The sequence below is a fragment of the Streptomyces spongiicola genome (assembly GCF_003122365.1).
GTDB classification, from domain to species: domain Bacteria; phylum Actinomycetota; class Actinomycetes; order Streptomycetales; family Streptomycetaceae; genus Streptomyces; species Streptomyces spongiicola.
In genome coordinates, this window is the sequence record NZ_CP029254.1 from 5,577,672 (window position 1) to 5,693,014 (window position 115,343).

83 protein-coding genes and 1 riboswitch (2 of these 84 cut by a window edge) are annotated in these 115,343 nt (G+C 72.5%); of the genes, 59 read left to right on the forward strand and 24 right to left on the reverse strand.

All coding sequences use genetic code 11. The features are described from left to right. The 5 genes from DDQ41_RS24410 to DDQ41_RS24430 form a co-directional block, all read left to right on the forward strand. Window positions 1-938, forward strand: the 3' portion of a protein-coding gene (locus DDQ41_RS24410) for a diaminobutyrate--2-oxoglutarate transaminase family protein (RefSeq protein WP_109296397.1). The gene continues 484 nt to the left of window position 1, outside the view; only the last 938 of its 1,422 coding nucleotides appear in the window; its start codon lies beyond the left edge, outside the window; the stop codon is at window positions 936-938. A 28-nt stretch (window positions 939-966) separates the two neighbouring features. Then, a complete protein-coding gene (locus DDQ41_RS24415; protein ID WP_174720321.1) occupies window positions 967-2,958 on the forward strand; it encodes an IucA/IucC family protein in 1,992 nt (663 codons plus the stop codon). A gap of 187 nt (window positions 2,959-3,145) precedes the next feature. Continuing rightward, window positions 3,146-3,946, forward strand: a complete 801-nt coding sequence (locus tag DDQ41_RS24420) for a GNAT family N-acetyltransferase (RefSeq protein ID WP_109296398.1) — start codon at window positions 3,146-3,148, stop codon at window positions 3,944-3,946. 71 nt (window positions 3,947-4,017) lie between these two features. After that, window positions 4,018-5,820: an IucA/IucC family protein gene (locus tag DDQ41_RS24425; RefSeq protein ID WP_109297923.1), complete on the forward strand. Its 1,803-nt coding sequence runs from the start codon at window positions 4,018-4,020 to the stop codon at window positions 5,818-5,820. A gap of 61 nt (window positions 5,821-5,881) precedes the next feature. After that, window positions 5,882-7,882: an ATP-dependent DNA helicase gene (locus DDQ41_RS24430; RefSeq protein WP_109296399.1), complete on the forward strand. Its 2,001-nt coding sequence runs from the start codon at window positions 5,882-5,884 to the stop codon at window positions 7,880-7,882. A 306-nt stretch (window positions 7,883-8,188) separates the two neighbouring features. On the opposite strand, the gene lexA is transcribed toward DDQ41_RS24430, so the two are convergent. Further along, complete coding sequence (gene lexA, locus DDQ41_RS24440; protein ID WP_109296400.1) at window positions 8,189-8,983, reverse strand: transcriptional repressor LexA; 795 nt, start codon at window positions 8,981-8,983, stop codon at window positions 8,189-8,191. 546 nt (window positions 8,984-9,529) lie between these two features. Between lexA and nrdR the strand changes: the two genes are divergently transcribed. Both nrdR and DDQ41_RS24450 read left to right on the forward strand, forming a co-directional pair. Then, entirely contained in the window at window positions 9,530-10,042 is a 513-nt protein-coding gene (gene nrdR, locus DDQ41_RS24445) for a transcriptional regulator NrdR (protein WP_109296401.1), read from the forward strand. Between the two features lie 161 nt (window positions 10,043-10,203). Then, on the forward strand, window positions 10,204-13,095 hold the full coding sequence (locus DDQ41_RS24450) for a vitamin B12-dependent ribonucleotide reductase (RefSeq protein ID WP_109297924.1): 2,892 nt from the start codon (window positions 10,204-10,206) through the stop codon (window positions 13,093-13,095). A gap of 206 nt (window positions 13,096-13,301) precedes the next feature. On the opposite strand, the gene DDQ41_RS24455 is transcribed toward DDQ41_RS24450, so the two are convergent. Beyond that, window positions 13,302-13,832, reverse strand: a complete 531-nt coding sequence (locus tag DDQ41_RS24455; protein ID WP_109296402.1) for a TerD family protein — start codon at window positions 13,830-13,832, stop codon at window positions 13,302-13,304. A 226-nt stretch (window positions 13,833-14,058) separates the two neighbouring features. Between DDQ41_RS24455 and DDQ41_RS24460 the strand changes: the two genes are divergently transcribed. The 5 genes from DDQ41_RS24460 to DDQ41_RS24480 all read left to right on the forward strand — a co-directional run bounded on the left by DDQ41_RS24460 (window position 14,059) and on the right by DDQ41_RS24480 (window position 18,570). Continuing rightward, a complete protein-coding gene (locus DDQ41_RS24460) occupies window positions 14,059-14,664 on the forward strand; it encodes a YdbC family protein (protein ID WP_109296403.1) in 606 nt (201 codons plus the stop codon). 351 nt (window positions 14,665-15,015) lie between these two features. Beyond that, entirely contained in the window at window positions 15,016-15,675 is a 660-nt protein-coding gene (locus DDQ41_RS24465) for a histidine phosphatase family protein (RefSeq protein WP_109296404.1), read from the forward strand. A gap of 12 nt (window positions 15,676-15,687) precedes the next feature. Continuing rightward, on the forward strand, window positions 15,688-16,596 hold the full coding sequence (locus tag DDQ41_RS24470) for an ADP-ribosylglycohydrolase family protein (RefSeq protein WP_109296405.1): 909 nt from the start codon (window positions 15,688-15,690) through the stop codon (window positions 16,594-16,596). Between the two features lie 542 nt (window positions 16,597-17,138). Continuing rightward, the gene (locus tag DDQ41_RS24475; RefSeq protein ID WP_109296406.1) at window positions 17,139-17,849 is read left to right on the forward strand and encodes a ribonuclease HII; all 711 of its coding nucleotides are present in this window, start codon (window positions 17,139-17,141) and stop codon (window positions 17,847-17,849) included. Between the two features lie 103 nt (window positions 17,850-17,952). Continuing rightward, on the forward strand, window positions 17,953-18,570 hold the full coding sequence (locus DDQ41_RS24480; protein ID WP_109296407.1) for a hypothetical protein: 618 nt from the start codon (window positions 17,953-17,955) through the stop codon (window positions 18,568-18,570). A 319-nt stretch (window positions 18,571-18,889) separates the two neighbouring features. On the opposite strand, the gene DDQ41_RS24485 is transcribed toward DDQ41_RS24480, so the two are convergent. Together DDQ41_RS24485 and DDQ41_RS24490 are read right to left on the reverse strand one after the other, a co-directional pair. Then, entirely contained in the window at window positions 18,890-19,519 is a 630-nt protein-coding gene (locus DDQ41_RS24485; RefSeq protein ID WP_109296408.1) for a hypothetical protein, read from the reverse strand. A gap of 219 nt (window positions 19,520-19,738) precedes the next feature. Then, window positions 19,739-21,910: a RecQ family ATP-dependent DNA helicase gene (locus DDQ41_RS24490; RefSeq protein WP_109296409.1), complete on the reverse strand. Its 2,172-nt coding sequence runs from the start codon at window positions 21,908-21,910 to the stop codon at window positions 19,739-19,741. Window positions 21,911-22,021: 111 nt separating this feature from the next. Between DDQ41_RS24490 and DDQ41_RS24495 the strand changes: the two genes are divergently transcribed. The 6 genes from DDQ41_RS24495 to DDQ41_RS24520 all read left to right on the forward strand — a co-directional run bounded on the left by DDQ41_RS24495 (window position 22,022) and on the right by DDQ41_RS24520 (window position 31,857). Then, the gene (locus DDQ41_RS24495; RefSeq protein WP_109296410.1) at window positions 22,022-23,740 is read left to right on the forward strand and encodes a DUF4192 domain-containing protein; all 1,719 of its coding nucleotides are present in this window, start codon (window positions 22,022-22,024) and stop codon (window positions 23,738-23,740) included. A 565-nt stretch (window positions 23,741-24,305) separates the two neighbouring features. After that, a complete protein-coding gene (locus DDQ41_RS24500; protein ID WP_109296411.1) occupies window positions 24,306-25,064 on the forward strand; it encodes an NUDIX hydrolase in 759 nt (252 codons plus the stop codon). A 160-nt stretch (window positions 25,065-25,224) separates the two neighbouring features. Beyond that, the gene (locus DDQ41_RS24505) at window positions 25,225-27,555 is read left to right on the forward strand and encodes an ATP-binding cassette domain-containing protein (protein ID WP_109296412.1); all 2,331 of its coding nucleotides are present in this window, start codon (window positions 25,225-25,227) and stop codon (window positions 27,553-27,555) included. 159 nt (window positions 27,556-27,714) lie between these two features. Further along, complete coding sequence (locus DDQ41_RS24510) at window positions 27,715-28,602, forward strand: FadR/GntR family transcriptional regulator (protein ID WP_109296413.1); 888 nt, start codon at window positions 27,715-27,717, stop codon at window positions 28,600-28,602. Between the two features lie 339 nt (window positions 28,603-28,941). Beyond that, on the forward strand, window positions 28,942-30,507 hold the full coding sequence (locus DDQ41_RS24515) for an RNA polymerase sigma factor (protein WP_262508554.1): 1,566 nt from the start codon (window positions 28,942-28,944) through the stop codon (window positions 30,505-30,507). Window positions 30,508-31,023: 516 nt separating this feature from the next. Beyond that, window positions 31,024-31,857 (forward strand): S1 family serine peptidase, encoded by an 834-nt coding sequence (locus tag DDQ41_RS24520; RefSeq protein WP_109296414.1) that lies wholly within the window; start codon window positions 31,024-31,026, stop codon window positions 31,855-31,857. Between the two features lie 212 nt (window positions 31,858-32,069). Here the strand turns inward: DDQ41_RS24520 and DDQ41_RS24525 are convergent, their stop codons facing one another. Further along, a complete protein-coding gene (locus tag DDQ41_RS24525) occupies window positions 32,070-32,300 on the reverse strand; it encodes a DUF7455 domain-containing protein (RefSeq protein WP_017949380.1) in 231 nt (76 codons plus the stop codon). A 437-nt stretch (window positions 32,301-32,737) separates the two neighbouring features. Here DDQ41_RS24525 and DDQ41_RS24530 point away from each other — a divergent pair, with 437 nt between their 5' ends. From DDQ41_RS24530 to DDQ41_RS24540, 3 genes are all read left to right on the forward strand, one after another. After that, window positions 32,738-34,855 (forward strand): DNA gyrase/topoisomerase IV subunit B, encoded by a 2,118-nt coding sequence (locus tag DDQ41_RS24530; RefSeq protein ID WP_109296415.1) that lies wholly within the window; start codon window positions 32,738-32,740, stop codon window positions 34,853-34,855. Between the two features lie 191 nt (window positions 34,856-35,046). Beyond that, window positions 35,047-35,604, forward strand: a complete 558-nt coding sequence (locus DDQ41_RS24535) for a DUF485 domain-containing protein (RefSeq protein ID WP_167450278.1) — start codon at window positions 35,047-35,049, stop codon at window positions 35,602-35,604. Next, window positions 35,601-37,193 (forward strand): solute symporter family protein, encoded by a 1,593-nt coding sequence (locus DDQ41_RS24540; protein ID WP_109297926.1) that lies wholly within the window; start codon window positions 35,601-35,603, stop codon window positions 37,191-37,193. The genes DDQ41_RS24535 and DDQ41_RS24540 overlap by 4 nt, the downstream gene beginning before the upstream one ends. A gap of 681 nt (window positions 37,194-37,874) precedes the next feature. Here DDQ41_RS24540 and DDQ41_RS24545 read toward each other — a convergent pair. Further along, the gene (locus DDQ41_RS24545) at window positions 37,875-39,131 is read right to left on the reverse strand and encodes a citrate synthase (protein ID WP_109297927.1); all 1,257 of its coding nucleotides are present in this window, start codon (window positions 39,129-39,131) and stop codon (window positions 37,875-37,877) included. A 98-nt stretch (window positions 39,132-39,229) separates the two neighbouring features. On the opposite strand from DDQ41_RS24545, the gene DDQ41_RS24550 reads away from it, so the two are divergent. Together DDQ41_RS24550 and DDQ41_RS24555 are read left to right on the forward strand one after the other, a co-directional pair. Continuing rightward, window positions 39,230-40,396 (forward strand): citrate synthase/methylcitrate synthase, encoded by a 1,167-nt coding sequence (locus DDQ41_RS24550; protein ID WP_109296416.1) that lies wholly within the window; start codon window positions 39,230-39,232, stop codon window positions 40,394-40,396. A 77-nt stretch (window positions 40,397-40,473) separates the two neighbouring features. Continuing rightward, a complete protein-coding gene (locus DDQ41_RS24555) occupies window positions 40,474-41,574 on the forward strand; it encodes a CobW family GTP-binding protein (protein ID WP_109296417.1) in 1,101 nt (366 codons plus the stop codon). 192 nt (window positions 41,575-41,766) lie between these two features. Here DDQ41_RS24555 and DDQ41_RS24560 read toward each other — a convergent pair whose 3' ends face one another. Continuing rightward, complete coding sequence (locus tag DDQ41_RS24560; protein ID WP_109296418.1) at window positions 41,767-44,214, reverse strand: DNA gyrase/topoisomerase IV subunit A; 2,448 nt, start codon at window positions 44,212-44,214, stop codon at window positions 41,767-41,769. Between the two features lie 193 nt (window positions 44,215-44,407). Here DDQ41_RS24560 and DDQ41_RS24565 point away from each other — a divergent pair, with 193 nt between their 5' ends. The 4 genes from DDQ41_RS24565 (at window position 44,408) to DDQ41_RS24580 (ending at window position 49,224) form a co-directional block, all read left to right on the forward strand. Continuing rightward, a complete protein-coding gene (locus DDQ41_RS24565; RefSeq protein ID WP_109296419.1) occupies window positions 44,408-45,781 on the forward strand; it encodes a M16 family metallopeptidase in 1,374 nt (457 codons plus the stop codon). Next, window positions 45,778-47,181: a M16 family metallopeptidase gene (locus DDQ41_RS24570; protein WP_109296420.1), complete on the forward strand. Its 1,404-nt coding sequence runs from the start codon at window positions 45,778-45,780 to the stop codon at window positions 47,179-47,181. The genes DDQ41_RS24565 and DDQ41_RS24570 overlap by 4 nt, the downstream gene beginning before the upstream one ends. A 230-nt stretch (window positions 47,182-47,411) precedes the next feature. Further along, window positions 47,412-47,575, forward strand: a riboswitch (cyclic di-AMP (ydaO/yuaA leader). Between the two features lie 13 nt (window positions 47,576-47,588). After that, window positions 47,589-48,359 (forward strand): M23 family metallopeptidase, encoded by a 771-nt coding sequence (locus tag DDQ41_RS24575; protein WP_109296421.1) that lies wholly within the window; start codon window positions 47,589-47,591, stop codon window positions 48,357-48,359. A 187-nt stretch (window positions 48,360-48,546) separates the two neighbouring features. Continuing rightward, on the forward strand, window positions 48,547-49,224 hold the full coding sequence (locus tag DDQ41_RS24580; RefSeq protein WP_109296422.1) for a GntR family transcriptional regulator: 678 nt from the start codon (window positions 48,547-48,549) through the stop codon (window positions 49,222-49,224). A gap of 147 nt (window positions 49,225-49,371) precedes the next feature. Here the strand turns inward: DDQ41_RS24580 and DDQ41_RS24585 are convergent, their stop codons facing one another. After that, window positions 49,372-49,653, reverse strand: a complete 282-nt coding sequence (locus DDQ41_RS24585; RefSeq protein ID WP_109296423.1) for an HPr family phosphocarrier protein — start codon at window positions 49,651-49,653, stop codon at window positions 49,372-49,374. 320 nt (window positions 49,654-49,973) lie between these two features. Between DDQ41_RS24585 and DDQ41_RS24590 the strand changes: the two genes are divergently transcribed. From DDQ41_RS24590 to DDQ41_RS24600, 3 genes are all read left to right on the forward strand, one after another. Further along, window positions 49,974-53,171, forward strand: a complete 3,198-nt coding sequence (locus DDQ41_RS24590; protein WP_109296424.1) for a bifunctional acetate--CoA ligase family protein/GNAT family N-acetyltransferase — start codon at window positions 49,974-49,976, stop codon at window positions 53,169-53,171. A gap of 81 nt (window positions 53,172-53,252) precedes the next feature. After that, window positions 53,253-53,837 carry a DUF5998 family protein gene (locus tag DDQ41_RS24595; RefSeq protein WP_109296425.1) on the forward strand — a complete coding sequence of 195 codons (585 nt, stop codon included), beginning with the start codon at window positions 53,253-53,255 and terminating at the stop codon, window positions 53,835-53,837. Next, window positions 53,837-55,027 (forward strand): alkaline phosphatase family protein, encoded by a 1,191-nt coding sequence (locus DDQ41_RS24600; protein ID WP_109296426.1) that lies wholly within the window; start codon window positions 53,837-53,839, stop codon window positions 55,025-55,027. The genes DDQ41_RS24595 and DDQ41_RS24600 overlap by 1 nt, the downstream gene beginning before the upstream one ends. Before the next feature lie 79 nt (window positions 55,028-55,106). Here the strand turns inward: DDQ41_RS24600 and DDQ41_RS24605 are convergent, their stop codons facing one another. Continuing rightward, complete coding sequence (locus DDQ41_RS24605; protein ID WP_109296427.1) at window positions 55,107-55,886, reverse strand: VOC family protein; 780 nt, start codon at window positions 55,884-55,886, stop codon at window positions 55,107-55,109. Between the two features lie 249 nt (window positions 55,887-56,135). On the opposite strand from DDQ41_RS24605, the gene DDQ41_RS24610 reads away from it, so the two are divergent. After that, the gene (locus DDQ41_RS24610) at window positions 56,136-56,990 is read left to right on the forward strand and encodes a sulfurtransferase (protein ID WP_109296428.1); all 855 of its coding nucleotides are present in this window, start codon (window positions 56,136-56,138) and stop codon (window positions 56,988-56,990) included. 377 nt (window positions 56,991-57,367) lie between these two features. Here the strand turns inward: DDQ41_RS24610 and sepH are convergent, their stop codons facing one another. Beyond that, entirely contained in the window at window positions 57,368-58,438 is a 1,071-nt protein-coding gene (gene sepH, locus DDQ41_RS24615) for a septation protein SepH (protein WP_109296429.1), read from the reverse strand. A 435-nt stretch (window positions 58,439-58,873) separates the two neighbouring features. Here sepH and DDQ41_RS24620 point away from each other — a divergent pair, with 435 nt between their 5' ends. Then, window positions 58,874-59,773 carry a hypothetical protein gene (locus tag DDQ41_RS24620; RefSeq protein WP_109296430.1) on the forward strand — a complete coding sequence of 300 codons (900 nt, stop codon included), beginning with the start codon at window positions 58,874-58,876 and terminating at the stop codon, window positions 59,771-59,773. A 37-nt stretch (window positions 59,774-59,810) separates the two neighbouring features. On the opposite strand, the gene DDQ41_RS24625 is transcribed toward DDQ41_RS24620, so the two are convergent. Continuing rightward, entirely contained in the window at window positions 59,811-61,142 is a 1,332-nt protein-coding gene (locus tag DDQ41_RS24625; RefSeq protein WP_109296431.1) for a D-arabinono-1,4-lactone oxidase, read from the reverse strand. After that, window positions 61,099-62,343 (reverse strand): MFS transporter, encoded by a 1,245-nt coding sequence (locus DDQ41_RS24630; protein WP_109296432.1) that lies wholly within the window; start codon window positions 62,341-62,343, stop codon window positions 61,099-61,101. The genes DDQ41_RS24625 and DDQ41_RS24630 overlap by 44 nt, the downstream gene beginning before the upstream one ends. A gap of 107 nt (window positions 62,344-62,450) precedes the next feature. Between DDQ41_RS24630 and DDQ41_RS24635 the strand changes: the two genes are divergently transcribed. Both DDQ41_RS24635 and DDQ41_RS24645 read left to right on the forward strand, forming a co-directional pair. Continuing rightward, on the forward strand, window positions 62,451-63,593 hold the full coding sequence (locus DDQ41_RS24635; RefSeq protein ID WP_109296433.1) for a ferrochelatase: 1,143 nt from the start codon (window positions 62,451-62,453) through the stop codon (window positions 63,591-63,593). A 224-nt stretch (window positions 63,594-63,817) separates the two neighbouring features. Further along, entirely contained in the window at window positions 63,818-64,642 is an 825-nt protein-coding gene (locus tag DDQ41_RS24645; protein ID WP_109296435.1) for an inositol monophosphatase family protein, read from the forward strand. A gap of 714 nt (window positions 64,643-65,356) precedes the next feature. Here DDQ41_RS24645 and DDQ41_RS31760 read toward each other — a convergent pair. Then, the gene (locus DDQ41_RS31760; protein WP_018888420.1) at window positions 65,357-65,530 is read right to left on the reverse strand and encodes a hypothetical protein; all 174 of its coding nucleotides are present in this window, start codon (window positions 65,528-65,530) and stop codon (window positions 65,357-65,359) included. Window positions 65,531-65,878: 348 nt separating this feature from the next. Between DDQ41_RS31760 and DDQ41_RS24650 the strand changes: the two genes are divergently transcribed. From DDQ41_RS24650 to DDQ41_RS24665, 4 genes are all read left to right on the forward strand, one after another. Then, on the forward strand, window positions 65,879-66,532 hold the full coding sequence (locus DDQ41_RS24650) for a response regulator transcription factor (RefSeq protein WP_109296436.1): 654 nt from the start codon (window positions 65,879-65,881) through the stop codon (window positions 66,530-66,532). A gap of 2 nt (window positions 66,533-66,534) precedes the next feature. Beyond that, window positions 66,535-67,779, forward strand: a complete 1,245-nt coding sequence (locus tag DDQ41_RS24655) for a sensor histidine kinase (RefSeq protein WP_109296437.1) — start codon at window positions 66,535-66,537, stop codon at window positions 67,777-67,779. Between the two features lie 421 nt (window positions 67,780-68,200). Then, on the forward strand, window positions 68,201-68,497 hold the full coding sequence (locus DDQ41_RS24660; RefSeq protein ID WP_017946571.1) for a DUF4193 domain-containing protein: 297 nt from the start codon (window positions 68,201-68,203) through the stop codon (window positions 68,495-68,497). A gap of 13 nt (window positions 68,498-68,510) precedes the next feature. After that, window positions 68,511-69,488, forward strand: coding sequence for a hypothetical protein (locus tag DDQ41_RS24665; protein WP_109296438.1), 978 nt, complete (start codon window positions 68,511-68,513; stop codon window positions 69,486-69,488). A 422-nt stretch (window positions 69,489-69,910) separates the two neighbouring features. On the opposite strand, the gene DDQ41_RS24670 is transcribed toward DDQ41_RS24665, so the two are convergent. Continuing rightward, window positions 69,911-70,393 (reverse strand): DUF3093 domain-containing protein, encoded by a 483-nt coding sequence (locus tag DDQ41_RS24670; RefSeq protein WP_109296439.1) that lies wholly within the window; start codon window positions 70,391-70,393, stop codon window positions 69,911-69,913. Window positions 70,394-70,451: 58 nt separating this feature from the next. Between DDQ41_RS24670 and DDQ41_RS24675 the strand changes: the two genes are divergently transcribed. The 7 genes from DDQ41_RS24675 to DDQ41_RS24705 all read left to right on the forward strand — a co-directional run bounded on the left by DDQ41_RS24675 (window position 70,452) and on the right by DDQ41_RS24705 (window position 77,524). Further along, window positions 70,452-71,027 carry a PaaI family thioesterase gene (locus tag DDQ41_RS24675; RefSeq protein WP_109296440.1) on the forward strand — a complete coding sequence of 192 codons (576 nt, stop codon included), beginning with the start codon at window positions 70,452-70,454 and terminating at the stop codon, window positions 71,025-71,027. Beyond that, a complete protein-coding gene (gene dut / locus DDQ41_RS24680; protein WP_018888424.1) occupies window positions 71,027-71,548 on the forward strand; it encodes a dUTP diphosphatase in 522 nt (173 codons plus the stop codon). The genes DDQ41_RS24675 and dut overlap by 1 nt, the downstream gene beginning before the upstream one ends. Window position 71,549: 1 nt before the next feature. Further along, a complete protein-coding gene (locus DDQ41_RS24685; RefSeq protein WP_109296441.1) occupies window positions 71,550-72,326 on the forward strand; it encodes a DUF3710 domain-containing protein in 777 nt (258 codons plus the stop codon). 406 nt (window positions 72,327-72,732) lie between these two features. Next, on the forward strand, window positions 72,733-75,276 hold the full coding sequence (locus tag DDQ41_RS24690) for a sensor histidine kinase (protein WP_109296442.1): 2,544 nt from the start codon (window positions 72,733-72,735) through the stop codon (window positions 75,274-75,276). 56 nt (window positions 75,277-75,332) lie between these two features. Further along, window positions 75,333-76,019 carry a response regulator gene (locus DDQ41_RS24695; protein ID WP_109296443.1) on the forward strand — a complete coding sequence of 229 codons (687 nt, stop codon included), beginning with the start codon at window positions 75,333-75,335 and terminating at the stop codon, window positions 76,017-76,019. A 350-nt stretch (window positions 76,020-76,369) separates the two neighbouring features. After that, window positions 76,370-76,777: an OB-fold nucleic acid binding domain-containing protein gene (locus DDQ41_RS24700; protein ID WP_109296444.1), complete on the forward strand. Its 408-nt coding sequence runs from the start codon at window positions 76,370-76,372 to the stop codon at window positions 76,775-76,777. Between the two features lie 3 nt (window positions 76,778-76,780). Then, a complete protein-coding gene (locus DDQ41_RS24705) occupies window positions 76,781-77,524 on the forward strand; it encodes a DUF3159 domain-containing protein (protein WP_109296445.1) in 744 nt (247 codons plus the stop codon). Window positions 77,525-77,752: 228 nt separating this feature from the next. On the opposite strand, the gene DDQ41_RS24710 is transcribed toward DDQ41_RS24705, so the two are convergent. Both DDQ41_RS24710 and DDQ41_RS24715 read right to left on the reverse strand, forming a co-directional pair. After that, window positions 77,753-78,436, reverse strand: coding sequence for a potassium channel family protein (locus DDQ41_RS24710; RefSeq protein ID WP_109296446.1), 684 nt, complete (start codon window positions 78,434-78,436; stop codon window positions 77,753-77,755). Continuing rightward, window positions 78,436-79,104: a potassium channel family protein gene (locus tag DDQ41_RS24715; protein WP_109296447.1), complete on the reverse strand. Its 669-nt coding sequence runs from the start codon at window positions 79,102-79,104 to the stop codon at window positions 78,436-78,438. The genes DDQ41_RS24710 and DDQ41_RS24715 overlap by 1 nt, the downstream gene beginning before the upstream one ends. A 293-nt stretch (window positions 79,105-79,397) precedes the next feature. Here DDQ41_RS24715 and DDQ41_RS24720 point away from each other — a divergent pair, with 293 nt between their 5' ends. The 9 genes from DDQ41_RS24720 to DDQ41_RS24755 all read left to right on the forward strand — a co-directional run bounded on the left by DDQ41_RS24720 (window position 79,398) and on the right by DDQ41_RS24755 (window position 87,178). Beyond that, complete coding sequence (locus DDQ41_RS24720) at window positions 79,398-81,446, forward strand: APC family permease (protein ID WP_109296448.1); 2,049 nt, start codon at window positions 79,398-79,400, stop codon at window positions 81,444-81,446. Window positions 81,447-81,646: 200 nt separating this feature from the next. Continuing rightward, entirely contained in the window at window positions 81,647-82,975 is a 1,329-nt protein-coding gene (locus DDQ41_RS24725; RefSeq protein ID WP_109296449.1) for a class I SAM-dependent RNA methyltransferase, read from the forward strand. Window positions 82,976-83,184: 209 nt separating this feature from the next. Then, window positions 83,185-83,460 carry a transposase gene (locus DDQ41_RS33100; protein ID WP_109296450.1) on the forward strand — a complete coding sequence of 92 codons (276 nt, stop codon included), beginning with the start codon at window positions 83,185-83,187 and terminating at the stop codon, window positions 83,458-83,460. 9 nt (window positions 83,461-83,469) lie between these two features. Beyond that, complete coding sequence (locus DDQ41_RS24735; RefSeq protein ID WP_109296451.1) at window positions 83,470-83,730, forward strand: ribbon-helix-helix domain-containing protein; 261 nt, start codon at window positions 83,470-83,472, stop codon at window positions 83,728-83,730. Continuing rightward, window positions 83,727-84,170: a PIN domain-containing protein gene (locus DDQ41_RS24740; protein WP_109296452.1), complete on the forward strand. Its 444-nt coding sequence runs from the start codon at window positions 83,727-83,729 to the stop codon at window positions 84,168-84,170. The genes DDQ41_RS24735 and DDQ41_RS24740 overlap by 4 nt, the downstream gene beginning before the upstream one ends. Before the next feature lie 274 nt (window positions 84,171-84,444). After that, the gene (locus tag DDQ41_RS31440) at window positions 84,445-84,585 is read left to right on the forward strand and encodes a hypothetical protein (protein ID WP_162602723.1); all 141 of its coding nucleotides are present in this window, start codon (window positions 84,445-84,447) and stop codon (window positions 84,583-84,585) included. Between the two features lie 197 nt (window positions 84,586-84,782). Then, on the forward strand, window positions 84,783-84,977 hold the full coding sequence (locus tag DDQ41_RS24745; protein ID WP_109296453.1) for a ribbon-helix-helix protein, CopG family: 195 nt from the start codon (window positions 84,783-84,785) through the stop codon (window positions 84,975-84,977). Beyond that, entirely contained in the window at window positions 84,974-85,366 is a 393-nt protein-coding gene (locus DDQ41_RS24750) for a type II toxin-antitoxin system death-on-curing family toxin (protein WP_109296454.1), read from the forward strand. Before DDQ41_RS24745 ends, DDQ41_RS24750 begins: the two co-directional genes overlap by 4 nt. A 147-nt stretch (window positions 85,367-85,513) precedes the next feature. After that, window positions 85,514-87,178 carry an N-6 DNA methylase gene (locus tag DDQ41_RS24755; protein WP_109296455.1) on the forward strand — a complete coding sequence of 555 codons (1,665 nt, stop codon included), beginning with the start codon at window positions 85,514-85,516 and terminating at the stop codon, window positions 87,176-87,178. 47 nt (window positions 87,179-87,225) lie between these two features. Here DDQ41_RS24755 and DDQ41_RS24760 read toward each other — a convergent pair whose 3' ends face one another. The 4 genes from DDQ41_RS24760 to DDQ41_RS24775 form a co-directional block, all read right to left on the reverse strand. Then, window positions 87,226-89,373, reverse strand: coding sequence for a DEAD/DEAH box helicase (locus tag DDQ41_RS24760; RefSeq protein ID WP_109296456.1), 2,148 nt, complete (start codon window positions 89,371-89,373; stop codon window positions 87,226-87,228). A 39-nt stretch (window positions 89,374-89,412) separates the two neighbouring features. Then, window positions 89,413-90,621, reverse strand: coding sequence for an McrC family protein (locus tag DDQ41_RS24765; RefSeq protein ID WP_109296457.1), 1,209 nt, complete (start codon window positions 90,619-90,621; stop codon window positions 89,413-89,415). Next, the gene (locus tag DDQ41_RS24770; RefSeq protein ID WP_109296458.1) at window positions 90,618-92,468 is read right to left on the reverse strand and encodes a DUF4357 domain-containing protein; all 1,851 of its coding nucleotides are present in this window, start codon (window positions 92,466-92,468) and stop codon (window positions 90,618-90,620) included. Before DDQ41_RS24770 ends, DDQ41_RS24765 begins: the two co-directional genes overlap by 4 nt. A gap of 270 nt (window positions 92,469-92,738) precedes the next feature. After that, window positions 92,739-93,212, reverse strand: coding sequence for an ATP-binding protein (locus DDQ41_RS24775; RefSeq protein ID WP_109296459.1), 474 nt, complete (start codon window positions 93,210-93,212; stop codon window positions 92,739-92,741). A gap of 163 nt (window positions 93,213-93,375) precedes the next feature. Between DDQ41_RS24775 and DDQ41_RS24780 the strand changes: the two genes are divergently transcribed. From DDQ41_RS24780 to DDQ41_RS24790, 3 genes are all read left to right on the forward strand, one after another. Beyond that, complete coding sequence (locus tag DDQ41_RS24780) at window positions 93,376-94,245, forward strand: helix-turn-helix domain-containing protein (protein WP_109296460.1); 870 nt, start codon at window positions 93,376-93,378, stop codon at window positions 94,243-94,245. Continuing rightward, the gene (locus tag DDQ41_RS24785; protein WP_109296461.1) at window positions 94,242-94,427 is read left to right on the forward strand and encodes a DUF397 domain-containing protein; all 186 of its coding nucleotides are present in this window, start codon (window positions 94,242-94,244) and stop codon (window positions 94,425-94,427) included. Before DDQ41_RS24780 ends, DDQ41_RS24785 begins: the two co-directional genes overlap by 4 nt. Before the next feature lie 178 nt (window positions 94,428-94,605). Next, window positions 94,606-94,791: a DUF397 domain-containing protein gene (locus DDQ41_RS24790; RefSeq protein ID WP_109296462.1), complete on the forward strand. Its 186-nt coding sequence runs from the start codon at window positions 94,606-94,608 to the stop codon at window positions 94,789-94,791. Window positions 94,792-94,903: 112 nt separating this feature from the next. Here DDQ41_RS24790 and DDQ41_RS31445 read toward each other — a convergent pair whose 3' ends face one another. The 4 genes from DDQ41_RS31445 to DDQ41_RS24805 all read right to left on the reverse strand — a co-directional run bounded on the left by DDQ41_RS31445 (window position 94,904) and on the right by DDQ41_RS24805 (window position 108,850). After that, window positions 94,904-95,110: a hypothetical protein gene (locus DDQ41_RS31445; RefSeq protein WP_162602724.1), complete on the reverse strand. Its 207-nt coding sequence runs from the start codon at window positions 95,108-95,110 to the stop codon at window positions 94,904-94,906. A 163-nt stretch (window positions 95,111-95,273) separates the two neighbouring features. Continuing rightward, window positions 95,274-99,443, reverse strand: coding sequence for an Eco57I restriction-modification methylase domain-containing protein (locus DDQ41_RS24795; RefSeq protein WP_109296463.1), 4,170 nt, complete (start codon window positions 99,441-99,443; stop codon window positions 95,274-95,276). After that, entirely contained in the window at window positions 99,443-102,439 is a 2,997-nt protein-coding gene (locus DDQ41_RS24800; protein ID WP_109296464.1) for a DEAD/DEAH box helicase, read from the reverse strand. Before DDQ41_RS24800 ends, DDQ41_RS24795 begins: the two co-directional genes overlap by 1 nt. A gap of 21 nt (window positions 102,440-102,460) precedes the next feature. Beyond that, the gene (locus DDQ41_RS24805) at window positions 102,461-108,850 is read right to left on the reverse strand and encodes a protein kinase domain-containing protein (protein WP_109296465.1); all 6,390 of its coding nucleotides are present in this window, start codon (window positions 108,848-108,850) and stop codon (window positions 102,461-102,463) included. Between the two features lie 203 nt (window positions 108,851-109,053). On the opposite strand from DDQ41_RS24805, the gene DDQ41_RS24810 reads away from it, so the two are divergent. Together DDQ41_RS24810 and DDQ41_RS24815 are read left to right on the forward strand one after the other, a co-directional pair. Continuing rightward, window positions 109,054-112,254: a sigma-70 family RNA polymerase sigma factor gene (locus DDQ41_RS24810; protein ID WP_109296466.1), complete on the forward strand. Its 3,201-nt coding sequence runs from the start codon at window positions 109,054-109,056 to the stop codon at window positions 112,252-112,254. A gap of 50 nt (window positions 112,255-112,304) precedes the next feature. Continuing rightward, a protein-coding gene (locus DDQ41_RS24815) for a helicase-related protein (protein ID WP_109296467.1) crosses the window boundary here: on the forward strand, window positions 112,305-115,343 show its 5' portion. Its footprint extends 93 nt past the window's final position; only the first 3,039 of its 3,132 coding nucleotides appear in the window; it begins with the start codon at window positions 112,305-112,307; the stop codon falls past the right edge of the window.

Consider the following 115,343-nt stretch of genomic DNA (forward strand, 5'->3'; position numbering starts at 1 on the left):
TGGACGCCTCCGGGGGTGCCGCCGACGTCCGGGTGGCGCGGCTGCCCTACCCGCGGGACTACCGCTGCCCCTTCGGGGTCGGTGGCGAACGCGGTGCCGAACTCGCCGCCCGCTGGACCGAGAACCTGCTGGACGACCCCATGAGCGGTGTCCCCGCACCCGCCGGAATGATCCTCGAACCGGTGCAGGGCGAGGGCGGTGTCATCCCCGCCCCGGACGGCTGGCTGCGGCGGATGCGCGAGCTCACCGCGGCCCGTTCCATCCCGCTGATCGCCGACGAGGTGCAGACCGGGGTGGGCCGCACCGGAGCCTTCTGGGCGGTCGAGCACAGCGGGGTCGTCCCCGATGTGATGGTGCTGTCCAAGGCCATCGGCGGCTCCCTTCCCCTCGCCGTGATCGTCTACCGTGCCGACCTGGACGTCTGGCGGCCCGGCGCCCACGCCGGCACCTTCCGGGGCAACCAGCTCGCCATGGCCGCCGGCGCGGCCACCCTGGCCTTCGTCCGGGAGAACCGGCTCGCGGAGCGGGCCGCCACCCTCGGCGCGCGCATGCTGAGGCGGCTCCAGGGCCTCGCCGCGGCCCACCGCCGCGTGGGCGACGTACGCGGCCGGGGGCTGATGATCGGCGTGGAGCTGGTCCAACCCGACATCGGCGTCCCGCAGGCCGGCGTCCCGCAGGCCGGCGTCCCGCAGGCCGGCGTCCCGCAGACCGGTGTTCCGCAGGCCGACCCCGTCCTGGCCGCCGCCGTACAGCGGGAGTGCCTGCGCCGCGGGCTCATCGTCGAACTCGGCGGACGCCACTCCGGGGTCGTCCGTCTGCTGCCTCCCCTCACGCTCACCGACGAACAGGCCGAGGCGGTCCTCGACCGCTTCGCCGACTCCCTGGAAGCGGCCGTGCGCGCACCGCACCGCCGCAACGACACCGGACCGTCTCTGTGATCCCGGACCACACCACAAGGAAGTCCCCGTGAACCGCACCCCCGCCGCCGGCACCCCGAAACCCGACCGCAGTCCCACCACGGGCCACCACCACGGGCGGAGCACGACGGCCGCCCCCGCCGCCGTCGAGGCGGGGACGGTACCGCGGCAGTCGCCCGGGTCACCCGACGACGAAGGCGCCGGTCCCGGGGCCGAGGCACCGCCGGCCCCGGCGGCGGCGCCCGCCGCGGCTCCGCCGTTCGGAGCGGCCGACCCGCTGGACCACCCCGACCCCCTGGCGGCCGCCGACGCCGGCACCGTGGAGAACCTCCTGCGCTGCTGGGTCCGGGAGAACGACCTCCCGGAGCCCGGCGGCGACCGCCTGCGCATCCCGCTCCACGCCAGCGATACCGCCCTGCTGGTGCCGGTCCTCCACTGGTCCCCCGCCGGCTGGCACCGCTTCGGCCCGCCCGTACTGGAGGGCGCGCCGGCGGACGCGCCCTCCGCCGACGCCGTCACCGTCGCGGTCCTCCTCACCCGTGAGCCGGGTGGTGACGGTGCCGGCCCCCGCCCCGGCGGCCCGCGGGGAGACGGCGCGGGACGCCGTCCGGAAGCGGTCGACCTGGTCGGCCGCGTCGCGGACTCCGTCCTCCGCACGGCCGCGTTCATCGACGACCGGCGGCGGCGCCCCGCGCCCCGGCACGGGTCCGACCTGTTCCTGACCGCCGAGCAGTCGCTGATCCTGGGCCATCCGCTGCACCCCACCCCCAAGAGCCGCGAAGGGCTCTCCGAGGCCGAGGCACGTCTCTACTCACCGGAGCTCTACGGCTCCTTCCCCCTCCACTGGCTCGCCGTCGACCGGTCCGTACTGGCCGGCGACTCGGCCTGGACGGAGGAAGGCCGCACGGTGCCCGCCGAGCGGATCACCTCCCGGCTCGCGGCCGGCCTCCGCCTCCCTCCCGGCACCGCCGCCCTGCCGCTGCACCCCTGGCAGGCACGCGAGGTGGCCCACCGGCCGGAAGCCGCCGCGCTGTTCGACGCGGGCCTGCTCCACGACCTGGGCCCGGCCGGCGAACCCTGGCATCCCACCTCCTCCGTCCGCACCGTGCACCGGTCCGGCGCGCCGGCCATGCTCAAGCTCTCCCTCGGCGTACGCATCACCAACTCCCGCCGTGAGAACCTCCGCAAGGAACTCCACCGGGGCGTGGAGGTGCACCGCCTTCTCCGCAGCGGCCTGGGCACGCAGTGGCGGACCGCGCACCCCCGCTTCGACATCGTCCGCGACCCGGCATGGCTCGCCGTGGACACCCCGGACGGAGCGCCGCTGACCGGACTCGACGTCATGATCCGGCACAACCCGTTCGGCCCCGGGGACGACGCGGTCTGCCTCGCGGGCCTCACCGCCCCCCGGCCCTGGCCGGGCCGCAGGGGCGTCCACTCGCGCCTCGCCGAGGTCATCGGCGTGCTCGCCACCCGGACGGGCCGCCCCGGCAGCGCCGTCGCCGCCGAGTGGTTCCTGCGCTACCTCGACCAGGTCGTGCGCCCGGTGCTCTGGCTGGACGCCACGGCGGGCGTCGCCCTTGAGGCACACCAGCAGAACACCCTGGTGATCCTCGATCCCCAGGGCTGGCCCGCCGGCGGCCGCTACCGCGACAACCAGGGGTACTACTTCCGGGAGTCGCGCCGTGCCGAACTCGACCGCCGGCTTCCGGGCATCGGCGCGCTCAGCGACACCTTCGTCGACGACGCCGTCACGGACGAACGCTTCGCCTACTACCTCGGCATCAACAACGTCCTCGGTCTCATCGGCGCCTTCGGGTCCCAGCGGCTCGCCGACGAGCGCATGCTCCTCGCCGGGTTCCGCCGCTTCCTCGGCGCCGTCCGCCACCTCGGTACTCCGCTGCCGGCGCTGCTCCTGGACAGCCCGGTCCTGCGCTGCAAGGCGAACCTGCTCACCCGGCTCCACGGCCTCGACGAACTGGTCGGCCCGGTCGACACGCAGTCCGTCTACGTCACCGTCGCCAACCCGCTGCGCTCCTGAGGGACTCGCCGCCCCGGCACCGGCGAATCGAAGGGCATCCACCCGCCGCAGCCCACCCGCCACCGGAACGACTGCTCACCGCAACGACTGCTCACCGCAACGGCCGGTCACCGTAACGACCGCTCACCGGGACCGGCACCCCTCCGACGACCGGCCCGCCCGAACTGCTGAGAGGAGAGCGCCAGCCATGTCGCACACCGAAGCGAGCGCCGAGACGGACGGCCCCGACAGCACCCCCTCCGGCGGCGGTGGCGTGGAGGACACCCTCGAACTGCGACTGCCCGGCGAACTCGTGGCGCTCTCCGGACAGGACCGGCCGTCCCGCGCCGAGGCACCGACCGGCCGGGAACCGCAGGACACCACCCCCCACGGCGCCTCCGGCGGACAGAACCCCCGCGACCGTCCGTTCCCCCGCGGGGACCTGCTCGACGCCCTCGCCGAGTGGGGCGCGGTCGCCACCCCCGCCGGCCGGTTCCAGCTGGTGCCCGTCCGGATCGACCGGGATCTGCAACTCGTCAGCCGCTGGATGAACGACCCCGCCGTCGCGGCCTTCTGGGAGCTGGCCGGACCGGAGTCCGTCACCGAGCACCATCTCGGCGGCCAGCTTGCGGGGGACGGCCGCAGCATCCCCTGCCTCGGCGTCCTCGACGGCGTGCCGAAGGGCTACTTCGAGATCTACCGAGCCGACCTCGACCCGCTCGCGCGCCACTACCCCGCCCGGCCCCACGACACCGGCATCCACCTCCTGATCGGGGGCGTCGCCGACCGCGGCCGCGGTCTCGGCACGGCCCTGCTCCGGGCCGCGGCCGACCACGTACTCGACCACCGCCCCCACTGCGCACGCGTCGTCGCCGAACCCGACCTGCGCAACACCCCCTCCGTCTCCGCCTTCCTCAGTGCCGGCTTCCGCTTCTCCGCGGAAGTCGACCTGCCCGACAAGCGGGCCGCGCTCATGGTCCGCGACCGGGCACTGAGCAAGGTGCTGTGAACGACCGGCCGCCCGCCGCGGACCGCCCGAAAGACCGCCCGAACCGCATCGGATGCATCCGAGGAGTCCCCGTGCCGAAGTCCCCCGCCGCCCCAGACTCCGGCGAGCCGTCCGCCCTGCTCGCGCCTGCCGAACTCAACCCGGAGACCTGGCACCGGGCGTCCACCCGCCTGCTCGCCAAGATGCTCGGCGAGTTCGCCTACGAAGAGATCGTCGAGCCGGTGCCCCGGGGGCGCGGCGACGGCTACACGCTCCGCCTCGACGACGGGCAGAACCTCTCCTTCCGGGCCCGGCGCGGTGCCTACGGCGGCTGGCGGGTGGTACCCGGCTCCGTCCGGTGCGACGGCGCCCCCTTCTCCGACCCGCTGCGGTTCCTGGCCGAGGCCCGCCATCTCCTCGCGCTCGACGGCGCCACGCTCGGACACCTCGTACGCGAACTGAGTACGACCCTGGCCGCCGACTGCAGGCTCGACAGCACCGCACTCCCCGCGGCACGCCTCGCGGACCTGGACTACGCCTCCCTGGAAGGCCACCAGACCGGTCACCCCTGGCTCGTCCTCAACAAGGGACGCCTCGGCTTCTCGGCGCGCGACGCCGCACGCTGGGCCCCTGAAGCACGCACCCCGGCGCGGCTGCCCTGGATCGCCGTCAGTACCCGTCTCGCCGCCTACCGGGGCGTGCCGGGCCTCGACACCCCCGAGCGCCTCTACGCCTCGGAACTCGACACCCCGGTCCGTGACGCCTTCACGGCCGCGCTGCGGGACCGCGGCCACGACCCCGCCGGGTTCCTCTACCTGCCCGTGCACCCCTGGCAGTGGGACCATGTGCTGCTGCCCCTCTACGCCCCCTCGATCGCCCGCGGCGAGATCGTCCCGCTCACCACGGACGGCGACCTCCGGCTGCCCCAGCAGTCCATCCGCACCTTCCTCAACACCAGCCGCCCCGACCGCCACACCGTCAAGCTCCCGCTCTCCGTGCTCAACACCCTCGTCTGGCGCGGGCTGCCCACCCAACGCACGCTCGCCGCACCCGCCGTCACCTCATGGGTGCACGGGGTGCGCCACGCCGACCCCTTCCTCCGCGACGAGTGCGGGGTGGTCCTGCTGGGCGAGGTCGCCTCCGTCACCGTCGAGCACCCGCACTACGACCGGCTGCCCGAAGTGCCCTACCAGTACCGGGAACTGCTCGGCGCCATCTGGCGGGAGCCCCTGCGGCTGCCCGCGGGGGAGCGCGCCCGCACCCTCGCCTCGCTGCTGCACACCGACCCCGCGGGGCGCGCCTTCACGGCCGAACTCGTCGCACGCTCCGGGCTGCCGGCCGCCACATGGCTGCGCCACCTCTTCGCGGCCCTGCTACCGCCCCTGCTGCACTTCCTCTACCGCTACGGCACGGTGTTCTCCCCGCACGGGGAGAACGCCATCGTCGTCTTCGACGGCCAGGACGTGCCCGTACGGCTGGCGATCAAGGATTTCGTCGACGATGTGAACGTCTGCGCCCGGCCGCTGCCGGAACTGGACGCCATGCCCGAGGACGTGCGCGCGGTCCTGCTCACCGAGGAGCCGGCCTTCCTCACCCAGTTCATCCACTCCGGTCTCTTCATCGGTGTGTTCCGCTATCTCGCCCCACTGTGCGAGGAGCAGCTGGGCGTCGCCGAGGCCGGGTTCTGGTCGCTGGTACGCGCCGAGATCCTGCGCCACCAGTCCCGCTTCCCCGGACTCAACGACCGCTATGAGCTGTTCGACCTGCTCACTCCGCGGATCGAGCGCCTCTGCCTGAACCGCAACCGGCTCCACCTCGACGGCTACCGCGACCGCTCCGAGCGCCCGCATGCCGCCGTCCACGGCACGGTCCGCAACCCCCTGAGCACGTTGTGAGGCCGTGGGACGGCCGGAACCGGAACGCGCTGTCGGCGGTGCCCCGTAGGCTGGGCGTCCTATGACGAAGCCATCCCTCCCCGAACTCCTCCACGCAGCCGTCACCGCCGTCGGCGGAGTCGAGCGGCCCGGCCAGGTCGCCATGGCCGAGTCCGTCTCGGAGGCCATCGACGACGGGTCGCACCTGCTCATCCAGGCCGGCACCGGCACGGGCAAGTCGCTCGGGTATCTGGTGCCCGCCCTGGCCCACGGGGACCGGGTGGTGGTCGCCACGGCGACGCTCGCGCTGCAGCGCCAGCTCGTCGAGCGGGACCTTCCGAGGACGGTGGAGGCCCTCCACCCGCTGCTTCGCCGCAGACCGGAGTTCGCCATGCTCAAAGGCCGGTCGAACTACCTCTGCCTGCACCGGCTCCACGAGGGCGTCCCCCAGGAGGAGGGGGACGGGCTCTTCGACCCTCACCCGGCCTTCGGTACGGGGGACGCGGCCTCGGCCACCGGCCCCACCGGCAAGCTGGGCCAGGACCTGATGCGCCTGCGCGACTGGTCGGACGAGACGGAGACCGGTGACCGGGACGACCTCACCCCCGGCGTGTCCGACCGGGCGTGGTCGCAGGTCTCCGTGTCCTCCCGGGAGTGCCTCGGCGCGAGCAAGTGCGCCTACGGGGCGGAGTGCTTCGCGGAGATGGCGCGGGAGCGCGCCAGGCTCGCCGAGGTGGTCGTGACGAACCACGCCCTGCTCGCGATCGACGCGATCGAGGGCGCTCCGGTGCTTCCGCAGCACGAGGTCCTGATCGTGGACGAGGCCCATGAGCTGGTCTCGCGGGTCACCGGGGTCGCCACGGGCGAACTCACCCCCGGCCAGGTCAACCGCGCGGTGCGGCGCGCGGCCAAGCTGGTCGACGAGAAGGCGGCCGACCAGCTCCAGACGGCCGCCGAGGGCTTCGAGAGGCTGATGGAGCTGGCGCTGCCCGGCCGCCTCGACGAGATCCCCGAGGACCTGGGGTACGCGCTACTGGCGCTGCGCGACGCCGCCCGCACGGTGATCTCCGTGCTGGGCGCCACCCGCGACACGTCCGTGCCGGACGAGGACGCCGTCCGCAAGCAGGCGCTCGCCTCGGTCGAGTCCGTGCACGAGGTCGCCGAGCGGATCAGCAACGGATCCGAGTCCGACGTGGTCTGGTACGAGCGCCACGACCGCTTCGGGGCGTCCCTGCGTGTGGCCCCGCTCTCGGTGTCGGGCCTGCTGCGGGAGAAGCTCTTCGCCGACCGCTCGGTGGTGCTCACCTCCGCGACGCTCAGACTGGGCGGTGACTTCAACGTCGTGGGTGCGTCGCTCGGGCTGGCACCCGAGGGGGCCGAGGGCGATGACCTGCCTGTCTGGAAGGGCGTCGATGTCGGCTCCCCGTTCGACTACCCAAGGCAGGGCATCCTCTATGTCGCGAAGCACCTGTCGCGCCCCGTCAGGGACGGCGGGCGGGAGGACATGCTCGACGAACTCACCGAGCTGATCCAGGCGGCCGGCGGTCGCACGCTCGGTCTGTTCTCCTCGATGCGCGCCGCCCAGCTCGCGGCCGAGGAACTGCGTTCCCGCATCCCCGAGTTCCCGATCCTGCTCCAGGGCGAGGAAACCCTCGGCGAACTCATCAGGAGCTTCGCGGCCGATCCCCGGACGTGCCTGTTCGGCACGCTCTCCCTCTGGCAGGGGGTCGATGTCCCCGGTCCGAGCTGCCAGCTGGTGGCGATGGACAAGATTCCGTTCCCACGCCCCGACGATCCGCTGATGAGCGCGCGGCAGAAGGCGGAGGAGGAGTCCGGCGGCAGCGGGTTCATGGCCGTCGCGGCTACCCATGCGGCGCTGCTGATGGCCCAGGGCGCTGGCCGGCTGGTGCGGGCCACCGCGGACCGCGGTGTGGTCGCCGTGCTCGACCAGCGACTCGCCACGGCGCGGTACGGGAGCTATCTGAAGGCGTCACTGCCCGACTTCTGGTACACCACGGACCGTAACCAGGTGCGCCGTTCCCTCGCGGCCATCGACGAGGCGGCGAAGGCCGAGGGGAAGTAGCCGATGGGGACGTAGGGCGCGACCGGCGGGGCGCGGACGCTCCCGGTGCGGTGCGGTGCGGTGCGGTGCGGTGCGGTGCGGTGCGGTGCGGCGTGGTGCGGCGTGGTGCCGTGCGGCGTGGTGCCGTGCCTGCCATGCGGTGCGGCCGAGCGCATGCGGGGTGCGCACATCAGGCAGCGGTATCGGTGGGTATCGGCGCCCCGTCCTGCCCCTGGGGGCAGGACGGGGCGCCCGGAACGCGGACACAGCAGGCCCCGGGACCGGCGCAGTGGGTCCCGGGGCCCGGTCAGAGCCGACGAGGTGTCCTCACACCCGCCGGAGCACCGCCACCACCTTGCCGAGGATGGTCGCCTCGTCACCGGGGATCGGCTGATACGCCGCGTTGTGGGGGAGGAGCCATACGTGGCCGTCCTCACGCTTGAAGCGCTTGACCGTGGCCTCGCCGTCCAGCATGGCCGCGACGATGTCGCCGTTCTCCGCGACCGGCTGGCGGCGGACGGTGACCCAGTCGCCGTCGCAGATCGCAGCCTCGATCATCGAGTCTCCGACGACCTTCAGGACGAACAGCTCGCCGTCGCCGACCAGCTGGCGGGGGAGGGGGAAGACGTCCTCGACCGACTCCTCGGCGAGGATGGGGCCACCGGCGGCGATTCGGCCGACCAGCGGCACATACGAGGCCGCGGGCTTGCCCGTGGTGTCCGTGGGCTGTGTGGCCGGCTGGTCCGAACCGCGCACCTCGTAGGCCCGGGGCCGGTGCGGGTCGCGGCGGAGGAAGCCCTTCCGCTCCAGCGCCATCAGCTGATGCGCCACGGACGACGTGCTGGACAGGCCCACCGCCTGGCCGATCTCACGCATCGACGGCGGGTATCCGCGGCGCTGCACCGAGTCGCGGATGACCTCGATGACCCTGCGCTGTCGGTCCGTGAGGCCCGAGCTGTCCGCGCGAATCCCCGGAGGCCGACCGGGCAGCGAGCGAGCGGGGCGCGCGGGCTCGGCGCCCTCCGGGGTCGTGGCTGCGTCATTCATGGCATGCACCGGCTCGAATCGGCTCTGGGAGCGGTCCTGGGCAGTGATGGTGGCACTGTCAGCGGTGGTGGTCACGTCGGCCCCTCTCGAGATGGTCTCCCTAGCTGGACAACGGTAGTTGCTTTCGAAAGGTTGCGCCAAACACACGTTCGAGTGAAAAAACGCAGATAGCCTTACGCTTGCCTAAACCTGGGTGTATAGGGGCTGGTTTCGCGCCAGTGGATACGCGTTCTCACGGCAACCTGCGGCAACCTGTGGGACCGGGTGCGCGGGCTGCCCGCACCGTACGGTGTGCCCGCGCAGCCAGTCTGTCACTCTCCGCCGACGAAAGGGGCGACCCGGCCCCCGGGGCCGGGTGTGCCGGGCGCCTCCGGGTAACCTCGTCGCCGACCGGTGCGGGCCGGCGGCCCCGGGGCCGTGCGCCCCCGCCGCGCGACACGCGTCAGGGTGGATTGGCGGTCAAACCCCAGATCTAGTGGTTGGATTGTCCCAACCGCCCAGAAGTTGTGGTCCCCGGTCCGCTGGAGGTCGCGGCGATCGCCTATGCTTGTGGCTGCTTCAAGGGGCTGACGCGCCCCTGCGAGGCTGTTCAGTCGTGCTGTGAAGGAGGGTCGAGGAACCATGCACTGCCCCTTCTGCAGGCACCCTGACAGTCGGGTCGTCGACAGCCGGACCACGGACGACGGCACGTCGATCCGCCGCCGCCGCCAGTGCCCCGACTGCTCCCGTCGTTTCACGACGGTCGAGACGGCGTCGCTGATGGTGATCAAGCGCAGCGGGGTGACCGAGCCCTTCAGCCGAACCAAGGTCATCTCCGGCGTGCGCAAGGCGTGCCAGGGGCGGCCCGTCACCGAGGACGCGCTCGCCCAGCTCGGCCAGCGGGTCGAGGAGGCGGTGCGCGCCACCGGCAGTGCCGAGCTGACCACCCACGACGTGGGTCTGGCCATACTCGGTCCCCTGCAGGAACTCGACGTCGTCGCGTACCTGCGCTTCGCGTCCGTGTACCGGGCGTTCGACTCGCTCGAGGACTTCGAGGCCGCCATCACGGAACTCCGTGAGCGGCGGCCGCCCGCAGGGCGGAGCGGGCCCGGTGCGCCGCACGGGGCCCCCGAGCCCGCCAGAGCCGCCGACTGATCGTCCGGCCCGCCGGAGCGGGCGGAGACCGGTCGCCGGGCGGCTGAGCAGATGTGTCCCCGGTGCGGCGCGCGGCGCCGTGCCCGGGACGTCAGACAGAGACCGTGCCACGGGAAGATCTGGGCACTTCAGGGCGTTTTTGCCCGTATATGGGAGGCGGCATGACAGAGACGGCGAGCGGCCCGGCACGAGGTCCCCGGGCCAAGGGGACCAAGGCTGCCGCGGCCCGGCGGGGGCTGCGTATCGAGCGCGTCCACACCACCCCCGGCGTACACCCGTACGACGAGGTGGCCTGGGAGCGCCGTGACGTCGTCATGACCAACTGGCGCGACGGCTCGGTCAACTTCGAGCAGCGTGGCGTCGAGTTCCCCGACTTCTGGTCGGTGAACGCGGTCAACATCGTCACCAGCAAGTACTTCCGCGGGGCGGTCGGCACCCCGCAGCGCGAGACGAGCCTGAGGCAGCTCGTCGACCGCATCGTGAAGACGTACCGCAAGGCCGGCGAGGACCACGAATACTTCGCGTCGCCCGCCGACGCGGAGATCTTCGAGCATGAGCTGGCGTACGCCCTCCTGCACCAGGTCTTCAGCTTCAACTCGCCGGTGTGGTTCAACGTCGGCACGCCCCAGCCGCAGCAGGTGTCCGCCTGCTTCATCCTGTCCGTCGACGACTCCATGGAGTCGATCCTCGACTGGTACAAGGAAGAAGGCATGATCTTCAAGGGCGGCTCCGGCGCCGGGCTGAACCTCTCCCGGATCCGTTCCTCCAAGGAACTGCTCTCCTCCGGCGGCAACGCCTCCGGACCCGTCTCCTTCATGCGCGGCGCCGACGCCTCCGCCGGAACGATCAAGTCCGGTGGTGCCACCCGGCGGGCCGCCAAGATGGTCATCCTCGACGTCGACCACCCCGACATCGAGGACTTCATCCAGACCAAGGTCAAGGAGGAGGAGAAGATCCGCGCGCTGCGCGACGCGGGCTTCGACATGGACCTGGGCGGCGACGACATCACGTCCGTCCAGTACCAGAACGCCAACAACTCCGTCCGCGTGAACGACGCGTTCATGAAGGCCGTCGAGTCCGGCGGGAAGTTCGGCCTGCGCGCCCGGATGACCGGCGACGTCATCGAGGAGGTCGACGCCAGGTCGCTCTTCCGTAAGATGGCCGAGGCCGCGTGGGCCTGCGCCGACCCGGGTATCCAGTACGACGACACCATCAACCACTGGCACACCTGTCCCGAGTCCGGCCGGATCAACGGCTCGAACCCGTGCAGCGAGTACATGCACCTGGACAACACGTCCTGCAACCTGGCCTCGCTGAACCTGATGAAGTTCCTCAAGGACGACGGCAGGGGCAACCAGTCCTTCGACGTCGAGCGCTTCCAGAAGGTCGTCGAACTCGTCATCACCGCGATGGACATCTCCATCTGCTTCGCGGACTTCCCGACCCGGAAGATCGGCGAGAACACCCGCGCCTTCCGCCAGCTCGGCATCGGCTACGCCAACCTGGGCGCCCTGCTCATGGCGACCGGCCACGCCTACGACTCCGACGGCGGCCGCGCCCTGGCCGGTGCCGTCACCTCGCTGATGACGGGCACCTCCTACCGGCGCTCCGCCGAACTCGCCGCGGTCGTGGGTCCGTACGACGGCTACGCCCGCAACGCCGAGCCGCACCAGCGGGTGATGAAGCAGCACGCCGACGCCAACGGTGCCGCCGTCCGCATGGACGACCTGGACACCCCGATCTGGGCCGCGGCCACCGAGGCATGGCAGGACGTGATCCGCCTCGGCGCGAAGAACGGCTTCCGCAACGCACAGGCGTCCGTCATCGCCCCGACCGGCACCATCGGTCTCGCGATGTCCTGCGACACCACCGGACTGGAGCCCGACCTCGCGCTGGTCAAGTTCAAGAAGCTGGTCGGCGGCGGGTCGATGCAGATCGTCAACGGCACCGTGCCGCAGGCCCTGCGCCGCCTCGGCTACCAGGAGGAGCAGATCGAGGCGGTCGTCGCCCACATCTCCGAGCACGGCAATGTGATCGGCGCCCCGGGTCTGAAGACCGAGCACTACGAGGTCTTCGACTGCGCGATGGGCGAGCGCGCCATCTCCCCGATGGGCCACGTCCGGATGATGGCCGCGATCCAGCCGTGGATCTCCGGCGCCCTGTCCAAGACGGTCAACATGCCGGAGACGGCGACCGTGGAGGAGGTCGAGGAGATCTACTTCGAGGCCTGGAAGATGGGCGTCAAGGCCCTCGCGATCTACCGCGACAACTGCAAGGTCGGCCAGCCGCTCTCCGCCAAGAAGAAGGAGGAGAAGGCGGAGATCGCGGAGAAGGCCGAGGAGGCCATCCGCGGCGCGGTCGAGAAGGTGGTCGAGTACCGCCCGGTCCGCAAGCGCCTCCCCAAGGGCCGCCCGGGCATCACGACGTCCTTCACGGTCGGCGGCGCCGAGGGCTACATGACCGCCAACTCCTACCCTGACGACGGTCTCGGCGAGGTCTTCCTGAAGATGTCCAAGCAGGGCTCCACCCTCGCGGGCATGATGGACGCCTTCTCGATCGCGGTCTCGGTCGGTCTGCAGTACGGCGTTCCGCTCGAGACCTACGTCTCGAAGTTCACGAACATGCGCTTCGAGCCGGCCGGCATGACGGACGACCCGGACGTGCGGATGGCCCAGTCGATCGTCGACTACATCTTCCGCCGTCTGGCGCTGGACTTCCTGCCGTTCGAGACCCGCTCCGCACTCGGCATCCACTCGGCCGACGAGCGGCAGCGGCATCTGGAGACGGGTTCCTACGAGCCGGCCGACGACGAGGTGGACGTCGAGGGCCTGGCCCAGTCCGCCCCGCGCCGCCAGGAGACGCCGGGACCGGTGGCCGAACCGAGGACCGAGGCGCCCGCCCCGCAGCAGGCGCACACCTCCGCGGAGCTCGTGGAGATGCAGCTCGGCATCAGCGCGGACGCCCCGCTGTGCTTCTCCTGCGGTACGAAGATGCAGCGTGCCGGTTCCTGCTACATCTGCGAGGGCTGCGGCTCGACAAGCGGTTGCAGCTGATCACGGGCGACGCCTGCCGGGGCGGCACGCGGCGCCGCGGACGGTGAGGTGAACTCCGGGAGGGGCGCCGGCGCGGAGCCGGCGCCCCTCCCCGGCTCCGTGCGGCGTGTACGGCCGTACACGCCGCACGGGGAGGAGCGGTCCGCCCCGAGGGCGCGGCCGCCCGGGACGACCGGCGCCGGGACCGTCCCTCCGGGACGCTCCGCTCAGGCCGGCGCCGTGCCCATCAGCCCGGCGAACTCGGCCGGAGCGGCGGTGAAGCCGCGCAGGACGGGGCGCAGCCGCCACGCGCCCGTGTCGTCCCTGGTGAACTCCGCGATCGCGGCGGCGGAGGCGTCCGGGACGCCCGAGAGGTCGTTGCTCGCCAGCTCCACCGGGCCGTCGAGTATGTGGATCCCGGTGTTCGGGATGTCGGAGAAGGTCTTCTCCGCGGTCTGCTGCTGGATGACGACGCCGACGACGACCCTCGCGTAGGTTGGGGCCAGCCGCTCGAGTTCGAGGGTCATCACCTCGTCGGCGCCGAAGCCCTGCCCGGTGCGGCTGTCCCTGTCGAGGGTGATGGTGCCGTCGGGCGACCGGCTGTCGAAGTGCACGAGGTATGCGGGCGTGCCGTGGGGGGCGTCCGCCGTGTAGGTGGCCGCGACGATGTCCAGGTCGTGGGCGGCGGCTCCGATGGGGCTGGGGTCCCACTTGAGCGTCACCTGGACCTTCCGGAGCCCTTTGCTGAGACTGCTCACCCGAATTCCCTTCCTTGTGGAGGGCGGAGACCGCCCGCGCGGGCAGCCTCCGCCGCGGGCCCGCAACTCCCGGCCCCGTGTGCGAACTGTCATCGTGTCATGCGTCCGCCCCGGCCCGCGGGGCGATCGGGAAGGGGAGACCTGATCCGGTGGGGCGGGTGTCCGGAGGTACCCCTTCACCCGGGAGAGTGACCGAGGCCACGTCTCCTGGCCGTACGATGGCGCGGTGCTGGTCAAGTGGATTCGCTGCACCGTCGTGGACTGGCGGGGGTTCGAGCGCGGGCAGCGGAAGTGGGCGGGGCTGCTGGGGGAGCCGGGCTTCCGGGGGCAGGGGGGCGGCTGGAGCCGAGGGCGTCCGGGTGTCGCGCACGTGTTCGCCTTCTGGGAGACCCGTGCGTTCTACGACTCGTTCATGGCGCGGTCGCACGACCGCCTCGCGTCCGCCCAGTCGGGTACGTACCGGAACCTCCAGGCGAAGCTCTTCGACCACCGGTTCGACGTGAAGACCGGGTTCGAGCCCAGGTTCACGGACGCCGACGTGGTGCGCTTCGCTCATTGCAGGGTGCACGAGCACAGGGTCGAGCACTTCTCCCTGATGCAGGCGAAGGTGTGGAATCCGGCCATGGCGGGGTCCCCGGGCATGGTGCGGGGACTCTTCGGCGAGGCCCCGGGGAACGAGTTCCTGGTGCTGTCCATGTGGCAGTCGGCAGCCGAGCACGGCAAGTACCGGGTGGAGCGGGTGGAGCGGCTGTCCCTCAGAGCGCAGACGGAGGCGGACATAGCGGCGCTGGCCGGCGACGTCGTGGAGCTGGAGCCGTCCTGGACGGTGTGACCACCCCGGTGGGACGGTCGACCGGCCCCTCCATCGGGCCGCCGCAGGCCGGGGCGCCGACTGCCGCCGCGTCCGGCGCCCCGGCCTGCGGCGCACCCGCCGACCGCTCGCGGGCCCGTGCCCGGATCCCCGGCTGTGTACACATCATGCGGGCCCGCGGCATCCGCGCCGCGGTCCTCCGCTCCGATCCGGTGCCCTCAAGGCAGGCTCGGTCAGTCCGGTAGTCCTTGCCCGGCCCGCCGAAAGCCCTGGTGGCTCCGCCTGGGCACCGCCGGCCCCACGGCCGTGACGGCGCCGGACGACGCCCCTGGGCGGGCGGGCGCCGCGGGCGGCGGCACTAGGGTTTGTCCTATGGCACGACCACGGCGCATCGTCCTCGTCCGGCACGGAGAGTCGGAGGGCAACGCCGACGACTCGGTCTACGAGCGCAAGCCCGACCACGCGCTGAGCCTCACCGACCGCGGACGGCGCCAGGCCGAGGAGACCGGAAGCCGGCTGCGCACCCTTTTTGGCCATGAACACGTAAGTGTCTATGTGTCGCCCTATCGGCGCACCCACCAGACGCTCCACGCGTTCCGGCTCGATTCCAGGCTCGTCCGGGTCAGGGAGGAGCCGCGACTGCGCGAGCAGGACTGGGGGAACTGGCAGGAGCGGGACGCCGTGCGACTGCAGAAGGCCTACCGCGACGCCTACGGCCACTTCTTCTACCGCTTTCCGCAGGGCGAGTCGGGGGCGGACGTCTACGACCGGGTGGGGGCGTTCCTGGAGAGCCTCCACCGGAGCTTCGAGTCCCCCGAGCACCCGCCCAACGTCCTGCTCGTCACCCACGGGCTGACCATGCGCCTCTTCTGCATGCGCTGGTTCCACTGGACGGTTCCCGAGTTCGAGTCGCTGTCGAACCCCGGCAACGGCGAGACGAGGATGCTGCTGCTCGGCGAGGACGGCCGGTACACGCTGGACAGGCCCTTCGAGCGCTGGTGCACACCCGAGTGGTACGGGATCACCGGATAGAGTGGCGGTGCGATGACCGCTGACTCCACTCTCGACCGGCGCCTCGACCGCGCCTTGGCCAGCCTGCGCGGGCTGTCCGTGGGAGACGCCCTGGGCTCCCAGTTCTTCGTACCTTCCCACCATGCGCTGCTGAAGCGGCGGGCCCTGCCGCCCGGGCCCTGGCAATGGACCGACGACACGGAGATGGCCTGCTCGGTGGTGGCCGTATTGGCTGCCCACAGCCGCATCGACCAGGACGCACTCGCCCGGTCCTTCGCCGAGCACCACGACTTCGACCGGGGCTACGGTCCCGCCGTGAACCGGATGCTGAGGCTGATCCGCGAGGGCGGCGACTGGCGCGAACTGGCCGCGGGACTCTTCAACGGACAGGGCTCGTGGGGCAACGGGGCCGCCATGCGCATCGCCCCGCTCGGCGCCTGGTACGCCGACGACCCCGAGCAGGCCACCCATCAGGCCGAGGTCTCCGCGTACACGACGCACCAGCACCGCGAGGCCGTCGCCGGGTGCATGGCGGTCGCCGCGGCCGCCGCCCTCGCGGCCTCCGGGAACGGGACTCCGCCGCCCGGCGAACTGCTCGACGGGGTGATCGCACTCGTGCCGCGCAGCGCCGTGGGACAGGGTCTGCGCCGGGCGCGGGACATGCTCGACTACGGCGACGCCGGCACGGTCGCGGCGGTGCTCGGCCGGGGGCGCCGCACGAGCGCGCACGACACCGTCCCGTTCGCGCTCTGGTCCGCGGCCCGGGCCCTGGGGGACTTCGAGGAGACCTTCTGGACCACTGCCCAGGTGGGCGGAGACGTCGACACCACCTGCGCCATCGCGGGGGGTGTGGTCGCCGCGGCCGGGGCCGGGGCCCCGCCCGCGGCCTGGCGGGAGCGGACCGAGGCCCTGCCCGGCTGGCTGCCCGCCGGGCCCGCCTGACCCCGGGACGCATCCCGCTGCCGCCCGCACCCAGCTGCTGCCGCCCGCCCGGCAGACGGTGCTCGGCCGCGCGGACCGCCGATCGCACTCGGGCCGCGAGGGCGTACGGGTGTGTCCGTGCGGGCCCCCGCCGGCCCGCCCGACGTCCGCCGGTGGTGGTACATCCGAAGCCCGGATCCCCCTTCGGGCATTCCTTCGCGAATGCGACACAACAGCCGCACGGCGCTCCCGGGAGCCGGGGCGGCGGCGGTGCCGTCGAGGCCGCCGGTTGGCCGCTCCCGGCAGTTTGTGCGCCGTGGTGCGGCCACTGCCCGGATATGCGGATCCCCTGCGCCATGCGGATTTCGCCGTGGCGCAGGGGATGGCGGCCTACCGGCCCGGAGTGTGCGGAAGCGAAGGGCGGGGTGCGGGATTCGCCGGTGCGGCCGCGCCGGCCATGGTGCCGCGAACCCGCCCGGGCGACGCTCGGCGGCGGGCTCGTCCGGGAGACGGGGAGCCGGGGGTGTCGCGACCGGGCCGGGCGGCGTAACCTGTCTGGCGCCATGCCGTACGAACCACCCACGCACGCCGCCGAGCGCTCCCTCCGCGCCACCACCGGTGCCAAGATCGTCGCCGGTGTCGACGAGGTCGGGCGAGGGGCCTGGGCCGGTCCGGTCACGGTGTGCGCGGCCGTCACGGGTCTGCGCCGGCCGCCCCAGGGGCTGACCGACTCCAAGCTGATCACACCCAGGCGCCGTGCCCTCCTGGCGGCGGAACTGGAGCGCTGGGTCACCTGCCACGCGCTCGGGCACGCCTCCCCGGAGGAGATCGACGACCTGGGCATGACGGCGGCCCTGCGCCTGGCGGCGTCCCGGGCCCTGGAGGGGCTTCCGGTCCGTCCCGACGCGGTGATCCTGGACGGCAGGCATGACTACCTGGGCGCGCCGTGGCGGGTCCGGACGGTCGTCAAGGGCGACCGGTCGTGCGTCGCCGTCGCCGCGGCCTCGGTGATCGCCAAGGTGCGGCGGGACGAGCTGATGGCCCGGCTCGGACTGGAGTCGGCGGCGGTCGAGCCGTACGCGTTCGCCGAGAACGCCGGCTACCCGTCACCGGTGCACAAGGCGGCGCTGCACGACCTCGGTCCCACCTCCTTCCACCGGCTTTCCTGGGCCTACCTCGACGCGATGCCGCGCTGGCGGCATCTGAAGAAGGCCCGGATTCCCGCGGAGGCGGCCGCACTGGAAAGCGGGGGCCAACTCGGCTTCGACTTCTGAACCGGCCGTACCAGGAGTACTGTGCCGACCGGCCCGACCACCGGTCGCACTTGTGTGCCACCCGCCGATGCCCGTCGCACCGGCGTTTGATAAAAATCCACCCATGCCTCTCATCCCCGAGGAGCCTCAGATTCACGAGAGTGCCCAGGGTCCCCGCGCTGCCTCGGCCACCGGCCGTACCGCGCCGACCCCCCGTCCCGTACCCGGTCCGCGCAGCGTGGCCGCTCCCCGCCCCGGGCGCCCCGGCCCCGGTCCGGCCAGGCCCGCTCCGCCCGCGCAGCGCGCGCACGGCTCCGCCGCTCCGGCGTCGCCCCGGAAGCAGAATCGTTCCGCGCCGCAGATCCAGCTCATCCCCGCCTCCGCCGAGGGGGCGCTCGACGCCGCCGGTGAGGCCGTCGACCTGCTGCTCGACTCGGGGCGTGCCCCGGGCGAGATCCTCGTGCTGACCACGGGCGAGCAGCACCCCTGGGCGGCCCACGAGCTGTCCTTCGGTGAGAGCGCCTACTGGGCCCAACACGATGCCGCCGACGACGTCTTCTACGCGGACGCCGCCTCGGTGGGCCGTGCCTCGCCCCGGCCCGTGGTCGTCGTCGCCGTGAACGGCGACGGGGGCGACGACACCCCCCGGGTGCTGCCCGTCGCACTGGGGCACGCGCGAGCGCTGCTGATCTTGTGCGGTGACCCGAAGCGGATCAACGCGGCGCTCGGCGCGAGTGCCTGAGCGGACCGCCGGCGCGTGCAGCCGGACCGGGCGCGGCGCGGCGCGCGTCCAACGCCGTGCTCTGCCCTGACACGGTGTCCGGTGCGGTGCGGTGCGGGCGCCGGCTCAGGGCCGGTCCCACAGCGGTGCGGCGCGCCACCGGAGCACCTGGTACCGGTCCGGCACGGGCGCCCGCGTCCTCGCCCGCGGAGCCTTGCCCGCACAACGACGGCGAGTGCCGTTCTGCTCGGCGCCCGCCGGGCGGTGCGGACGGTCCGGCGGCGTCACCCGGCGCGGACTCCCGAGGCTGGGAACGGCGTTCCGGAGCCCGCCCCCGCGTCTAGCGGGCCGCCGTACGGCGCATCGCTTCGGCGGCGCCGCTCGCCGTGCGCAAGGGCGCCGTCCCCGGGCCGGACACCAGGTCCGCGAAACCGCTCGGCCGCGACCCGGAGCTGGGCCGGCGGCCGCCGCGCCCTTCCCCGAGCACCTGCCACCCGCCGCGCGTCAGCGTGATGTACGCGCCGCAGCGCAGCCCGTGCAAGGTGCACGCGTCACGCAGGCCCCACATCCAGGCCCCGTCCTCCTCCGTCCAACGCTCGTCGCCCTCACGGCAGTAGAGCAGCACGGCGGTGCGCACCGGTGAACGGCGGCGCAGATCGTGGGGGATGACCCGCCGCAGCTGGGCCAGCAGGGTGTTGCGGAACTCCCACCCGTCGGCGGGGACGGGCCGCCGGGCGAACGAGGCGCTGGCGACGAGCCGCTCCTCGGTGTCGAGTACGGCGACCACGGCCGTCGAGGGCGCGGGCTCGTGGCGGACATGCAGTCCGCTGACCACCTCGCGCGGGTTGCGAAGGAGAGGTATCTGCGCTTCCGCCCACTCCGCGGGTTCCAGCAGTCTGGCGAGGCGACTGGCGGAGCCGGCCGATCCTTTGAACGAAGTGGCTGCGGACGAGGCGAATCCGAAGGTCACGGTCCTCCCTTCGCATACGCGCCCACAGTGCGGGCAGGGTCGGGTGAGGGCGCACCGCGGCATAGCCCTTGCGGACCGCGACGGGACCGGGCGGAGGGCGGTGGTTCCAATTCTTGCGGGCCCGGGGGCGGGCGGCAACGAGCAATTGAGACCGCTGACTGGAATGTGCGGAAATGGTGCTCATTTCCCTGCCCGTCGACGCACCCCGTCCCGCAGCCCTTACGCCTGAACTGCCAGGACCAGTGGAAACACCCCCTCAGCTCCCGCCTGCCGCAGCAGTCGTGACGCCACGGCGAGGGTCCAGCCGCTGTCCGAAAGATCGTCCACGAGCAGTACCGGGCCGCCGGCTTCCGCCACCGTCCGCGCCAGATCGGGTGGCACGACGAAGGCCTCGTGCAGCCCGCGCACCCGCTGCGCGCTGTTCGTGCGCGAGATGTGCCGGTCCTCCGAACCCGCCGCGTACTCGATGGTGCCGAGGAAGGGCATCCGCCCGACCTCCGCGATGCGGGTGCCGAGCGATCCCACGAGTTGAGGCCTGGTGCGCGAGGCGATGGCCACGACCCCGACGGGCCGGGCCGGAGCGTCGGGGGCGCCCGAGGACCAACCACCGGGGCCCTTGGCCCAGTCGGCCAGCACACTGACGACGGCGCCGGCCACATCGGCGGGCACCGGGCCGTCCGGGGACTGCGCGGCGAACATCGGCCGCAGGCGGTTGCCCCAGCCGATGTCGGAAAGCCGGCCCAGCGCCCGGCCGGTGAAGGCCTGCTCGCCCGCGGGGATACGGCCCTTCAGGTCCACGCCGACCGCCGGAAGGCCCGTGGGCCACATCCTGCGGGCCTCCACCTCCACACCCGGGCGCCCGAGTTCGCCACGCGCGGCGTCCAGTGCCGCAGCGGACACCGAGGCGCCGAAGCGGGGCCCCGCGCAGTTGTCGCAGCGCCCGCATGGGGCAGCGTCCTCGTCGTCGAGCTGCCGGCGCAGAAACTCCATCCGGCAGCCCACGGCCGAGGCGTAGTCGCGCATCGCCTGCTGCTCGCTCTCACGTTGACGCGCCACCCACGCGTAGCGCTGTGAGTCGTACACCCACGGCCGGCCCGTCGCCGTCCAGCCGCCCTTGACCCGGTGCACGGCTCCGTCCACGTCGAGGACCTTGAGCATGGTCTCCAGCCGTGTGCGCCGCAGCTCGACGAGCGGCTCCAGCGCAGGGAGCGACAGGGGCCGCTCGGCGTGCGCCAAGACGTCGAGAGTGCGCCGCACGAGGTCCTCGGACGGGAAGGCGACCGAGGCGAAGTACCGCCAGATGGCCTCGTCCTCCTTGCCCGGCAGCAGGAGTACCTCGGCGTGCTCCACACCGCGCCCGGCCCGGCCCACCTGCTGGTAGTAGGCGATGGGCGAGGAGGGCGATCCGAGGTGCACGACGAAGCCGAGGTCGGGCTTGTCGAACCCCATCCCGAGCGCGGAGGTGGCGACCAGGGCCTTCACCCGGTTCGCCAGCAGGTCGTCCTCCGCCTGCTGCCGCTCCGCGTTCTCCGTGCGGCCCGTGTACGACGCCACCGTGTGCCCGCAGTGCCGCAGATACGCCGTCACCTCCTCCGCGGCGGCGACGGTGAGCGTGTAGATGATCCCCGAGCCGGGCAGCTCACCGAGGTGGCCGGCGAGCCAGGCCAGCCGGTGGGCGGCGTCGGGGAGCTGGAGCACGCCGAGGCTCAGGCTCTCCCGGTCGAGCGGCCCGCGCAGCACCAGCGCGTCGGTGCCCGCACCAGTGCCCAACTGCTCGGCGACGTCGGCGGTCACTCGGGCGTTGGCGGTCGCGGTCGTGGCCAGCACCGGGACACCGGGCGCCAGATCGGCGAGCATCGTGCGCAGCCGCCGGTAGTCGGGCCGGAAGTCATGGCCCCAGTCGGAGATGCAGTGCGCCTCGTCGACCACGAGCAGACCGGTCGCCGCCGCGAGCTTCGGCAGCACCTGGTCGCGGAAGTCCGGGTTGTTCAGCCGCTCGGGGCTGACCAGCAGCACGTCGACCTCGCCCGCCGCCACCTCGTCCCGGACCGACTCCCACTCCTCCGTGTTCGACGAGTTGATCGTCCTCGCCCGGATGCCCGCCCGCGCGGCTGCCTCCACCTGGTTCCGCATGAGCGCGAGCAGCGGCGAGACGATCACCGTCGGGCCGCTGCCCCGCTCACGGAGCAGGGAGGTGGCGACGAAGTACACGGCGGACTTCCCCCAACCGGTCCGCTGCACGACCAGCGCCCGGCGCTTCTCCGCCACGAGCGCCTCGATCGCCCGCCACTGGTCCTCGCGGAGCGCCGCGGCGCCGGTGGTGTCCCCGACGAGACGTGCGAGTACTGCGTCGGCCGACGCCCTGAGCTGTGCGCGATCTGCGTTGGTCATGCCCCCATGCAACCCGATGGCGCGGACAATGCGCGAACGGGCCTGCCGCCCTGTGGAAAACGTTATCCACAGGGGTCGCGGTCCCACGGTGGTCCGCGGGAACGTCGAGCCATGAACAAGCACCACGAATCCAACGGGCCGACCGTCGACGACCAGCAGCAGGTCGTCCTGCGCGGGCCCGCCGAACTCGCCGACGCCCTGCCGTACATGCTGGGCTTCCACCCGACCGACTCGATCGTGCTCGTCGCGCTGCACGGCAGGCGGGGCCGCTTCGGAGGGCGGCTCCGCGTGGGCATCCCCCAGTCGCCCCGCGAGTGGCTGCCCGTCGCCCGGCACCTCGCCGAGTGCCTCGTCGAGGGCAGCGAGCGCCGCGGCGCCCGGCCCGACGGCATCGTCGTCTTCCTGTGCCGGGACCCCGAGGAAGGGGAGTCCGGGAGGGCCGTGATGGAGCGCCTGCGCCCGCTCGCCCAGTGGCTCCGGACCTCCTGCGGCGCGCTCGACGTCCCTGTCCCGGAGGCGCTGTGCATCTCCGGCGGCCGCTACTGGAGCTACTGCTGCCCGGATGCCCGCTGCTGTCCGGCGGAGGGGACGGCGACGGCGCTTCCGGGCACCTCGGTGATGGCCGCCGCCGCGGCCTACGCGGGCATCCGGGTGCGGGGCTCACTGCGGGAGATGGAGTCCCGCCTGGAGCCGCTCGGGACCCCGCCCATGGCCGACCAGGAGCGGGCCCTGGACTCCGCCGGAGCGGCCCTGCTGCCGAGGATCCTGGACGGAGGGAGCAGGGAGCAGGTCGCGTCCGAGACCCTCAGACTCGCCCGCCGGCTGATGAAGCGCCTGGGGGAGAGGGCGACGCTGGACATGGACCGGTCCTCGGCGGACGCGCGCGACGACAGGCTGATCTCCCACGCCGAGGCCGCCGCGGTGATCCTCGGACTCCAGGACCGCGACACCCGGGACCGGGCCGCCGCGTGGATGGAGGGCCCGGAGGCGCACCGTGCGCTCAGGCTGTGGCGTGCGCTCGCCCGCCGTTGCGTCGGCCCCTATGTGGAGCATGCCGCCGCTCCGCTCTCGCTGGCCGGGTGGGTGTCCTGGTCCACGGGCGACGAGCCGAGTGCGCGAGTCGCCCTCAGCCTCGCCCTGCGCGTCGATCCGGATTACGTCTTCGCCCGCCTGCTGCACCAGGCCTGCAACGACGGGCTTGATCCCGAGGACCTGCGCCGCTGCCTGCGTACACAGGCAGCGGCGCCGGAGCCGCAGCGGGCGGGGACGCCCGCGCCCGTCCCGTCCGCCGAGGCTTTCCCGGCCGGTTCCGCGGGGCCGGGGTCGGCTGCCGCCGGGTTCACGGGCAGCGTGCCCACTACTCCCGGATCGGTCGCGGAGCGGCCCGTTCCAGAGTCGGCCACCGCGGGTTCACCCTCCGCTGCGGCGCCGGCAGCGGGCCCCGCCGGAGCGGACCTTCCCGGAGCGGACTCTTCCGGAGCGGACCATGGCTCCTCCGCCTCCCGGGCCGTGACACCGGACACGGAGGGTGACGGCGTGTCGCGGATTCCCGGCCCGGTGCGACCTCCGTGCCAACGCACCGAGCAGGGGCGCCGTCCCGGGGTGCGCCCTGCTCCCGCGCACCCGGGGCCGCGGGCTCGTCCGGCAGTCCGGAAGCAGGACACGGCAGCGGGCTCCGCCGCTTCGGGCGGCACCACTGCCGCCAGGAGGCGCGCCGCCCCGCACGCCGACGGCGATGCCGCCGCACTCGACCGGACACACCCGGCAGGCCGCTCCGGTGATCACGGCACGGGAAGCGGCACGGGAAGGGGAGCGGGCGGCGGAGGGTGATCGGCCGCCCTCCCGGCGGGTGCCTGTCCGGCTGAGCGGTGACGCCGTGAAACCGGGCAGTCGGAGCCGCTCCGCAGCGACCGCCCACCGGGAGCCGCCTGGTCGCACTCCGGCCTCGTCCGGTACGGCACGGTTCCGGCCGGGGCCCGCCCAGCTCGCGGTCTCGGCTCATGACCCGCGTCCCCGGCTCCATCTCGCGTCCAGGGCTCCACCTCGCGCCGCTGCCCCGGCCCGTGCTTCGCCGCTGCCCGGTCCGCGCCTCCGTCCCCCGCCAGGCGGCGGCCCGGGCACGTGATCCGCACGGTGAGGCCCCGGCCTCCGGCCCCGCCTGGCCGCGGTCCCGCCGCGAGTTCCGTTCCTGCCGCGGAGGGGCGAGCGGACGGGTGCCGCGCCCGCACCGGCGGACCCGGTCTCCGGACGGGAGCGGGCAGGGCGAGCGCGAGCCACCAGGGCTGCGCCGCACCGGGCCCGTCGCGGGGCGGGACGTCGATACGGTGGGCGCGGAAGTCCCCGTTCCCGCCCGGAAAGGAGTGTTTATCGTCAGTGAGACGACTATGATCGCGACATGCCCTACGACCCGTCGGCCTTCCCGCCCTTCGCCGTCACCGTCGACCTGGTCGTGCTCACCGTGCGGCGCGACGCGCTGTGCGCTCTGGTCGTACGACGCGGTGAGCAGCCGTACCAGGGCCGCTGGGCGCTGCCCGGAGGATTCGTCAGGGCGGACGAGGACCTCACGGCCGCGGCGGCGCGTGAACTCGTCGAGGAGACGGGGCTCTGCGTGCACGACCCCCACTCGCCCGCGCCGGGCAACGGCGCCCATCTCGAACAGCTCGCGACCTACGGCGACCCGAAGCGTGACCCGCGCATGCGCGTGGTGAGCGTGGCGCACCTGGCACTCGCCCCGGACCTTCCGGCGCCGCGGGCCGGCGGTGACGCGAACCAGGCCCGCTGGGCGCCCGTCGGTCTGCTGCTGAGCGAGGAGGGGATCGGCCGTGACGATGACCAGTCCGGCCAGCTCGCCTTCGACCACACGCGGATCCTGGCCGACGGTGTGGAACGGGCCCGCTCCAAGATCGAGTACTCGTCGCTGGCCACGGCCTTCTGTCCGCCGGAGTTCACCGTGGGCGAGCTGCGGCGGGTGTACGAGGCGGTGTGGGGAGTCGCCCTGGATCCGCGCAACTTCCATCGCAAGGTGACCGGCACCCCCGGTTTCCTGGTGCCCACGGGCGGTACCACGACCCGTCAGGGCGGGCGCCCGGCCCAGCTCTTCAGGGCCGGCGGCGCGACCCTGCTCAATCCGCCGATGCTCCGCCCCGAGGTCTGACGCCCGCGGCGGCGGAGCTGCGGAGGCCGTGGCGGTGCCTGACACCCGGCACTCCCGGGCTGCATAGAAAGTCCGAAATGTAGCGTTATCGTGCTGCGGTATCCACACCTGCCGCGTACCCGCACTGCGGCCGAGCGGTCTCACCTCCGCAAAGGAAGCGATGCTCCAGGTCATCGGACTCACCAGCGCCTCCCGCCGGCGCCTCGCGCCTGCCGTCGACGATCTGACCTTCGAGGCGACGCCCGGCAACGTCACCGCCCTTCTCGGGGCCGGGGGTTCGGGCAAGAGCACCGCCCTGCGTCTGATGCTCGGGCTCGAGGCCGGCCGCGGCGTCGCGTACTTCCGCGGACGCCCCCTGCACGCCATGGCGTGCCCCGCCCGGGAGGTGGGCGTGCTGCTGGGTGACGTCCCGGGGCATCCCACCCGCACCGCACGGGGGCAGCTCCGCATGCTCTGCGCGGCCGCCGGAGTGCCGGTGTCGCGCGCGGACGACATGCTCGACCTCGTGGACATCGCCGCACTGCGGGACGCGCGACTCGGCTCCCTCTCGCTCGGCACGGACCGCAGACTGGGACTGGCCTCCGCGCTGTTGGGCGACCCGCACACGCTGCTGCTCGACGCCCCTTCCCGGGGACTCTCGCCGCGCGAGCACAGCTGGCTGTTCGGTCTGCTGCGCGCCCATGCCGAGCACGGAGGCACCGTCCTCTACACGACCGCGGACCCCAAGGAGGCGGCCGGGACCGCGGATCGCGTGGTCACGATCGACAACGGCCGGCTCGCCGCCGACCAGGACGCCGCCGATTTCGCCCGCACCCGGCTCCGGCCGCGCGTCGCGGTCCGCACACCGCACGCCGGAAGGCTCGCCGCGGCACTGAGCCGTGAGTCGCGGGCCGGGCGTCCCTCCGTCGAAGTCGTCACCGAGGGCCGGAACCGGCTCTCCGTCTACGGAAGCAGCTGTGCGGAGATCGGGGACGCCGCCTTTCGGTACGGCGTTCCCGTCCACCGACTCGCCGAGGAGATCGGTGACGCCGGACCCCGCCCGCCTTCCGTACCCGGGCACCTGGGCGAGGCCGCGGGCGGCACCGCCCTCGCGGGGCCGGCCGGCCCCGGCTCCGCACCCGATCCGGCCGGTTGTGCCGCCCCTCGGGCCATCGCGCGGGATGCCGCCCGGCCGGCGCCCCCGGACGGCGGCACCCTCTTCGCGGCTGCGGCCGGCCCGGAGCCCCGACCCGCGGGGCCGCAGGACCCCGGCCGCCACCCCGCCGCTCCTCGCCGGGAGGCATCTCGTGCGCCCGTCGTGCGCCGCCCGGTCACCGGCCCGGAGCGGGCCACCGGCCCGGTCACCGGCGCGGACCGGGTCGCCCCGCCACCCCGCTCCGAACCCCTCGGCCCCTGCCCGGGTCCCCGCCCTGCCTCCGACGGCCCTGAACCCCGCGACCCCGGTCGTGGTCCAGGCACCCGCGCCCGCACCCTCCCCGTCGGGGTCCTCGGCCCCGAAGCCGCCCCTCGCGGGGACCGGACCTCGGCAGTGCCCGGCCCGGACGTCCCCGGCGGCGCGAGTTCCGAGGGCCCCTGTCCCGAGGACCCCCGCCCCGGCGCCGCTCCGCGCACCGAACCCCTCCGGAGCGGCCGGGGAGTCCTGCGCGGCGGCCGGGTCGCCCCGCACTCGCAGCCCTCCCTCCGCCCCCGCCGAGGGGCAGCCCGAACCGGGCGGCCTCCGGCGCAGCCGCTCCAGCCGCTGCGGTACGAACTGCGCCGCCTCCTCGGGGTCCGCACGACGTATCTGGTCGTCGCGGCGGTTCTCCTGTCCTCGGCCGCCCTCTCCGCCCTGCTCGCCCACGCCGGCCGCACCCCGCTGCCGGGCCTCCTCGCCGCCTGGCCCGACCCGTTGCCGCTGCCTCCGGCCGCCCTGGGGGCCGGTGTGCTCGGGGCCCTCTCGTTCGGGGAGGAGTTCCGCTATCCCGCACTGGCGGCCGTCCGCGGAACCGTCCCCCGGCGACTCGGCCTGCTCCTCGCCAAGCTGGCGGTGACGGGCGCGGCCGCCCTCGTCATCGGCGGCGCCGTCGTCGTGCTCGACGCCCAGGCGCTGTGGCTCCTCCACGGATCCGACCCCGTGGCGGTTCCGCGGAACTGGCAGCCTCTCTGCCTGAGTTGGGCCGTACTCCTGGTCGGGAGCGCCTGGTCGGGCCTGCTCGCCGCGGGCACGTTCCGCCGCACGGCCGCGGGGGTGGTCGCGGTGCCGGCCGTGCCCGTGGTGGTCGTTCCCCTCGTGCAGCAGGTGCTCGCCGGTCCGTCCGGGCGCTCGCTCGCGGGATTTCCGGGCCGTCTGCGGGAGCTGACCCGGCTGGGCTGGCCGCACGAGGCGGACCGCTGGTTGCTCGCCGCGCTGCGAGCGTTCGTGCAACCCGTGGGAACGGCAATGGCGTTGTCGTTCTCTATTCTGCTCTGCTCGTACCTGCTCATCGGACTTCGCGGCAAGGCACGTTGGTGACCGAATGCGATCACAGTGCGATGGGCTGCCCGTAACTCCCCGAAGAATGACCGTTTCTTCCCGATAAGGCGTCAATTGCGGGGCGGGCGCCGATCACCCTTTCGTGTGCTTTTCACCAAAGACCTCAAGGGCTGCTGAAGGCACGCCGACAAAAGATGCGTGAGTACCCTTGCGCACACCATGATGACCGCCGCCCGCCCCGTCGAGCCCGGCCTCGCCGGCCCGGGCGATCTCGACCGATACCCCTACCCGGAGGTGCCCGGCGTCGACCGGGTCGGCCCCCCGGCCTGGGACACCGCGGAAAGCGAGTTGGGCCGGGCCGGCCGCCGTGCCGCGGGCAGCCGGGGCCGCGGGCTCCACGGTCAACTCGTCCAGCAGCTGGGCCAGATGATCGTCTCCGGGGACCTCGGGGCCGACCGTCCGCTCGTGCCGGAGGAGATCGGCCAGCGCTTCGAGGTGTCCCGCACCGTCGTCCGCGAGTCCTTGCGGGTCCTCGAGGCCAAGGGACTCGTCAGCGCCCGCCCGAACGTGGGCACCAGGGTCCGTCCGGTCAGCGACTGGAACCTGCTGGACCCCGACATCATCGAGTGGCGTGCCTTCGGGCCCCAGCGCGACGACCAGCGGCGCGAGCTGACCGAACTCCGCTGGACGATCGAGCCGCTCGCCGCCCGGCTGGCGGCCGGGCACGGCCGGGAGGACGTCCAGCAGCGCCTCACCGACATGGTGGAGATCATGAGCCACTCGCTCACACAGGGCGACGGGATCACCTTCGGTCGCGCCGACGCCGAGTTCCACTCGCTCCTGATCCAGGTCGCGGGCAACCGCATGCTGGAGCACCTGTCGGGCATCGTGGCCGCCGCCCTCCAGGTGTCCGGGGGGCCTGCCGCGGGCTGCGACCGCCCTTCCGAGGCCTCCCTGGCGCACCACGCCCGCATCGTGGACGCCCTCGCCGCCGGCGACGCGAACGGCGCCGAGTCCGCCATGCGGCAACTTCTCACCACCCACCCCGAGGTGGAGCGGGTGGTCCCGGCTCCGCGCGAGCACTGACCCGCGGCCGCGGCCGAGGTGTTCGAGGCGCACCCTCGTGTGTCGCCGGACCCCGGGGTCCGGCGACACGATCGTGGGCCCGGACACCGAGCGGCCACCCCGTTTGGCCGTTTGGTCGCGAATGGGGTGTGACTCGGGCCACGCGCAATGGGCGTAACACTCCTCGAGGCAGCGCGATGACCTAAGAGGTGACAGCCGAGGAGGGAATACGGGCGCCGGTCGCGGCGCTGTTCACTCTCCGAGGTCCAGCCCGCGCCGTCGGTACATTCCCAGCCGGCGGTCGTCGGCTCCGGCCCGATCACGGGCGGGGCCGGAAGCCGTTTCCATCGTTCCGAGAGGTTGTTCGTGTCGGCCAGCACATCCCGTACGCTCCCGCCGGAGATCGCCGAGTCCGAGTCTGTCATGGCGCTCATCGAGCGGGGAAAGGCTGATGGGCAGATCGCCGGCGACGACGTGCGTCGGGCCTTCGAGGCTGACCAGATTCCGCCAACCCAGTGGAAGAATGTTCTGCGCAGCCTCAACCAGATCCTCGAGGAAGAGGGTGTGACGCTGATGGTCAGTGCCGCGGAGTCGCCCAAGCGCACCCGCAAGAGCGTCGCAGCTAAGAGCCCGGCAAAGCGCACCGCCACCAAGACCGTCGCGGGCAGGACGGCAGCGGCCGGGACCGCCGCCTCCGCCGCTGCGGCCACCGCCGCCGACGAGGCCCCTTCGGCGGCCGCGGAGACCGCCGCGCCCGCGAAGAAGACCGCCGCGAAGAAGACCGCGGCCAAGAAGGCGGCGCCCGCGAAGAAGACCGCCGCGAAGAAGACCGCGGCCAAGAAGACGACGGCGGCCAAGAAGGACGCGGAAGAACTGCTCGAGGGCGAGGAGGCGCTCGAGGAGCCGCAGGCCGGCAAGACCGGCGGTGACGAGCCGGAGAGTGCCGAGAGCGCCGGCTTCGTGCTGTCCGACGAGGACGAGGACGACGCTCCGGCCCAGCAGGTCGCGGCGGCCGGGGCCACCGCCGACCCGGTGAAGGACTACCTGAAGCAGATCGGCAAGGTTCCCCTGCTCAACGCGGAGCAGGAGGTGGAACTGGCCAAGCGCATCGAGGCGGGCCTCTTCGCCGAGGACAAGCTGGCCAACTCCGACAAGCTCGCCCCGAAGCTCAAGCGCGAGCTGGAGATCATCGCCGAGGACGGCCGCCGCGCCAAGAACCACCTGCTGGAGGCCAACCTCCGCCTGGTCGTGTCGCTCGCCAAGCGCTACACCGGCCGCGGCATGCTCTTCCTGGACCTGATCCAGGAGGGCAACCTCGGTCTGATCCGCGCCGTGGAGAAGTTCGACTACACCAAGGGCTACAAGTTCTCCACGTACGCCACCTGGTGGATCCGTCAGGCGATCACCCGCGCCATGGCCGACCAGGCCCGCACCATCCGCATCCCGGTGCACATGGTCGAGGTCATCAACAAGCTCGCGCGTGTGCAGCGCCAGATGCTCCAGGACCTGGGCCGCGAGCCCACCCCGGAGGAGCTGGCCAAGGAACTCGACATGACCCCGGAGAAGGTCATCGAGGTCCAGAAGTACGGTCGCGAGCCGATCTCGCTGCACACCCCGCTGGGTGAGGACGGCGACAGCGAGTTCGGTGACCTGATCGAGGACTCCGAGGCCGTCGTCCCGGCGGACGCCGTCAGCTTCACGCTCCTCCAGGAGCAGCTGCACTCGGTGCTCGACACGCTCTCCGAGCGCGAGGCGGGCGTGGTCTCCATGCGCTTCGGTCTCACCGACGGTCAGCCCAAGACGCTCGACGAGATCGGCAAGGTCTACGGCGTGACCCGCGAGCGAATCCGCCAGATCGAGTCCAAGACCATGTCCAAGCTCCGCCACCCGTCCCGGTCCCAGGTCCTGCGCGACTACCTGGACTAGGCAGCCGCGTCCCGGCTCGGGGCCGGGGTGTCGCGGGAGTGGCCCCGTCCGCCCGCAGGGCGGGGTCGGCGGCGTCCGGTGCGTGCGCCCGCAGGGCCGGCGGGCCGTCCTCACAGTGGACGTGCTCGGAGAATCCCACAACGCGGCGCCCGGGCCGCTCCCGTGCCCGCGGGGCTGCTGGGAAGTGCGTGTGCCGGGCGTCGCGGGCCGGGAGGGACCCTCGCAGCCCGTCCCGGCCGAGCGGGGCCGAAGACCGGAGCCGCAGTCGTCCGGCAGCGGGCCCGGCACACCCGCAACGACGGTGTGCCGGGCCCGCTGCCCGTCCGCGTCCCGGACGCCGTGGGTGAACCGGCCTCCGGGACCGTGTCGTTCTCGCCGCCCCGGCCGTCGCACGTGCCCGGCCCCTCGGCAGCCGATCCGCCGGAGGGCGCCGGCACACCGCTCTCGCGGGGTGCGAACCGTGCCCCGCTGTCTGACGCTGAGTGTACGGAGAGCCCCGGAGAGTCAGGAGAGCGCATGCGACGTCCCATCATCCGACCCCTGCCGGCGGCTTTGGCCCTGGCCTCCGCGGTGGCTCTGACGCCGCTGGCCGCCCAGGCTCCGGCGGCGGCCGACAGCGTGATCATCGGAGGCGCGGCGGTGCGCTCCTCGGAGATCCCCTGGGTCGTCGCCCTGTCCAGCCGTGACCGGTTCGGGGGTACCAGGGCCGGTCAGTTCTGCGGTGGCGTGGTGGTGGCCCCCACCCAGGTGCTCACCGCGGCCCACTGCCTCAGCCGAGAGGTGCTGGGGGCGACGGTGAGCGAGGTGCGGGACCTCCGGGTGATCGCGGGGCGTGAGGACCTTCGCGGGTCCGGTGGCCGGGAGATCCCGGTGCGACGGGTCCGGCTCGCGCCCGGGTACGACCCCGCGACCAGTTCCGCGGATCTGGCCGTGCTCACGCTGGGAGCCGCGCTGCCAGCGCGCCACGCCATCGCGACGGCCCGCCGGGGTGACGAGGCCTATCGGCCGGGTACCCCGGCGACGGTCTACGGCTGGGGCGACACGACGGGGATCGGGACCTACGCCAGTACGCTGCACGCCGCGCGGGTGCAGGTGCAGCCGGACTCGGTGTGTGCGCGGGCGTATCCCGGAAGCGTGACGGGGAGCCGCTACCAGCCGGCGACCATGATGTGCGCCGGTGACGCCAGGGGCGGTCACGACGCCTGCCAGGGCGACAGCGGCGGCCCGCTGGTGGCGCGGGGCCGGCTGATCGGGATCGTCTCCTGGGGCAGCGGCTGCGGCCGGGCGGACTCTCCGGGCGTCTACACCCGGGTCGGCGAGGTGCTGCCCACGGTGGCCGGTCGGCGCTGAGCCGACCGCCGGGGCGCCTCCGGCCGGCGCCGGGCCCGCACGTCCGGCGAACCGGACTCCGCTGGCCGGGCTCGGGTCCTGTCTGGTGTCACCGTGCGTGCGCACCGTGCCACCGGGCGGCGGGGCGACCGGAACGGGCGGCCGCCCCCTCGGAGGGGGCGGCCGCCCGTTCCGGTCCTGGGCCGGCCCATGGCTCGTCGTGTGATGAGAGATCAGCGCTCGTCGTCTCCGGCGCTGGCCGGTACGGCCGTCAGGCGGTCCGTCTCATCCTGTATCTCAGCGGCGATCTTCTTGAGTTCCGGCTCGAACTTGCGCCCGTGGTGGGCACAGAAGAGCAGCTCACCGCCGCTTGTCAGGACGACGCGCAGGTACGCCTGGGCGCCGCAGCGGTCGCAGCGGTCAGCGGCCGTCAGCGGGCTCGCGGGGGTCAGAACAGTAGTCACGTCGCCTCTTCTCTAGCTCGACGAGCTGTCGTACCAGGGTCAACATCCAACCAGGCCGAAAACGTTCCCGCTCGTGCCTTTCCCCTGAAACTTCTTCGTCAAGGTGGCTGTCTGCTGCCGGTTGGCGGCGAATGTGCCGTATTGCTTGGCTCTACGGTTTCGCTTGGTTTCTCTGGGCCTCGGGTCCTCGCCGACTGGGTTGCCGGTTGTTCATGAGGACGTGCCCGGAGCCTAAATGGTTCATGCCTGGAAGGGAACGTGATGTGCACGTCACTCCATCGAGGTATCGAACGCGTATGCGACTCTGGACTAGCATGTTGAATCACGAGGGTGGCGTGACATCGGCTCTACCAGGCCTCGGTACCCTCTGACGGTCGACCGACGCCGGCCGCTTCCCCCACACGGCCACCATCCGAATTCAGCGAGGAGCGAACCGCGTGACCGCCGAGACGTCCGTGCCGTCCAGTGCGCTGCTGACCGCAGACCGTGACGGTTCCAACTACACCGCGCGGCACCTGCTCGTCCTCGAGGGGCTCGAGGCGGTGCGCAAGCGGCCGGGCATGTACATCGGCTCCACGGACAGCCGGGGCCTGATGCACTGCCTGTGGGAGATCATCGACAACTCGGTGGACGAGGCCCTCGGGGGCCACTGCGACCACATCGAGGTCATCCTCCACGACGACGGCTCCGTCGAGGTCCGCGACAACGGCCGCGGCATCCCCGTCGACGTGGAGCCCAAGACGGGGCTGTCCGGTGTCGAGGTCGTCATGACCAAGCTGCACGCCGGCGGAAAGTTCGGCGGCGGCTCGTACGCGGCCTCCGGCGGTCTGCACGGTGTGGGAGCCTCCGTCGTCAACGCGCTCTCCGCCCGCCTCGACGTCGAGGTCGACCGGGGCGGCGCGACCCACTCGATCAGCTTCCGCAGGGGTGTTCCCGGCATCTTCACCGAGTCCGGCCCGGACGCGCCTTTCGACCCGGCCGGCGGTCTGATCAAGGGCAGGCGAGTGCCCAGGACCCGCACCGGCACCCGGGTCCGCTACTGGGCGGACCGCCAGATCTTCCTCAAGGACGCCCGGCTCCAGTTGGAGACGCTCCACCAGCGCGCCCGCCAGACGGCGTTCCTCGTGCCCGGCCTCACCATCGTGGTCCGCGACGAGCGCGATCTCGAGGGCGAGGGCAAGTCGCAGGAGATCTTCCGTTTCGACGGCGGGATCAGCGAGTTCTGCGAGTTCCTCGCCCAGGACAAGGCGGTCTGCGACGTCCTGCGGCTGAGCGGCCACGGTACGTTCAAGGAGACCGTCCCCGTCCTCGACGAACGCGGCCATATGACGCCCACCGAGGTCACCCGGGAACTCGGCGTCGACATCGCGCTCCGCTGGGGCACCGGTTACGACACGGCGGTCAGGTCGTTCGTGAACATCATCGCCACCCCCAAGGGCGGCACCCACGTCACCGGCTTCGAGCGCTCCGTCACCAAGACGGTCAACGAGGTGCTCCGCTCCGCGAAGCTGCTGCGCGTCGCCGAGGACGACATCGTCAAGGACGACGCCCTCGAGGGGCTGACCGCCGTGGTCACCGTCCGGCTCGCCGAGCCCCAGTTCGAGGGGCAGACCAAGGAGGTCCTCGGCACCTCCGCGGCCAACCGCATCGTCGCCAACGTGGTCGCCAAGGAGCTCAAGGCGTTCCTGACCTCGACCAAGCGGGACGCCAAGGCGCAGGCACGGGCCGTCCTGGAGAAAGCGGTCGCCGCCGCGCGCACCCGGATCGCCGCCCGCCAGCACAAGGAGGCGCAACGGCGCAAGACGGCCCTGGAGTCGTCCTCGCTGCCGGCCAAGCTCGCGGACTGCCGCAGCGACGACGTCGAGCGCAGTGAACTCTTCATCGTCGAGGGCGACTCCGCGCTCGGCACGGCCAAACTCGCCCGCAACTCGGAGTTCCAGGCGCTGCTGCCGATCCGGGGCAAGATCCTCAACGTGCAGAAGTCGTCGGTCTCCGACATGCTCAAGAACGCCGAGTGCGGCTCGATCATCCAGGTCATAGGGGCGGGCTCGGGACGCACCTTCGACATCGACGCGGCCCGCTACGGCAAGATCGTTCTGCTGGTGGACGCCGATGTGGACGGCGCGCACATCCGCTGCCTGCTGCTCACACTCTTCCAGCGCTACATGCGGCCGATGGTCGAGGCCGGCCGGGTCTTCGCGGCCGTGCCGCCGCTGCACCGGATCGAACTGGTCCAGCCCAGGAAGGGCCAGGACAAGTACGTGTACACGTACTCGGACAACGAACTCCGCTCCACGCTGCTGGAGTTCCAGCGCAAGGGCGTCCGCTTCAAGGACTCGATCCAGCGCTACAAGGGCCTCGGCGAGATGGACGCCGACCAGCTCGCGGAGACCACGATGGACCCGCGCCACCGCACGCTGCGCCGGATCAACATCGGGGATCTGGAGGCGGCGGAGCAGATCTTCGACCTGCTGATGGGGAACGAGGTCGCACCGCGCAAGGAGTTCATCACCAGCTCCGCGGCGACCCTGGACCGTTCGCGTATCGACGCCTGACGCGAGGGCGGACCCGGGCGTCTCGGTCCCCGGGCCGACCAGGTCCGGCCGGGTCCTCCGCGACCGCGGGCGGAGTGTGAGCCTCCGTCACCTGATGGAGTGAAGAGCTTGAGAGAGGAGTCCGGGATCCCCCCGTTCTGTCCATCCTTGGGCACGCGGCCGCAACGGTTCGCTGACAAGGAGAACTGAGCGTGGAGAAGCAGCAAGACCGGGACGACGGCGCGGTCCGCATCAACGACCCGTGGTACGACGCGCTGGCCGCCGGCTGGGGCGAGCCGGGCGGCGCGGACGACTCCGTTCCCCTGGCGACGCCGGCCGCGGTGGCGGGCGGGCCCGGACCCCGGACGAGCGACATCTACCTGGAGGTGCACCGCAGCGCGGCCTTTCAGGAGGTCCGCAGCCGCTATCGGCGGTTCGTCGTACCGGCGACCACTGCCTTCTTCATCTGGTACGTGGCGTATGTGATCACGGCCACCGCGGCACCCGCGCTGATGGCCCGGCAGGTGATCGGCGCCGTCAACGTGGCGATGGTGGCCGGGCTCGGTCAGTTCCTCAGCACCTTCCTGCTGACCTGGGCGTACGCCAGGCACGCCCGGCTGCGCAGGGACCGTGCCGCACTCGATCTCCGCTGGGCGGTCTTCGACCGCACACGCGACACGGAACCGGAACCGGGTGAGGAGGGCTCGTGGGCGGCTCCCCCCGGCTTCCCGGGCCCCCGGCACTCCGGCACGTGGGAGGAGGGGCGGTGACGGGCGATCACCAGCTGCTGGCCCTCGTGCTGTTCAGCGCGTTCATCGCGGTGACCCTGGCCATCACCACCTGGGTGAGTCGCAACCGGCGCGGCTCGGCCGAGGAGTTCTACGCCGGCGGGCGGCTGTTCTCCCCGATGGAGAACGGCTTCGCGATCGCGGGCGACTACATGTCGGCGGCCTCGTTCCTCGGCATCTCCGGCCTGATCGCACTGTACGGCTACGACGGCATGCTCTACTCCGTGGGCTTTCTCGTCGCCTGGCTGGTCGTGCTGTTCCTGGTGGCCGAACTGGTCCGCAACTGCGGTCGCTTCACGCTCGCCGACGTCGTCGCCAGCCGGATGAGCGAGCGTCCGGTCCGCATCGCGTCGGGAACCTCCTCGGTCACCGTTTCCGTCCTCTACCTCGTCGCGCAGATGGTGGGTGCCGGCAGCCTGGTCGCCCTGCTCCTCGGAGGGACGAGCGACTCCGCGCGCTCGTGGACCGTCGTCGGCGTCGGCGCGCTGATGGTGGTCTACGTGTCGATGGGAGGGATGAGGGCCACCACCTGGATCCAGATCGTCAAGGCCGTACTGCTGATGGCCGGCGCCACCGCCCTCACCGTGCTCGTCCTGGCCCGCTTCCACGGCGATGTCAACGGAATGCTCGACTCCGCCGCCGCCCAGAGCGGACACGGCAAGGACTTCCTGTCGCCGGGGCTGCGCTACGGCACGGACTGGACCGCGCGTCTCGACTTCATCAGCCTCGGCCTCGCCCTGGTGCTCGGTACCGCCGGGCTGCCGCACATCCTGTCCCGCTTCTACACCGTTCCCACGGCCCGGGCGGCCCGCCGCTCGGTCGTCTGGTCCATCGGGCTCATCGGCAGCTTCTACCTGATGACGATCGTGCTCGGGTTCGGCGCGGCCGCCATCCTCGGCAGCGACGCGGTGCGCTCGTCGAACGCCGCGGGAAACACGGCGGTCCCGCTGCTCGCCCTCGACCTCGGCGGTGGGGCGGGTTCCACCGGGGGCACGGTGCTGTTCGCCGTCGTCGCGGCGGTCGCGTTCGCGACGATCCTCGCCGTCGTGGCCGGCATCACCCTGGCGTCGTCGGCGTCCGTCGCCCACGACCTGTACGCGTCGCTGAAGAGGCGTCACAGCAGGGGGTACAGCGAGGTCGCGGTCGCACGCGTCGCCGCCGCGGTCATCGGCGCGGCCGCCATCGCGCTCGGCCTGCTCGCCCGCGACCTCAACGTGGCGTTCCTGGTGGGCCTCGCCTTCGCCGTCGCCGCGTCGGCGAACCTCCCGGTGCTGCTCTACTCGCTGTTCTGGCGCGACTTCACCACCCGGGGCGCCGTGTGGTCGGTGTACGGCGGCCTCGTTCCGGCGGTGCTGCTCGTGCTCCTCTCACCCGTGGTGTCGGGCAGCCCCGGGGCGCTGTTCCCCCACCTGGACTTCCAGTGCTTCCCGCTGCAGAACCCCGGCCTCGTCTCCATTCCGCTCGGCTTCCTCGCGGGCTGGCTCGGCACCGCCACATCCGCGGAGGAACCGAACGAGGCCAGGCACGCGGAGACGGAGGTCCGGGCGCTGACGGGAGCGGGCGCCGTCTGATGAGCCGGGGGGCGGCCCCCCCGGCCGCCGCCCCCGTGACGGCACGGTCCCCGCCGTCGCCGCGGACGAGGGACCTCGGCAGTGCCTCGGGCCCGTCAGCCCTCCCACCGCATCCGCCGCCGTCAGGAGCCTTCCGGTCCCGGGTCGGCCGGCGCCTCGGGCAGGACGACGGCGAACTCCGCGCCCCCGCCGCATCACCGCGGGGGCGATGCGGCGGGAGAACCGGACGAACCGGGTGCGCCGGTCGTTCTGCCCCGTGGCTGCCTCGCGTCTGCCCCGTGGCTGCCCAGCGCATGACGCGCCGGCTCGCCGTTCGCCGGTTCGCCGGTTCACCGAGGGCGTGAACGCGCTGGGGGACCGGCCGGGAGGCGGTCGCCCGGGCCCGCAGCGGTATGCCCGGGGTCTCCGCTATCCCGGCCGGCCGTGCGGTGGTGCCGGCCGCTGTGGGTTGGTGTGGGCTGGTGTCGGCTGCTGCCGGCCGAGCGCAGGGACCGGTCGTCAGCGGTGCTCGCCTCGCCTGTCCGCTCGCCCTGCCTGTCCGCTCGCCATGCCCGTCCGCTCGGCCCGCCCGTCCGCTCGCCTCGGCGGCGCGGACTCGGAGCGCGCGGCCCGGACATCGGGAGTGCGGTCCGGCGCCGACCGGTAGCGGATCGCCGTCGCAGGGCCCGGGCCGGCGGCCGGTCATGGCGCGGGGCGGGGCGGCCGCGGCCCGTTGTACCGGCCGCTCGGCCGCATGCGCAGCGGCCTTTCCTCGTACTCCTCCAGGGCGTGGGCGATCCAGCCGGCCGTGCGGGCCACCGCGAACACCGTCTCCCCGGCCTCGGGGGCCATGCCCGCCGACACCGACAGCGCCGCGAGCGCCAGATCGACGTTGGAGTGCAGCTCCTCCTGCCGGGCGGCGGTCGCCTCGACCTCCCGGGCGGCCTCCAGCGCGGGCCGGGCGTCCGGGATCCCCGCCAGCGCGCCGAACAGCGCCTCGGCACGCGGGTCCTGTGCCGGGTAGAGGCGGTGGCCGAGCCCGGGTACCCGGCGCCCCGCCCGCAGATGGTCGGCGACGACCGGGGCCGCGCTGCCGCGCTCCAGCACCTCGGCGAGCATCCGGTGGGCGAGCCCGCTGGCCGCTCCGTGCAGAGGCCCGTCCAGCGCGCCGAGTCCGGCCGAGACGACGGCGTAGGGGTGTGCGCGGGCCGAGGCCGCGACCCGTACCGCCAGGGTCGAGGCGGCGAGATCATGGTCGATCAGCAGGGCGAGGGCCATGTCGAGGGCGCGCAGCGGGGCTTCGTCCGCCGGCCGCGCGGTCAGTCGCGACCAGAGGCGCGGGGCGAGCCCGTCCTCACCGCGGTGGGCGGTGGCCACCGGCAGGGCGGCGGCCACCGGCAGGGCGTCGACCAGCGTGGGGATGAGCGTGCGCCCGACACCGGTCACCGCGGAGGGGTCGAGGTCGAAGCGGAGCGGGTCGGCCGCGGCCGCGGCGATGGCGGCCACCCGCAGCCGGTCCACCGGGCCGCTGTGCGGGGGGAGTGCCCCGACCGCCCGGCGGGCCGCGTCGAGGAGCCCCGGCGGGGCGGTGAACCGCACGCCTTGTTCCAGGGTGCCGGTCCAGAGCCAGTCGGCGATCTCCTCGTAGTGGTACCGGCGGGCGAGTTCGGTCGCGTCGACCCCGCGGAAGTAGTAGCCGTCCTTGTCGATGAGCGTGATGCCGGTGCGGACCACGGGTGTGCCCTCGCCTCCGGCCCCGGCCTGCCGGCGGCCGCGGCTGAGCAGCTCGTCCACCTCCCTGGCGTCGAAGGTGCTTCCGCGCCCGCCCGGATCCCGGCGGCTGCCGAGCTGACCGCGGCTGACGTACGCGTACACCGTCTCGGGTTTCACCCCGAGGCGTTCCGCGGCCTCGCGCGTGGTGAGCCGGCTTCCGTCCGCGCCCTGGTCCCGATCCGTCATGAGGACACCGTACACAGTCAGGCATGTATTGACTCAATCAATATTGACACTGATTGAGTCAAGCATGGACAGTCGAGTCAATCGAGGAAGGACCCATCATGCACAGCACCAACGGCCCGACCCTGTCCCCGGACGTACCGCGCGGCCTCGCCGGCGTCGTCGTCACCGACACCGAACTCGGCGACGTCCGGGGGCGGGAGGGCTTCTACCACTACCGCCAGTACTCCGCCGTGGAGCTCGCGGAGAGCCGCGGTTTCGAGGACGTCTGGCATCTGATGTTCCACGGCCGGCTGCCGGACGCCGCCGAGCGCGGCGCGTTCCTCGCCGAGACCGCCCCGCTGCGCCGCCTGCCCGACGCGGTGCGCGCCGCACTGCCGGGCGTCGCAAGGACCTGCGCGCCCTCCGGACCGCTGGCCGGGCTGCGCTCGGCCCTGTCCCTGCTGGGGGCGTCGGCGGGGTTCCGGCCGGTGTACGACCTGGGGCCCGAGGAGCGCCGCGCGGACGCGCTCGCGGCCTGCTCCGCCGTGCCGACCCTGCTCGCCGCCCTGCACCGGCTGGGCCGGGGCCTGGAGCCGGTGGAACCCCGGGAGGACCTGCCGCACGCCGCCAACTATCTGTACATGCTGACCGGTTCGGAGCCCGACCCGGCCCGCGCGCGGGCCGTGGAACGCTATCTCGTCTCCACCGTCGACCACGGGTTCAACGCCTCCACCTTCACCGCACGGGTGATCGCCTCCACCGGAGCCGATGTCGCAGCCTGTCTGGTGGGGGCGGTCGGCGCACTGTCGGGGCCGCTGCACGGCGGCGCCCCCAGCCGTGCCCTGGACACGCTCGACGCGATCGGAACCCCGGACCGCGCCGACGCCTGGATCAGGGAGCGCGTCCTCGCCGGGGAGCGGATCATGGGCTTCGGGCACCCCGTCTACCGCACCGAGGACCCCCGCTCCCGCATGCTGCGCTCCGTCGCGGAGGACTTCGGCGGCCCGCTGGTCGAACTCGCCGTCGAGGTCGAGGCGCGGGTCGAGGCGCTTCTGGCGGAGCTGAAGCCGGGCCGGGAACTACGGACCAACGTCGAGTTCTACGCCGGGGTCGTCATGGAGCTGTGCGGACTGCCGCGGGAGATGTTCACCCCCACGTTCTGCGCGGCGCGGGTGGTCGGCTGGAGCGCCAACATCCTGGAGCAGGCCCGGGATTCGAAGATCATCCGACCCGCCGCGCGCTATGTCGGGCCCAGGCCGCCGCAGCCGCTGCCGGAGGCCTGCTGAACGGCCCGTACGGCCCTGCCCGTGTCCCGGCCCCATATCCTGGGGTCCGAAGCACGAGCAGCCCAGGAGGTCCCGCCTTGAGCAGTCCGCAGATCCCCGTCGTCGTCCTGGCGGGCTTCCTGGGATCGGGCAAGACCACCCTGCTCAACCATCTGCTGCGGGCCGGCCGCGGGACCCGGATCGGCGCCATCGTCAACGACTTCGGGGCGATCGAGATCGACGCCATGACCGTGGCCGGGCAGCTCGGCGACTCCACCGTGTCCCTCGGCAACGGCTGTCTGTGCTGCGCGGTCGACACGAGCGAACTGGACGTCTTCCTGGACAAGCTCACCCGGCCGGCCGCCCGCCTCGATGTGATCGTCATCGAGGCGAGCGGACTCGCCGAGCCCCGGGAGCTGGTCCGGATGGTTCTCGCCAGCGAGAACGAGCGGATCGTCTACGGCGGCCTCGTCGAGGTCGTCGACGCCTCCGAGTTCGACGCGACCCGGCAGCGGCACCCCGAACTCGAACGGCATCTGGGCATCGCCGATCTGGTCGTGGTCAACAAGACGGACCGGGTCGGTGCCGGGGAGCGGCAGCGCCTGGTCGAGCGGATCACCCGGCTCGCCGGCGGGGCCGCGGTGATCGAGGCGAGCCACGGGCGCGTCGACCCGGAGCTGCTCTTCGACTGCCGCCCTCCCGGTGAGCGGGTGGGCCAGCTGTCCTTCGACGACCTCCACGACCACCACCACGAGTGCGGCGAGGACGGAGAGGACGGCGAGGACGGCGGCGGTCATCACGACCATCTGCACGCGGCCTACGAGACCGTGTCGTTCGAGGCCGCCGAACCGCTCCACCCGCGCAGACTGCTGGACTTCCTCGACGCGCGGCCCGAAGGGCTGTACCGGATCAAGGGGTTCGTGGACTTCGGCGAGGCCGATCCGCTCAACCGCTACGAGGTCCACGCGGTCGGCCGCTTCCTGCGGTTCCACCCGCAGCCCTGGCCCGCCGACGGCACCGGGAAGGGCACCCGGCTCGTGCTCATCGGCTCGGGCACCGACACCGCGACCCTGCTCGCCCGGCTCGGTGCCGCCAGGGTCGCCGGCCCGGGCGACCGCCCGGAGGAGCACAGCATGTGGGGCGTGCTGCGTCATGTGCCCGAGCGGCGCGACACCGCAGGGGACGAGGCCTGGGTCTGAACGCCGCTGTCGGCGTACGTGTGATTCCGGCGAGTACGCGGACACCTGCCGGGCCCGCGCCCCGGCGGGCGGCCCCCGTCCGCGTCGGGCCCCCTCGGGGCTGCGGCCCGACGCGGACGGGCGGCGATCCCGTCACCCGGCGGCCTCCCGTCGAGTGGCGGGACCGCGGCCGGGTGACGGCGTATCGAGTGCCTAGGACACCGGTCCCGCCAGGGCCGCGACCGGCGTGGCCAGCGGGGTGCCCGACCCGTCCCGGCGGGGGTCGATCTCCGGGAGCTCGGCCGGGGAGCCGTTCTGCTGCGCCGCGCGCGCCGCGCTCACCCCCGCCCAGGCGAAGACCAGCCGGTCCTCGCCCTTCAGGAAGCGCTGGCAGCGCACGCCGCCGGTGGCCCGGCCCTTGCGCGGGTACTGGTCGAACGGCGTCAGCTTCGCCGTCGCTACCGAGTCGTCCAGTGTCCCGGCGGCCCCGGTGACCGTGAAGACCACCGCTTCCGCGGCCGGGTCGATCGCGGTGAACGAGATCACTTCGGCTCCCTCGGCGAGCTTGACCCCCGCCATGCCGCCCGCCGGCCTGCCCTGCGGGCGCACCTGCGAGGCCTGGAAGCGCAGCAGTTGCGCGTCGGAGGTGATGAACACCAGGTCCTCCTCACCCGTGCGCAGTTCGGTGCCGCCGACGATCCGGTCGCCCTCCTTGAGTGCGATGACCTCGAGTTCGTCCTTGTTGGCCGGGTAGTCCGGCACCACCCGCTTGACCACGCCCTGGAGCGTGCCCAGTGCCAGACCCGGCGAGGACTCCGCCAGACCGGTCAGGCAGACGACCGTCTCGTCCGCCTCCAGCGACAGGAACTCCGAGACCTGCGCGCCGCCCGAGAGGTTCGGCGCCTGCGCCGAGTCGGGGAGCTGCGGAAGGTCGATCACCGACAGCCGGAGCAGCCGGCCCGCCGAGGTCACCACGCCCACCTCGCCGCGCGCCGTGGCCGCCACCGAGGAGACGACCACGTCGTGCTTGGCGCGCTTGCCCGCCCGCGGCGGCGGCTCGGCGGTGACCGTGCGGGCGAGCAGCCCCGTGGAGGACAGCAGTACCCGGCACGGGTCGTCCGCGACCTGAAGTGAGGCGGCCGGGGCCGGGGTGCCGCCGGACTCCAGCAGGACGGTGCGCCGGGGGGTGCCGAACTTCTTGGCCACCGCGGCCAGTTCGGTCGAGACGAGCTTGCGCAGTTCGGCGTCCGACTCCAGGATCTTCGTCAGTGCGGCGATCTCGTCCTTGAGCCTGTCGCGCTCGGCCTCCAACTCGATCCGGTCGAACCTGGTGAGCCGGCGCAGCGGGGTGTCGAGGATGTACTGCGTCTGGACGTCGCTGAGGGAGAAGCGCTCCATCAGCCGCTCCTTGGCCTGCGCCGCGTTCTCGCTGGAACGGATCAGGCGGATGACCTCGTCGATGTCGACCAGCGCGACGAGCAGGCCCTCGACCAGGTGGAGCCGGTCCCGCCGCTTCCCGCGGCGGAACTCGCTGCGGCGGCGCACCACGTCGAAGCGGTGGTCGAGATAGACCTCGAGCAGTTCCCTGAGCCCCAGTGTCAGCGGCTGGCCGTCGACCAGCGCCACGTTGTTGATGCCGAAGGACTCCTCCATCGGCGTCAGCTTGTACAACTGCTCCAGGACGGCCTCGGGGATGAAACCGTTCTTCACCTCGATCACCAGGCGCAGCCCGTGCTCGCGGTCCGTGAGGTCCTTGACGTCGGCGATGCCCTGCAGCTTCTTCTGGCCGACCATGTCCTTGATCTTGGAGATGACCTTCTCCGGGCCGACGCTGAAGGGCAGTTCGGTGACGACGAGGCCCTTGCGGCGCGCCGTCACGGTCTCCACCGACACCGTGGCGCGGATCTTGAACGTGCCGCGGCCGGTCTCGTACGCGTCCCTGATCCCGGCCAGGCCCACGATCCGGCCGCCGGTGGGCAGGTCGGGTCCCGGCACATGGCGCATCAGCGTCTCCAGGTCCGCCCCCGGGTGCCTGATGAGATGGCGGGCGGCGGCGATCACCTCGCCGAGGTTGTGCGGCGGCATGTTGGTCGCCATGCCGACCGCGATTCCCGACGCGCCGTTCACCAGCAGGTTCGGGTACGCCGCCGGCAGCGCCAGCGGTTCCCGCTCCTGCCCGTCGTAGTTGGGGGCGAAGTCGACCGTGTCCTCGTCGATGGACTCGGTCATCAGGCTCGTCGCGTCGGCCATCCGGCACTCGGTGTAGCGCATCGCCGCCGGAGGGTCGTCGTTGCCCAGGGAGCCGAAGTTGCCGTGGCCGTCGACCAGCGGCAGCCGCATCGAGAAGGGCTGGGCCATGCGCACCAGGGCGTCGTAGATCGACGCGTCGCCGTGCGGATGGAGCTTTCCCATCACCTCGCCGACGACCCGGGCGCACTTCACATAGCCCCGGTCGGGACGCAGCCCCATCTCGTTCATCTGGTACACGATCCGGCGGTGCACCGGCTTCATGCCGTCCCGGGCGTCGGGCAGGGCGCGGGAGTAGATCACCGAGTACGCGTACTCGAGGAAGGAGCCCTGCATCTCGTCGACGACGTCGATGTCGAGGATCCTCTCCTCGAAGTCGTCGGGCGGCGGCGTCTTCGTGCTGCGGCGGGCCATCGCTGCTGCGGCTCCTTCACCAACATGAACCATGAACGGGATCTGACGCCGACCATTGTGGACCGTCGCGCCGACAACGCCGACCGCGACCCGGGACAGGGGGGTGGAAGCGTCGGGAACCCCGCCGCTTACCTGCGCGGTTTGCATACAGTGGCAGGACATTCTGCAACGCGATCGAAGGGACCACATGCCCATGGGTCACACGGCCACAGCCCGGGCCGGCTCCGGAGGCCTGACAGCGACCGAGCACCGCCTTGCCAACGGCCTGCGCGTGGTGCTCTCCGAGGACCACCTGACCCCGGTCGCCGCGGTGTGCCTCTGGTACGACGTAGGCTCCCGCCACGAGGTCGAGGGCCGCACCGGCCTTGCCCATCTGTTCGAGCACCTCATGTTCCAGGGCTCCGCCCAGGTGCCCGGCAACGGCCACTTCGAGCTGGTGCAGGGGGCCGGCGGCTCGCTCAACGGCACCACGAGCTTCGAGCGCACCAACTACTTCGAGACCATGCCCGCCCACCAGCTGGAACTCGCGCTCTGGCTGGAGGCCGACCGCATGGGCTCCCTGCTGGCCGCCCTCGACGACGAGTCCATGGAGAACCAGCGGGACGTCGTGAAGAACGAGCGCCGCCAGCGCTACGACAACGTGCCCTACGGCACCGCCTTCGAGAAGCTGACCGCGCTGGCCTACCCCGAGGGCCACCCCTACCACCACACCCCGATCGGCTCGATGGCCGACCTGGACGCGGCGACGCTCGAGGACGCGCGGACCTTCTTCCGCACCTACTACGCGCCGAACAACGCGGTCCTGTCGGTCGTCGGCGACATCGACCCGGAGCAGACCCTCGCCTGGATCGAGAGGTACTTCGGGTCCATCCCCATGCACGACGGCAAGCGGCCGCCGCGCGACGGCTCGCTCCCGGAGACCATCGGCGGGCAGTTGCGCGAGGTGCTGGAGGAGGACGTTCCGGCACGGGCCCTGATGGCCGCGTACCGCCTCCCGCACGACGGCACCCGGGCGGCCGACGCCGCCGACCTGGCGCTGACCATCCTCGGCGGCGGCGAGTCGTCCCGGCTGCACAACCGGCTGGTCCGGCGCGACCGCACGGCCGTCGCCGCCGGCTTCGGCCTGCTCCGCCTCGCCGGCGCCCCCTCGCTGGGCTGGCTCGACGTGAAGACCTCCGGGGGCGTGGAGGTCCCCGGCATCGAGGCCGCGGTCGACGAGGAGCTGGCGCGGTTCGCCGCCGAGGGCCCCACGCCGGAGGAGATGGAGCGTGCCCAGGCCCAGCTCGAGCGGGAGTGGCTGGACCGCCTCGGCACCGTCGCCGGCCGGGCCGACGAGCTGTGCCGGTACGCCGTGCTCTTCGGCGACCCGCAGTTGGCGCTGAGCGCGGTCCAGCGGGTGCTCGACGTCACGGCCGAGGAGGTGCGGGCCGTCGCCGCGGCGAGGCTGCGTCCGGACAACCGGGCGGTGCTGGTGTACGAGCCCGCCGCGCCGGCGGACGGCGCCGGGGATGCCGGGGACGCCGGGGACGCCGGGGACAACGACGACGCAGAGGGGACGGACCAGTGACCGACGCTGCCGTGACCATGGACCTCCATCCGCAGCCGCAGCCCGGCGAGGCCAAGCCCTGGGCCTTTCCCGCCCCCGGGCGCGGCACCCTGGGCAACGGGCTGACCGTGCTGCGCTGCGACCGCCCCGGACAGCAGGTCGTGGCCGTGGAGATCTTCCTCGACGCGCCGCTGGACGCCGAACCCGAGGGCCTGGACGGCGTCGCCACGATCATGGCCCGGGCGCTGTCCGAGGGCACCGACAAGCATTCGGCGGAGGAGTTCGCGGCCGAGCTGGAGCGCTGCGGCGCCACGCTCGACTCGCACGCCGACCACCCGGGGGTCAGGCTCTCCCTGGAGGTACCCGTCTCGCGGCTGCCCAAGGCCCTCGGCCTGCTCGCCGAGGCGCTGCGGGCCCCGCTGTTCGCCGACGGCGAGGTCGAGCGGCTCGTCCGCAACCGGCTCGACGAGATCCCGCACGAGACGGCGAACCCGGCCCGCCGGGCCGCCAAGGAGCTCTCCCGGCAGCTCTTCCCGGCGTCCTCCCGGATGTCCCGTCCGCGGCAGGGCACGGAGGAGACCGTCGAACGCATCGACTCGGCCGCGGTCCGCGCCTTCTACGAGGCGCACGTCCGGCCCGCCGCGGCCACGGCCGTGGTCGTCGGCGACCTGGAGGGCGTGGACCTCGACGCCGTGCTGGCCGACACGCTCGGCGCCTGGACGGGCGACTCGGCCGAGAGCCGCCCGATGCCGCCGATCACCGGCGACGACACGGGCCGCGTCGTCATCGTGGACCGCCCCGGCGCCGTGCAGACCCAGTTGCTGATCGGCCGGATCGGGCCCGACCGCCACGATCGGGTCTGGCCGGCCCAGGTCCTGGGCACCTACTGCCTCGGCGGCACGCTCACCTCCCGCCTGGACCGCGTCCTGCGGGAGGAGAAGGGCTACACCTACGGCGTACGGGCCTTCGGCCAGGTGCTGCGCTCCGGAGCCCCGGCGGCCCCGGGTGGGGCGACCGGGGCGTCCATGCTCGCCATCAGCGGATCGGTCGACACCCCGCACACCGGTCCCGCGCTCGATGACCTGTTCACGGTGCTGCGCACCCTCGCCGCCGAGGGCCTGACGGACGCGGAGCGCGATGTCGCGGTGCAGAACCTCGTGGGCGTGGCGCCGCTGAAGTACGAGACGGCCGCCTCCGTGGCCGGCACCCTGGCCGACCAGGTCGAGCAGGGCCTTCCGGACGACTACCAGGCCCGGTTGTACGCACGGCTGGCCGGCACCGGCACGGTGGAGGCGACGGCCGCGGTGGTCAGCGCCTTCCCCGTGGACCGGCTCGTGACGGTCCTCGTCGGGGACGCGTCCGAGATCGAGGAGCCCGTGCGGGCCCTCGACATCGGTGAAGTGACCGTTGTCACCGGCTGATTGACCGCCCGGGTTCCGGGCAGGGGAAGGGGGCTCCCCCGGCGTCGTGCCGGGGGAGCCCCCTTCCCCTGCCCGGAACGCCTCCCCGATGTGTCCGGTTTGATGGGGAAGATCGCTGTCTGCCCTGTGGCGTGCACTACAAATCTCCGGGTCTGTTTGGCGATTGAACGAAGATCGGCTTAGCGTCTTCTGCGCTGTCCGCCGGTTGCACACGCCGCACCCGCGGCATCGGGCAGCCATCGCCGAGTCCCCGTCCGGCGCGAGCCTGGGGAGCCGGGGACCCATATGTCCCCCGGGGTGAATCGGGTGCCTTCGCCTTCGTGCGGAGGGGCCCGTAGGAGACCTTCCTGCTCCGAACCCGTCAGCTAACCCGGTAGGCGAGAAGGAAGGAAAGGACCAGCCACTTCATGGCGTTCACCCGTGCCACCGGGAAGCACCGTGGTCCGAGCCGCCTGTCGCGCAAACGCGCGGGCGCCTCCGTCGCGGCCATCGCCACCACCGGCGTCATCGGCTCCCTCGCCTCCCCGGCCCTCGCGGCCGAGGCCGGGGGGCCCACCCCCGCCGAGGACACCGGACTGACCCAGGCGGTCGCCGCCGACTCGCTCGCCGAGCAGATCGGCGCCCAGGCGGATGCCCAGCAGCAGGAAGCCGCCCTGACCGCGGCCCGGGAGAAGGCCGAGGCCGAGGCCAAGCTCAGGGCCGAGCTCAGGGTGAAGGCCGCGCGCGACGCCGCGGAGCGCGCCGCCCGGGAGGCCGAGCGCAAGCGCCTGGCGACCTACACGCTTCCGGTCGCCGGTTCCCATGTGAGCACCGCCTACCGCGCCGGAAGCGCCCTGTGGTCCTCCGGCAGCCACACCGGCGTCGACTTCCACGCCGCCTCCGGTACCAAGGTCGTCGCTGTCGGCATGGGCACCGTCGTCGAGGCGGGCTGGGGCGGCGCCTACGGCAACAACGTGGTGATCCGCATGCACGACGGCACCTACACCCAGTACGGGCACCTGTCCTCGATCAGCGTCTCGGCCGGCCAGCAGGTCACCCCGGGCCAGCAGATCGGCCTCGCCGGATCGACCGGCAACTCCACCGGCCCCCACCTCCACTTCGAGGCCCGCACCGGACAGGACTACGGCTCGGACATCGACCCGATCGCCTACCTCCGCTCGCACGGCGTCCGCGTCTGACGCGCGCACCGTTCACCCGTGGCCCCGGCTCCTCTCCGAGCCGGGGTTTTCGGCGTATTCAGGCCAAAAGATATCCGTGGATGACGATGGGTCTTCGGAAATTCAGGCGACCTGCCATAGAGTCACCGAAACACCTGAACAGGCGTCGCTCGACGGGGTTTCGCGGCGATTAAGGCGGAGGTTCGGTATGCGCGTTCCCGCACGCTCGGTATGCACGGCGATCCGCGGCGATATCGTCTCCGGCGTGTTCGAGCGCGGCAGCCGGCTCACCGAGGAGCAGCTGGCGCGCCGCTACGGCGTCTCGCGCGTGCCGGTCCGCGAGGCGCTGCGCACCCTCCAGTCCGAGGGGTTCGTCGTCACCCGCCGCCACGCCGGGGCGTGTGTGGCCGAGCCCACCGAGCAGGAGGCGGCCGACCTGCTGGAGATCCGGCAGCTGCTGGAGCCGCTGGGCGCCGCACGGGCCGCCCAGCGGCGGACCGAGGCGCACCTCAAGGTGCTGCGCGGACTGGTCCGGCTCGGTCAGGACCGGGCGCGGCGCGACCGGGGCGAGGACCTGCGCTCGCTCGGCGCCTGGTTCCACGAGACCCTCGACCAGGCGTGCGGGAGTCCGGGGCTCACCGCGCTGCTGACCCAGCTCCGTCACAAGATCGCGTGGATGTACTCGGTAGAGCAGCCCGCCCGCCCGGTCGAGGCGTGGGTCGAGCACGGCGCGATCGTGGACGCGGTGGCCCGCGGTGACGCGGAGCGGGCCCGTGCGCTCGCCACCCTGCACGCCGAGCGCACGACGGGAGCGCACCGGCTCCGGACCGCTGTGGCCGTGAGGACCTCGCAACACTCCGTGAACACGGCGGGTGGCCGTATTTAACACGCGCGCCGTATACAGGGAAGTAAAGGGCGGTCCAAGGCCTGTTTCTGCTGCCGGAAACAAATTCCGGCCGGGGTCGGGAAAAGCGTACGGAGCGCGGTCCCGGAAAATCCTGCGCCGCGGCCCGCTTTTACGGACTGGTTGTGCTCAGACGGTCTCGGGAAGTTCCTCGAGGCCCTCGGCGACCAGCCTCGCCAGACGCTCCAGTGCCGCCTCCGCACCCTCCGCGTCCGACGCGAGCACGATCTCCTCGCCGCCCTGCGCGCCGAGGCCGAGCACCGCGAGCATCGAGGCGGCGTTGACCGGGGAGGCTCCGGCCTTGGCGATCGTCACCGGAACGCCGGAAGCGGTGGCGGCACGGACGAAGATGGACGCGGGGCGGGCGTGCAGGCCCTCGGCCCAGCCGACATTGACGCGGCGCTCAGCCATGGTGGTGCCCTTCGGGTCGGCGGGAGGTTCGCTGATGGGAGGTTCGCCGGGAAAGCGGCGGGAGGTTCGCTGATGGGAGGTTCGCCGGGAAAGCGGCGGGGGAGTCGGCGGGGCAGTGGACGGGCGAGGTGGCGGGGGAGTCGGCGGGGCAGTCGGCGGGCGAGGTGGCGGGGAAGCCCCCGGATCGTCTGGACCGGATTCTGACGGGGTACGGAGTGCCGGGCCACCGGCCCCGGCCGGTGCGGGGCCGGGATCGGCCCTCCCAGCCTGCCTCCGCACTCCGGGGAACGCGACCTGTGCCGGGGCCTTACGCTTGCTCCATGCAGAGCCCGTCGGACCCCGCGTACCCCGACCACTGGGAAGCCGACGTGGTGCTGCGCGACGGTGGCACCGCGCACATCAGGCCCATCACCACCGGGGACGCCGAGCGGCTCGTCAGCTTCTACGAGCAGGTCTCGGACGAATCCAAGTACTACCGGTTCTTCGCGCCCTACCCACGGCTGTCGGCCAAGGACGTGCGCCGGTTCACCCATCACGACTACGTGGACCGGGTGGGCCTCGCGGTGACCGTCGGAGGCGAGTTCATCGCGACCGTCCGCTACGACCGCATCGACGCCCGGGGCCTGCCGGCCTCCGCCCCGGCCGACGAGGCCGAGGTGGCCTTCCTGGTGCAGGACGCCCACCAGGGCCGGGGTGTCGCCTCCACCCTGCTCGAACACATCGCCGCCGTCGCACGGGAGCGCGGGATCAGGCGGTTCGCGGCGGAGGTGCTGCCCGCCAACAACAAGATGATCAAGGTGTTCACGGACGCCGGGTACACCCAGCGGCGCAGCTTCGAGGACGGCTCCGTCCATCTCACCCTCGACCTCGAGCCGACCGCCCGGTCCCTCGCCGTCCAGCGCGCCAGGGAACAGCGGGCCGAGGCCCGCTCCGTGCAGCGGCTCCTGGCCCCCCGCTCGGTCGCGGTGGTCGGCGCGGGGCGTGCACCCGGCGGGGTGGGGCGAGCGGTGCTGCGCAACCTCCTCGACGCGGGCTACACCGGGCGGACCTACGCGGTGAACCGCTCCCTCGTCCTCGACATGGACGAGATCGACGGGGTGCCCGCCTATCGCTCGGTGGGCGAGATCGTCGCATCGACCGGGGAGCCGGTCGACCTCGCCGTCGTGGCCGTCCCCGCCGACCGCGTCCCCGAAGTCGTCGCGGACTGCGGCGAGCACGGGGTGCAGGGACTCGTGGTGATCACCGCGGGGTACGCGGAGAGCGGCCCGGAGGGCTTGGAGCGGCAGCGCCGGCTCGTGCGCCAGTCGCGTGCGCACGGGATGCGGATCATCGGGCCGAACGCGTTCGGGATCATCAACACGGCGGCCGGGGTGCGGCTCAACGCCTCCCTCGCGCCGGAGTCCCCCGCCCGCGGCCGTACCGCGCTGTTCACCCAGTCCGGCGCCATCGGCATAGCGCTGCTCAGCGGACTGCACCGCCGGGGCGCGGGGCTGTCGTCGTTCATCTCCGCGGGCAACCGGGCCGATGTGTCGGGCAACGACTTCCTCCAGTACTGCTACGACGACCCGGACACCGACGTCGTCCTGCTCTACCTCGAATCGATCGGCAATCCGCGGAAGTTCACCCGGCTCGCACGCCGTACGGCGGAGGTCAAACCGGTCGTCGTCGTGAGGGGAGCCCGGCACAGCGGCAGTGCTCCGCCGGGGCACGCGGTGCCGACCACTCGGGTGCCGTACGCGACGGTCTCGGAGCTGCTGAGGCAGGCCGGCGTGATCCGAGTCGACACCGTCACCGAACTCGTCGACGCCGGGGCGCTGCTGGCCAGCCAGCCGCTGCCCGCGGGGCCGCGGGTCGCGATCCTGGGCAACTCGGAGTCCCTGGGCCTGCTGACGTACGACGCCTGTCTGACGGAGGGGCTGCGCCCGCTGCGGCCGCGCGACCTGACGACGGCCGCCAGGCCGGACGACTTCCGCGAGGCGCTGGCCGGGGCGCTGCGGGACGACGCGTGCGACGCGGTCGTCGTCAACGCGATCCCGTGGGTCGGGGAGAACGGCGTCACCGAGTCCGGTGACGGCGAGGTCCTCGCCGCCGCCCTCCTCGCGGCGACCGCCTCCGCGCCGGCGAAGCCCGTGCTCGTCGTCCACGTCGAACTCGGCGGGCTCGCCGACGCCCTCGCGGCGGCGAGCAGTTCGGCCCCGGCCTCTCCGCGCCGGGGCCCGGGCGCCACGGCGGACCTCGCCCCGGCACCCGCGGGCACCGGCCCGGACGGCCCGGACGGCCCGGACGGCCCGTATGGCCCAGATGGCCCGGGCGTCTCGGGCGTCTCGAACCGCCCGTGCGGCGTCTCGCCGGCGCCGGAGGCGGGGGCTGCCGCGGCCGGCTCCCCGACGGTCGCCCGGAGTGCGGCACCCGGTCCCGGCCCACCTCTCCCGTCCGGCCCCGGCTCACCTCTCCCGTCCGGCCCAGGCCCTCTTCCCCCGGCCGCTGCCGCGACCGGCCTCCCGGCTGTCGGGCCTGGCGCGTGCGGTGCCTCAGGGGCGCCCGCCACCGCGCCGCCCGGAGGCGCGCCGCCTCCCCCCGGTGCGGGGGCACCGCCGGACGGGCCCGCCGGGCGGGGCGCGCCGCCCGCCCCCCGCGCAGGAGCCGACCGCATCCCCGCGTACCCCGCCGCCGAACGGGCGGTGCGGGCCCTGGCCGAGGCCGTGAGGTATGCGCAGTGGCGCCGGGAAGCGGCCGAGCCGGGCAAGGTGCCGGAGTACGACGACATCGACGAGAGCGGTGCCGCCGGACTCATCGCGGGTCTGCTCGACGCAGCCGCTCCCGGCGCGCAGGGCGTCACCCTGCCCGAGGACGAGGCGCGGCGGCTGCTGGAGCGCTACGGCATCGCCGTCCTTCCCGCGCTCCCCGCCCCCGACGCCGACACCGCGGCCCGGGCCGCCGCCCGGCTGGGCTACCCGGTCGCCCTCAAGACCACCGCCCCCCATCTGCGCCACCGCCCCGACCTCGGCGGAGTGCGGCTGGACCTGTCCGACGAGCGGCAGGTCCGCCAGGCGTACGCGGAGGTGACGGAGAGCCTCGGAAAGCCCGAGGAACTCCGGCCCGTCCTGCAGGCGATGGTCCCGAGGGGGGTGGACGCCGTGGTGCGAGCCGCGATCGACCCCGCCGTGGGCGCCGTGCTGTCCTTCGGCCTCGCGGGCCCTGCCACGGATCTGCTCGGCGACACGGCCCACCGCCTCGTCCCGGCCACCGACCGCGACGCCGCCGGCCTCATCCGGTCCGTCAGGACCGCCCCCCTCCTCTTCGGCTGGCGCGGTTCCGCGCCCGTCGACACCGCCGCGCTGGAGGAGTTGCTGCTCCGCGTCTCCCGCCTGGTCGACGACCACCCGGAGGTCGTCGGCGTCGGACTCGAACCGGTCGTCGTCGCCCGGCACGGCCTCTCCGTGCTCGGAGCCTCGGTACGGCTCGCCCCGCCGCCGGCCCGGACCGACCTGGGTCCCAGGACCCTGCCGAGCTACTGAACCCGGCCCGGTCGGCGGGCTGCCGGGGTGGGCGGTCGCGGGGCGCACTCCCTGGTCCGCGGGCCCCGTAGGATGGAGCCCATGGCGAAGACCGGTACGACGACCCAGGGGCTGCGCACGGCGATCGAGCGCAGCGGCTACTACCCGGCTCTCGTGGCCGAAGCGGTGGAGGCGGCGGTGGGCGGCGAGCAGATCTCGTCGTACCTCGTGCACCAGGAGACGACCTTCGACTCCAACGAGGTGCGCCGCCATGTCACCGTCCTCGTGCTGACCGGTACCCGGTTCATCGTGAGCCACACCGACGAGCAGGCGGCCGACAGCAGCTCCCCGACGCCCTACGCGACGACCTCCACCGAGTCGGTGAAGCTGCCGAGGATCTCGTCCGTGGTGGTGAGCCGCGTCGTCGGCAACCCGGAGTCGTACACCCCCGGCACCGTGCCACGCGAGGTGGTCCTCACCATCGGCTGGGGCGCGGTGTCCCGGATCGACCTGGAGCCGGCCGCCTGCGGCGACACCAACTGCGAGGCCGACCACGGCTACACCGGCAGCTCCACGGCCGACGACCTCAGCCTGCGGGTCAGCGAGGCCGGTGACGGCCCGGAGGCGGTCCGCCAGACGCTCGCCTTCGCCCAGGCGCTGTCCGAGGCCACGGCCGCGACCCGCTGATGGCCCGTCCCGACTGGCCCGAGGACGTCGTTCCGCTCGGCCTCGACACGGCTCCCGTCCCCGCGTACGGCACGGCCTCGCTCGCCGATCTGCTGCCGACGCTCGCCGCCGGACAGGGCGTGCCGGGTCTGCGCCGCGCCATCCCGGAGCTGACGCCCGCGGACCGGAACTGCGTCTTCCTGATCGACGGTCTCGGCTGGGAGCAGCTGAAGGCCCACCCCGACGAGGCGCCGTACCTCACCTCGCTCCTCGCCGGCTCGCTGGGCGGTACGGGACGGCCGCTGACCGCCGGGTTCCCCGCCACGACGGCCACCTCACTGGCCTCCTTCGGCACCGGGCTGCCGCCCGGGGCGCACGGCCTGCCCGGCTACACCGCGCGCAACCCGGAGACCGGGGAGCTGATGAACCAGCTGCGCTGGAAGCCGTGGACCTCGCCGCGCCTCTGGCAGCCGTACCCGACGGTCTTCCAGCTCGCCGACGAGTCGGGGGTGCACACCGCCCAGGTGTCGTCCCCCGCGTTCCGGGACACCCCGCTCACCGCGATCGCGCTGAGCGGCGGGACGTTCCACGGCAGGCTCGGCGGCGAGGAGCGGATGGACCTCGCCGCCGAGCAGCTCGCCGCGGGGGGCCGGTCGCTGGTGTACACCTACTACAGCGAGCTGGACGGCAAGGGCCACCGCTTCGGCATCGACTCCGACGCCTGGCGCGGCCAGCTGATGTACGTCGACCGTCTCGTCCAGCGTCTCGCCGATCAGCTGCCGCCGCGCGCCGCGCTGTACGTCACCGCGGACCACGGCATGATCGACATCCCGTTCGACGAGGAGTCGCGGATCGACTTCGACGAGGACTGGGAGCTGCGCGCGGGAGTCGCCCTGCTCGGCGGTGAGGGCCGGGCCCGGCACGTCTACGCCGTTCCCGGAGCCGAGGCCGATGTGCTCGCCGTGTGGCGCGAGGTGCTCGGCGACCGGTTCTGGGTCGCGAGCCGGGACGAGGCCGTCGCGGCGGGATGGTTCGGCCCGCGGACCGACGAGCGGGTGTACCGGCGTATCGGGGACGTCGTCGCCGCGGCCCACGACGACGTCGTCATCACCGCCTCGGTCAACGAGCCGCACGAGTCGGCCATGGTCGGTATGCACGGCTCGATGACCCCCGTGGAACAGCTCGTCCCCCTGCTCGAAGTACGCTCCTGACGTCCGGCCCGTCCCGGTGCCCTCCTGGACGAGTCCATGCCCGCGACGGCCCGCCGCCCGCGACGGCCCGCCGCCCGGGTCAGTCCCGCCGAAGGGTCCGCACGACGGTGAAGACCGCGCCCTCGGGGTCGGCCACCGTCGCCTGCCGGCCGCACGTGCCCTCGTGCGGTTCGCGCACGACGTGGCCGCCGAGGTCCACCACCCTGGCCGCGACCGCGTCGGGGTCCTCGACCTCGAAGTAGGTCATCCAGTGCGAGCCCCTGTCCCGCGGCAGCGCCCGGCCCAGCCCGTGGATCGAGGCCGCCGGGCGGTCGTCCAGGCGCAGCGTCAACCGGTCGGAGCCGGCCGGGGCCGCGGGCTCGAGGTCGTAGCCGAAGACCGACTCGTAGAACTTGCCGACCGCCGGCGTCTCCCGCGTCATCAGCTCGTTCCAGACGGGTGCGCCGTGGGTGCCGAGGAGGGCGGTACCCGTGTGCGCCGGTGCCTGCCAGGCGCCGAAGACCGCGCCCTCCGGGTCGGCGGCGATGACGAGCCGTCCCGCGTCCGCCGCGTCGAGCGGTCCGACCCCGATCGTGCCGCCGCACATCCTGATCCGCTCGGCGGTCTCGTCGACGTCGTCCGAGGCCAGGTACGGCGTCCATGCGATCGGCAGATGGCGGTCCGCCGGGAGCCGGCCGACGCCGGCCACCTCCCTGCCGTCGAGCAGCGCCCGGACGTACGGGCCGAGTTGCTGCGGCCCGGGGAGGAAGTCCCAGCCGAACAGCTCCCGGTAGAAGTGCTGCGTCGCGTCGAGTCCGTGCACCATGAGGCTCACCCAGCAGGGCGCGCCGGGTCTGCGCCGAGTCGCCTCGGTCGTCATCGTCACTCTCTCCTCGGACCATCGTCGTCGTGGCCGTGCGGGGGACCGGTGGCCGTCGTACGGGACGGATCCCACCCCGTGCAGATGCTCGCACCACCGGGCGCGCCGCGCGTCACGGCCGCGCCGCTCCTCCCCGGGGATCCCGGGGGATCCCCGGGGAAGGATGCCCGTTCCCGCATCTTCCATCCCCGGTACGGCCATTGACGTCGCTGCCGGGGGCCCGGCGGGCCCCTGCGCGAAGATGGCGTCATGAAGCCCATCATCACCGTCACCGAACTCGCCGGCGAGTCAGCCGGTCCGCGGCCTCCGGTGCTGCTCGACGTCCGCTGGCAGCTCACTGCGGCCAAGGCCGCCGGTGCCGCACCCTTCGACGGCCGGGCCGCCTACCAGGCCGGTCACATCCCCGGGGCCGTGTACGTCGACCTCGACTCCGAACTGGCGGGACCACCCGGCCCGGGCGGCCGCCATCCGCTGCCGGACCCGGAGGCCTTCGGCGCGGCGATGCGCCGCGCGGGGGTGTCGGGCGGCGTCCCGGTCGTCGTCTACGACGGGGGACAGGGCTGGGGCGCGGCGCGGGCGTGGTGGCTGCTGCGGTGGGCGGGACACCCGGACGTCCGTGTCCTGGACGGCGGTCTCGCGGCGTGGAACGGCCCGTTGAGTACGGACGTCCCTGCCACGGTGCCGGGAGACTTCACGCCCGTGCCCGGCGGCCTGCCGCTGCTCGACGCGGACGGGGCCGCGGCCCTCGCCCGGTCAGGTCTCCTGCTGGACGCCCGGGCCGCCGAGCGCTACCGGGGCGACGTCGAGCCGATCGACCCCGTCGGCGGGCACATCCCCGGCGCGGTCTCGGCTCCGACCACGGAGAACGTGTCGGAGGGCGCCACCACCTTCCTGTCCCGCGAGGAACTGGCGTCCCGGTTCGAGCGACTGGGCGCCGAGGGCGCCCGCGAGGTCGGTGTCTACTGCGGCTCCGGGGTCTCCGGCGCCCATCAGGTCCTGGCTCTGGCGATCGCCGGAATCCCGGCGGCGCTCTACGCCGGCTCCTGGTCGCAGTGGTCCGCCGATCCCACCCGGCCGGTCGCGACGGGCCCCGATCCGCAGTAGCGGGAGGGGGTGGGCCGGGGCCGGCCGCTTCCGGGGCCGGCCGGCCCCGGAAGCGGCGGGGGCCGGAGCGCCGGGCGGCGGGCCCGCTTCCCGAGCATGCCGGACCGCTTGCCGGGCATGCCGGGCCCCTTCGGGCACCGCCCGGCGCCAGCGCTCGCGCGGTGTGCGAACTCGGCCGACGCGGCAGGGGGGAACGGTGGGGAACGGGCGAGAGGGGCGAGGGCGGGGGAGGACCGTGGAGAAAGGGCGAGGACGGGGGAGGACCGTGGAGAAAGGGCGAGGACGGGCGAGAAAGGGCGAGGACGGGGGAGGACGGTGAAGGGCTCATACGGAAACCGCCGACCTGTATGAGCCCTTCACCGCGGTGGCCCGAAGGGCTACTCCTGCTTCTTCCGGCGGGTGCCGAACACGATCTCGTCCCAGCTCGGCACCGCGGCGCGGCGGCCCGGACGGACGCCGTCGGCCTCGGCCTGCCGGTCCGTGGTCCCGGTGAGGCGGTCGCGGTGGCCGGTGACCGACCGCGGCATCAGGACGTCCGCGTACGCCGAGCCCGCGCCGGCTGAGGCCGCGGGGGCGGGGGGCTCCTCGGCCTCGGCGTCCTGGACGGGTTCGGCGGCGGGCCCGTCGGGGGCGGACCGCTCCGGTACGACGAGGTCGCCCCGGAAGCTCGGCACCGCCTCCAGCAGGCTGGTCAGCGAGTCCCGTTCGGTCTCGTCGGGCTCGGGTGCCGCTGCCGGGAGCTGCGCGGGACGGTCCGGGGCCCGGTCGAGGGGCCGGTCCCGGGGGAGCCGGGCGATCCGCGGCACGAACGGGAAGCTCGGCTCATGGGCGACGCCGATCGTGTCGTCCGTCTCCCCGATCAGCGCCCGGGCCTCGTCGTCGGCGGCCTGGACGAGCCGGCGCGGCGGGTCGTACGTCCAGCTCGCCGAGCGCGGCTCTCCCCCCACCCGGTACACCAGCAGTACTTCCCAGGTGCCGTCGTCCCGGCGCCAGGAGTCCCACTGGGCGGTGTCCTTCTCGGCGCCCCGCAGCAGCAGCCGCTCCCGGACTGCCTCGCCGAGCTGCGGGCCGTTGTTCTCCCCGGGGCGCCGGACGGGCGTCTTGCGCGCACGCTCCGCCATGAACGCGCGCTCGGCGAGGACGGGACCCTCGAACCGGCGCACCCGCTCCACCGGAATGCCGGCGAGCTGGGCGACCTCCTCCGCTGAGGCGCCCGCTCGTATACGAGCCTGGATGTCGCGGGGGCGGAGGTGGCTTTCGACCTCGATCTCGATCTGGCCGAGGCGCGCGCGGTCGTTGCGGACGGCGGCGCGCAGCCGTTCGTCGATCGGAAGCGTGTACTCCGTGCTGTCCGCAGCCTTCAGCACCAGTCGTGTGCCGTCGTTCGAGACGGCCACGACACGCAGTTCGGGCATGGGGACCTCCCGGGTGGTGCCTGCCGACGTCACGTGCGTCGCTGCTTCCGCTAGTCGAGTGTGGCCTGCCCGGGTGCAGCCTGCCACAACCTTGCCGAGTTGCCCGGCGTGTCGGGCGTGGGCCCTGGACCGCCGTTATGGCACGGTTACCTGTTTGCGACGGAGGGTGACGAATGCCGTCACCCGCTATCGCAGGCGACCGTGCGGTGCCACGGCGCCGCCGGTTCGAGTGCCGCTTTCGGCCCCCATTTCCCGGGGCCGTGCACCCGTGAGAGAGACCGGACCCAGGGCTCGTCACAGTACTCCATTCGGGCCATCGCGGTGGACCGGCGCGCCGCCGACTTTGTCGAGGAGAGGGCAAGTTCCGTTTCCCTACCCCGAATTCGCGGGTGGCAAGCTTCACAGAATCAACAGAATCGGAACTCTTTCATTCGCTCATATGTCCCTTCCTGGTGCACGGTGGAACGGATGGGTGAGCAGAGGGCGGAGATGCACCACACGAGGGACGACGGGGCGACGGAACGGAAGGGGCGGCGGCTGGACCTGAGCGTTCCGCAGGTGGCGGGCAGTGCCCTCGCGGCGGTCGCGGCGGCGGTCCTCGCCTCCCGGCTCGGGGTCTACGGATCGATCCTGGGGGCCGGGGTGGTGAGCGTGGTGGCCACCTGCGGTGGCTCCCTCTTCCAGCACCTGTTCCGGCGAACCGGCGAACAGATCCGCGATGCCACCCGGCAGGCCCGCCCCGGGGGCGGGCGCCCGCCGGCCGGCTTTCCGGAGGCAGGACCTCCGGCGTACCGGGAGCCGCCCGGCCCCGGGGAGTTCGGCGAGGCGACCACCCACGGCACCCGCGTGCGCGGCAGGAGGCGCTCCGCGCTCGCCGCCGCGGTCGTCTTCGTCCTCGCCATGGTCGGCATCACCGGCTACGAACTGGCCTCGGGACGGGACCTCGGCGGCGGGCGGGGCACCACCGTGGGCACCGCCGTGCGTGGCGGGGGCGGCAGCCCGGCCGACGGCGGGTCCCCTTCCCCCTCCGGTTCTCCGCGCGACGGCGGCGCGGAGGGGCAGGTACACCCGGACGGAGGACAGGGCGGCAGCTCCGGAACGGACGGCAGCTCCGGAACGGGCGCCGGCCCGACCGGGCCCGGCGCCCCGGTGGGCGACCGGCGCAGCGGCTCCGGTCCGGAGACGGGGTCCGGCGGTGATCCGGGAGCGGACGGCGGTGCGGACGCACCGGTTCCCGGGCCCTCCGGGTCCAGCGGTGCGGGGAGTCCCGCGGAGTCGCCGGACCCGGCGTCCTCCCCGCCGGGGCCGTCCGAGCCGGAGACCCCGCCGGGGCAGAGCCCCGGAGCGGACGCCGGTACCAGCCCGTAGCCCGGCCGGGGGGCGCCGCTCCCCGGCCGGGCGGTCCTCAGTCTCCCAGCACCCTCCGCAGGTGCTCGTTGCCGAACAGCCGGTCCGGGTCCAGCCGGTCGCGCAGGGCCAGGAAGTCGCCGAACCGCGGGTAGACGCCGTCGAGGTACTCCGCGTCACGCGTGTGGATCTTGCCCCAGTGCGGCCGGCCGCCGTACGCGGTCATGATCCGCTCCACCGCGGTGAAGTACGAGCGGTACGGCGTGCCCCTGTACATGTGCACGGCGATGTACGCGCTCTCCCGCCCGGACGCGGTGGACAGCGCGATGTCGTCGGCGGGCGCCGTACGCACCTCCACGGGGAAGCTGACGCGCAGCGGTGAACGGTCCAGCATCGCCCTCAGTTCGCGCAGCGCCGCGACGGCGGCCTCCCTCGGAAGCGCGTATTCCATCTCGACGAAGCGGACCCGGCGGGGACTTGTGAAGACCCTGTAAGGGATGTCCGTGTAGGTGCGGGCGGACAGTGCGCGACTGGAGACCCTCGCGATCGCCGGTATCGCGGCCGGAACCGCGCGCCCGACGGAATTGGCCACCTGGAACAGCCCGTTGGAGAGCAGCTCGTCCGTGATCCACCCGCTGACCGCCCCGGGCGGGGCGACCGGACCGGCGCTGCGGTTGTTGCGCTTGGTGTTGCAGTTGCCCGTGTGAGGGAACCAGTAGAACTCGAAGTGCTCGTTCTCCGCGTGCAGTTCGTCGAACTCCGATGTCACCCGGTCGAAGGACATCGGCTCCTCGCGGGCCGACAGCAGGAACATCGGCTCCACGGCGAAGGTGATGGCGCTGATCACGCCCAGGGCACCGAGCCCGACCCTGGCCGCCGCGAGGATCTCCCGCTCCTCGTCGGAGCCGTGCTCCGAGACGGTCAGCACCGAACCGTCGGCGGTGATCAGTTCGAGGCCCCGGATCTGGGCCGCCAGCGAGGCCGAGTCGCGGCCGGTGCCGTGCGTCCCGGTGCTCGTGGCGCCCGCGACCGTCTGCTCCATGATGTCGCCCATGTTGGTGAGCGACAGGTCCTCCCGGGCCAGCGCGGCGTTGAGCCGCCTCAGCGGGGTGCCGGCCTCGACGGTCACCGTCATCGCCGCCCGGTCGACCTCCCGGATGCCGGTGAGGAGATCCGGGCGGACCAGCACACCGTCGGTGGCGGCGATCGCGGTGAACGAGTGGCCGGTGCCGACCGTCTTCACCCGCAGACCGTCCTCCGCGGCGCGGCGCACGGCCTCGGCCAGCTCCCCTGCGGAGGCCGGAGCGACCTCCCGCGCCGGACGGGCGGCGACCGTGCCGGCCCAGTTACGCCACGCGTTCCCCTTCGTGGTCCCGGATGTGCTCGTCATCCCGCCCCTCCCGCGTCGGCACCGGCCTGCGCAGCCGGCGGTATCCCGGGAACGCGACCACGACCGCGAGCGCTCCCGCCGCCGCGGGCACCGCGTACGCGGCACCGGCCCCGTACTCGTCCACCGCCCATCCCGAGGCCGACAGACCGAGCGAGACGCCGACCGCGAGCCCGGTACCGGTCCAGGTCATGCCCTCGGTCAGCTTGGCGCGCGGTACGTGCGCTTCGACGAGGGCCATGGTCGTCACCATGGTGGGCGCGATGGCCAGGCCCGCGACGAAGAGCGCCACGGCCAGGACCGCCAGATTCCCGGCCAGTTGGAGGGGGATCATACTCACGGCCATCGCGCACACGCCCACCACCCATCTGCGGGCGGGCTCACCCTTCAGGTGCAGCAGCCCGAAGACCGCGCCGGCGAGGCAGGAACCCAGCGCGTACACCGCCAGGACCAGGCTGGCCGAGGCCTTGCTGCCCTGCTCCTCGGCGAAGGCCACCGTGACCACGTCGACGGAGCCGAAGACGGCACCCGTCGCGACGAACGTCAGGGCGAGTACGCGCAGACCGGGGGAGCGCAGCGCGGAACCGCCGCTGCCGGAGGTGTCGCGGTGCGGCGCGGGCTCGGTCGCGCGCTGCGCGGTGAGCCAGAGGACGCCGACCACCAGGAAGGCGGTGGCGAGCAGCGGCCCCGCCTCCGGGAACCAGACCGTCGACAGCCCGATGGAGACGATCGGGCCGACGATGAAGCACACCTCGTCGACGATCGACTCGAAGGCGTACGCGGTGTGCAGTTCGCGCGGCGAGCCGTGGTAGATCGCCGCCCAGCGGGCCCGGGTCATCGCGCCGACCGCCGGAATGCAGCCGGCGCAGGCGGTGAAGGCGAACAGCACCCAGTGCGGCGCCCCCTGCCGGACGCTGACGAGCAGTCCCGCCACCGCGGCGGCCGAGATCAGCAGGGCCGGGCGCAGCACCCTGCCCTGGCCGTGCCGGTCCACCAGCCGGGACACCTGGGGGCCGAGTACCGCCGCCGAGAGCGCCAGGGTGGCGGAGAGCCAGCCGGCGAGGCTGTAGCGCCCCGTGACGTGGGAGACCATCGCCACGATGCCGACGCCCATCATGGACAGCGGCATGCGCCCGAGGAGGCCCGCGGCGGAGAACGCCAGGGTGCCGGGGGCCGCGAATATCGCGCGGTAGGGACTGGGCAAGACGGCGCTCCGTAAGGAATGTGAGTGGCCGGTACAGCTTACTGGTGAGGCAAGCCTTACTCCAGTGCGGTTTCCCGGCTGTCCGAGCCTGGTGGGAGGATCGCATCATGGCCGAACAGCACGCTCCCGCCCTGCGCGACCCCGCCCCCTACGACGCCCTGCTGCTGCTCTCCTTCGGCGGCCCCGAGGGGCCGGACGACGTGGTCCCCTTCCTGGAGAACGTGACGCGTGGCCGGGGCATCCCCAGGGAACGCCTGAAGGAAGTCGGTCGGCACTACTTCCTCTTCGGCGGAGTCAGCCCGATCAACGCCCAGAACCGGGCCCTGCTGGAGGCGCTGCGCGAGGACCTCGCCGGCGCCGGAGCCGATCTGCCCGTCTACTGGGGCAACCGGAACTGGGCGCCGTATCTGACCGACACCCTCCGCGAGATGGTCCTGGACGGGCGCCGCCGGGTCGCGGTGCTCGCCACCAGCGCGTACGCCTCGTACTCGGGCTGCCGCCAGTACCGGGAGAACCTCGCGGACGCCCTCTCCGCACTGGAGGCCGAAGGGCTGCCGCTGCCGCGTGTCGACAAACTGAGGCACTACTTCAACCACCCCGGTTTCATCGGCCCCATGGTGGAGGGTGTGCTCGCCTCCCTCGCCGACCTGCCCGAGGACGTGCGGGCCGACGCGCATCTGGCGTTCACCACCCACTCCATCCCGGACGCGGCCGCGGACGGTTCGGGCCCGGTCGCCGAGCACGGCGGAGGCGGGGCGTACGTGAAGCAGCACCTCGACGTGGCGCGGGTGATCGTGGACGCGGTCCGGGAGGAGACCGGCGTCGCCCACCCGTGGCGCCTCGTGTACCAGTCGCGCAGCGGCGCCCCGCACATCCCCTGGCTGGAACCGGACATCTGCGACCACCTGGAGGATCTGCACGGCGCGGGGGTGCCCGCGGCCGTGATGGTGCCGATCGGTTTCGTCTCGGACCACATGGAGGTCCTGTACGACCTGGACACGGAGGCCACCGCCAAGGCGGCGGAGCTGGGGCTCCCGGTCCGCCGGTCGGCGACCGTGGGTGCGGATCCGCGCTTCGCCGCCGCGATCCGCGACCTGCTTCTGGAGCGTGCGGCGACCGAGCGGGGGGAGGCGGTGAAGCGGTGCGCCCTCGGGGAGCTCGGGCCGTCCCACGACCTGTGCCCGATCGGATGCTGCCCCGCCAGGTCCGAGCGCCCGGCGGCGGCCGGCGCGGACAGCCCGTTCGCCTGACCGGCGCGCGGGTGTACGTGCCGGAGGGCCGCCGCCATGTGCGGACGGCCCGCGTACGGCGATCCGCGTATGACGGCCTGCCTGAGGGCGGCCTGCCTGAGGACGGCCTGCCTGAGGACGGCCTGTCCGAGGGCGGCCTGTCCGAGGTCTGAATGAGGGGCGCGTGCCGCGAGGGCGGCACGGGCCCCGGTACACGACACAGCCACGCACCCGGGAGCCACTCCGTGACCGATCCCCTGCCCGCCCCGCTCTCCGACCCCCTCCCCGACGAACTGCTGTCCCTGGCGCTGGAGGCCGCGCGCCGGGCGGGCGAGCTGCTGAGGGACGGGAGACCCGAGGACCTCGCCGTGGCCGCGACCAAGTCCAGCCCGATCGACGTCGTGACCGAGATGGACATCGCGGCGGAGAAGCTGATCACCGGCTTCCTCGCCGAAGCCCGGCCGGACGACGGCTTCCTCGGCGAGGAGGGGGCCTCGACGGCGGGCACGAGCGGGGTCCGCTGGATCGTGGACCCGCTCGACGGCACCGTGAACTACCTCTACGGCCTGCCGACGTGGGCCGTCTCCATCGCGGCCGAGCGGGACGGCGAGACCGTCGCCGGGGTCGTCGAGGTGCCGATGCGCGGCGAGACGTACCGGGCCGTGCGCGGGGGCGGCGCCTACTGCGGCGACCGCCCGCTCCGCTGCCGGCCCGCCCCGCCGCTGGAGCAGGCACTGGTCTCCACCGGCTTCAACTACGTCGAGCCCGTACGCCGTCACCAGGCGGAAGTGGCCCGGCTGCTGATCCCGCGGCTCCGCGACATCCGGCGCGGCGGCTCCGCGGCGGTGGACCTCTGCGACGTCGCCGCCGGCCGTCTGGACGGCTACTACGAGCGGGGCCTCCACCCCTGGGACCTCGCCGCGGGGGACCTCATCGCCCGCGAGGCGGGTGCTCTCACCGGATCCCGCCCGGGTGAGCCGCCGTCCCGGGACCTGGCAGTGGCGGCGTCGCCCGGAGTCTTCGCGCCCCTCCAGCGGCTGCTCGACGACCTGGGGGCCTGGCACGACTGAGCACACCGGGCGGCCGCTCCCCGGCACCCACCCGCCGCGCACCCGTGAGGGACCGCGCCCGGCCCGGTGAATCCGGCGAGTCGTCTCCGCGGCCCGCGCCGCCACGCACCCGCGAGGGACCGGCGCCCGCGGGAAGCGAGAGGACCCGGACAGCGCCTGCGCCGCCGCGCACCCGCGAGGGCCCGGCGCCCGCCTCGAAGCCCAGTCCGATGCCGGCGCCCGCCGCCACGGACCCTGGAGGGCCCGGTTGCCGTTGCGGTCGGTGGTCTCGCGGATCAGCTCGCCGCCAGGTACGAGCGAGGGCCCGCACCGCCAAGGCCGCCATGGCCGCTCCCCGGCGCCCACCCGGCGCCCACCCGCGAGGGCCCGGCGCCTGCCTCGAGGCCCAGTCCGATGCCGGCGCCCGCTGCCACGGACCCTGGAGGGCCCGGTTGCCGTTGCGGTCGGTGGTCTCGCGGATCAGCTCGCCGCCAGGTACGAGCGAGGGCCCGCACCGCCAAGGCCGCCATGGCCGCTCCCCGGCGCCCACCCGGCGCCCACCCGCGAGGGCCCGGCTCATCGGCGACCCGTTCTGCTCCCGCTGTGTGCAGCCGCCGCCACCGATGCGCGAGCGCCCGGTCCGCACCCGTCGGACCGGGCGCTCGGGGCGCACCCGCCGCCACGCATGCGCGAGGGCCCGGCACCGCACTGCGGCACCGGGCCCCCGCCGGCCGGTCAGACGCCGACGGCGCCGACCTTCACGCCGTGCTCCGCCGCGAGACGGTGCAGGTCCTCGAGCTCGGCCTGCTCGACCTCCGCCAGGAAGTCGTCGCCGTCCTCGCGGGCCCGCGTGAGGTCGGTCTCCGTGGTCTTGATGCGCTGCAGAAGACCTGCGGTGAATGCGTCCATGGTTGCGCCCCCTCGTCGTGGGTCGGTGGCGGGTGGTGGATCACGCGCACCCTCTGGGGGACAGAGAGACGGGGTGTGGCATGCCACATACACGGCGTGATCGCGGGGTGTGCACTCGTCCTCCCCACGGCCGTCCCCGGGGAAACCTGAACTCCGTCGCCTATCCCGTGAATTCCCGGTGCACTCCCGCTGCCGCCGGGGTGCGCCTCCTCCGTCTTACCGCCGGTTTACGCGTGTAAGGGGCAGGATGGAGGCAACAGCGAACCGTCATTCGACCGTCGGCCCGCCAGGGTCGCCGTCGACCTGCCCTGGAATGGACAGGGCAGTCACAGAGGAAGGACCAGCTCCGTGCGCGTACTCGTCGTCGAGGACGAGCAGCTGCTCGCCGATGCGGTGGCCACCGGACTGCGCCGGGAGGCCATGGCGGTCGACGTCGTGTACGACGGCGCCGCGGCACTGGAACGCATCGGGGTCAACGACTACGACGTGGTCGTCCTCGACCGTGATCTCCCGCTCGTGCACGGCGACGACGTCTGCCGCAGGATCGTCGAACTCGGCATCCCCACCCGCGTCCTGATGCTCACCGCGTCCGGCGACGTCAGCGACCGCGTGGAGGGCCTGGAACTCGGCGCGGACGACTACCTGCCCAAGCCCTTCGCCTTCACCGAGCTCACCGCGCGCGTGCGCGCGCTGGGCCGGCGCACCACCGTGCCGCTGCCTCCCGTCCTGGAGCGAGCGGGGATCAAGCTCGACCCCAACCGCCGCGAGGTCTTCCGCGAGGGCCGGGAGATCCAGCTCGCCCCCAAGGAGTTCGCCGTGCTGGAGGTCCTGATGCGCAGCGAGGGCGCGGTCGTCTCGGCCGAGCAGCTGCTGGAGAAGGCCTGGGACGAGAACACCGACCCGTTCACGAACGTCGTCCGGGTCACGGTGATGACCCTGCGCCGCAAGCTCGGCGAGCCCCCGGTGATCGTCACCGTCCCGGGCTCCGGCTACCGGATCTGACCGTGGCGACCGCACCCGCGCCCCCCACCGCGCCACCCAAGCCCACCTGGGACCCGAGAGAGCCCGGCGGGCCCCTGCTGCGCCCCACCATCCGGATAAGGCTCACCCTGCTCTACGGCGGGATGTTCCTGATCGCGGGCATCCTGCTGCTGTCGATCATCTACCTGCTGGCCGCGCAGGCGCTGCACGACGGAATCCGGCAGTCCGTCGAGGTCGGCGCCGCGCCGGGCGCGAACGTCACGATCACCAGCCCCACATGCCCCCGCATCAACGACCTGGTCGACAACTCGGAGCGCAACGCCGCGCTGAAGCTGTGCATCGCGGAGCAGCGTCAGCGCGCCCTCGACGAGCTGCTGACCCGTTCCCTCTTCGCGCTGCTGGGTCTCAGCGTGATCGCGTTCGCGTTCGGCTACGCCATGGCCGGCCGCGTGCTGTCGCCCCTCGGCAAGATCACCCGCACAGCTCGCCGGGTCGTCGGCACCGACCTCTCGCGGCGTATCGAGCTTGACGGCCCGGACGACGAGCTGAAGGAGCTGGCCGACACGTTCGACGAGATGCTGGAGCGACTGGAGAGGGCCTTCTCCGCCCAGCAGCGGTTCGTCGCCAACGCCTCGCACGAGCTGCGCACGCCGCTGGCGATCAACCGGACCCTGCTGGAGGTGCACCTCTCGGACCCGGGCGCCCCGGCCGAGCTCCGGCAGCTGGGGAAGACCCTGCTCGCGACCAACGAGCGCAGCGAGCAGCTGGTGGAGGGACTGCTGCTGCTCGCCCGCAGCGAGAACCAGATCGTCGAGCGCAAGCCAGTCGACCTCGCCGAGGTGGCCGGCCGCGCCGTGGACCAGACGAGGGCGGAGGCGGAGGCCGGGGGCGTCGAGATCCGAGGGGCGCGCGCGCCCGCAGTCGTCCAGGGCAACGGCGTCCTGCTGGAGCGGATCGCGCTGAACCTGGTGCAGAACGCGGTGCGCTACAACATCGCGGACGGCGGCTGGGTGGAGGTCACCACCGGGGTCGAGCACGGTCTGGCGGTGCTGGTGGTCGCCAACACCGGTCCGGTGGTGCCCGGCTACGAGATCGACAACCTCTTCGAGCCGTTCCGGCGCCTCCGCCAGGAGCGCACCGGCAGTGACCGGGGGGTGGGACTCGGCCTGTCGATCGCGCGGTCGGTCGCGAGGGCCCACGGGGGCCGTATCATCGCGGAGCCGCGCGAGGGCGGTGGTCTCGTCATGCGCGTCACCCTGGCGCTCTGACGCGGGCTCCTGGCCCTCGCCCGGAGGCGCCGAGGGTCCCCGGGAGACGTCCCTGTTCGCTTTGCGCTGAATTCCCGGGGTCCGGACTCGCAGGTCGACTGTGTGATCGATCACATGGGCGAATTTCCGGCCATGTACGCTCCGTCGTCGAAGAACCCCTGGAACGCCGGGAAAGTCCGGGTTTCCGGGGGTCGGAATGACGGGAAGTACACGGGGTGGCACCCGTGAAGTGCGACATTAGGACCGTGTACGGTCCTGATCGCCATCCAAGCTGATCACTCATGAGGGGTCGGATTGGGTGTCGATTGAGTAACAGACCTTGATGTGAGGCAAAATCTCCGCCTCAGGTCGGGCACAAGTCCGGCCTCTCACGCGTTACGTGCGCTGGAGACACCGCAAACACCCAGAGGGGGAGAGCGACATGGCAACGGATTACGACACCCCACGCAAGACCGACGACGACATCGATTCCGACAGCCTCGAAGAACTGAAGGCGCGCCGGAACGACAAGACGACCTCCACGGTCGACGTCGACGAGTTCGAGGCCGCCGAGGGCCTCGAGCTGCCCGGAGCGGACCTCTCGAACGAGGAGCTGGCGGTCCGGGTGCTGCCCAAGCAGGCGGACGAGTTCACCTGCATGAGCTGCTTCCTGGTCCACCACCGCAGCCAGCTGGCCCGCGAGAAGAACGGCCAGCCGATCTGCCGCGACTGCGACTGAGGCCCGGCCGGCCGTGGCAGGCGACCGACCGGCGGACCGGCCGGCGAAGCGGCGCTTCGGCCGGAAGGGCCGCCCCGATCCGCATCCGGGCGGTACGGGCCCGCAGGACACCGGGGCGCCTTCGGACGGGCGGGGCGACACTCCCCACCCGCCCCATCCGCCCCATCCGCCCCACCCGGACGAGCGTGACGACGGGCGGGGCAGACCGGCCCCGCTCGAGGCCGCACCCCAGGAGGGGCCCCCGACCAGGGCCCGGCGCCTGGACGCCGTCAGGCAGGGAGTCCGCAGGGGCGGCGGGGCAGCCGTGCGCAGGAGCGGCGAGGCCGCGAAGGCCGCGCTGGGATTCGTCGCCGACCGGCTCATCGAGTACGCGCCGCGGATCCCCGTCCGCGATCTGACCACCCTGCGGGCGCAGTTCCCGGGCCTCGGCCCGGAGCAGATCGCGGACAGACTGGTCGCGGGCGCGGCCAACGGCACATCGACCGTGGGCGCCGGGATCGGTGCCGCAGCCATGATGCCCGTACCGCCCGCACTCCCGGCCGAGCTGGCGACGGAGATCATCGGTGTCGCCGCGATCGAGCTCAAGCTCATCGCCGAGCTGCACGAGGTCTACGGACGGCGACCGCCCGGCAACCTCACGGAGCGCTCCGCCGCCTACCTCGGCAGCTGGTCGCAGGAGCGCGGCATCGACGTCTCCGACCCGTCGACCATCGACGTCGCCCTGGGCGGCCGGATGAAGCGCGAACTCCGGCAGCAGATCATGAAGCGCACGGTCCGCAATCTGCCGAACCTGATGCCGTTCATGATCGGTGCCGCCGTCGGTGCCGTGATGAACCGGCGCGACACCAGAAAGCTCGCCGAGCGCATTCGCAAGGACCTGCGTGCCCGGCAGGTCCCCTGGGACGCACTTCCCCCGCAGCCCCGGCTGGAACAGCCCGGGGAGCTGCCGCACACCATCCCCGTCGAACTCCGCCGTGAGCTCGACCGCTGACTCCGGCCGACTCGGCCGACTCCGCTGAAGCCGCGCATGCGCGCCCGTGTGCCTGCTCGCACGCGCGTGCGCCCGTGTGCCTGCTCGCGCGTGTGCACGCGCGCGAGCAAAGCGAGCAATCCGGACACGGGGACGCACGCGCCCGGGCGCCCGGGCGCCCATGGCCCGCAGGGTCCCGCCCGCGGCGGCTCCCGTCCGCGGTGGCTCCCGTCCGGGCCGGCCGCAGCGTCCGGCCGCTGCCGCCCCGTGGGCGGCACTGGGCGGGGCGCCGTCCAGCCCCGCGGCGACGGAGCCCGGCGCTGCCCCCGTGCGCGACCCGGGGTGGGGTCGACGAAGGCCGTCCATGCGGTCGCGCCGAAGCTGCCCCCGTGCGCGACCCGGGGCGGGGGCGCCTGCCGCTCCGGCCGGTTCCCCGCCGCGTATCAGCCGCCCCGGGCCGCCTCCAGCGCGGCGACCAGGCCCCGCGGGTCCCGTGTCGACAGATACAGGTACGGTGTCGGGTCCTGCGGATCCGTGACCGGCACGCGTACCGCCGTCGGCACATAGCTGCGCAGCAGCATGAACGCGCGCGGATCCGCCTTGTACGAGCGCCATGCGCGCGCCTCCTGCGCGTCCAGCACCTCGGGCTCGCCGAGCGCCGGTACGGGGATCCGGGCATCGCCCGCCACCAGCGAGTCCGCCACCACCCGGATCCGGGCGGAGCCGTACGAACTCACCCCGGCCGCCGCCACCGCGCCCGCCGCGATCAGCCCGCCCAGCATCGGAACCGGCCCCAGCGGCAGAAGGACCAGACCACCGGAGACCGCCACCAGAGCGGTGATCAGCCACCAGGCTCGGGGGACGGTGAGGCGCTCGTCGAAACGGGGCGCGGCGGGGATGCCGGGCTCGGCGGGGGAGGGCTGCATGGATCCAAGCTTGGCACGGCGCGACCGCCAGGTTGCCGCGCGGGTAAGGTCTGCGCCTGTGAGTACTGCACTGACCCCTCCCGCCGACGCCGCGGCGCCGGTACGGCACCCCGACGCGCCCGCCCCCGGCGAGCTCCTCGGCGCGCACTACGACTACTGCTTCGGCTGCGGCGGCGGGCAGCCCCACGGGCTGCACCTGGAGGCACGGGCCGGCGAGGGCGTCAGTCTCACCGCCGAGTTCACGGTGTCAGCCGCCCACCAGGGGGCACCGGGTCTCGCCCACGGCGGCGTCCTGGCCACCGCGCTCGACGAGACGCTCGGCTCCCTCAACTGGCTGCTCCGGGTGATCGCGGTGACCGGACGGCTGGAGACCGACTTCGTCCGGCCGGTGCCGGTGGACACGGCGCTCTTCCTGGAGGCCGAGGTGACCGCGGTCGCCGGCCGCAAGATCTACTCCCGGGCCACCGGGCGGATAGGCGGCCCGGAGGGCCCCGTCGCCGTCCGTGCCGAGGCCCTCTTCATCGAAGTGAAGGTCGACCACTTCATCGACAACGGCCGCCCGGAGGAGATCCGGGCGGCCATGGCCGACCCCGACCAGGCCAGGCGCGCCCGCGCCTTCGAGGTGAACCCCTGATGCGGCAACCCGTGGACGTACTGATCCGGCGGGTGGACCCGGAGGTGCCGATCCCGCAGTACGGACATCCGGGTGACGCGGGTGTCGATCTGGTGACCACCCGGGCCGCCGAGCTGGCACCAGGCGAGCGCACCGTTCTCCCGACCGGGGTGTCCATCGCGCTGCCGGACGGGTACGCGGCGTTCGTCCACCCCCGATCGGGCCTGGCGGCTCGCTGCGGACTGGCGCTCGTGAATGCCCCGGGGACGGTGGATGCCGGGTACCGTGGGGAGATCAAGGTGATCGTGGTCAACCTGGACCCGCGCGAGAGTGTGCGGTTCGAGCGGTTCGACCGGATCGCACAACTGGTCGTCCAGCAGGTCGAGAAGGTGCGCTTCCACGAGGTGGCGGAGCTTCCCGGCTCGGCGCGGGCCGAGGGGGGCTTCGGGTCCACCGGCGGTCATGCCGCCGTGGGCGGATCGGGCGGCTCACAGGGTGGGAATCGATACGCTTCGGTCGTATCCGACCGGGAAGGACAGTGACGTGTTCGGACGTCGCAAGAAGAGCAGTCCCGCTGACGAGTCGGCGGACGTGGCGGGCGAGGCCGAGCAGGTCGCCGACGAGCCCGACACGGGCGACGCGGCGGAACGGGACGAGCCCCGCCGGACGAACCTCCCGCCGGCGCCGCGGCCCGACGGCCCCTGGGACGTCTCCGAGGTCTCACGACCCGAGGAGGGGCGCGTGGACCTGGGCGGACTGCATGTGCCCGGGGTCGAGGGCATGGAACTGCGCGTGGAGGTCGCCGGTGACGCGATCGTGGCCGCGACGATCGTGCTGCGCGACAGCGCGATCCAGTTGCAGGCCTTCGCCGCCCCCAAGAAGGAGGGCATCTGGGGCGAGGTCCGGGAGGAGATCGCCTCCGGCATCACCCAGCAGGGCGGCGTCATCGACGAGGTCGAGGGCACCCTGGGCTGGGAACTGCGGGCCCAGGTCCCCGTACAGCTGCCCGACGGCACCGGCGGCGTACAGCTGGTGCGCTTCGTCGGTGTGGACGGACCGCGCTGGTTCCTGCGCGGAGTGATCTCCGGCCAGGGCGCGGTGCAGCCGCAGGCCGCCGGTCTGCTGGAGCAGATCTTCCGGGACACGGTGGTGGTCCGGGGCGAGGGACCGATGGCGCCCCGCGACCCGATCGTGCTGAAGCTGCCGAACGACGCGCAGATGGTGCCCGAGGGCGTACAGCAGGAGGAGCAGGAGACGTCCCGGTTCTCCGGCGGCATGGGGCAGTTGCAGCGCGGCCCGGAGATCACCGAGGTGCGCTGAACGCGGACGTATCCACGGCGGGGCGCCGTGGAGCCGCGCGGTGGGCCGCACCCGGGTGGGGTGCGGCCCACCGGCGTTCCCCGGTCCTCCGGTAGGTGCCCGGAGGACGGCCGTGCCCGGGCTCCGGGCGGACCAGCCGCCCGGGACGGCGCCCGCGCCGGGGGCGGGGTGGCGGCGCGGGGTCCCGGGGCGGCGCCCGGGGTGGGGACGGGGTAGCGGCGCCGGTCCTGGGGCGGGGACGGGCCGTGGTGGGACGGTGATGCCCGCTCGTCAGGATCGCGTCAATACGGCCCCCGGCCGGGGCACGCGGTCTGAGTCTGCCCGGTTTCCTGGAGGTAGCTTCGACAGGGCGTCCACGGCGGGCGCAGCAGCCGTCGCCCGGCTGCCGGTGAAGGACGATGAGGCCATGGCGCGCGGCAAGCTACGCATCTATCTCGGGGCCGCACCGGGCGTGGGCAAGACCTACGCGATGCTCTCCGAGGCGCACCGACGCGTCGAGCGGGGTACGGACTGCGTCGTCGGCCTGGTGGAGCACCACGGCCGGCCGCGGACCGAGGCCATGCTGCACGGTCTGGAACAGGTCCCCCGGCGCGAACTGGCCTACCGGGAAGCCGTCTTCGGCGAGATGGACGTGGACGCCGTGCTGGCCCGCCGGCCCGCCGTCGCGCTCGTGGACGAACTGGCCCACACCAATGTGCCCGGCTCACGCAACGCCGGGCGCTGGCAGGACGTCGAGGAACTCCTCGCCGCCGGTGTCGACGTGATCTCGACCGTCAACATCCAGCACCTGGAGTCGCTCGGCGACGTCGTGGAGTCGATAACCGGCGTCCGCCAGCGGGAGACCGTCCCCGACGAGGTCGTCCGCCGCGCCGACCAGATCGAGCTGGTCGACATGTCGCCGCAGGCGCTCCGGCGCCGTATGGCGCACGGCAACGTCTACCAGCCCGACAAGGTCGACGCGGCCCTGTCCAACTACTTCCGCCCCGGCAACCTGACCGCCCTGCGCGAACTCGCCCTGCTGTGGGTCGCCGACCGCGTCGACGAGTACCTCCGGCAGTACCGGGGCGAGCACGACATCCGCACCACCTGGCAGGCCCGCGAGCGCATCGTCGTCGGCCTCACCGGCGGCCCCGAGGGACGCACCCTGATCCGCCGCGCCGTCCGCCTCGCGGAGAAGGGCGCCGGCGGCGAGGTGCTCGCCGTCTACATCCCCCGCAGCGACGGACTGACCTCCGCGTCCCCCAAGGAGCTGGCACTCCAGCGCACCCTCGTCGAGGACCTGGGCGGCACCTTCCACCATGTCGTCGGCGACGACATCCCCTCCGCGCTGCTGGAGTTCGCCCGCGGGGTCAACGCCACCCAGATCGTGCTCGGCTCCTCCCGCCGCAAGGCCTGGCAGTACGTCTTCGGCCCCGGAGTGGGCGCCACCGTCGCCCGTGAGTCCGGTCCCGACCTGGACGTCCACATCGTCACCCACGAGGAGGCCGCGAAGGGGCGCGGACTGCCGGTGGCCCGCGGCGCGCGGCTCGGCCGCTCGCGGAGCATCACGGGCTGGCTGGTGGGTATCGCCGGCCCGGTGCTGCTCACGCTGCTGCCGACCAACGTCGGCCCGAACCTCGGTCTGACCAACGACATGCTGCTGTTCCTGTCGCTGACCGTGACCGCGGCGCTGCTCGGCGGCCTGCTGCCGGCCCTCGCGTCCGCCGCCTTCGGCTCACTGCTGCTGAACTACTTCTTCGCGGCGCCCCTGCACCGGTTCACGATCTCCGATCCCGAGAACATCGTGGCCATCGCGGTCTTCTTCGGGGTCGCCGTCGCCGTCGCCTCGGTCGTCGACGTCGCCGCCCGGCGGACGCAGCAGGCGGCCCGGCTGCGAGCCGAGTCCGAGATCCTGTCGTTCCTCGCGGGCAGCGTGCTGCGCGGCGAGACCGCCCTAGGCGCACTGCTGGAACGGGTCCGCGAGACGTTCGGCATGGAGTCGGTGGCCCTGCTGGAACGCCAGAGCGACGTCGACCCCTGGACCTGCGCGGGCAGCGTCGGACCGCGTCCGGTCGGCCGTCCCGAGGACGCGGACGTGGACATGCCCGTCGGCGAGAACATGGCCCTGGCGCTGTCGGGCCGCTTCCTCCCCGCCGAGGACCGGCGCGTCCTGGGCGCCTTCGCCGTCCAGGCGGCCGTCGTCCTGGACCGGCAGCGGCTCGTGGACCGGGCCGAGGAGGGCCGGAAACTCGCCGAGGGCAACCGCATCCGCACCGCGCTGCTAGCCGCCGTCAGCCATGATCTGCGCACCCCGCTCGCCGGGATCAAGGCGGCCGTCACCTCGCTGCGCTCCGACGACGTCGAGTGGTCCGAGGAGGACCGGGCCGAACTGCTCGCGGGGATCGAGGCGGGCGCCGACCGGCTGGACCACCTCGTCGGCAATCTGCTCGACATGTCCCGGCTCCAGACCGGCACCGTCACCCCGCTCGTCCGCCGCATCGACCTGGACGAGGTCGTCCCGATGGCCCTGGTGGGCGTTCCGGACGGCAGCGTGCAGCTGGACATCCCCGAGACCCTGCCGATGGTGGGCGTGGACAAGGGCCTGCTGGAGCGGGCCGTCGCCAACATCGTGGAGAACGCCGTGAAGTACAGCCCCGACACCACCCCCGTCATGGTCTCCGCGAGCGCCCACGGCGGCCGGGTCGAGGTGCGCGTCGCCGACCGCGGCCGTGGCGTCCCCGACGAGGCCAAGGACCGCATCTTCGAGCCGTTTCAGCGCTACGGGGACGCACCGCGCGGCGCGGGCGTGGGCCTCGGCCTGGCCGTGGCACGCGGCTTCGCCGAGGCGATGGGCGGCACACTGTCCGCGGAGGACACCCCCGGCGGCGGGCTGACGATGGTCCTCACCCTGCAGGCGGCCTCCGGCGCCGCCGCCCCGGACCCCGCGGTCCCGGCGCGGGTCGCCGGCTGACCACGCCCCGCGCACACCACCCCCGACGACGGACGAGAGACGGAAGGAAGGCACTCATGACCCGAGTGCTCGTGGTCGACGACGAGCCGCAGATCGTACGCGCCCTCGTGATCAACCTGAAGGCGCGCAGCTACGAGGTCGACGCGGCCCCTGACGGCGCGACCGCACTGCGGCTCGCCGCGGCGCGGCACCCCGACGTCGTCGTCCTCGACCTCGGGCTGCCGGACATGGACGGCGTCGAGGTGATCAGGGGGCTGCGGGGCTGGACGCGCGTGCCGATCCTGGTCCTGTCCGCCCGGCACACCTCCGACGAGAAGGTCGAGGCGCTCGACGCCGGCGCCGACGACTACGTCACCAAGCCGTTCGGCATGGACGAGCTGCTTGCCCGGCTGCGGGCCGCGGTGCGCCGTGCCGAGCCCGCAGGCGGCGACGAGGGCGGGATCGTGATCGTGGAGACCCGGGGCTTCACCGTCGATCTCGCGGCGAAGAAGGTCAACCGGGACGGCAGGGACGTCCGGCTCACCCCGACCGAGTGGCATCTGCTGGAGGTCCTCGTCCGCAACACCGGTCGTCTGGTCAGCCAGAAGCAGCTGCTCCAGGAGGTGTGGGGGCCCTCGTACGGAACGGAGACCAACTACCTGCGGGTCTACATGGCCCAGCTGCGCCGCAAGCTGGAGGCGGACCCCTCGCACCCCCGGCACTTCGTCACCGAGCCGGGCATGGGCTACCGGTTCGAGCGCTGACCGGGACCGGCGGCCGGCGGCCCGGGCTGATTCGCACTCCTCGTTACTCCGGGTTACTCCGACGTACCCCCCGGTGCCCCGTCCCCACTCAGTCCGTACGCCTCCCTCCTCCCTCCTCCCTCCGTACGCCTCCCTGCTTCTCTGCTCCCCTGCGCCCCTGCGTACTCCTCCGCGCCCGTCCGTACTCCTCGGTACCCGGCCGGCCCCGTCCTGCCCCGTCCTGCCCCGATCGGTTCCGGTCGGCTCCGGTCCGCTCCGTTCGGCCTGGATCGGCTCCGGTCGATTCCGTGCGGGCTCCGTTCCACTCGTCTCCTGACGGTGCCCGTACACCGCCCCGGTAGGCTTTCCTCATGAGTGCCGTACCCAGCTCCGGGAACGAGGGGAAGCCGGCGGGCCGCTTCCGGCGGATGCTCGACCGGCTGTCCAGTTCCCAGCAGGAACTCGAGTCCGCAGAACTCAAGGAGGACGCGCAGGCGTCCGGATGCACACCCATCTGCGACTGCGGCGACCGGCAGATCGTGAAGGTGACTGGTACCTTGCGCACGGTCACCCTGCGTCCGCGGGCCGGAGTCCCGGCCCTGGAGGCGGAACTCTTCGACGGTTCCGCGGCCTTGGACGTGGTGTGGCTGGGCCGGCGCTCCATCGTGGGCATAGAGCCGGGCCGCAAGATGATCGCCTCCGGCCGGATCTCCATGAGCCAGGGCCGGCGGGTGCTGTTCAATCCCAAATACGAGCTCCGACCGCTCGGACAGGAGTAGCCGGTGACGTCCCTCGACAAGCCGACCACGCAGGAACAGGGCGACGACGGCCACGGCCGGCACGCCAAGGCCGTCACCGAGGCGGCCCTGTTCGAGGCCTTCGGCGGTATCCGGGGCACGGTCGAGACGATCCTGCCCGGACTGCTCTTCGTCACGATCTACACGGTCAACAAGGACCTGCACATCTCGGCCATCGCGGCCCTCGGGCTGTCGCTGGCGCTGGTCGCCGTGCGGCTGGTCCGCCGGGACACCGTGAAGCACGCCTTCAGCGGCGTCTTCGGCGTGGCCTTCGGTGTCGTCTTCGCCATGATGACCGGCAACGCGAAGGACTTCTACCTGCCGGGCATGCTGTACACCCTGGGACTGGCCCTCGCGTACATCATCACGACGCTGGCGGGCGTCCCCCTGATCGGCCTCATCCTCGGACCGGTGTTCAAGGAGAACCTCTCCTGGCGCACCCGCAACCCCGGCCGCAAGAAGGCCTACGCCAAGGCGAGCTGGGCCTGGGGCCTGATCCTGCTCGCCAAGTGCGCGATCCTCTTCCCGCTGTACTGGTGGGCCGACACGACGCAGCTCGGCTGGGTCCTGGTGGCGCTCAAGCTTCCGCCGTTCCTGCTGGCGGTCTATCTGACCTGGGTCTTCCTGGCCAAGGCTCCACCGCCCATCGACGTCTTCGCCGAGATGGAGGAGCAGGAGCGCGCCGAGGAGGCCCGCAGGGCGGCCGCGGCCCGCGAGGGCGAGGCGTAGCAGCCGTCCGGCAGTCCGGCCGTCCGGTAGTCAGGGGGCGCACCCTCGGGGAGCCGGCCGCCGAGGGGCCACCCGGCCGCCGCTCCCGCCGCCGGCCCGTGGGACGGGCGGCGGGATGCCTGCCCGCAGCGCTTCGCCGGACGGACCGGACACCCGGCCCCGCCCGCCGATCCGCGCCCCGGCGATCCGCGTGCCGTCGGCCTGCGTGCCGTCGGCCCGTGTGCGCGGTCAGCCCGTGGCCGTCGGGCCCTCGCGGCGGACCGAGAGCAGGTCCTCCAACTGCTCCTCGCGCGCCTGGGCGGCCACGAAGAGGAGTTCGTCGCCCGGTTCCAGCGTCTCCTCGTTGTGCGGGGTGAGCACCCGGGGCCCCCGGATGATCGTCACCAGCGAGGTGTCCTCGGGCCAGGCCACATCGCCCACCTGCGTGCCCGCCAGCGCGGACTCCGGGGGCAGGGTCAGCTCGACGAGATTGGCGTCGCCGTGGCTGAAGCGCAGCAGCCGCACCAGGTCGCCGACGCTCACGGCCTCCTCGACCAGCGCCGACATCAGCCGCGGTGTGGACACCGCCACGTCGACGCCCCAGGACTCGTTGAACAGCCACTCGTTCTTCGGGTTGTTCACCCGGGCCACCACGCGCGGCACGCCGTACTCGGTCTTCGCGAGCAGGGAGACGACCAGGTTCACCTTGTCGTCACCCGTCGCCGCGATCACCACGTTGCAGCGCTGCAGCGCCGCCTCGTCCAGCGACGTGATCTCGCAGGCGTCGGCAAGCAGCCACTCCGCCTGCGGCACCCGTTCCACGGAGATGGCGGTGGGCGCCTTGTCGACCAGGAGCACCTCGTGCCCGTTCTCCAGCAGTTCTCCCGCGATGGAACGGCCCACCGCGCCTGCGCCGGCGATCGCGACCCGCATCAGTGACCGCTCCCCTCGGGACCCTGGGCGAACGCCGCCTCGATCTTCTCGATCTCGTCCGTGCGCATCATCACGTGCACCAGATCGCCTTCCTGAAGCACGGTCTGGGAGGTCGGCAGCACCGCCTCGCCCATACGGGTGAGGAACGCGACCCGCACACCGGTCTCCTCCTGGAGCCGGCTCACCTTGTGCCCGATCCAGGCGGGGGAGGTGTGCACCTCGGCGAGCTGGACACCGCCGCTCGGGTCCCGCCACAGCGCCTCGGCCCCGGAGGGCAGCAGCCGCCGGAGCATCTGGTCCGCGGTCCAGCGGACCGTCGCCACCGTGGGAATCCCCAGCCGCTGGTAGACCTCGGCGCGCCGCGGGTCGTAGATACGGGCGGCGACGTTCTCGATGTCGAACATCTCTCGCGCCACCCGGGCGGCGATGATGTTGGAGTTGTCGCCGCTGCTGACCGCCGCGAACGCGCCGGCCTCCTCGATGCCCGCCTCGCGGAGCGTGTCCTGGTCGAAGCCGACGCCGGTGACCCGGCGGCCGCCGAACCCGGAGCCCAGACGGCGGAAGGCGGTGGGGTCCTGGTCGACGACGGCGACCGTGTGCCCCTGTCGCTCCAGGGTCTGCGCCAGCGCCGCTCCCACGCGCCCGCAGCCCATGATCACGATGTGCACCCAGCTACCCCGCAGTCCTGGTCATCCCGATGACCTGTGCAAACACCCTGCTCACTCTTCTCTCCCGGCTCTGCCGGGCAACGACGGGGCGCAGCGTGCGATTGCCGCCCCAGACGAGCTTATGCCGCGGCGCCCGCGTTGCCCTCATCCGCGGTGCCGATACCGCGGGTAGGGCGGGCGGCATAGCGCTCGGTGGAGGGGCCGTTGCCGCAGCGTGGCCGCCGGGAGGCGATCGCATGGCGGAGGGCCCCACTGCTGGGCCTGGCCGGAAGGAACCCCTTACGATCCTCTCCGTGTCCAAACTGACCGACCTGCCCAAACGGATCCTGATCGGCCGGGCGCTGCGAAGCGACAGGCTGGGCGAGACGCTCCTGCCGAAGCGCGTCGCCCTCCCCGTCTTCGCCTCCGACCCGCTGTCCTCCGTTGCGTACGCGCCGGGCGAAGTGCTGCTCGTCCTGTCGATCGCGGGTGTGTCGGCCTACCAGTACAGCCCCTGGATCGCGGCCGCCGTCGTGGTCCTGATGTTCACCGTCGTCGCGTCCTACCGGCAGAACGTCCACGCGTACCCGAGCGGCGGCGGCGACTACGAGGTGGCCAACACCAACCTCGGCCCGCGCGCCGGCCTCACCGTCGCGAGCGCCCTCCTCGTCGACTACGTCCTCACCGTGGCCGTGTCGATCTCCTCCGGAGTGGAGAACCTCGGCTCGGCGGTCCACTTCGTGATCGAGCACAAGGTGCTCAGCGCGGTCGCCATCATCCTGCTGCTGACGCTGATGAACCTGCGCGGAGTGCGGGAGTCCGGGAAGCTCTTCGCGATCCCCACCTACGTCTTCGTCTTCAGTGTCTTCACCATGATCGCCTGGGGCGCCTTCAAGGGCCTCGCCCTCGACGACACCATGCGCGCACCCACCGCCGAGTTCGACATCGAACCGGAGCAGCAGGGCCTGGCCGGTCTCGCCATGGTCTTCCTGCTGCTGCGCGCCTTCTCCTCCGGCTGCGCCGCGCTCACCGGCGTCGAGGCCATCAGCAACGGGGTGCCCGCCTTCCGCAAGCCCAAGAGCCGGAACGCCGCCACGACGCTGCTGCTGATGGGCCTGCTGGCGGTCACCATGTTCTGCGGAATCATCGGCCTGGCCATGGCCAGCAACGTCAGGATGGCCGAGAACCCGGCCCAGGACCTGACCCTCGACGGACAGCCGGTCGGCCCCGACTACGTCCAGGACCCCGTCATCTCGCAGGTGGCGGCGGCCGTCTTCGGCGAGCAGTCGTTCTTCTTCGTGCTCCTCGCCGCGGCCACCGCGCTCGTCCTCTTCCTGGCGGCCAACACCGCGTACAACGGCTTCCCGCTGCTCGGCTCGATCCTCGCCCAGGACCGGTACCTGCCGCGCCAGCTGCACACCCGCGGGGACCGGCTCGCCTTCTCCAACGGCATCGTGCTGCTCGCCGGCGCTGCCATGCTGCTGGTCTGGGTCTACGACGCCGACTCGACGAAGCTGATCCAGCTCTACATCGTCGGCGTCTTCGTCTCCTTCACCCTCAGCCAGACCGGCATGGTCCGGCACTGGAACCGCCATCTGAAGACGGAGCGGGACCAGGCCGCCCGCCGCCGTATGATCCGCTCGCGGGCGATCAACGCCTTCGGCGCGTTCTTCACCGGTCTCGTCCTGGTCGTCGTCCTCGTCACCAAGTTCACTCACGGCGCGTGGGTGGCGCTGCTGGGCATGGTGATCTTCTACGTGACGATGTCGGCGATCCGGCGCCACTACGACCGGGTGTCGGAGGAGATCGCCGCGCCCGACGAGCCCACCGACGACACCGTGCGCCCCTCCCGTGTCCACTCCATCGTGCTGGTCTCCAAGGTGCACCGGCCGACCCTGCGGGCCCTCGCCTACGCCAAGCTCATGCGCTCCGACAGGCTGGAGGCGCTCAGCATCGACGTCGACCCGGTGGAGACCGCGGCCCTCAAGGTGGAGTGGGACCGGCGCGGCATCAACATCCCGCTGAAGATCCTCCACTCGCCCTACCGGGAGATCACCCGGCCCATCGTCGAGTACGTGAGGAGCCTGCGGCGGGAGAGCCCCCGCGACGCCGTCAGCGTGATCATTCCCGAGTACGTGGTCGGCCACTGGTGGGAGCACGTGCTGCACAACCAGAGCGCCCTGCGCCTCAAGGGCCGGCTGCTGTTCACCCCGGGCGTCATGGTCACCTCGGTCCCCTACCAGCTCCAGTCCTCCGAACTGGCCGGGAAGCGGGCCAGGAGGCGCCAGGACTGGAACGCCCCCGGATCGGTGCGGCGCGGACCGGTGAGCGAGCAGACGAAGGAGCCCAGCGGCAGGACCTGAGGACCGCGCCGCGCGGGCGGGCACCCGCCGGCACGGGCCGGGGCACCCCGCCGCCCGCGTAGACTGGGCGGCTGCCGCCCGCGGACCGGCGGCAGCCTCTCCCGCACCCCCGGATTCCCCGTCCCCGGATCCCGTCCCCCCGGATCCCGTCCCCCCGGATCCCGTCCCCCCGGATCCCGTCCCCTTGGAGTCACCCCGCCATGCCGAACGCTTCCGATGTCCCGCTCGTCGGGCAGGAGTACGAGGTCGAGGTCGGCCCCGTCGCGCACGGCGGTCACTGCGTCGCCCGCACCGACGCCGGCCGGGTCCTCTTCGTCCGGCACGCGCTCCCCGGGGAGAAGGTCGTCGCCCGGATCACCGACGGCGAGGAGGGCTCCCGCTATCTGCGCGCCGACGCCGTGCGCGTCCTCGAGGCGTCCAAGGACCGCGTCGAGGCTCCGTGCCCGTACGCGGGGCCCGGACGGTGCGGGGGCTGCGACTGGCAGCACGCCAAGCCCGGCGCGCAGCGTCGCCTCAAGGGCGAGGTCGTCGCGGAGCAGCTGAAGCGGCTCGCGGGACTGACCCCGGAGGAGGCCGGCTGGGACGGCACCGTGATGCCGGCGGACGGCGACAAGCTGCCCGCCGGCGAGGTCCCGGCCTGGCGCACCCGCGTCCAGTACGCCGTCGACGACCAGGGCCGCGCCGGGCTGCGCCGGCACCGCTCCCACGAGGTGGAGCCGGTCGAGCACTGCATGATCGCGGCGCCCGGGGTCAGCGAACTCGGCGTGGAGAAGCGGAACTGGAAGGGCATGTCCGCGATCGAGGCCATCGCCGCGACGGGCTCCCGGGACCGGCAGGTGGTCCTCACCCCGAGGCCCGGCGCACGGCTGCCGATCGTGGAGCTCGACAGGCCGGTGTCGGTCCTGCGCGTCCACGAGGGCGACGGCAGTGTGCACCGCGTCCACGGCCGCCCCTTCGTCCGCGAACGCGCCGACGACCGCACCTACCGCGTCGGAACGGGCGGCTTCTGGCAGGTCCACCCGAAGGCGGCGCAGACCCTGGTGGAGGCCGTGATGCAGGGACTCATGCCCCGCAGGGGCGAGACGGCGCTCGATCTCTACTGCGGCGTGGGCCTGTTCGCGGGGGCCATCGCCCAGCGGGTGGGGGAAGGGGGCGCGGTGCTCGGCATCGAGTCCGGCAAGCGCGCGGCGGAGGACGCCCGCCACAACCTCCAGGACCTGCCGCGGGTCCGCATCGAGCAGGGCAAGGTCGAGTCCGTGCTGCCCCGCACCGGCATCACCGAGGCCGACCTCGTCGTCCTCGACCCGCCCCGCGCGGGCGCCGGCAAGTCCACGGTCGCGCACGTCTCCGGCCTGGGCGCCCGCCGCATCGCCTACGTCGCGTGCGACCCGTCGGCCCTGGCGCGCGACCTGGGGTACTTCCGCGAGAACGGCTACCGGGTACGGACGCTGCGGGCGTTCGACCTGTTCCCGATGACCTCGCACGTGGAGTGCGTGGCGATCCTTGAGCCTGCTGAAAAGGGCCGCTGACCTGCTAGTTTGCTGATCGTACAGTTTCGGGTGGGTCGCGCCCACATGTTTCCATGGGCATACGACGTGAACGTGCGTCGCTTGTCGGGCAAAAACTTCTGACCTGCGGTTTCGACCAGGGAACGGGGGGATCGCAGTGATGAAGTCCCCCCGTCGGCTGGACGGCTTGCTACTGGGACGGACAGTCCCGGAGGAAACAGTCACAGGTAGTGAGCAAGAAGAGCAATACGAGTAAGCGGTACACGGCCGAGTTCAAGCGGGACGCGGTCGCCTTGGCGTTGTCCTCGGAGAAGACGGTCACCGAGGTGGCGAGGGATCCTGGCGTGAGTCCGGAAGGGCTGCGCAGGTTCTTGCGCTCGGCGCCGGCCGGGTGCTGCGGCATTGGATGCGTCAGGCGGGGGGCCGGTTCTGCTGCACGATCGGGATGCATCGCTCATGGAGCGCTCGGGCGCAATAGACATACATCATTGTGGTACATACGCTAGTCTTGGTACATGTCGATGAAGCGCACTAATGTCTACGCCGATCCGGAAGACCTCGCGATCATCAAAGAGGCTGCGAAGCGGCGCGGTATCAGCGAGGCCGAGATCATCCGCCAGGGCATCCATCTCGCGGCCATGGCCAACCGTGTATGGGACGAGCCTCTCTTCTCCCGCACCTTCCGGGGAGCGGGACGCACTCCCGGTAAGCCTGACGTGCGTGACGCTGTCGCCGACGCGGTGCGCCGCGAGACCGGGACCGGGACCGCTGCGTGATCGTCGTCATCGCGGACACCTCCGGGCTGCTTGCGGCGCTCGACTCCGGCCACCCCGAGCACCAGGCGTCGAACGAAGCCATCATGGTTGCCGGGCTCCTGGTGATGTCCCCGCTGCTGCTCGCGGAGATCGACCACGTCGCCACGCGCGAGCTCGGTCGTGAAGCGGCCCTCAGCGCGGTCGACGACATCCGCCACTGGGTGCGCCGAGGCCGCGTCGTTCTGCCCGAGATCACGGAGGATCACCTGGGTGTCGCCCAGTCGGTGCGCGCCCGCTGTCGCGACTTGGACCTGGACCTCGCGGATGCGGTGAACGTGGCCCTTGCCGCTGAGTACGACACCGACGCGGTACTCACGCTCGACCGTCGCGATTTCCGGGCTGTGCGCCCGTTGGGCCGGCACAAGGCGTTCCGGGTGCTGCCCGACGACCTTCCGATCTGATGTTGGATCTGTCCGGCTGTGTCGTCAGATTCCGTTGGTCGTGACGCTCGCATGACGCTCGCGGCGCGCGTGGACTCTCCGATGAGGCGGGAAGGCCTATCTGACCTGCAGTTTCCCGGATGCGGTTCCGACTGACGTCTTTTCGATGACGCACCACGTGGAGTGAGTGGCGATCCTGGAGCCTGCCGAGAAGGGCCTCTGACACGGAAACAGGCAGCAGGTCAGGGTGGGGCGGGCAGGGTTGGGTGCCCGGCGGCCGTGCTGGTCGCCGGGTGTGCTGGCTCTGGTCGTTCAGGCCGCGCCTTCCAGAGGGCTGAGGCAGCGCACCGAGACCACCACCACGCAGAAGCAGATCCTGACCGCCCTCGGACTGACCGAGCCGCCCCGCGTCTTCGAAGCCACCCCAAGCCCCTGACCAGCACGTTTCCCTCCGCCTCGTGGCACGCCCCGTCCCTGGGTGAACAGGCATTTCCGCAGGTCAACGCCATGATTCACCGACTAGAGCGCCCGCACCTCAGCGGAACCCAGGCTCCGCTGACGCCGTCGCGGTCTGAGGTCTTGAGTGGCTGGTATCACCTCGCCACCCAGATACCAGCCCGGTATCATTCCTGTATGGCGATGACACTCCGACTCCCCGACGACCTTGACGCGAAGCTCACCGAGCGAGCTCGTCGGGAGTGCCGAAGCAAGCAGGAACTTGCCATTGAGGCCATCCGTGAAGCCCAGGATCGGGCCGAGCTGAAGGTCGATGACGTTCTGGCCGAACTCATGGACAGTGATGCGGAGATCCTGGACTACCTGAAATGACCGACATCCGCTATGTCCAGATCGACGAGATCCTGGCCATCGCTCGTATGGTCACCGATACCGAACACAGCGTGCGTGACATGGGACTTTTGGTGTCAGCGATCGAACGGCCCCGGATGAACGTGTTCGGGGCCGAGCTGTATCCCACGCTGCATGAGAAGGCGGCGGCACTGCTGCACTCCGTCGCCCGTAATCACGCGCTGATCGACGGCAACAAGCGCACCGCCTGGCTTGCCATGCGTGTCTTCCTGCGGCTCAACGGCGTCAGCGCCAGTACCGCCCCGCCGCCCGTCTCCATTGCCGGCCCGTTCGTCGAGGAAGTCGCGCAGGACAACATCGATGCACCGGCCATCGCCAAGCGTCTGTCGGTCTGGTTCCCCGTTTCCTGAGGGAGTGTCTAATCAACGGCGTCTCCTTGATCATCAGATCCGCCGTTGATTAGACACTCCCGTGTGTTTCTGGCTCAACGGCGACATGTTGACGATGTCAACGCATTGTGTAGATCGCCGATCAATGCCGTCGTGTACGCTCGTGGTATGGGTAACGTGGACGGTGACTCGCCGGACCGGCTCGTTTCCGGCTCGGAGCTTGCCCGCTTCGCGGGGGTGACACGGGCAGCGGTTTCCAATTGGCGTCGACGCCACGGCGATTTCCCGCTGCCCGCGGGTGGCGGTGTGAACAGTCCCCTGTTCTCCCTCGCCGAGGTGCGGGCGTGGCTGGACCGGCAGAACAAGGGGCACGGCGTCTCCGACGAGGTGCGGCTCTGGCAGGCGCTGCGGGCCGCCTACGGCGAGGAGAGCGTGGCCGCCGTCGCCGACGTGGCCCGGCATCTGGCCGGCGCCGAGCCCGCGCCGGATCTCCCGGACGACGCGGCCGGACTGGCCGGCCTGCTCGCGCGCGAGGCTTCGGCCGCCGCCGTCGTCGAAGGGCTGGTCGCGAGGATCACCGATGCGGCAGGCAGGTCCGGCTCGGACCATGTCACCTCGCGGCGGATCCTTCGAGCCGTGCGGCACTACGGAGGAGGCTTGCGCGAGGGCGCCACGGTGCTGGATCCCTCCTGTGGCATCGGCAGCCTCCTGCTCACCATGGGATCCGCCGCCGAGACGAAACGATTCGGGCAGGAACGGGACCCCCGCCGGGCCCGCCTCGCTCAGCTCCGCGCAGACCTCGCCGGACACACGGATTTCGTCGTCACCGCGGGCGATTCCCTCCGTGCGGACCGGCTGCCGGAGGTCCGGGCCGACCTGGTGGTCTGCGACCCGCCGGTGGCCGTCGCCGAATGGGGCCGGGAGGACCTGCTCCTCGACACGCGCTGGGAGTTCGGTACACCCCCCAAGGCGGAAGGCGAGCTGGCCTGGCTCCAGCACGCCTACGCCCGCACCGCGCCCGGCGGGCGGGTGCTGATGGTGATGCCCGCCTCCGTGGCCTACCGCAAGGCCGGCCGCCGGATCCGGGCCGAACTCGTACGGCGCGGCATCCTCACCCGGCTCATCGCCCTGCCCGCGGGTTCGGCGGCCTCACACGCACTCCCCGTCCATCTGTGGGAGCTCACCCGGCCGTCGGCCACCGGCACGGCGCCCGGATCCGTGCGCCTCGTGGATCTGACCGCCAACCAGCCGGACGGGCCACTGGACCCGGCCCCCCACCAGGTGGCGCAGGTCCCGGCGGTCGAGCTTCTGGACGACGCCGTCGACCTGACTCCCGGACGCTACGTGCGCGCGGCGCACCGCGACTACCGGGCCGAGTACGAAGCCCTGAGGGCCCGGCTGGAGGACCGGCTCGCCGGACTCGCCGAGCTCCTGCCCGTGCTCGCGGAAGGGGCGGGAACCGCGGCGCTTGAGGCGCCCACGGTCAGCGTGGGAGAACTCGCCCGGGCCGGTCTGGTCGAGTGCGGCGACGACGACCTCAGATCGGCGAGCGACCAGCTGGACGACGCCTACCTGCGGGGGTTCCTGCGCAGCGCGGCGAACACCAGGCGCTCGACCAGCGCCAGCGGCACCTACCGCTTCGACGCCCGCAGCGGCCGGGTGCCGCAGATGGACATCGAGGCCCAGCGCCGTTACGGGCGTGCCTTCACGGCGGTCGACGCCTTCGACGAACGCATCCGAGAGCTCGCGGAACTCGGCCGTGAGGCGGTGGAGCTCGCCCGCGACGGACTCGGCAGCGGCGGACTCCTGCCGCCGGCCGACCCCACCGGCTGACCTCCCCGCCCGTCCACCGGGCGGCGGGCGGGCGGCGGGTGGGCGGATCAGGCCGCGGAATCCGCCGCCCGCGGAAGGAACGGGCTCGACGCCCCGGTCCAGGACACATACAGCGCCTCCCTGGCCCGGGTGCACGCCACGAACAGCAGGCACCGCTCGCGCAGCAGGTCGGACTCGTGCTGCAGCGCGTCGACCGACGCGGGCGTGACCTCGCGGGCGAACGGCAGGGACCCCGCCGTGACCCCGAGCACCGCCACGCAGCGGAACTCCAGCCCCTTCATGGCGTGCATGGTCGCCAGCCGCACCCCCTCCGCGTCCGGACCCGGGTTGTCCCGCACCCGCACCACCGGGATGCCGGCCGCCGACAGCTTTTCGCGCACCCTGCCCAGCAGCAGGTTGAACCGGGCGCACACACCGATCTCGGAGGGACGCACACCCTGCGCGATCCACTCGCGGATCCGCTCCACCAGCGCCTCGACTTCCGCCTGCTCGGAGCCGGACCGCTCCGCCCGCGGACGGCGGCCGTGCAGGACCGAGCGGTACCCGGCGAGGCTGTCCGAGCCCGCACCGCCGAGGTCCTCGACCGCCACCGGCGCCAGGATGCCCGTCGACCAGCCGAGGATCTCCTCCGTGCTGCGGTAGTTGATCCGCAGCCGGCTGGTCCGGCCGGTCACCGAGATGCCCAGTGAACTCAGCGACACCTTGGAGTCGTAGATCCGCTGGTGCGGGTCCCCGGTGATGAACAGGTCGTCGTTGCCGTGCGCGACCGCGCCGCGCAGCACCCGCCACTGGGCGGGGTGCAGGTCCTGGGCCTCGTCCACCACCACATGGTCGTACTGCGGCGTCCCGTCCGCCAGGAGCCGGGCGGCCCGTGTGCAGACCCGCAGGTGCGTGGTGGTGTTCTCCCCGGCCAGGATCGCCTCGAACAGCTCCACGGCCGGCCACAGCTGCTCACGGCGAGCCGCGGACAGCGCGGTGCCCCGTCCGCGGCGCAGGGCCGTGCGGTAGCCGTCGAGGTCCCGGATGTCCTGGGCCAGGACGACATGCCGGTACTCCTGCGCGAGGAACTGCTCCGACCACGGCAGCCGGAGCCGCTTCAGCACCCGCTGCCAGACCTGCCGCTCCTCGCGGTCCCCGACAGGCGCGGGTGCCCGGCCGCCCTGCCCGGCCGTGATCCGGTGCGCGAAGGCGTTCACCGTGGTCACGTCCACCCGGGCCAGCAGCGCCTCGTCGCCGTCGAGCAGCAGGGACAGGTTCTCGCGCAGCGCCTGGGCCAGGGCGTTGGTGTAGGTGGTGAGCAGGATGCGGGTGCCTGGGGACCGCGACAGCAGATGCTTCACCCGGTGCAGGGCGACCACCGTCTTGCCGGTGCCGGGTCCGCCGGTCACCTGTACCGGGCCGCCGTACGACACCCGGTACGCGACCCGGCGCTGCGAGGGGTGCAGGAACACCCGCCAGGCCGCGAACGGCTTCCGCAGGACCTCGGTCAGCTCGTCCGCGCCGGTCACCAGGGTGATGCGGCTGGTGGTGTTGGCGATGGCCTCGGCGAGGCTGGCGTCCGGGTCGGGGCCGGGATCCGCGGGCCGGCGCACCGCCACGACGTCCCGGTACACCTCCTCGGGGCTGAACCCCTCGGCGAGGTACTGCAACGCCTCGAACTGGTCCTCCGGCAGCAGGGTGCCGAACGCGTCCAGCTGCGGCTTGTCGATCACGGTCCGCACGGCCCGCAGCACCTGCTCGTCGATGCCGAGATCCCGCAGCACGCTGTCCGAGTACTGGCCGAACAGCAGCCGAGGGGCCTGGGCGGCGGCCTTCTCCAGGGCGGGGGTCAGCTGCTCGATGGCGGTGACGTTGCGCACCTCCAGACCGCGGGTGGCCTTGTTCGTCGTGTACAGCCGCTTGGCGGCCCAGGTGTACGCGTCGTCGTGCGGCACCACGTTGACCAGGAGGAACACATCGGTGCCGTCGTCGGGCGCGAGGACCACGCCGCGCCAGAAGTCGTTGATGCGGATCGTCCGCATGCGCGGGTCGCGGGCGTTCTGCACGGATTCCAGGTGCAGTCCCTTGTCCGTGTGCAGCTCGGGCACCGTCAGCTGCTGGAACTTCCGCATGGCCTTGCGTACGCCGGCTTTGACGGGCCGTTCCAGGACGTCGTAGCTCTCCCAGAAGCTGTTGGCGAAAGCGAGCTGCGGCACGGCCTGACTCCCCACCACGGGCGGACACTCACCGGCCGATCATACGGGCGGGTCAGCGCCCATCTTCCGGGACAGGGAGCCGATTTCGGCCAGCAGTCCGGCCGGATCCTGGTCGAGATCGAGGGCGTGCTGGTGCAGCCGGATCCCCGCGTGCCGCACGGTGTGGGCGGCGTGCGGGGCGTTGCCCCTGGCGTAGACGAGGTGTCCTTCCGGCAGCCCGAGGGCCGTGCAGTAGGCGAGCATCTGGTAGAGGTCGGAGTCCGGGTATCCGTCCCGCTTCCCCGCCTTGTACTTGGCATCGGCGACCACCGCGGGTGTGCCGGCCACGTCATAGGCCACGAAGTCCGGTCTCATGCGGATCGCGTCCGCCTCGTCGAGATGCTGCGGGTCCTGGAGGCGGCAGGTGAGGCCGGAGCCGCGCAGGGCCTCGCAAAGGGCGGTCGTGACGAAGTCCTCGAAGAGCTTGTTCATGTCGAACAGGAAGCCGTCGATGGCCAGTTCGCCAGGGGTGTGCTCGGGGGAGGAGCCTTCCAGGACGGCCCGGGCCAGGCGCAGGGCGGGCCGGTAGCGCGCGTTGAGCCGGCTCGGCTGCCAGGAGGGCGGCCGGCGGCCGCGTACGAGCGGGCTCACCCCGGCGAGCCGGGAGCGCTGGTGGAGCAGCCGGCGGCGCACGGCCCGCGGTATGCCGGGCAGGCGCAGCAGGCGTTCGACGGCCGCTCGCAGGAGGCGGTTCTCGGCGATGTCGGCGGTGAACTCGTCGTACCTGACCTCGACGGGCAGCACCGCCCCGAAACGGCGCCGGACCTGGTCCGCTTCCCGGATGCGGCCGCGCACGACGAGCGCGCTCTCCTCGGTCGCGCGGTAGCCCTGGAGCGGACCCCGCCGCAGGGCCCGGTCGACCTGGCGCTCGACGGCGTGGGCGAGCGCGGGCAGCAGGTCGCGGTGCTCGCCCACGTCGACCTGCCCGTCCCGCCAGGCGCCCGTCGGATCGAGGCTGTAGCCGAGCAGGAACAGCAGCCGGCCCACCGGCACCTTGGGGGTGATGCGGACGGTGACCGGTTCACCGCCGGGCACACCGACGGCCACGGCCCCGACCTTGCTGCCGGCCCGCAGCAGCCAGCGCCCCGGGGTGTAGGGGTCGGGAGACGCCTCCACGATCCCGGCCGAGGCCAGGGCCCGGCCGGCCGCGTCGGGCAGGGTGTGCCCGGTGGCCGGGGCGTGCTCGACGAGTTCGACGGCCGTGGTCACGCGCCCGGCTCCGGCAGCGACCGGCGCAGCGCCGTCAGCCCGTACCTCTTCTCGATGTCGATGCCCTCGCCGTAGTGGTGTTCCTCCAGCAGGGGGAGGATCTTCGTCCGCCAGGTGCGCTCCAGCCCGCCGTCCCGGTACACGCCCTTCTTCATCAGGTACGACGGCCCGACCCGGAAGTCGGGGTCCTCGATACGGGCGTTGAGGGCGTCGAGGAGGCCGGCCGGTTCGGCGTCCCTCCCCTGTGCGTCGAGCCACCGCCGCAGCAGACCGCTGGTGGGCTCGGTCCCCGGGGACAGCTCCACGAACGCGAACCGGCGGCGCATCGCCGCGTCCACCAGCGCGATGGAGCGGTCCGCGGTGTTCATGGTGCCGATGACGAACAGGTTCGGCGGGAGGGCGAAGTCGTCACCGGAGTAGGTCAGCCGGACCGACTTGTTCCGGTACTCCAGGAGGAAGTACAGCTCGCCGAAGACCTTGGCCAGGTTGGCCCGGTTGATCTCGTCGATGATCAGGAAGTGCGGGATGTGCCGGTTGCCCTCGCGGGAGGCCAGGTCCGCCAGCTCCCGCAGCGGACCGGCGGTGAGCCGGAAGGCGACCTCCCCGGTCTCGGGGTGCTCCTGGGGCCGGAAGCCCTCGAAGAAGTCCTCGTAGGAGTAGGCCGGGTGGAACTGGACGAGCTTGACCTGCTCGGGCCCGCCGCCGAGGAACTCGGCGAGCTTCAGCGCCAGATACGTCTTCCCCGTGCCGGGCGGCCCGTACAGCACGAGCTGCCGGTCGTCCGCGAGCAGGTCCCGCACCTCGCGCAGCCACGCCGTCTCGTGGACGAGCAGTTCGGCGGCCAGCTCGTCGGTCGGCTCCGGCAGCTCCGGGTCCCGCCGCACGGTGATCGCGGGGATCGCGGGGATCTCCACGCTCGGATCGCGCTCTACGGCCACGGCCGCGTCGGCCAGCTCCTCGTCGGAGAGCCCGAGGCCGTCGATGGCGGCCTGCACGGCGGTCAGTTCCACCACGTCGTGCTGGGCGGACAGCTTCTGCTGGAGGGCCTCGGGCAGCTCGTCGTACGGATGCCCCTCGTCCTGCCAGGTCACCGGGCGGCGCAGGTTGGAGCGGTGGTCCTCGGACTCGATCTGCTCGACCGCGCCGGTGATCTCCCCGACGTAGAGCCGCCCGCCGGAGATGGTGCACACCGTGTCGCCGGGCTTCATCCGGGACAGGAACGCGTGCAGCTCCTCCACCAGGTCCTGCTTCTGGCTGTACGTCGCCGTCGCCTCGTAGTCCTCCCGCACCAGGACGCGGACCTCTTCCTTGCTGAGGCCCGGCGCCACGCCCTGCCGCAGTCGGGCGGCGGCCAGGCTGACGCGCCCCTCGGGCAGCCACATGCGCCGCACGAGGTCGACCCCGGTGGCGTTGGAGCCGCGGACGAGCCAGGCGCGGTCGGGGCCCCCGGAAGCGCCCGGAAGGAAGTCGGCGAGGGGCCTGCCGTCCTCCGTCTTCCAGACCAGCCAGCCGTTGACCGCACTGCCCATGAGGACGGCGCCCGCCTCGGACGGGGAGTTGAACGTGATCATGCCGGCGGTCTCCAGCCAGCCGGGCCAGGTCCGCGACGGTGTGATCCGGCCTTCCGCGAGGAGCTGTTCGCGCAGCCGATGGGCCGAGCGGACCTGCTGGAACGACGGCACGACGTCCGGGCGGACGGGCTGTCCGGCCAGGACGGCGAACCGGCGGCTGCCGTTCGTCCCCCTCTCGTCGGTGTGACGCCCGCGCGCCTCCGGCCCGCCGTTCGGCAACCGCAGGCGGAACTCCGGGTATCCCGGGTATCCCGGGCATTCGTCCGCTGTCGGCATGAGCCCCCCTCGCTCTTGTTCCGGTCGGTCGGATCACTCGCGGCCAGCGTACGGGCCCCCACCGACAGTGAGGGCCCGGACTGCCAGGGCTCCGGATCGTGCTCGCGCGGGTCGTCCCGGGGCGGCATCGCCTCCCGGGCGAGCGGACCGGGTGAGGACGGCGTCCCCGGGGGCGTAGCCGGCGGGTGCCGGGTGCTGTCCGCCGGGGCGAGCCCAAGGCGGCGCGCCTTCCTTGATCAAAGGCGTCCTCCGGCCGTGTGTCCGGAGGGGTCAGTGGCGCCCGGGCGGGAGGTCGACCTCGGCCCACACGGTCTTCCCTCCCGGGGGATGGGGCTCCCAGCCCCAGCGGTCCGCGTACGCGGCGACGAGGACCAGGCCGTGGCCGCCTCCGTCCGGGTGGTCGGCGAGGGGGCGGGAGGGGGTGGGCAGCCGCTCGCCGCGCGCGTCGGTGACCTCGATGCGCAGTGCCGGGGCGGCGGCGGTCACGAGGGGCGCGGGGGCGGCGGGCGTGATGCGCAGCCGGAGCCGGAAGTCGCGGCCCCGGACCCGGCCGTGGCGCACGGCGTTCGCGGCCAGTTCGGCCACCAGCAGTTCGGCACGTTCGGTGACTTCGCCTGGGAGGTGCCAGGTGCGGAGTTCCGTCATCGCGAGCAGCCGGGCGAGGCGGGCGCCGCGCCGGGTGGAGGACAGCAGCTGGGAGAAGGTACTGGTGCGGCCCGCCATGTGGGGGGTGGTGCGGTTCATGGGGCCACGGTGGCGGTGGCGCACGCTGTGCCGCGAGAGGCGCACCCCGTACGCGCAGTCAGCGTACGGGCACACAGGGTGGACGGTACGGTGAACTGGCTGTCACGCTAGGTGAGTCCGGTGCGGGTGGGTCCCGCGGGTACGTACGGGGAGGTGACCGCGGATGACGGTGGTCGAGAGCGACGTGGGCGACGTGGGCGAGGTGTGCGGGGACGGGGAGCGTGAGCCGGACCCGTCGGACAGTCTGCGGACGTTCGGGGCGGTGGTCCAGGCCCTGCGGGAACACGCGGGGCTCAGCCGGGTCGAGTTCGGGACCCGGGTCCGGTTCTCCAAGCACACGGTGGAGTCGGTGGAGCTGGGCCGGCGGATGCCGGACGAGGCGTTCGTGGAACGGGCGGAGGAGGCCCTGGGGAACACGGGCGCCCTGCGGAAGGCGGCCCGGCACCTGTCGCGGGGCGAGCCGGGGCTGGCGGCGTGGTTCCGGCGGTGGGCGCGGCTGGAGAAGAGGGCGGTGAGCCTGTGCACGTACGAGTGCAGGCTGGTGCCGGGGCTGTTGCAGTCGGAGGCATATGTGCGGGCCGTGTTCGACAACAGCATCCCGCTGCTGACGGACGAGCACGTGGAAGCGCAGGTCGCGGCCCGGCTGGACCGGCAGCGGATGCTGCGCGAGCGGCCGCACGTTCCGTTCAGTTTCATCGTGGAGGAGTCGGTGTTTCGGCGGAGGCTGGGCGGGCGCGAGGTCATGCGGACCCTGCTCGATCACGCGCTGGAGCACAGTGCACCGCGGAATGTGACGCTTCAGGTGGTGCCCCTGGATGCGGAGTCGCACTCGTGCTTGGATGGACCGCTGCAACTGTTGGAAACGCTGGAGGGGAAGCGACTTGCCTATTCCGAGGGGCAGCAGAACGGGCGGCTGATCAGCAGTCCACAAGAGGTGAGCCTCCTTCACCAGCGCTATGACACACTGCGCTCGCAGGCCCTAACTCCCCAAGAATCGCGGGGCTTGCTGGAGAGACTGCGAGGAGAGCTATGAGCGCGACGGAACTCGTGTGGTTCAAGTCCAGCTACAGCGGCACCCAGGGCGACAGCTGCGTGGAGGTGGCCACTACCGAGCATGCCATCCACGTGCGGGACTCCAAGGACCTGACCCGCCCAGCCTTCACGGTCGGCCGCGAAGGGTGGGGGCGGTTCGTGCGGTACGCGGTCGATCACTGATCGCGTGGCCGAGGCCCTCAGGTGCGGGTGTTGCGCATCTGCGGGCCGAGGAGCCGATGTAGAGGCGGCTGGTCTTCGGGCCGTCGTCGTAGAAGTGCAGGCGCGGTGCCATGGTGTTGCCGGAGCCGATCCGCAGGTGTGCCTGCATGAACTTGCTGGAGAGACTGCGAGGAGAGCTATGAGCGCGACGGAACTTGTGTGGTTCAAGTCCAGCTACAGCGGAACGCAGGGAGATGACTGCGTGGAGGTGGCCGCTACCGAAGAGGCCGTCCACGTGCGGGACTCCAAGGACCTGACCGGTCCAGCGTTCGCGGTTGGCCGCGAAGGCTGGGGGCGGTTCGTGCGGTACGCCGCACGCGGCTGAGCCCTTGACGGGTCCAGCCGCGTGTCGCGGCAAGGGCTCCGCTGGATGCTTCTTCTGCTATGAACGGGCTCAGTGTTGGCGGGACAGCCTGTAGCGGGCTGCTCGCAAGTTGCTACATCTGCCAGTAGTACCAGGCTGCGGCAGCGCACATGAGGATGACGGCAAAGACGAACTTCGAACTGACGGACAGATCAAGGGCGAGATGGTGATCAACGATCACGCGGAGCGTTCGTCGGCCGCGGTCGCTGCGGAGGGTGATTGCGACGTGCTTTTCCCTGCGCGGCTTGTCAGATGCTGCCGCGTCGTGGTTCTCGGTCATCAGTGACCCTCTCTGGCGGTGGCTGGTGGTGGCTGCGTCTCGGTAACGGTGGTCGCTGCGGCAAGCTGGCGCTCCTCTTGCTTGAGAGGAGGAGGAGGAGGCCAGGGGCTCCCGCTGGGAGCCCCTGGCCTGATGAGAGGAGATCACACGACTTGAAGATGTGTCAACTCTCGTACTCTGTACCGAGTTTGTCTATTCCGGCCGGTTCATGGCGGAGGCCGTGGCCGGGGGGTGGAGTGAGAGGCGATGTGTAGTCCTCGCCGTCCACGAGCGGGTTCTCCATGCTGAGCCCGGCTGCGGCCATGCGGTCGTACTCGGTGAGGACGAGGCGCTTGGTGCGGTACTCGCCGTACTTGGCGATCTCGTTGTTCTTCAGACCGCCGTTCTCGGTCTGGAAGGACTCCAGGATGTAGTCGGTGTCCTCGCGGGAGACGCCGTAGAGGTGGAAGAAGTAGGCGTCCAGCTCGGCGCGGAGATGGGCGCGGCGGTCCTCGTTCCATGTGAAAGGGGCGCCGGTGTCGCCGAGATCACGGGCTAGCGGCTCCATGTCCCAGGCGGTGTAGACGAGCTCAAGGGTGCGAGGAGTAAGGAAGTGAGCGTGCTTGGAGAGGTCGTCGGGACGCGGAACGGGAAGCTGCTTCCAGGTCATTAGTCCCATGTGGATGCCGCCGATCTTTTGGCGAGCCACGAAGTCGAATACGAGGGAGCTCTGGGCCGCCACCATGGTAGCCGTGCTGACCGCAACGGTTCCGGGGAACATTAGCGGCAATGTTTCAACGACGGCCCCTTGCGGAAGGAAGGCGGGGATTGCTGTCCGCTCGTCAGTGGCTCGGGCGATGTTACGCCAGCCCAAGAGCCATGAGGGCCCCCAGCCCAATTCCTTGAGCCGTTCGGACACGCCAGGTACCAGGGTGTTTTTTCCCTTCCTTCGTACTGAGACGTGTCCTTCATTTTGAATCCAGAAGCGAGGCTGGTTATAGGCGTAAGGGTCCTGCTTGTCGTTCAGCGGGATGCGTTCGAAATCGTTGTTCCCGAAATTGGTGTACCGGTTCCAGCGGTGATCGAAGAGATGGACCATCTTGCCGTCGTACTGTGCCAACATCCTCGACTCGGCTCGCACGAATGCGTCACCATCAAGCGCCCAGCCATCGCCAAGCAGTTGGGCTCGGTTGCGGAACAGGTCAGAGTCGTCAGTCGTGTTGAAGAGATTCTTGAACGTGACGCGCCATAGGTTGCCGTCAGGTCGCTCTTCGTGCACGAACACTGGTACACGGCTTTGGATGGCTACGGTGAGATCGGCGTCCCTTCGAGTTCGGAAGAGCGGCAGGGTCCCCGTGTTCGGGTTGATGAGAGCGATTTCCTCAGGCGAGAGTTCGAAGACTGCCCGTCCGCCGTCCAGCTCGTCCGGGTGTCCCAGGAAGAACGCGAACCTCGCTGCGTGCTCGGTCAGGTCGCGGCCCGCGAGGGAGATCAGCGAGAACTGGTAGCTCGCATGCACCGCCGGGAACAGCTTCTCCCGCTTGCCGTTCTCGAAGTCGTACAGGTGCTTCACCGCACCACGCCGGGTCAGGTCCTGGAAGAGGAACTGTGCGCCCGCACCCGTGGCGATCTGCGTCGGGACGACCGTTCCGCAGCGCCCCTGCGGGGCCGTGATGGAAACGAATCGCTCCGTGAACAGCTGGTCGGTCTGGAGGGAGTTGACCCCCTTGACCGACAACCCCTTCCGTAGCAGCGGATACGCCCCCGACGAACCCAGAAACAGGAAAGAGGACTTGACCCTGCGCCGCGCCGCCGCGTAACGGGCGCCCTCCTCCTCGTGTTCGGCCGCCCATGCCGCGATCGCCGTACGGCGCGCCGTGCCCGAGATCTCGGCCAGCTTCGGCTCGATGACGCTGAAGTACTTCTTGTCCTCGAAGTCGACCTTGTCCCACGGCGGGTTCCCCAGCACGCAGGCGAAGCCGCCGCCCCACCCCGTCACCGGGTCCACCCCCGGAGCCGACGCGTCGTCGGGGACGTCGAAGACGTCGGGGAACTCCAGGTGCCAGTGGAAGAAGCGGTACTCCTCGCTCAGGCGGGCGATCTCGTGGTGGGTCTCCTCCAGGGTCCCCGCCCCCTCGGGGCTTTGGAGGGCGAGGAAGACGCGCTGTGTGACCGGGGCCGGTGCGTCGTCGGTCTTCTTCCACATGAACGCCGCGCACCACGCGTCGGCGAGCTTGTGGGCGTCGCGGTTCTCCGGGGAGTCCTCCCAGGCGCGGTAGCGCTCGGCCAGGGCGCGGACCTGGGCGACACCGTCAGTGGGGGCGTCGTCCATCAGCCGGCGCAGCTCGGTGGCGAAGGCGGCGTTGGTGACGCTGACCTCCTCGTCCATCGCCGCGTCGAGGGTGACGACGCCCTTGTGCTGGTCCTTGTTCGCCTTCAGCCAGCGCGTGGCCACCGATTTGTCGTCGCCCTCCACCGGCTTGAACGCCTCGTCCGGGATGCCGCCCCGCAGCAGCTTCGGCGTGGCGCCGATGAGTCCGTTGCCGTGCTTGACGTGCGCGTCGAGGAAGCCGAGGGCCTTGCCGGGCTCCAGGGCCTCCATCCACAGGGAGACCTTGGCCAGTTCCACCGCCATCGGGTTGAGGTCCACGCCGTAGACGCATCTGGCGATGACGTCGTGCAGGGCGTGCCGGATGCTCTCCGGGGTCGGCTCGGGCGTGCGGTCGCGTACGGCCGCCACCCGCTTGGCGATGCGGCGGGCCGCCGCGACCAGGAAGTGGCCGGAGCCGCACGCCGGGTCGCAGACGGTCAGGGACAGCAGCTCCCGCTCGACGGCTTCCCGTGCGTCGGGCTGTCCGGCCTCGGCCGCCGCTGCCTCGCCGCGCTTCTGGGCGTCGTCGATGACCGGGTCGAGCGTGGAGTCGAGGAGGACTTCGACCAGGGAGCCCGGGGTGTAGTACGAGCCTGTCTTCTTACGCTCGTTGCCTGCCCGGTTCACCAGCTCGAAGGTCTGTTCCGTGGCGCTGTACTGGGGGACCAGTTCGAGCAGGGACTCGTAGATCACGCCGAGTTCCTCGGCGTCCAGGGTGCGGTAGTCCACGCTCCGCCACCGCTTGGCCTCGGTGTCGAAGACGACCGACAGGTGGCGTACGCCTGCCAGCAGGTGCCGGTTCGACAGGGACAGGCCCTTGAGCGGGGCGTCCGCGGCCGTGTCGTCGAAGAGGCCGCCCAGGCCCGGGAGGCCGAGTTCGGGGCGGCCTCTCTCGTCGCCGAGGGCGTCGAGGACCAGACGGAGGGCCTCGTACCGGTCCGAGTGGGAGGTGCCCTGGCGGCGGCGGGCCTGGTCGCGCAGGCGGGCGGTGGAGAAGTAGTCGGCGTAGCGCTTGCGGGCCTCCGGGCCGGCCTCCGGGTCGTGCAGTGCCTCGCGGTCCTCGGCGACGAAGACGAACAGCAGGCGGTACACCAGCCGCAGCAGGGCCGCGTGGTAGGTCTCGCGGTCGAAGTCCGCGCGCAGGGCGGTGTTGGCGGGGTGCTTGAGGAAGCCGGTGCCGAGCTGCTTGAGGGCGAGCCGGACGCCCTCGCCGATGTCGTCCAGGAACCGGGCGCCGAAGCGGAGCGCGGCGTCCCGCCACAGCTCCAGCCGGCAGCCGCGCTGCCCCGCCCCGCCCTCGGCCGGGGGCTCGAAGCGGGAGGCGTGCAGGATCCGGTACAGCAGGACGAACTCGTGGAACAGCTCGCCGTCGAAGATGGCTTCGAGGTCGAACTCGACGTACGAGGTGGTGGCCAGGGCGTTGGAGTCGCGGAGCAGGCGCAGCCGCCGGCCGTTGGTGAGGAGGGCCCACAGGTGGGGTTCGGTGCGGTTCAGGGCCTCCTGGAGGAGCGACTGCGGGGCCGGGCTGCCGGCGGTCCGGCGCTTGTCGAGGGAGGCGTTCCACGGGGTGCGGTGGACGAGGGTGTGGTCGCGGCGGTGGGTGACCGGGAAGGTCTTGGTGCCGTCGGCGGCGGGGATGCCGTCGGCGCCGACCGCCGTGAGGTGGCCGAAGCCCAGGGCCTCGAACAGCGGGTCCAGCCAGTTGGGTCCGGCGTAGCCGGTGGTGTCCGGGGGTACCGAGGACTCGGGCGCGTACGGCAGCTTCTCGCGCAGCTCCAGCCAGAGCCCCTTGAGGTTGTCCCAGTGGCGCTCGGCCTCGTCCCGCACGGTGCGGGAGCCGGCGATCCGGTAGTCGGCCGGAGCCATGCCCTTGAGGTCCTTGGAGACCCGGCCCTCGGAGATGCGGAGCAGCATGTCGGCCGGCAGCAGCGCGCCGACCGTGTGGACGGCGGTGAACACCTGGTTGCGGGTGGTGGCGGACATCAGGCGGACGCTCCAGGGGCGGCAGGGGCGGCAGGGGCGGCAGGGGCGGCAGGGGCGGCAGGGGCGGCGGGGTCGGCGGGGTCGGCGGGAAGGTAGACGTAGACGCCGAGGACGTCGGCGGGCTTCTGGGCGGTGACCGTCAGGCCGCGGACGATGTCCCCGGACGCGGCGCGCACCCGGCGGTGGGAGGCGTCGAGTTCGGCGGCCAGCTCCTCGCCGTATGCCGCCAGGTGCTCCGACACCTCGGGAAGCCGCCCGAGGACGCGGTTCATGGTGCGCTCGCCGAAGTACGCGTCGGTGTTCGCTGAGGCGGTGGCGTCCAGCAGGGCGGTCGCGTCCTGCTGCGGCAGCCACACCGCGTTCTTCGGGGAGCCCTGGAAGGCCAGCAGGCGGGCGTCCTCCGCGATGAGCTGCTTCTCCCCGCCGCGGGAGGGCAGGGTGAGGTGGAAGCGGTACCGGACCAGCAGGAGGGTGGTACGGGTGGTGACCGCGTCGGTGGTGATGACGCCGCAGCGGCGGGCCGGGCGGGGGCCCTCGGCCCGGGGGTCGAGCGCGGTGTTCAGGACGTGCGCGGCGAGGGCGCCCACCACCGGGTCGGTGCGGACCAGGGCGGCCTCGCCGCGTCCGGTCGCCGGGTCGGTGCGGAAGGGGACCGGGCGGTCCCGGTCCACCGTGTCCGTGCCGACGAGCGGGGCGAGCGCGTCCCGCAGACCGGCCGGAGTACCGCCGACCTGGGCGGTGAAGTCCTCGCCTGTGCCGCGCAGCACGGCGTTCAGCGCCTGAAGGGACTGGCGTACGAAGGTGCGGATCTCGCCGGTGCCGCCGAGGGCGCCGCGGAGGGCGACGACCTCGCGGGCCACCTCCTCGGGGTGGACGGCGCGCTGCGCGAACATCGAGCGGGACGCCTTCTCCCGCTCCGCCGCCGAGTTCCAGTCGTTCTCCAGTTTCGCCGTGCCGGCCTTGAACGCGTCCGCGCCGAACAGTGCGCCCTGGTCCTCGCGGCCGCGCATCAGCAGCCATTCGACGATCGCGTCCGTGACGCCCGTCGACATCTCGTCGGGTACGGAGACCGAGATGCCGAGGTCCTTCTTGATCTGGCGGTGCTTCTTGATCAGCACTTCCAGGACCTTGCCGTCGATGCCGTTGTCCGCACCGTACAGGGTGATCACGCGGACCTCGTCGCGGCGCTGGCCGTACCGGTCGACGCGGCCCTCGCGCTGGTCGTGGCGGGTCGGGTTCCAGGCCAGGTCGTAGTGGACGACCGCGTCGAAGTAGTGCTGGAGGTTGACGCCCTCCGACAGGCAGTCGGTGGCGATCAGCACCCGGCGGGCGGCGGGGTCGTCCCCGGCCGCCTCCGCCAGCCGGTCGATGCGCTCCACGCGCTGCTGCGGGGAGAGTGTGCCGGTGACGGCCTTGACGACGGTGTTCGCGCCGAGCGGGGAACGCTTCTTCCTGCCGTCCTCGGTCGTCCGCTCACCCAGTTCGGCCTCCAGGTACTCGGCCGTGGGGATGTAGCGGCAGAAGACGATCGGGTGGTAGCCGTCCGCGAGCAGGGCCTTGAGGTGCTTGACCAGTGCCTTCAGTTTGAGGTCGTGCTCCGTGCCCTGAAGGGCCGTGGCGCGCTGGGCGAGTTCGGCCAGGCGGCTGCCGGCCGCCTCCCCGGTCTCCGCGCCCGGCGCCACGTCCATGCCTTCCAGCGTGTCGCTGTCCGAGGCGTCGCTGTTGAGGGGGGCGCCGAGCCGGTCGGCCTCTTCCGGGGAGCCGGCCACCGCGGCGGCCGAGCGGGTGCTCAGGGTCTTCGCGGCCGCGCGCGGCGAGGACACCAGGGAGCGCAGCAGGGCGATCGCCGACCACCAGGCGATCCTGGCCTCGCGCTTGCCCTGGCCGCCGGCGGCCTCGACCCGCTCGCCCGCGTACGCGATGGCGTCGTCGAGCAGGGCGCGGTAGGCCGGAGACAGCTTGTACGTTTCGTCCTTGAAGGAGCGGTCGGTGGGGAAGGCGGTCCGCTCGGCGAGACTGTCGTCGCCGAGCCCGTCCTCCCTGGTGAGGTACTGGCGTACGTCGGCCCGCTTGCGGGCCACGAAGTGCCGGGCGAGCTGCTCGCGTCCGGTCCTGGACTCCAGGTCCACGGTGGCGAGTTCGGGCTTGACCAGGCCCAGCAGGTTGCGGAACGCGGACTCCTTGCCGCTGTGCGGGGTCGCCGTCACCAGGAGCAGGTGCCGGTCGGGGTCCTTGGCGACCCGGCACAGCAGTTCGTAGCGCAGCTGGTTCTGGGCGCCCGCGGAGGTGTCGTCCGCGGCGACACAGGTGTGGGCCTCGTCCACGATCACCAGGTCGGGGCAGTGCCGGACGAAGTCGTCGCGGTGCCGGGGGGACTTGATGAAGTCCGTGGACACGATCACGTTCGGGTGGCGGTCGAAGAGGGACTGGCCGAGGTCGAGGCCGCGTTCGAGGCGGGAGACGGTGGAGGAGAGGACGAGTTCGGCGTCGATGCCGAACTTGGTGCGGAGCTCCTGCTGCCACTGCTCGGCGAGGGCGGGGGAGCACAGGACGGCCAGGCCGGTGGCCTCTCCCTGGGCGAGCAGTTCGCTCGCGATCAGGCCGGCCTCGACGGTCTTGCCGATGCCGACGTCGTCGGAGATCAGCATGCGGACCGTCTTCTGGCGCAGCGCCATCAGCAGCGGCACCAGCTGGTAGGCGCGCGGTTCGACCGCGATGCCCGCCAGGGAGCGGAACGGGCCGGCGCCCGAGCGGAAGCCGATGCGCAGGGCGGTGCGCAGCAGGCCGGCCGCGCGCTGGTCGCCGAGGTCCGCCGGTTCGGGGTCGGCGAACCGGGCGGGCTCCACCTCCTCGAAGGAGGGGAAGACCGCGGCGATGTCGTCGTCCGTACCGCCCAGCGGGCGCAGCACCAGCAGATCGGGCTCGCTGTCCGGGAGCACCACCCATTCCCGGCCGCGGGCGGTGACCAGCGATCCGGCGGTGTACGTGAGTGCCATGTCTGTCGTCTCGTCCTCGGGTCAGTCGGCGGCGGGCGTGCCGAAGTAGCGGGAGTGCGGGCGGACGATCTCGTCCCAGTCGGTGTCGTGCGGGAAGCGGATGACGTCCCAGCCGGCGTCCTGGAGGCGTTCCTCCGCGTCCTCGTCGCGCAGAGCCGTCGTCTCCACGCCCGGGAGGTCGACGAAGACGGCGACCTTCGCCCCGGGGAGGCGGTAGACGAAGTCCACCAGGGCGTTGGCCTCGGTGACCAGTTTCTCGGCCTCGTCGGGCAGGCGCAGGCCCCGGGCCCTGAGCCAGGTGAGGAGATCGTCCTGGGCCGGCTTGCCCAGGCTCTCCGCGACCGCGTCTTCCACCCGGGTGGGAGTCCCGGAACTCCCGTCCAGCAGGCGCCGGAACTGCTCGGACCGGGACTCGCCGCGCGGGTCGCGGGTGGCCGACGCCGACGCCAGCCGGACCAGCAGGTCCCGCGCCGTGTGCCGGTTGAGCAGGGCGTGGCTGAGCTGGTTGCCGTAGGTGAGCAGGCATTCGTAGCAGCCGAGCGCGCACGGCCGGTCGGGGTGGGGGCCGCCCAGGTCCTCGCCTTCCGCGCCGAAGTGGCAGATGGACAGGGCCTCCCGGGCCGCCTCGGCCAGCGCGTGCTTCTCCGCCTGGAGGCGGCGCAGCACACCGGCGCCGCCCTCGGCGGCCTCCGTGAACAGCAGGCGCCGGCGCGGGCCGTCGTTCGGGGGCAGCAGCTCGCTGGTGAGCTCCGCGTCCTCCAGCTCGAAGGCCGCCTCGATGCCCCGTTCCAGGGCGTACATGACGGACAGGGCGACCGGTTCGGGCAGGGCCTCGTCGAGGGTGAGGACGAGGATGTTGCGGCGGTCCTCGACGAACGGGATGACGCGCTTCTTGCGGCGCCGCTCGTTGCCGGCCTCGTCGATCACCGGCAGTTCGCCGGAGTCGCCCGACGCCTGTGCCGCGTCCGCGTCGTTCATCCAGCGGCCGTCGGCCAGGTCCAGCCAGTAGCCCGGCGGCTCGTCGCTCTTGGCCCGGACCCGGCCCGTGTTGGTGATGCGGACGGTCGCCGAGTCGCCGTACGCCAGCTCGGCGACCGGCGCGCCCGCGGTGTCGGTGACGGAGGCGTTCAGCCGGCCGCTGCGGGTGCCGTGGTCATGGAAGCGGAAGGACGTCTCCAGCCTGAAGCCCGCCCGGCGCCGCTCCTCCTCGTCCGAGGAGATCCGCTCCCGCCGCGTGGTGTACACGGTGTGCAGGTGCAGCAGTCCGTACGTCGACGAGCCGAGCGGTTCGTCGCACATCCGGCAGCGGTCGTCCCGGTCCTTCGGGTCGTGGTGGTAGCCGCACTGGGCGCAGCGGCGGGCCTCGCTGGTGGCCAGGTCACCGGAGGAGTCCGGCGGCAGCTGGATCCGGGTGACCTGGTAGCGGGCGCCCTCGTGGTAGATCAGCGCGCCGGGACCGAACTCGCGGATGGCGAGGAAGCGGGGCCGCTGGAGGAAGTCGCCGTCGCCGCGGGAGCGGCCGACGGTCGGGATGTAGGCGGCGAGCGGCAGCCGGGGGAAGCTGTAGCCGGGCAGGAAGCCCTCGGAGGCGAGGTAGCGGTACGGGTTGAAGTCCGAGAGGACCGACTTGCTGTCGGCGCTCTCGTTCATCAGCAGGTTCAGCTGGGTCCACGCCTCGCGCTGGCGGGTGTTGGCCCGCTTGCGGTCGCCTTCGGTGAGGCTGTAGTCGATCCGGCGCTCGCTCTGGATGTAGTAGTCCCTGAGCGCGGAGCGGAACAACTTGCGCCACCGTTCGAATGCCTGGTCGAAACGCCCGGGGACGGTACGGACCTGGTCCTCGATCCACTCGTCGTACCACCAGGTGGTGTCCGCGAAGTCGGGCAGCAGCGGTGCGAGGACGCGCCGTGCCCCGTCCACGGTGCGGCGCCTCGCCGCCTCGTCGAGGGAGCCCTCGCGGATGTCGGGCTGCAGCTCCAGGTCGGGGGTGAGGCGGTCGCCGCTGTCGGGCGCCGGCACGTCGAGGACGTCGGACATGGCCCGGCCCAGCTTCAGGCCGGTCTCCGCGATCCAGATGCCCTGGAGGTGCGAGCGGACCAGGTCCTCGTTGGCCAGGTCGAGACGGGGCGGGGCGACCGCGCCCGCCACCATCCGCTCGGAACGGCGGAAGTAGTACTGGTCGTGGCTGTTGCCGGTGGCGCAGTAGGTGGTGACCAGGGCGGGCTGGCCGCTGCGGCCAGCCCGGCCCGACCGCTGCGCGTAGTTGGCGGGGGTGGGCGGCACATTGCGCATCATGACCGCGTTCAGCGAGGAGATGTCGACGCCCAGCTCCATCGTCGGAGAGCAGTACAGGAGCTTCAGTTCGGCCTCGCGGAAGGCGTTCTCGCGCTTCTCCCTCTCCTCGGGGGACACCTGTGCGGTGTGCTCCCTGGCGAACAGGCCGGCCAGCGCCCCCGCGGCCTCCTTGTAGAGGTCGCGGAAGAAGGTGTTCACACGAGGGCCGTCACCGCTCTGATAGGTGCGGGTCAGCGGGTCGTGGGTGCCGGTCTCGCCCATTCCGGCACGCCAGACCAGGCACTGGGCGGCGACCCGGTAGCCGGTCGCCGCGGAGTCCGCCGGCCTGCGGAACCGCCCGGCGCGCTGGGGCGCCTCGGTCACCTCCTTGACCAGTCCGGCCTCCGCGAGGACCTTGAGCAGCTGGGCGATGACCTGCTGCAGCGCGTCGGTGTCCAGCTCCCCGAACGACCGGTCCGCCCGGCCGAGGTACTTGCCGAACTTGCCCCGGGCGGAGAGGAACAGCGCCGAGCGGTCCATGCCCTTGCCCGAGGGGTGCGGGTAGGCGGTGCCGACCCTGGGCCGGTCCGAGGCGGACAGCACCCACGGGTCGGCGAGCCGCTCCTCGCTCGCCCGCTGGAGCGCGTCGAAGTCGTCCCGGAAGTAGGACACGTCGATGGCGAGCGACCGGCGCATCTCGTTCAGCAGCGCCCTCATGATCTCGGCGCGCAGTGTCGGATCGGCCTCGCGCAGCACCGGGAGGGCGGTGGCCCAGGGGTCTTCCTCCGCCGCCACCCAGTCGAGGTCCGCGTAGTCGATCTCCAGCAGCCCGGTCTGCTCCAGGTTGGGCATGGTGATGCGCCAGCCCCGCTCCAGGTCCAGGTAGAGCCGGAACGCGATCACGTCGCGGAGGGTCCTGGCCGCGGCACGGGCCATGGCCGGGGCCGGCGTGCGGCCGCCGTCGGTGTAGTCCGCCGGGTGCAGGCCGAGCGCGTCCCCGACCCGGGCCGCCAGGTCCTCGTGGTGCAGGCCGTCCTCGCCGGCGTCCAGAGCCGCCCGGTACAGCGCCCCACGCAGTTGGGTGATCTGCACGAAGTCGTTGAAGTGGCCGGCCTGGAGCGAGGCGTCCTGGCGGTTGTCGACGAAGGTGAGGAGCTTGCGTGCCTCCTTCTCCAGGGCCTCCTCGGGAACGGACTTCAGCGACCGGACCACCGAGGCGGAGATCAGCGAGGTGGCCGAGGAACGGCCTTCCCGGTCGAGCGTGGCCAGCTTGGCGAAGTCCTTGCCGCGGGTCTGCTCGTACGCCACACCGCAGTGCAGGCAGAACAGGAACGGGGACGGGACGAACGCGGCCCGCAGCCCGTCCCGGCCCTCGACGCCGCGCGGGTCGACGGTGACGGCCCGCGGCACCCGGTCGCGGTAGGACTTCCTGACGACTTCCTGGCCGCGGTCGTCCGCCTCCAGCCAGGACTCCGGCAGCCGGCGGTCGTCGACGGCGTACTGGACGGCGGACGGCCAGGGCCGGTCGTGGTCGACGTACAGATAGCCGTCGCCCTGCCGGCCGCCGGTCGCGGCGGTGTCCCGGCGGGCCTCGTAGCGCACCTCGCCGTCCTTCTCGGTACGCCAGACGGTCAGGTAGTCCTGGCCGCACTCGCGGCAGAACGCCAGCGGCATCAGCAGCTTGCCGCCGCCGCCGGGCTGTTCGAGCTGGTACGAGCGTGTGAGGTGGCGGGTGAGCCGGTCCTCCAGCGTGGCGTACACGGTGTCGCCCTTGGACAGGAACTGGTGCAGCCGGAACGCGAACAGCGGCCGCTCGGTGACCGGGTGGCGGGCCTCCGAGCCGGCCTCCAGCGTCGCCTCGATGGCCACCCGGCACTGCTGGGCGTCCACGCCGGAGGCGCCGGCCAGCTCCCGGGCCGCGACCTCGATCTGGGCCGGCCGCTGCCGCACCAGCCGGCCGCCGTCCACGGCCAGGCCGAACCGGGTCTCGATCCACCGGGCCAGCGGATCGCGCACCAGGTCGGTGTACGCGCGGGGGGCGCCGGGCGCGCGCAGCCGGTCCGCCGGGACGGTCGCCGGCGCCTCGTCGGTGGCCCGGACCAGCGTCTCGACGATGACATTGCGGGGATGCACGGGCGTGCCGAACAGGGTGGTCGCGGTGTCCGCGACCACCCGGCGCCGGTCGTCCGCGGTTCCTTCGGTGGACATGGTGGCGGACGTGCCGACGCACTGGAGCCGGTCGGCCCGGCAGGCCTCGCGGACCCGTCGGATCAGCAGGGCGACGTCCGCGCCCTGCCGGCCGCGGTAGGTGTGCAGTTCGTCGAAGACGAGGAACTCCAGGCCGCGGGCCATGCTGATGAGGCTGGCGCGATCGGCCGGGCGGGTCAGCATCAGCTCCAGCATCACGTAGTTGGTGAGCAGGATGTCCGGCGGGTTGTCGCGGATCTCCCTGCGGCGCCGGTCGTCCTCCTGGCCGGTGTAGCGGGCGAAGGTGACGGGCTCGCGGCCGGCCCCGTACCCGTCGCGCAGGTACTTCTCCAGCTCCTTCAGCTGGCTGTTCGCGAGCGCGTTCATCGGGTAGACGACGATCGCGCGCACCCGCTTCGCCGCCCGGTGGCCCGCTGCCTCGCGCTCGCGCAGGACCCGGTCCACGATGGGCACGATGTAGGAGAGCGACTTGCCGGAGCCGGTGCCGGTCGTCAGCACATACGACTCGCCGGAAGCGGCGGCGTCGACGGCCTCGCGCTGGTGCTGGTGGAGGGTGAGCGGGCGGCCGTCGCACACCGTGCCGCCCTGGGTCTTGCGGGCCTGGAAGATCCGTGCGCACTCGGGGTGCAGCACGCCCTGCCCCGCCAGCTCGACGACCGTACCGCCGCTCGCGAAGAACGGGTTGAGGGACAGCCACGGGTCGGGCCACTGGGACTTGGCGTTCAGGTCGTCCTCGACGAACGAGGCGATGCGGTCGTCGCGGATGACCGTGCCGCCCTCGGTGAAGGAGCGGTAGTCCTCGATCAGGGTGCGGTGGACACCGAAGACGTCCATGCCGGGACCGGAGGGAGCCCGGCGGGGGCGCTCGGCGGCCGGCGCCGCGGGCGGCACCGCCGCGGCCGGGGCGGCGCGGCGTACGGGGCGGACCGGGTCGAGCGCGCTCCAGTGGGGGAGCGCGGAACCCTCCTCGCCGGGGTCCGTCCCGTCGGCCGCGAACGCCTCCGGGAGCAGCGGGAGCAGGGCCTCGCGGACGGACACCGCGTCGGCGGGGCGTTCGGCGGGGTCCTTGGCCAGCAGCCGGTTCACCAGCCGGGCCAGGGCCGCGGGGGTGGCGGGCCGTACGGTGCTCACGGACGCCGGGATCTCCTCGACGTGCTTGCGGCCCAGCTCGTAGGCCGATCCGCTGACGAACGGAGGCACGCCGGCCAGCATCTCGTACAGGACGCAGCCGAGGGCGTACAGGTCGGCCGCCTGGGTGACCTGGCGGGCCTCGAACTGCTCGGGCGCCATGTAGCGGGCGGTGCCGACGCTCACCCCCGTGCTGGTGAGCCTCGCGTCCGCGGGGTCGTCCACGATCCGGCCCATGCCGAAGTCGAGCACCTTCACCGTGCCGCCCGTGGTCAGCATGGTGTTGGCCGGCTTCAGATCCCGGTGGACCACCCCGGCCGCGTGCGCGGCGGCCAGACCGGCGGCGATCTGCGCGCCGATGGCGACGGCCCAGGCCGCGGGGAGCTGCCGCTCCTCCTCGATCAGGTCGCGCAGGGTCTCGCCGTCCAGGTACTCCATCACCAGGTAGGGGCGGCCGTCCGCCTCGTCCACGCCTCCGTCGACGAGGCGAGTGAGGTTGGGGTGCTCCAGGCGGCGCATGATGCGGACCTCACGGGCGAACCGCTGGACGGCCTTGGCGTCGTCAGCGGTGTCCAGATGGGCGCCGGACCGGCGCCGGAGGATGGTCTTCACGGCGACGGTGCGAGCCGCCGTGCCCTCCGCCCGGTGCAGGTCCTCGGCGCGGTGGACCTCGCCCATGTTCCCGGACCCGATGACCCCCGTCACCCGGAACCGGCCCCCGATCAGCCGCTCGGCCACTGCCACCCCTCTCTCCGTCTGGCTGGCCTGACGCCCGGCCCGCCCCGTCCCGTCCTGCCATGCCATGCCATGCCCTGCCCTGGTGGCTCCTGCCGGTGTGCGCGGCAGATGCCCGTTCATGTTCGCAGAGGCGGAATGCGCCCGGATCGCACGTCCGTTGAGCTGTGGAATGTACACAAGGCGCCCTGCAACTTCTATATGAGACACGTTGACAATGTAAACAGGTTGGTCCTAGCGTTTTCCCGGGAGCAGGGCGAGGGAGGGACGCCGTGAAGGCAGAGGGCCGAGGTGAACGCAGTGCCGCCGAACTCCGGGCCGCCCTTCGTGAGCTGTACGGCGAACTGATGCGCGCCGCCGTGTCGGGTGTGGTCTCCGAGCGGCAGTTCCTCCTGAGCGTGGACAGGCTCGGGCTGGTGCAGGGGGAGCAGGACCGACTCCGCGACGAGCTGGCCCGCCTGGGGCTGGGGGTCCGGGGGGAAGCGGAACACATCAGCAAGGACCGGCGGGACACCCGGAAGGTTGCACCGCAGCCGCAGCCGTCGCCGGCCGCGGGCCGGGTGGACCTGGCACACGGCCTCCTGGGCCGCTACCAGGGCGGCCGGGGGAGCGTGGGTGCCGAGACGGTCGCCGGCGTCGCGCGCCTGTGCGGGCTGACGCCGGAGGAGGAGCGGACGCTGCGCGCCAGGGTGTCGCCCCGGCCGCCGGCGCGGACTGCCGCCGGAAGCGTCGTACCCGGGCCGAGGGATGAGGCTGCCGTCCGGCCGGCGCCGAGCGTGCCGCTGTCCGAGGTGTCCGTGCCGACAGCCGGCCCGGAGGACGCGGACGGCCCGGAGGACGCGGAGGACGCGGAGGACGCGGAGCCCTTCCTGCCGGCCGTTTCGCCGCCCGCGGTCGGTGACGTGAGCCGGGCCGTCGAGGCCGCCCGTGCCCTTCTTGACGAGAGCCGCTTCATCCGGCGGCCGGAGAGCCGTCTTCTGTCGGCAGCCGAAGAGGTGGGACTCGGAGCGCTGGTACGGGGTGGAGCAGAGGGGATCGGCCGGCCGGTGACGGAGGCGGAGATCGCCGCGCTGCCCGCCACCGACATCCGGGTCAGGGCGCGGAACTGCTTCGTCGTCCACAACCAGCGGCTGGTCCGCAGCATCGTTCCCAAGTACCTGGAGCAGGGGCTCGACTACGAGGACCTGTTCCAGCACGGGGCCCGGGCCCTGATGAGGGCGGCGGTGAAGTTCGACCCGACCCAGGGCTACAAGTTCTCCACGTACGCCACCTGGTGGATCCGGCAGGGACTCACCCGGGCCGTCGCCGACGAAGGGGCCGTCATCCGCATCCCCGTCCACATGCACGAGAAGATGCGCAAGGTCGCCATGACCGAGCGGACGCTCCAGTCGCAGGGCCGGCCCGCGCGCCCGGCCGACCTGGCCGTGGTGTGCGACATGCCCGTGCACCGCGTGGAGGGGATCCTGCTGCTGAGCCGCCGCACGGACTCCCTGGACCGGATCGTCGCGGATGGCGCCCACCTGGGCGACCTCGTCGCCCTTGACCGTCCGCTGCCCTCGGCCGAGCGGCTGGCCATGGAGCAGATGCACCGTGCGTACCTGCTGTCATTCCTGGAACGGTTCGGCGAGCGGGAGGCCAGGATCCTGCTGCGCCGGACAGGGCTGGACGACGGGGAGCGGTCGACCCTGGAGGACCTGGGCAGGGAGTTCGACGTCACGCGTGAGCGCATCCGCCAGGTGGAAATGAAGGCGTTCGAGACGCTGCGGCAGATGCTGCTGGAGGCCGGCTTCGGTCCCGGGCACAGGGAGCCGCCCGACCCGAAGCCGCGCAAGCGCGCCACGCGCACGCAGCGGGCGGCCCGTGCCGCCCGCGCTGTCCAGACGGCCCGTGCCGCCCGCGTGGCCCGATTCGCCCACGCTGCCGGTGCCGCCCAGGCCGGGCAGCCGGGTACCGGGGCCGAATCCGTCGCCGGGCAGGACCCGGTGGTGCGGCCGGATGCCACACGGTCGGAGGCTGGGCCGAGCGCGGGTGCGGGTGCGGGTGCTGGTGCGCCGCAGGCTGCGCCCGAGCCCGTTCCCGAGCCCGTTCCCGCGCCCGAGCCCGTTCCCGAGCCCGCGCCCGCGCCCGAGCCTGTTCCCGAGCCCGCGCCGGCGGCCGTGCCCGCGCCGGTGTCCGACCCTGCTCCCGCGGCCGAGCCGGTGGCCGCGTCTGCGTCGGCTCCCCCACCTGCTTCCCCGAGCGCGCCCGCTCCGGCTCACGTGGCCGCTCCCGCTCCCCTCCAGGCCGGCTTACCGCGAGGGCCGTACGCTCCTGACTGGGAGCGGGCGCTGGCCATCCCGGTGCAGTTCTCCGGGAGCGTGGCCTGGCTCTCCGAGTACGTGTTGCTGGCCCTCGGCCACGAGGAACTGGCCCACGTGCTGGGGCGGCCCGCGGCCGACGACGTGGTGGCGGTGCTGAAACGGCGGGGCACGCTGGACCGTCCCGTGGTCGCCGCCCTCGAAGTGCTGCAGAAGGTGTTCGACTCGCTCAAGGACTCCGGCATGCGCCCTGCGGACTTCCTCGACCGGTCCTTCCAGGCGCTGAATGGGGTGTCGCCGAGGTTCTACCTGGCCCAACGCCCCCTGGTCCACCGGGAATCCCGCCTCGCCGTCCGCGATGCCCTGCGTGAGTTCACGAAGGAGCCGGTGGCCCCGGCGGCGTCCGCCGCCGCGACCGGTCCGGCCGCCCCGGAGGGAGCCGCCACGGCGGAGAGGCCTGCGGAGAGGCCTGAGGAGAGGCCTGCGGGGACCGGGACAGAGCCCGCAGCGGCGGCCGGGGCGGTGGCGGAACCGGAGCGGGCAGGCGTATCCGCGGGAAGCACGGTAGTCCCTTCCGCTCCCGTCCTGGCGGCCGCGGCGCGGGGACAGCGTCCCGGACACACTGCCGCGGAGTGGAACGCGGCCCTGGACGCCGAGGTCGAGCGCCGGCTCGACGAGCTGGAGGCCGCGTACCTCGGGCGGGTCGACCGGGCCCTGCAACGGCAGGAACGGTCACTGCGCAGGGAGGCCGACGCCCGCTCGGCCGGGCTCCGCGAAGAAGCCGAAGCCCGGCTGCGGCGCGAGCGCGCGGAGCATCAGACGCAGACCGCCGCGCTCATGGCGGGACTGCGGGAGGCCGAGGAGCGTGCCGCACGGGCCGAAGAGCGGGCGCGGGAATCCGCCAGGCAGCACCTGTCACAGATCGGCTCCTTGGAGGAGCAGCTCCGGGGGGCGCGATTCGCGGTCGCCCAGCGGGAGGCGGCACTGCGGGAGGCCGAGGACGACGCAGGCGCCGCGACCGAGGCCGTAGAGCGTTGGGCGGCGCAGCGCATCGCGGAGACCGAAACCGCCGCGCGTGACGCCCACCGACTGGTCGCCGAACTGGAAGCCCAGATCGCGGCCCTCACCACGGCGCCCGAGCGCGGGACCCCGCGCGACATGCGGGGCCGCGGCTGATCGCCCGTGCGCCGCCCGCCACCACCGTCCGAGCCATCTCCCGAGGACCCATGGACCCCAGACAAGAACTCGTCGACTACCTCAACCGCCAGCTCGTCGGCCCGGTCCTGGGCGAGGACGAGATCCTCGACGGGCCACCCGACCGCCAGTACCTGATGGGGACCCTCTACCCCCAGGACGCGGACCTGCAAAGGCAGCTCACGCTGGCGGCCGAGGACGGAGACGGCATCGGAACCGAGGGCGCGGCCGCCGACACCGACCCGGCGGACGACCCCGTACCGGAGTCGAACGCCTGGCTGCCGTCCTCCCTCGGCCTGAGCTTCTACACCGACAGCCCCACTCTGGAGATCAGCTGCGGCGGTGCCCGCTACCGGACGCTGCCGGCGGACGGCGAGCACGGACGCCGCTGGCAGCGGATCCCGCTCCAGGACGAGACGCACCGCGTCGGACCGGACCAGGAAGTTGTCCCCGTACCCGTCCCGGTCCTCGACGGGCGGGCCGAACTGCGGCTGCGCCGACGGCCCCTCGGCGCCGGGCAGCTGGTCACCGTCGCCCTGGTGAACGCCGCCCGTACCGAACCGGCCCTCGGCCGCGCGGCCCAGTGGGAACGGATGCTCTTCCAGGTCGGCCTCGGCGTACGGCCCTGCGAGGGCCGGGTACTCCAGTACCCCAGCGTCCGGCTGGCCAGCCGGGACCCCGAGGAACAGGAGCTGAGGCTCCAGTACCGGCACGTCCGCACCCACGCCGTCGGTCACGGGTGCTCCGTCGAGGAGGAACGCGACGGCGGGACCGTCACCGGGCTGCGCGCGGCGGTGCTGCCGGAAACCGAGGTGCCCGCGACCAGGCCGGCCGGGCTCGTCGGCGCACCCGTCCTCAACGTGCTGCACCTGGCCGACCCGGCGCTGCCCGTGGCACAGCTCCGCAGGGAGCTCACGGAGTTCACCACCGGCTACCGCGACTGGTACGAGCAGCAGCTGCGCACCGAGGTGCCGGAATGGGGCCGCGCCGCCGCCGAACGGGTGCTCAAGCGGATCGGTGCCGCCGTGGCCCGCATGGAATCCGGGGTCCGCACCCTCTGCGACCCCGGCTGCCCGGAACTGCTGGACGCCTTCCGCGCCGCCAACCTCGCCATGGCCCTGCAGATGAGGCACTCCGCCCGCGACCAGGCGGGGTCGCGCCGCTCCCGCCGCGACCCCGTACAGGCGGACCCCGCACCCGACCCCGAGGCCACCTGGCGCTCGTTCCAGCTGGCGTTCTTCCTGCTGGCCCTGGACGGAGTCGCCGACCCGCGCCACCCCGACCGGAACCTGACCGACCTCATCTGGTTCCCGACCGGTGGCGGCAAGACCGAGGCGTACCTGCTGCTCGCCGCCTTCGTCATGGTGCTGCGCCGGCGGGATCCGAGGGGCGGTGGTACGGCCGTCCTCAGCCGGTACACCCTCAGCCTGCTGACCACCCAGCAGTTCCAGCGTGCCGCGACCACCGTGTGCGCGCTGGAGACGCTACGCAGGGCCGATCCCGGCCACTTCGGGGCGGAGCCGTTCACGATCGGCCTGTGGGTGGGCGAGGCGACCTCGCCCAACTCCTACGACGCCGCGGTGAAGGCGGCGCAGGACATCCGGGCCGCGGCCCGTCCCGAGGACGTGTTCATCCTCGATCGCTGCCCCTGGTGCGGGACCCGGATCGTGCCGGAGCACCGCTCCGGCGACCACGCGGACTACGGCATCAGGGCCGAGGCCGGCTCGTTCGCCTTCTTCTGCCCCCGCGACACCTGCGTCTTCCACGACGAACTGCCCGTCGCCGTCGTCGACCAGCAGCTCTACGACCACCCGCCGACCTTCGTCCTCGGGACCGTCGACAAATTCGCCCGGCTCGCCTGGGAGCCCCGGGCCGGAAGGCTGTTCGGCGCGGAGACCGGCTGCCGACCGCCCTCCCTGGTCATCCAGGACGAGCTACACCTGCTGACCGGGCCGCTCGGCACGACCGTCGGCCTCTACGAGGCCGCGATTCTCGGCCTGTGCAGCACGGCGGACGGAACCGGCCCGAAGGTGGTCGCCTCCACCGCCACCATTCGCCGCTCCGGCGAACAGGTGCGCGCCCTGTACGGGTCGGAGGTGCAACTGTTCCCGCCGGCCGGTCTCGACGCCCGCTACTCCTACTTCGCCGAACCCGACACCTCGCGCCCCGGCCGCCGCTACCTCGGGGTGATGGCTCAGGGACACACCGCGGGCCGCGCCGCCGTCGCCACCGCGGCCGCGATGCTCCAGGGTGCCTGGGAACTGCCCGAGGAACACCGGGACGCCTACTGGACCCTGGTCGCCTACCACCACAGCCTGCGGGAACTCGGCCGGACCGTCACCGCAGCGGCGGACGACATCCCCGCCCAGCTCGCGGGCCTGGACGCCGGTGCGGGTGTGCGCCCGCTGGCCGACCACCAGGTGCAGGAGCTGACGAGCAACCTCGCCCGGACCGAACAGCCCCTGCTGCTCGACCGGCTGGAGAAGTCCTGGGACCAGCAGGACGCCGTGTCCTTCCTGCCCTGCACCAACATGCTGTCGGTCGGCGTGGACGTCAAACGGCTCGCCCTGATGCTGATGCAGGGCCAGCCCAAGACCACCGCCGAATACATCCAGGCCACCAGCCGGGTCGGCCGGCACAATGTGCCCGGTCTCGTCGTCACCTTCTTCAACGCCACCCGTCCCAGGGACCGTTCTCACTACGAGACCTTCGGCCCCTACCACCGGGCCCTGTACCGTCACGTCGAACCGACCAGCGTCACGCCCTGGTCCCTCCCCTCACGCCGACGGGCTCTGCATGCCGCGCTCGTCATCCTCGTACGCCACCGGCTCGGGCTCAGCGGGGAGAACCAGGCAGGGGAACTGCCCGCCAGGCTCGACGAGGCTCGGGCCCTCGCCGAGACGCTGGCACGGAAGGCGGGGGCGAGCGACCGGCATGCCGCGCACGCCGTCCGCACCGAGCTGGCCGAGATCCTCGCCGCCTGGGAGGAAGCGGCACGCAACGCCGAGCAGGAAGGCAAGGAGCTCTACTACCGCGGCCAGGGCAAGGGTCGGCACAACCTGCTGAAGAAC

What these genes read in the sequence shown, in the direction of transcription:
- DDQ41_RS24770 (WP_109296458.1), bottom strand. Translation starts at nt 92,468, where the DNA reads ATGCCGACAGCGGACGAATGCCCGGGATACCCGGGATACCCGGAGTTC.
- DDQ41_RS24560 (WP_109296418.1), bottom strand. Translation starts at nt 44,214, where the DNA reads ATGGCCCGCCGCAGCACGAAGACGCCGCCGCCCGACGACTTCGAGGAG.
- DDQ41_RS31445 (WP_162602724.1), bottom strand. Translation starts at nt 95,110, where the DNA reads ATGACCGAGAACCACGACGCGGCAGCATCTGACAAGCCGCGCAGGGAA.
- DDQ41_RS24580 (WP_109296422.1), top strand. Translation starts at nt 48,547, where the DNA reads ATGCGCGTTCCCGCACGCTCGGTATGCACGGCGATCCGCGGCGATATC.
- DDQ41_RS24475 (WP_109296406.1), top strand. Translation starts at nt 17,139, where the DNA reads ATGCCGTACGAACCACCCACGCACGCCGCCGAGCGCTCCCTCCGCGCC.
- DDQ41_RS24610 (WP_109296428.1), top strand. Translation starts at nt 56,136, where the DNA reads ATGAAGCCCATCATCACCGTCACCGAACTCGCCGGCGAGTCAGCCGGT.
- DDQ41_RS24745 (WP_109296453.1), top strand. Translation starts at nt 84,783, where the DNA reads ATGGCGATGACACTCCGACTCCCCGACGACCTTGACGCGAAGCTCACC.
- DDQ41_RS24480 (WP_109296407.1), top strand. Translation starts at nt 17,953, where the DNA reads ATGCCTCTCATCCCCGAGGAGCCTCAGATTCACGAGAGTGCCCAGGGT.
- DDQ41_RS24605 (WP_109296427.1), bottom strand. Translation starts at nt 55,886, where the DNA reads ATGACGACCGAGGCGACTCGGCGCAGACCCGGCGCGCCCTGCTGGGTG.
- DDQ41_RS24635 (WP_109296433.1), top strand. Translation starts at nt 62,451, where the DNA reads ATGGCCGAACAGCACGCTCCCGCCCTGCGCGACCCCGCCCCCTACGAC.
- DDQ41_RS24520 (WP_109296414.1), top strand. Translation starts at nt 31,024, where the DNA reads ATGCGACGTCCCATCATCCGACCCCTGCCGGCGGCTTTGGCCCTGGCC.
- DDQ41_RS24725 (WP_109296449.1), top strand. Translation starts at nt 81,647, where the DNA reads ATGCCGAACGCTTCCGATGTCCCGCTCGTCGGGCAGGAGTACGAGGTC.
- DDQ41_RS24600 (WP_109296426.1), top strand. Translation starts at nt 53,837, where the DNA reads ATGGCCCGTCCCGACTGGCCCGAGGACGTCGTTCCGCTCGGCCTCGAC.
- DDQ41_RS24625 (WP_109296431.1), bottom strand. Translation starts at nt 61,142, where the DNA reads ATGACGAGCACATCCGGGACCACGAAGGGGAACGCGTGGCGTAACTGG.
- DDQ41_RS24660 (WP_017946571.1), top strand. Translation starts at nt 68,201, where the DNA reads ATGGCAACGGATTACGACACCCCACGCAAGACCGACGACGACATCGAT.
- DDQ41_RS24470 (WP_109296405.1), top strand. Translation starts at nt 15,688, where the DNA reads ATGACCGCTGACTCCACTCTCGACCGGCGCCTCGACCGCGCCTTGGCC.
- DDQ41_RS24500 (WP_109296411.1), top strand. Translation starts at nt 24,306, where the DNA reads ATGCCCTACGACCCGTCGGCCTTCCCGCCCTTCGCCGTCACCGTCGAC.
- DDQ41_RS24690 (WP_109296442.1), top strand. Translation starts at nt 72,733, where the DNA reads ATGGCGCGCGGCAAGCTACGCATCTATCTCGGGGCCGCACCGGGCGTG.
- DDQ41_RS24590 (WP_109296424.1), top strand. Translation starts at nt 49,974, where the DNA reads ATGCAGAGCCCGTCGGACCCCGCGTACCCCGACCACTGGGAAGCCGAC.
- DDQ41_RS24490 (WP_109296409.1), bottom strand. Translation starts at nt 21,910, where the DNA reads ATGACCAACGCAGATCGCGCACAGCTCAGGGCGTCGGCCGACGCAGTA.
- DDQ41_RS24710 (WP_109296446.1), bottom strand. Translation starts at nt 78,436, where the DNA reads ATGCGGGTCGCGATCGCCGGCGCAGGCGCGGTGGGCCGTTCCATCGCG.
- DDQ41_RS24695 (WP_109296443.1), top strand. Translation starts at nt 75,333, where the DNA reads ATGACCCGAGTGCTCGTGGTCGACGACGAGCCGCAGATCGTACGCGCC.
- DDQ41_RS24450 (WP_109297924.1), top strand. Translation starts at nt 10,204, where the DNA reads ATGACAGAGACGGCGAGCGGCCCGGCACGAGGTCCCCGGGCCAAGGGG.
- DDQ41_RS24805 (WP_109296465.1), bottom strand. Translation starts at nt 108,850, where the DNA reads ATGGCATGGCAGGACGGGACGGGGCGGGCCGGGCGTCAGGCCAGCCAG.
- DDQ41_RS24735 (WP_109296451.1), top strand. Translation starts at nt 83,470, where the DNA reads ATGTCGATGAAGCGCACTAATGTCTACGCCGATCCGGAAGACCTCGCG.
- dut (WP_018888424.1), top strand. Translation starts at nt 71,027, where the DNA reads ATGCGGCAACCCGTGGACGTACTGATCCGGCGGGTGGACCCGGAGGTG.
- DDQ41_RS31760 (WP_018888420.1), bottom strand. Translation starts at nt 65,530, where the DNA reads ATGGACGCATTCACCGCAGGTCTTCTGCAGCGCATCAAGACCACGGAG.
- DDQ41_RS24550 (WP_109296416.1), top strand. Translation starts at nt 39,230, where the DNA reads ATGCACAGCACCAACGGCCCGACCCTGTCCCCGGACGTACCGCGCGGC.
- DDQ41_RS24795 (WP_109296463.1), bottom strand. Translation starts at nt 99,443, where the DNA reads ATGTCCGCCACCACCCGCAACCAGGTGTTCACCGCCGTCCACACGGTC.
- DDQ41_RS24750 (WP_109296454.1), top strand. Translation starts at nt 84,974, where the DNA reads ATGACCGACATCCGCTATGTCCAGATCGACGAGATCCTGGCCATCGCT.
- DDQ41_RS24505 (WP_109296412.1), top strand. Translation starts at nt 25,225, where the DNA reads ATGCTCCAGGTCATCGGACTCACCAGCGCCTCCCGCCGGCGCCTCGCG.
- DDQ41_RS24565 (WP_109296419.1), top strand. Translation starts at nt 44,408, where the DNA reads ATGGGTCACACGGCCACAGCCCGGGCCGGCTCCGGAGGCCTGACAGCG.
- DDQ41_RS24700 (WP_109296444.1), top strand. Translation starts at nt 76,370, where the DNA reads ATGAGTGCCGTACCCAGCTCCGGGAACGAGGGGAAGCCGGCGGGCCGC.
- DDQ41_RS24585 (WP_109296423.1), bottom strand. Translation starts at nt 49,653, where the DNA reads ATGGCTGAGCGCCGCGTCAATGTCGGCTGGGCCGAGGGCCTGCACGCC.
- DDQ41_RS24775 (WP_109296459.1), bottom strand. Translation starts at nt 93,212, where the DNA reads ATGAACCGCACCACCCCCCACATGGCGGGCCGCACCAGTACCTTCTCC.
- DDQ41_RS24780 (WP_109296460.1), top strand. Translation starts at nt 93,376, where the DNA reads ATGACGGTGGTCGAGAGCGACGTGGGCGACGTGGGCGAGGTGTGCGGG.
- DDQ41_RS24790 (WP_109296462.1), top strand. Translation starts at nt 94,606, where the DNA reads ATGAGCGCGACGGAACTTGTGTGGTTCAAGTCCAGCTACAGCGGAACG.
- DDQ41_RS24545 (WP_109297927.1), bottom strand. Translation starts at nt 39,131, where the DNA reads ATGACGGATCGGGACCAGGGCGCGGACGGAAGCCGGCTCACCACGCGC.
- DDQ41_RS24575 (WP_109296421.1), top strand. Translation starts at nt 47,589, where the DNA reads ATGGCGTTCACCCGTGCCACCGGGAAGCACCGTGGTCCGAGCCGCCTG.
- DDQ41_RS24465 (WP_109296404.1), top strand. Translation starts at nt 15,016, where the DNA reads ATGGCACGACCACGGCGCATCGTCCTCGTCCGGCACGGAGAGTCGGAG.
- DDQ41_RS24420 (WP_109296398.1), top strand. Translation starts at nt 3,146, where the DNA reads ATGTCGCACACCGAAGCGAGCGCCGAGACGGACGGCCCCGACAGCACC.
- DDQ41_RS24785 (WP_109296461.1), top strand. Translation starts at nt 94,242, where the DNA reads ATGAGCGCGACGGAACTCGTGTGGTTCAAGTCCAGCTACAGCGGCACC.
- nrdR (WP_109296401.1), top strand. Translation starts at nt 9,530, where the DNA reads ATGCACTGCCCCTTCTGCAGGCACCCTGACAGTCGGGTCGTCGACAGC.
- DDQ41_RS24595 (WP_109296425.1), top strand. Translation starts at nt 53,253, where the DNA reads ATGGCGAAGACCGGTACGACGACCCAGGGGCTGCGCACGGCGATCGAG.
- DDQ41_RS24755 (WP_109296455.1), top strand. Translation starts at nt 85,514, where the DNA reads ATGGGTAACGTGGACGGTGACTCGCCGGACCGGCTCGTTTCCGGCTCG.
- DDQ41_RS24430 (WP_109296399.1), top strand. Translation starts at nt 5,882, where the DNA reads ATGACGAAGCCATCCCTCCCCGAACTCCTCCACGCAGCCGTCACCGCC.
- DDQ41_RS24670 (WP_109296439.1), bottom strand. Translation starts at nt 70,393, where the DNA reads ATGCAGCCCTCCCCCGCCGAGCCCGGCATCCCCGCCGCGCCCCGTTTC.
- DDQ41_RS24495 (WP_109296410.1), top strand. Translation starts at nt 22,022, where the DNA reads ATGAACAAGCACCACGAATCCAACGGGCCGACCGTCGACGACCAGCAG.
- DDQ41_RS24800 (WP_109296464.1), bottom strand. Translation starts at nt 102,439, where the DNA reads ATGGCACTCACGTACACCGCCGGATCGCTGGTCACCGCCCGCGGCCGG.
- DDQ41_RS24620 (WP_109296430.1), top strand. Translation starts at nt 58,874, where the DNA reads ATGGGTGAGCAGAGGGCGGAGATGCACCACACGAGGGACGACGGGGCG.